Raw genomic sequence first — 88742 nt, 5'->3', positions numbered from 1 at the left:
AGCGTTCACCATGACTCGTTGATCACAACGCGTGAACCACGCCAGATCCGAAGTCCACCACTCCCCGGGACGCTATCTCGCTCAGAGTTGGAATCGTGTGGATAGTCCTTTGGACCCATTCATCAAGAGTGAGCCCGGGTTCGCGCCGTTTGCGCATGTGAAATTTGTGGCGATGCCACGCGCAAGGCCCATCGGCGACAGCAGTCAACGGGCACCGTTCGCCATGGCGTGTGATCGAACACTGTGGCCGGGTGTCGAAATCGTTAGGGCTGCCCTTGGCGAAGGACGGCCGGTGAGTCGCCGCGAATGTCGTCGGGTCTTGGCCGGATTGCTTCAGAATCTTGTTGCAGGTGTGACAGATTCGGCCGGCACTGATCAGCCGGCCGCACGCCATCACGACGCACCGCGTGACCGTGGTGGCCGGATTATCCGGGTCTCCGCTGAACAACCATCGGTCGTGTTGCCACTCTCCGGGCCGCCAACCGGTCTGCACATTGGCCTTGAGCCACCTCAACCACCGATCATCCTCGCTTTCGACGGCGGCCGCGATGGCTACTTGAGCAACAGCTTCAGTCATGTTCGCTCTTAACTCGCAGCGCTTCAATGCGTTCCACAGCTTCTCTTTTCGCGGTGTCGGTGGGGTGCAGGTACACCTCCATCGACGCCGATGACGCATGGCCCAGCAATGCTTGAACGACGTCCCGCGAAGTTCCGTTGCCGAGCCATCGTGTCGCCGCACTATGGCGCAGCAGATGTGGACGTGCCTCGATTTGTGCTGCGCTTGACAGTCTGTCGAAGAGTTTCTTCGCGTTGCTGTACTTCATTGGTGCGCCAAGCGGTTCCTTAAACAGGTTGACAAACACAAAATCGCAAGGGTCAACCGCCAAGGCTTCGGATCGCTCATGTTGGTATGCCGCATATAGCGCGACGAGTTCGGTCGTTACCGGAATTGACCGCGGCATACGACTTTTCGCGTACGCGCCGTTGGCGTTTACGCGACGCCGCACATGTATGTGTGGGCCCGGCACAGAGCACCCCAGTCGCGTACTAGTCGCGAGGAGATGCATGTCTTCACGACGCAGGCCAAGGAGCTCGCCGATCCGCATTCCGGTGTCCTGGAGAAGCCGGATAAGGAATCGATCACGCTCGTGCGTCGCCACGGCTACCAACGAGGCGATTGAATCGTCTGAAAGCGTATTCACTTCCGTCATAGTCGATTTCAACTTCAAGTTCCGGGACTGTACGATGCGAAACTGCTCATCTTCTCCCCACTCCTGACCGACGGCGCGATAGCGCAATGCCTTCGTTGTCCAGAGTTGTTCGATCAAAGCTATGTCAACCCAGCCCTGGCTCGACGCGTACTTCAGGAACTCTGTCACCGCAGTCAAGATCGCGTTGGCGGTGCTGCTCAAACGAAACCGCCGAGCTCCGCCTGATCTCGCCCGCGACGGATAAGACGTCGAGGTCAGGCTCCGCAAAAACTCGGACAGATCATTGAACGTTAATCGCCGCCAGTCCAGACCAGCGGCTGAACAGTAAGACAGGAACAACGCGATGCGACCCGCATAGAGGCGCTCTGTGTTGAACGCGCCGCCCGAGCCGCGAAGGCCCGCAAGGTAAGAGCAGGCCTCGGGATGAAATTCAAAGTTGTCATCAACAACTACGAACGCGTGAATCCCCGGCGCTAGGACAGCGCGCTCAGCGCGATAAGTGCCCGCCATCGTCCGAAGCTACCGCACATGCCATAAGGAGGGGCGGATACTTGCGAGTCACGTAGAGATTTTGCGCAACGAACTTATGTGACCCGTTACCTTGTCATGGGGTAGATAACGGTGGCGGCTGCGGCGTTCGGCGCCATCCTCTACACGGTGGTCACGGGGGACTCGATTGTCAGCGCCCTGACCAACATCATCGCCCGTGCCCTCACCACCAAGTGATGACCGGGGTGGCGTCACGGTCGAGGCGGCGTTCTCGGTTGCCGCACTCATCGCGGTCGCAGTGCTCGGTATCGGTGGGCTCGGCGCGGTCTCGGCGCAGGTGCGCTGCATCGACGCGGCCCGGGAAGCGGCCCGTCTCGCGGCCCGCGGTGACGACCGTGCCGCCGTCGACACGGCCCGGCGCACCGGCCCGGACGGGGCCTCGGTTGAGGTGCGACGCGACGGCGGGCGAATCGTCGCGCGGGTCCGCGTTCCCGCACCGTTGCTGCCCGGCGTCACCGTGGGGGCCGAGGCCGTGGCGGCACCCGAACCTGGTGCGTGACGAACGGGGCTCGGCGACGGTGTTCGCGGTCGCGCTCATCGTGGTGCTGATCGGGCTCATGACGGGGGCTGCCGCCGTGGGCGCCGCGGTGATCGGCCGGCATCGCGCCCAGTCAGCGGCCGACCTGGCCGCACTCGCCGCCGCGGGCGCACTGGTTGCCGGACCCAGTCAGTCCTGTGGCCGGGCGGTCGCGGTTGCCGAAGCCATGGGCAGCCGGGTTGGTAACTGCGCGGTGCAGCGGCTGGATGTGGTGGTCGACGTGGAGGTGCCGGTGCGATTCGGTCGCTGGCACCTCGGCGACGCGCACGGCCGGGCCCGCGCCGGGCCAGGCTGACGGCAGCGCGATGGTCACAACGATCAGGAGGACGCAGAAGAAGAGGTCACCCCACCCGGGCCGATCGGTCGTTGTGTCACTTGCCATGTCACTACCGTAGAATCTCAACTATGGTTGAGATCAAGCGTATGGGTCCGACCGACCTCCTGACCATCGGGGAGATCGTCAAGCGGACGGGAGTCTCCGCGTCCGCGTTGCACTTCTACGAGCGAAAGGGGCTGATCCACCCCGAACGCACGTCGGGCGGGACGCGGTTGTACCCGCGTCACCTCGAGCGCCGCATCGCCGTCATCCAGGTGGCGAAGCGGCTCGGCATTCCGCTCAGTGAGGTGGCCGAGCACTTTCAGACGCTGCCCGACGACCGGATGCCGTCATTGCGCGACTGGACCAGGCTCAACAAGCGGTGGCGGGCGCAACTGCGTGAACGGCAGCTCGAATTGGAGCGGCTGCAGTCCGAGATGGACCAGTGCATCGGGTGCGGGTGTATCTCGCTCAACCATTGTCTGGTCATCAACCCCGGCGACACGCTCGCCGCCGAAGGGCCGGGTGCGCGGCGCCTGCTGCCGTTCGACGGGTCGAATCCGGCTGGCGCCGAATAGAACTCGTCTGGGTCAGGATTCCGGCACGTCGTCGTTCAGCCGGTCCCCGGCTGCCACCAGCTCTCCGTAGGTGGGCAGTCGCAGGGACAGCAGGCCGGCGAAGGTGTCGTCGGCGACCTGGAGCCGGTGCGCGGTGACGTGAATCGGCACCCACCCGCCGTCGTTGGCGCGCAACCGGAGCACCCGCGATGTCGGTCCGCTGCCGAATTCGACCGTCATGACGGCCATCTCGGCGATCTCGTTGGGGTGCACCACGGTTTCGGACGTCGCGTCGGCGCTCCAGTCGAAGAGCGGACAGGGCTCGTCGACCCACTTGATGAGCTTCCAGGTGTTCAGATCGACCAAGGCCCGGTACACGCCGGGAACGGCCGGGCCGCCCGCGAGCTGCTGCGCCCGGTCGAGCGGGGTGGCCGCCGAAGTGTCGCGCACGCCGCGCCAGTTCATGGCCCGGCAGATCAGCCGATCTCGGTCGTCCTCGTCGGGCTCGTTGAGCACCCGCGCGGCGAATCCGACGCTGATGGGCCGGCCCCGGAAGTCGGTCATTTCCCAAGTGCTGGTGAAGGTTTGGCCCGGTTCGGGTTTGAGCACGGCCGAGATGACCCGCGCCTCGTTCGGGTTGAGCTTGCGGGTCTGCAGGTCGTCGGCGAACGCCCGGCCGTGGGTGGCCTCGGCCGCCGGGTTGAGGCCGCTGTTGGCCAGCGACTCCATGGTGTCGGTCGCGATGCCGTTGGTCAGGTCCCACTTCAGAGGACCGGGGATCATCCGGTCCGGTGGGTCGGCATCGGGAGCGCCGACCCAGACATGGACGCCATGGATGCGGCCGTCGGTCATCTGCACCACTTCGGTCCGGATCACCCGGTCGCTCTTGGGTGTGATGCTCGTCAGTGGCAGGCCCGCGCGGACGGTTTCCCCGATCGCCGACTGGATGGCCATCAGACTCGCGTTGCGCCGCAGGAAAGTGCTGATGGGAACCATGTCCTGGGTTTGCTGCCCCAACGCGACGACGGCAGGTTCGGCGCCGAGGGTCTCGACGAGGAGCCAGTCGTCCGTCATGGTCGTAGTTTATCCGTTTCGGCGCTCTTTGCTCTGCCCGGCTGCGGCCTGCCGCCTACCTGCCGTGGGCTGCCAAAGTGTCCACTACCAGGCGAAGTACCTGGACAGCACCGGCTTTGTCCAGGGGATCGTTCGCGTTGCCGCACTTGGGCGATTGCACACAGGAGGGGCAACCGTGACGGCACTCACACGCGGCGATCGCCGCGGCCGTCGCGGCCCACCAGGTGGACAGCTGCCGGAACCCGCGGTCGGCGAACCCGGCGCCGCCCGGATAGCCGTCGTACACGAAAATCGTTGGCAGGCCGGACAAGTCGCCGGGGGCGGGGCCGGCCGCGGTCGACACCCCACCGATGTCGCCCCGGTCGCAGCTGGCCACCAGCGGCAGCAGGCCTATCGCGGCATGCTCGGCAGCGTGCAGTGCACCGGGTACGCGCAGCGGATCAATCCCCTTGTCCAGCAATATCTCCGGGGTCATGGTGCACATGACCGCCATGGTGTCCAGCGTGCGGGTCGGCATGTCCAGGTCGACGAAATCGAGCACGGTGCCGTCCATGGCCCGGCGCAGGAAGCCCACGACGGTGTTGGACACCGACACCGGGACCAGGCCGATGGCGACGGGCCCGAACCGGTGGATCTCTCCGGTACCGCGCACGCTGATATCGGTGACCTCCCGGGCCGACGTGGTGTACCCGGGATCCTCGGCGTGCACGAAGGCGACGCCGGCCTCGAAGTCGAGTGCGTCGACCAGGAACGTCTCACCCTGGTGCAGGTGGACGGCGCCCGGATGCACCGAGGCCGGTGCCTGCCCGGCGCCGGTGCTGCCCAGCATGCGTCCGGTTCCGGACTCCAGGATGGCGATCTGCCCGCCGGACGAGCCCCGGATGTCCACGGCGGGATGCGGATCCACGCCGGGCGCCGGGAAGTAGCCGGCGGGACGCTTGCGCAGCAGGCCGTCGTCGACGAGGGATTCGGCCACCGCTTCGGCGTCCCACATCCGCACCTCGGCCGGGGTCAGTGGGAGTTCGGTTGCCGCGCACAGTAATTGCGGGGACAGCACGAAGGGATTGGCGGGATCGATGACGATCCGCTCGATGGGTTTGTCGAGCAGCGCGGCGGGATGGTGCACCAGATAGGTGTCGAGCGGGTCGTCGCGCGCGATCAGCACGATCAGCGCGCTCTGACCGCGCCGTCCGGCCCGGCCGGCCTGCTGCCAGAAGGACGCCACCGTGCCGGGGAACCCGGCCAGCACCACCGCGTCCAGTCCGGCGATGTCGACGCCGAGTTCCAGCGCGTTCGTGGTCGCCAGGCCACGCAATTCGCCTTCCGTCAGTGCATGTTCCAGCGCCCGGCGGTCCTCGGCGAGATACCCCGCGCGGTACGACGCCACCAGCGGGGCCAGGTCGGGTGCGACGTTCTCCAGCCGGGCCCGCGCGCCCAGCGCCGTCAACTCGGCGCCGATGCGCGAACGGACGAAGGTCAGGGTGCGGGCGCCTTCGGCGATCAGGTCGGCCATCACGCGCGAGGCCTCGGTGCCCGCGGCCCGGCGCACCGGGGCACCGTTCTCGCCGATCAGATCGGTGAGCAGCGCGGGCTCCCACAGCGCCACCGTGCGGCCGCCGTGCGGCGAGCCGTCCTCGGTGATGGCGGTGACGGTCTGGCCGAGCAGCTCGGACGCCGTCTGCGCCGGGGCGGCCGTGGTCGCGCTGGCGAACACCACCGTGGGTGCGGACCCGTACCGGTCGCACAGCCGTAGCAGCCGGCGCAGCACCATCGCGACATTGGAACCGAAAATGCCGCGGTAGTAGTGGCATTCGTCGATCACGACGTACTCGAGCTGCCGCAGGAACACCGCCCACCGGGAATGGTTGCGCAGCAGGGACAGGTGCACCATGTCGGGATTCGAGAAGATCCATCGGGATCGCTCCCGGGCGAATTGCCTTGCCTCGGTTGAGCTGTCGCCGTCGTAGGCGGACGGTGCGGTGTTGCTGAGGCCGGGAATCGTGGCGCACAGCGACTGCGCGGCCCGCAACTGGTCGTGGCCCAGCGCCTTGGTGGGGGACAGGTACAGGGCGCGGGCGTGCGCATCGGTTTGCAACGCATGCAGGATCGGCAGTTGGTAGGCCAGGGATTTACCGGACGCCGTGCCCGTCGCGATCACCACATGCCGCCCGGCATGTGCCAACTCGGCCGCGGCCACCTGGTGCGACCACGGCTGTGCCACACCACGATCGGTGAAGGCCTGCGCCACCTCGGCGCCAACCCAAGTGGGCCAGGGCATTCGGCGCGCCTGTCGCGGCGGCAGGTCGGCGACGTGCCGCAGCGGCTGCTCGCCGGCCGGCGTGCCGTCCAGCGCAGCCGACAACAGCGTGCGGCCGAAGTTCGACTGTCCCTGCGTCACAAGATGAATTGTTAACCACAGTTCGCTGTGCGACTGTTGCGGCAGCGTGGAACATGGTTGACTGATCTTGGTCGCAGCTTCTGTGTTCGTGTGTCCGCACCCGGGAACGTCGCCTGCGTTCCCGGTACGCCGGAAGACTCGGTGGACCGCACCCGCAGTAACAGAAGGAAATGAAGGACAAATGCCACAGGGGACTGTGAAGTGGTTCAACCCGGAGAAGGGTTACGGCTTCATTGAGCAGGAAGGCGGCGGAGGCGACGTCTTCGTCCACTACAAGCAGATTCAATCCAACGGGTTCCGCACCCTTGAGGAGAATCAGAAGGTCGACTTCGAGATCGAGCAGAGCCCCAAGGGTCCGCAGGCTCTGAACGTCCGCACCGTCTGAGGTTCACAGACTCCGTCGAACGCCCCCGCATCGTCAGCGACGAAGTGGGGGCGTTTCGCATCGCCGGGTAGGTCGCGCCCGGCCTCCCTGCCTTTTGGTGTGAGCTGGCCTACTGTCGGCAGGGTGAGTCAGCTGTCCTTCTTCTCGGCCGAGTCGGTGCCGCCTGCGGTCGCCGACCTGACCGGGTTGCTCGCCGCGCCGGGACAGGTGGTGATGGCTGGGGAAGCCAGAGTCCGGCTCTCCGTCGTCGTCGACGCGTTGTGGCGGGCCGAGGCGCTGGCCGAGATGATCGCCGAGGCGGGCCTGAAGCCCGAGATCACCCACACCGACGAGAAGACGCCGCTGGTGCGCACCGAGGCCGACGCCCGGCTGGCCCGGATGGCGCAGGACTGGACGCGCGGTGCGGTCAAAACCGTGCCCGACGGGTGGTTGCCGGGCCCCCGGGAGCTGCGCGCGTGGGTGCTGGCCGCGGGTACCGCGGAACCGAACGGCTACCTGTTGGGTTTGGATCCGCACGCACCGGATACCCATTCGACGTTGGCGTCGGCACTTATGCGAGTCGGTATCGCGCCGACCCTGATCGGGACGCGGGGTCACCATCCGGCCCTGCGGATCAGCGGCCGTCGGAGGTTGTTGCGCCTGGTAGAGAACGTGGGCGAGCCGCCCGGGTTCACGGAGGCGTTTCTCCAATGGCCCCGGATTTAGGGGATGCAGCCCGTATATTTTGGCCGCATCCGGTTTGCGTAGGCTCGCGCGGAGTGTCAAATTGTGACTTGCCTTGGAACCGGATGACCGTTAGGCATTCATTCGGTGTCCTAGTGCCGACCAAGAAGTGGAGCGTATAGATACGGTGGCTGACCTCGATGGTGCCGGTAGCGGCAGCCGGGTCCGGCGACTCGTCATAGTCGAGTCGCCTACCAAGGCGCGCAAGATTGCCGGTTACCTCGGCTCCAACTATGTCGTCGAATCGTCGCGCGGACACATTCGCGACCTCCCGCGCAACGCCGCGGACGTGCCGGCCAAATATAAAGGTGAGCCCTGGGCGCGCCTCGGCGTGAACGTCGACGACAACTTCGAGCCGCTCTACATCGTCAGCCCCGACAAGAAGGCCACGGTCACCGAGCTCAAGGACCTGCTCAAGGGTGTCGACGAGCTCTACCTCGCGACGGACGGTGACCGCGAGGGGGAGGCCATCGCGTGGCACCTGCTCGAGACGCTCAAGCCCAAGGTGCCGGTCCGGCGCATGGTGTTCCATGAGATCACCGAGCCCGCCATCCTGGCCGCCGCCGAGAACCCGCGCGACCTGGACATCGCCCTGGTCGACGCGCAGGAGACCCGTCGTATCCTCGACCGGCTCTACGGCTACGAGGTCAGTCCCGTGCTGTGGAAGAAGGTCGCGCCGAAGCTGTCGGCCGGCCGTGTGCAGTCGGTCGCGACCCGGATCATCGTGCAGCGCGAGCGGGAACGTATGGCGTTCCGCAGCGCCGGCTACTGGGACGTCACGGCGGAACTGGACGCCAGCGTCTCCGACCCCGAGGCGTCCCCGCCCAAGTTCACCGCCAAGCTCAACACCGTCGACGGCCGGCGCGTCGCCACGGGCCGCGATTTCGACTCGCTCGGCGCGGTCAAGAAGCCCGACGAGGTGCTGGTGCTCGACGAGGCCGCGGCGGGCGCCCTGGCCGCCGGACTGCGCGGCGAGTCGCTGACCGTCAGCTCGGTGGAGCAGAAGCCGTACACGCGCAAGCCCTACGCCCCGTTCATGACCTCGACGCTGCAGCAGGAAGCCGGCCGCAAGCTGCGGTTCTCCTCCGAGCGCACCATGAGCATCGCGCAGCGGCTGTACGAGAACGGCTACATCACCTACATGCGTACCGACTCCACGACGTTGTCGGAGTCGGCGATCAACGCCGCGCGCACCCAGGCCGGGCAGCTGTACGGCCCCGAGTACGTGCATCCGACGCCGCGGCAGTACACCCGCAAGGTCAAGAACGCCCAAGAGGCACACGAGGCCATCCGGCCCGCCGGTGACGTGTTCCAGACGCCGGGCCAGTTGCACGGCGCCCTGGACACCGACGAGTTCCGGCTGTACGAGCTGATCTGGCAGCGCACCGTCGCCTCACAGATGGCCGACGCCCGCGGCACGACGCTTTCTCTCCGTATTTCCGGCCAGGCCCGCACGGGCGAACAGGTGGTGTTCAGCGCTTCCGGCCGCACCATCACCTTCGCCGGCTTCCTCAAGGCCTACGTCGAGAGCCTCGACGAACAGGCCGGGGGCGAGGCCGACGACGCCGAGAGCCGCCTGCCCAATCTGACCCAGGGTCAGCGCGTGGATGCCGCCGAGCTCACCGCCGACGGGCACACCACCAATCCGCCGGCCCGGTACACCGAGGCCTCGCTGATCAAGGCGCTGGAAGACCTGGGCATCGGTCGCCCGTCGACGTACTCGTCGATCATCAAGACCATCCAGGACCGCGGCTATATCTATAAGAAGGGCAGCGCCCTGGTGCCGGCCTGGGTGGCGTTCGCGGTCGTCGGGCTGCTCGAGCAGCACTTCGGGCGCCTGGTCGACTACGACTTCACCGCCGCCATGGAGGACGAACTCGACGAGATCGCCGCCGGCAACGAGCAGCGCACCAACTGGCTGACCAACTTCTACTTCGGCGGCGACCACGGCGTCGAGGGCTCGGTGGCCCGCGAGGGTGGCCTGAAGAAGCTCGTCGGCGTCAACCTCGAAGGCATCGACGCGCGAGAAGTCAACTCCATCAAGCTGTTCGACGACGCCGAAGGCCGAGCCATCAACGTCCGCGTCGGTCGCAACGGGCCGTACCTCGAGCGCATGATCGCCGATGAGGAGAACCCCGGTGAGCTGAAACCGCAGCGCGCCAACCTCAATGACGATCTGACGCCCGACGAGCTGACCCTCGAGCTGGCCGAAAAGCTCTTCGCCACACCGCAAGAGGGCCGGGTGCTCGGTGTCGACCCGGAGACCGGGCACGAGATCGTCGCCAAGGACGGGCGTTACGGCCCGTACGTCACCGAGGTGCTGCCGGCGCCGCCGGAGGAGCCGGATGCCGGCACCGGTGCGAAGAAGACCAAGAAGCCCGTCGGCCCCAAGCCGCGGACCGGATCTCTGTTGCGCTCAATGGATCTGGAGACCGTCACGCTCGAGGACGCGCTGAAGCTGCTGTCGTTGCCTCGCGTCGTCGGTGTCGATCCGGAGAGCAACGAGGAGATCACCGCGCAGAACGGCCGCTACGGCCCATACCTCAAGCGCGGCAGCGATTCTCGCTCACTGGCCACCGAAGAGCAGATGTTCACCGTCACGCTCGAAGAGGCGCTGAAGATCTACGCCGAGCCGAAACGCCGTGGGCGCCAGGGCGCTGCCACGCCGCCGCTGCGTGAGCTGGGCACCGATCCGGTGTCGGGCAAGCCGATGGTCATCAAGGACGGCCGCTTCGGTCCGTACGTCACCGACGGTGAGACCAACGCCAGCCTGCGCAAGGGCGACGACGTCATGTCGATCACCGACGAGCGGGCCTCGGAGTTGTTGTCGGACAGGCGCGCTCGTGGCCCGGTGAAGAAGGCTGCCAAGAAGACCGCTGCCAAGAAGACGGCGGCGAAGAAGACGGCCGCCAAGAAGGCGCCGGCGAAGAAGGCCGCCGCGAAGAAGGCCTAGGCACATTTGCCGGACTTCTCAACGCAGCTCGTACCTCGCTTCTTGATCGGCGTCCGGCCTAGCTGGCGGCTTCGGTTTCGGAAGCCGGCCGCGGCGAGGCCAGCGACAGCGGCCGCGCCAGCTGTGTGGGCGCGGACCGGCCGCGCAGCTCGACGGTCTCGCCGACGTCCCAGCACAGTGCCTCGGCGTCCAGCGCACCGCTGACCGCGATCGCCGATGCCAACACGTGGCCCTCTTCGAGCTTGGCGAGCTCGGTCAGGCGGGCGGCCTCGTTCACCGGGTCGCCGATCACGGTGTACTCGAAGCGGGCCAGCGCGCCGATGTGGCCGGCGATGGCGCGGCCCGCCGATACGCCGATACCGAACTCCGTGGTGCCCAGCACCGTCACCAGTTCGTCGTGCAGATCACGGGACGCGGCCAGCGCGGCACCGGAGGCGTCCGGGTGCTCGATGGGGGCGCCGAAGATGGCCAGCGCCGCGTCACCCTGGAACTTGTTGACGAACCCGCCGTGCCGGTTCACGGTGTCGACGATGATCCGGAAGAACTCGTTGAGGATCGACACCACCTCGGCGGCGGGCCGCGTCGACGCCAGCTGCGTCGACCCGATCAGGTCGATGAACAGCACCGCGACGTCGCGTTCCTGGCCGCCCAGCTCGGTGCCGCGCTCCAGGGCGCGGCGCGCGACGTCCTCGCCGACGTAGCGGCCGAACAGGTCGCGCAGGCGCTGCCGCTCGGACAGGTCGCGCACCATGTCGTTGAACCCGGCCTGCAGCAGGCCTAGCTCGCTGGCGTCGTAGATCTGCATGTGCGCGTTGTAGTTACCGCGCTGCACCTCGCCCAGGGCCCACCGCAGCTGGCGCAGCGGGTCGGCGATGGACATGGCGACCAGGACGTTGCCGGCCAGGCCGACGGCCAGCGCGGTGATCGCCAGCAGCAGGATGGGGGTGTTGAGCTGGTCGTTCTGGGCGATGAAGGTCGTGTACTGCCCGGCCAGCCGGGCCACGATGATGGCGAGCAGCGGCACGCCCGTCGACAGCACCCAGGTCAGGACCTGGCGCTGGATGACGCCGGGGGCCCGGAAGTTCTCGGGCACGCCGTCGCGCAGCGCCGCGACCGCGACGGGGCGCAGCACGCGCTCGGACTGCAGGTAGCCGATGATCGCGGTGGCGGTGGCGCCGAGCGCGCTGGCCACGGCGACGAACGGCGCCGAGCGGCTCGCCACCGGCCAGCTGGCGATGATGAACACCACCGAGCCGAGGAACCAGTTCCCGACGCTGATCAGCGTCCGGTAGTACGGCATCTTGAGCGCCCGGGTGCGGGCCAGCTCGGTGAATGCGGGGTCGTCGGCGTCGCCGTGCAGCGTGTCGCGCCGTTGCCAGCGGATCACGGGGATCAGCAGCCGCAGACTCAGCCAGGCCGCCACGACGAACGAGACGAACAGGACAGCCAGGAACACCGCCAGGTTCACCGCCGGCAGGTCCTGCAGCTGGATGCGATCTTCGGCCGGCAGACCGAACCGCAGGAAGCCCAGAACGAACAGGGCGCCGATGATGTCGGCCTGCAACAGGCTCAGCGTGAACACCGGCCACGGGGTGCGCGCCACCCATCGGACGAACCCCCTGATTCGCCCGATGCGCTCTACATCGGTGGCCACCCGCTAACCGTATCGGGCCAGGGCGACGGATATTGCCGCTGCGCGCAGGTTCGTGTCGTCCGCGCCGGTTACTGTGGGGCGCGATGAGCGGAGTTTTCTCGCGTTTGGTCGGCCAGGATGCCGTGGAAGCCGAGTTGGTGGCCGCAGCGCGGGCGGCCCGGGGTGATTCGGCTCACAGCGGGCTCACAACCGGCAGCATGACGCATGCGTGGTTGATCACGGGGCCGCCCGGTTCGGGCCGGTCCATCGCCGCGGTGTGCTTTGCGGCGGCGCTGCAGTGCACTGCGGAGGCCGCCGAGGGCGGTCCGGGGTGCGGCGCCTGCCGCGCGTGTACGACGACCATGGCGGGCACGCACGCCGACGTCCGGCGCGTGATTCCCGAGGGGCTGTCGATCGGTGTCGACGAGATGCGCGCCATCGTGCAGACCGCGTCCCGGCGGCCCGGCACCGGCCGCTGGCAGATCGTCGTCGTCGAAGACGCCGACCGGCTCACCGAGGGCGCCGCCAACGCGCTGCTGAAGGTCGTCGAGGAGCCGCCGCCGTCGACGGTGTTCCTGCTGTGTGCGCCGTCGGTGGATCCCGAGGACATCGCGGTGACGCTGCGGTCGCGGTGCCGGCACGTGGCGTTGACGACGCCGCGGGCCGACGCCATCGCGCAGGTGCTGATGGACAACGACGGGCTGTCGGAGGCCGACGCGCGCTGGGCGGCGTCGGTCAGCGGGGGACACGTCGGCCGGGCGCGCCGCCTCGCGACCGATCCGGACGCGCGATCACGCCGGGAGCGGGCCCTGGGCCTCGCCCGCGATGCCGCGACGCCGGCGCGCGCGTACGCGGCCGTGGAGGAGCTGGTGGCGGCCGCCGAGACCGAGGCCATCGCGTTGACGGCCGGTCGCAACGAGGCCGAGACCGAGGAGCTCAAGACCGCGCTGGGTGCCGGCGGTACCGGTAAGGGCGCGGCGGGGGCACTGCGGGGCGCCGCGGGCGCGCTGAAGGACCTGGAGAAGCGGCAGAAGTCGCGGCAGACCCGGGCGTCGCGCGACGCGCTGGACCGCGCGCTGATCGACCTGGCCACCTATTTCCGCGATGCGCTGCTGGTGTCGTCGGGGGCGACGGGCGTGGCTGCGGCCAACCATCCGGACATGGCCGACAAGGCCGCCGCGATGGCCGCTCACGTGCCCGCCGACCAGCTGCTGCGGTGCATCGAGGCGGTGCTGGCCTGCCGCGAGGCGCTGGCCACCAACGTCAAGCCGAAGTTCGCGGTCGACGCCATGGTGGCGACCATGGGACAGGCGCTCCGGGCCGGACAACGGAACTGACTTTGGTTGCGCCGGACGCGTCCCGTAGACTCGTCCCGCCCCGCCTCGGTGGGGCGTGCCACCCTAGCTCAGTCGGTAGAGCAATTCACTCGTAATGAATAGGTCAGGGGTTCGATTCCCCTGGGTGGCTCCAAACTTGCAGGTCAGAGGCTTACAGCTTCTGGCCTGCACTGGTTTCTGGGCCGAATCCCGTATTTTCCCCGTAGAAACAGGTGGTTATCCTGCCTGACCTGCCCATTTGTCCAGTGTTGCCCGCACGTCCGGCCCGGTGGTTCGCCGCTGGGCATAGTGCTGTTCCGTAGTCGCCATCTGCGTGTGTGACAACTGGGCTTGCGCGGCCTCGATACCCATCTCGTCGCGGACCACCGTGGCCACCGACCTGCGGAAGCTGTGCGGCGTCACCCACCGCAACGATTCTGGGAGCGCATCGCGGAGCGCACTGCGAATATTCGACAGGCTGACGTACCCGCCGTCACGTGTAGCCAACACCGGCCCATCCGTCGACGCAGTCCGCCCCAGCAGTTCCGTGAGCACCGTTACGCCGAACTTCGGTAGCAGCACCGTGTGCGGGTCGGCGTCACCCTTGCGAGCATCCTGCCGGTGCACCGACTTGCCCGGTACGCGGCCGTGGTCGATAACAGTCCCGTTCACAGTGACGGTTGGCGGATCGCCGAGAAGGTCTACGTCTTGCCAGCGGATCGCCAGCACTTCACCCGGCCTTGCGGCGGTTGCCGCCAGCAGCTCCACGAACGCGGGCAGCAATACACCCCGTGGTGGGCCGCCACGCTGATGCGGCTGCGCATACATCTTCACGGCCTGGCGCACCTGCTCCAGTTCCAGAGCGGTCAGCCCGCGGGCCGGCTTCGGTTCCGCCTTGGCCGGCTTGGTCGCTGCGATGGGGTCGAACCGCACGACGTCGAACCGGGCCGCCATCTGGTACATGCCAGATAGGACGGTGCGCAGCAGTTCGGATTGCCGAGGCGGCAAGGTCTGTATGTGGGTGTTGGCGCGGCTGCCCTCGAGCTCGGCGATGCGCAGCGCCCCGAGCTCAGCGTCACCGTGCAGGCGCCATACCTGGCGGTACTGTGCTTCGGATTGCGGCTTGATTCCGTCCTCGGTTACCTTCGCCGATACCCACGTGTCGAATAGCTCGGAAAGCGTTGTGCGACCGTTGATTACTCCGACAGGGGCCGTGGTCTCTAGCTCGGTTTTGATGCGCCGCAACAGCATTCGGCGGGCGTCCTCGCTGGAACTGTATGACGTGGCTTCGCGCTCGCGTAATCTGCCGCTGTGCAGGCGCACGTAAACGCTTGCAATGTAGCGCTTTTGGCTCTTCCCGGCCTCATCTTTGAACTTCTCGACACGCTCGGTTATCCGCCCATGCTCACCGGGCTTCATCCGCTGTCTAGGCATGGCTGTCGTCCGCGGGATGTTCGATGCGTAGGTCCACCTCGGCGGTTGGGACACTGATTCCAAGTCGCTCACAAATAGCTTTGATCCGACGATTGAGCACAGCTATGTGTTCCGGGTTGTCCATCTCGTCTCTCGTTGCGATCAGCTCGTCTAGATCGCGCCACTGGTACAGCGTTTCGGTATTCTCTCGCCACTGCGTTTCAGGGTCTTCTGCCGCACCCAAACTATTGTTTCCGAGATAGCTATATATCCCCGAAAACCATTGTGCTGCATTGAATCCCGCAGCATTTCGCCCGGGCATAATCTCAAGAGCGCTCTGGTATGGGCCGGGATAGACGAGGTTCACCGGCGATGTGTTCAATGCAGCCGCGAGGATGATCAATTCGGCTAGGTCAACCTTGCCGGCCCGGTGGTTGCCCTCGATCCGGGCAATTGTCGAGCGCGTGATCGGATAACCAAGCTCCTTGGTTCGAGCTGACAACTGCACTGCAGTGAGGCCCTGCGCCACTCGAAGGCTGGCGACCGCCTGCCCGAATCGTTTGGACCCGGCCTCCTGCCACGCCTTCGCGTCCAGGTCAATGTTTGGCATTGCGCCATCTTCCCGCGATTTAGCTTGCATGTCCAAACTTTCTGTGCAAGTGTTTGGACTTGTACGGATTTAGTCGCATCCGTGACGCATAACCAAACACTAGGAGGGGCGATGCCACCTGGATTGCAAGACGAGATCGACAAGCTGAGCAGTCGGCTGTGGCCTGTGGAGGCCGTCATGGAGCGGCTGAGCGTCGGCAGATCGATGGTGTTCGAGCTGATGGCCAGCGGCCAGTTGCGCAGCACGAAAGTTGGTCGCAGGCGCCTGGTGTCCGAGGCCGCCATCAATGAGTTCATCGCCCGCATTGACGGTGCGGCCTAGATGAACACCACCCGCGAAAATGCCCCGGCCGGTGCGGGAACACCTGCCGGGGCGAACGAACCCGTCACTCACAAGATCGGAGATTCACCAGCCATGCTAGATCAAGATGTAACTTACGAGAAGGTCACCTGCACCGGGGACGTGTGGTGCGGCTGCGAATGCCACGCCTGCACGGTCAGCTTCGAGCACTGCGACCAGGCAGCTCCGCTGATTGTCGACAGCCTGCTCACCGAGGCCGACACGCTGCTCCCGACCCTGCTGGCCGAGTGACCGACACCACAGCAGGAGGCCGGCACGCGAACTTGCGTGCCGGCTCTCCGGCGTCCCGCGAAATCTCATGCACCGCTGTGTACCAACGACTTAAGCCGCTGCTGGGCGATCCCGGGCCGACGCTCGGCACCCCGGCGTGGCTCCAGCTCGACGACACCGACCCCGCCGCCTGGCGGTCCGTGCTCTGGGCCGCACTCCAATGGGCGGTCGCACAAGACGCACGACAAGAACACCTTGCCGAAGCATCCAAAACCATTGCCGCCGCCGAGAACTGGGCTGCAGTCGCCCGCTCGATCCACCGCCGGCAATCCGGCCTGTACATACCAAGGAAGGCATCGTGACAGCAATCGACTATGGCGACCGGCGCCTCGTCGTAACCCGAGGATCCCAAGTCAAAGCGAAGAGGTTGGTCTGGTGGGAATTCGGCCTCGTTCTGCAGTACGCCATCAACCTCCTGGCGGCCCGTGAAGGCAAAGGCAAGTCCACCGTCGCGTCGTCGTGGGCGGCGCGCGAAACCCGCAACGGCGGCGTCATCCTCTGGATCGGCACCGAAGAATCCCGCGAGTCCGCGATCGTCCCAAGGCTCATCGCGGCCGGTGCCGACATGGACCGCGTCATCTTCGTTGACGTCCAGACCGACCTCGGCACCGGCGCACTGGTGTTTCCGCTCGACCTCGTCCGCATCGAGGGTGTCATCCGCGAGCACAACGTCACCATGTTGTTCCTCGACCCCGCCAAGGCCGTCGTTCCGCCCGGATTCTCCGGCAACGACGACATCGCGGTACGCCAGTACCTCGAACCGATCGCCGCACTGGCAGACCGCTGCAAGGTCACCATCATCGGCCTGGCGCACTTCGGCAAGAAGCAAGGCGCCGACTCCGGGCAACTCATGCTCGGCTCCGTCGCCTGGTCCCAGGTGGCCCGCTGCGTCCTGTCCATCGCAGAAGACCCGGACAGTGGCGACCGCGTGCTGACGAACACCAAGGCCAACTACGCGGGCACGGACCGGTCAGTCGGATTCCGCATCGTCTCCACCAACGTCGAGACCGACGACGGGCCCACTGAAATCGGCTCGGTCGAATGGCTCGGCGATACCGACATCGACGCGCGGCACCTGCTCGCCGGCGATGCCCACGACGATGACGCCGGTGAGCGAACTGCGGCAGAGCACTGGCTGGAGGACTACCTGACAGCAAACGGACCCACTGCCTCGAAGATCGTAAAGAACGAGGCCGCCAAGGAGAAGATCAGCGACCGCACCCTCAAGCGGGCAAAGAAGGCTCTGGGCGTAACCGACCGATCCGAAGGGTTTCCCCGCGTCACGATCTGGGACCTACCCAGTCGGGCCAACGACAGTCAGGCCACCCCTGTCACGCAAGACGGTGGCCCAACTGGCCCAACTGAGCCTGACCAGCAAAAACAGGATGGCCCAACTGGGTCAGATTCCCAGTCGGGCCAAGCTTCTGCGTGTGGCCCAACTGAAGTCCCGACTGGCCCGTCACCGGCGGCCATGCCCAAGCGCAACAGGCCAGAGCCCCGCCGGCGCCACCGCACCATCGGCGGGCATCCCGTCGCGAGCTACCCGGCCTGCGCGGTATGCAGCAAGCCAGTCGTAGCCGGACAAGGTGACACGCACCTGTCCTGCAGCAAACAACAGGCAGCCTCATGAGTCGCCGTGTCATATTCGTGGACCCAGAAATCTGGACCAGGACCAAGGAGAACGCAACCATGCCCGAAGGCGAATATCAGCGCCTTGTCGCTTTCACTCGACTGCTCTCGGACGCATCGGCGGCACTGCGACTGAAGGGCCGCACCGAGGCCGCAGACATCCTGCACGCCGAAGCCGTCCACTTCGCCACCGAACGCGACATTGCCAGAGCGATGACAGATGTCGAACTCGACACCCCGGTGCAGACAGTCGACCTAGGCCGGTTGTCGGACGATTGAGATAGACTGTGTCCCAACAACTGAATGAAAGTAGCGGCGCGTTGCAGGGCGAAACCCACGGCGCGCATGGGCGAAATCCAAACTTCATATTGCCGGCAGGGCGACACCCACCGGAGTCTGTAACGAAACCATCCACCATGTGGACACGTCGTTACCACGCGAAAACTGGTTACCACCAACATTTTTCGGGCTCTGGGAGGGGCTCACAACATGGCAATGAAATCTCTTGCAACAGAACTCATGGAGCGCCGCAGCGTTCTCATCAACGAGGCCCGCGAAATCGCTCAGCGTGGCGTAGACGCGAAACGCGACCTCACCGACGCCGAGCAATCCGATTTTGATCAGCGCATCGCAGACGCCAACGCACTCGAGGCCCGTGCCAAGCAGATTCACGACGGTGAACGCGCCGCGCACGAGCTCGATGAGTCGTTCCGCAGCGTCACCGGCGCGTACCCAGGGCAGCCCAGCGCATCCGGCTGCCCGTCGCTGCTGGTGTCCCGCGACAACATCGCCAAGCACGCCGAAGCATTGCGCGAAGGCCGCGTATTCGGCGCCGTCGAAGAAGGCCGCGCCCTGGTGCAGGTGAACCCGTCCGCCGCCAACGCGTTGGGCGGCCCGCAAGCATGGGCGCAGGTCGGCCCACGCGAACCCCTGCATCTCATCCGCTTCGCCGGCATCCCAGTGCAGCAGCTGACCGGCGTGTCCGCTGTGATGCCCGCATTCACCCTGCCGGCCAGCGCCGCAGGCGTGAACGAGTCCACCGCGCACGGCGAATACGACTCGGTGGTCGACGTGCCGCTGTCAGCGCTGCGGTACGGCCGCTGGACGGCCGTCTCTGCCGCTGCACACCAATTCGACAGCCTCGCCGGAATCGCCAACCTGCATTCGGTAGGCATCGCCAAGGACCTCGACAAAAAGGCCGTTGGCGATATCCAGACCGCCGCAGGCACCCCAGTAACCTACGCCGCCGACATCGCCGGCAATGTGCGCAAGAGCCTGCTCACCGTCTCGGCCGCCGTGCTCGTCCCCGTCGATAGCCTCGTCATCTTCGGCACCCCGGGCGATATCGCGCTGCTCGGCGACACCACGCCCGCCAACGGTCCCGACGTCGGGTCTGTCACCGAGCGGTTCAACGGCGCCCGTCTCTATCCCACCAATGACGCCACCGCCGGCCAGGTGACCATCTTCGACCCGGCGTCCTTCCTGGTGTTCATGTCGCAGCTACAGAGTGCGAGCACGATCGACCCGAAGGACGGCAGCAACTCCTTCGGCTCGTGGTTGCACTCGACCGGCGTCGGCCAGGGCCTCACCGGCTCCGCGCAGGCCGTCTACACAGTCAGCCCGTAGTGACTGACGCTCGTTTCGGTGCCGGTCCACCCGCAGACGACGGGTGGCCGGCAACCGACGAATGGGCCGACGACTGCCAGCAACAAACACAGTCGTGGACGAGCCGCATCCAGAAGCAACTAAGCCACTGGTTCGGCACCGCCGAACAACCCCAGAACCAGACACCCGACTGGTTGGTTCAACCCCTAGACCATGTGCCGGGGCGTCAAACCCCGCTTTCGTTTCTCTTCGAGGGCAAGGCCAGTCACGACGGCCAGTGTGAGGCCAGAGCTGGACCTGCGCCCCGGCGCATACCCACAGGTCAGGGCATTTTTTAAGGGGCAAACACGCAGGTGAGATCTTGCTTTTCTCTCCCCGACCCTGAAACAAACGAGAGGAGCCTCGCAATGACCGCTCAGCGTGTCCCTGAGCCGCCGAAGGGCACCGGTCCCAGTGGCCGCGACCTGTGGCGCGACGTGCTCGGCAAATTCGAGCTGGAAGAGCATGAACAGGCGCTACTGCGTGAGGCGGTGCGCAGTGTCGACCAGCTCGACGTACTGCACGCCATCGTCAAGCGCGACGGCACCATCATCGACGGTCCCAGCGGACCACGGATGCACCCGGCCGCAGTCGAGGCCCGTCAGCTCCGTATCGCCCTCGCCCGTGTCATCGCCGCGCTGCGGCTGCCGGCCGACGACGACAGCACCTTGCAGCGGCCCCAGCGCCGCGTTGGTGTCCGAGGCATCTACAGCGTCAAGAAAGGATCTTGATGAAGCGACGCGAACCCGCCCCATCGGCTGGGGGATACCTATTCAACGGCAAGGTCTACCCGACCGAGGTCGAATACCTTGCGGCACGGGACAAATGGCAGGAGCGTCGGCGGCGCCTTCTGGCTGCTGTCACTGGTGACCGGGACTCGTGCGATGCGTAGGCGCGGGGAAGAGGACCGCGACCAGGTCCCAGACGAGCTGTTGGTGTTCGATGGCGACCCGTACCGCACTGCGACGGCGTGGCAGGCAGCATTCGATGAGTTCCACGACGCCCGCGAAGCATGGGCCAAGCAGCACGGTTTGGAGTCGTCGTTCGACCTGCCGCTGCGGTACGTCGGCCGCGACTGCCCGTTCGACCCTTCCCAAATCTGACCCCCGTTCGTTTCAGGTCCGCGCGCACCGCGAGACTTACATTGGCGGTCTCACCTGCGCTTGGCCGGCTAAAAAACGGCGGCAGGTTCAAGTACCGTCCTAGTCCGGCTCCCCGGCCTTGTGCTGATGCGCCCGCACCATGTTGTCGAGAATCTGCTGCTCGGCAGCGATGCGCGGATCGGTGTGTAGTGGGGCCGTGTCGAAGTTGGGTCCCGCGTGGATGACTGCGTCTCGCCAGTCGCCCCCAGGCTCACCGACCAGGGTGTACCGGCCTGTTTCGATTCCGTAGTTCCATGCGTGCTCCCAGGCGAGTTTTGGTGTGCCGTCGTCAGTCATTCGGTGCTCCCTCACTAGCTGTTACCGTCCACAGTCCGTCCGCAGTAGTTTCGGCTGGCCTACTCCGCATTTTCCCCGTAAAAACGCCCGCGACACGCCGCAATTCTGGGCAAATCTCCGCGGACGCACTGTCCGTCAATCATTTTGGTGCGAAACACTTTAACGGTCTATCGCGGACTGCGGCGGACCCTTCGGCCTTATGAATAGGTCAGGGGTTCGATTCCCCTGGGTGGCTCCACAACTTTTTCGCGCTACCGACGTTGGTCGGGGAGCGTGTGCGGGGCCGCGGACGGCGTCTCGGTAACCGGCGCCAACACGCTCGGGTCCACGTTGAACCGCGGCTTGCGCATCGGGACCGCGATGCAGCCCTGGGCCTTCCCGTCGACGTACGAGCATTTCGTCTTGTCGCCGTTCTTGTCGGTCGTCGTGCAGGCCTCGTACAGGTGTCCGTTCCCGACCTTGGTTTCATAGGTCTGGTTCGAACCCATGCAGTCGCTGCCAACCGTGGCGTTGGCGCCTGGCGCGGTCAAGATCGCCGGAACGGCATACAGCGCGGCAGCACTCAGCAGGGCGGCGAATGTCGGCTTGATCATCGAGTTCGTGGTCATTGCTGGATTTCCTTTTCGGGTGGCTGTGGATGGCTGGGCGGGGATTCAGGAGCGTTCGACCTGAACCGGGACGAGGTCACCGGTCGGGATGTGGGTGCCTTTCACGCCCGTCCTCGGCACGGTGATGCAGCCCTGCGGCTTGTGATCGACCTCGGTGCACTGGGTCTTGACGCCTTCTTTGTCGGTCGTCGTGCAGCTCTCGATGATCGAGCCGTTCGACCGAGTGCCGATGGCGAAGGTGCCACCGCCTTTTCCACAGCGGGTCGCCAAAGACTCTGCACCGGCGAGGGGCGTCGTCAGCGCCAGCGGAGCCACGTACAGCGCAGCCGTGCCGATGAGGGCGGCCAGTGCGATGCGCTTGCCGTTTGCGGTGCCGGTGATGGTCATGGGAGGTCTCCTTTCCGGTGGTCGCAGGCCCGGGCGGACTTGCCGACACAGGTAGGAGTGAGCACCGCCCCGGAAGGGGACAGTTTTTTCGGAAATACCTAGCGCGGCGCCAGGAACCCCACCGGCCCGGAGGCGACGCACACCGACAGCGCCGACGTGTTGGCCTTCACCTGGATCGCGGCCCCGGCGCCGGGCAGCCGGACGAACACCCGGTTCAGGCCGGGGTGTACCGGAACCCGGGCCTCGCGACCCTCCGGCAGGGACATGGTCAGGGAGCCGTCGCTGTTGGCGAGGTAGTTGATCTCGGCGGTCCAGTCGGCCGGCAGCAGCGGGCCGTCGAGCGGCATGGTGACCGGCGCGTCGGTCTGCACCAGGTAGCCGCAGTTCGGTGCCGGTCCCGGGGCGATCGTGCGGGTCCAGGTCACCTGGGCCGGTACCAGCTGGCCGGTCGCGGTGAACATCTGTAAAGAGGTTGTGCTGGAAGCGAATTCGGGGCGGTCGCGCAGCAAGGCGAACATGTGGCTGGCCAGGTTCTGCGGCCATGCCACGCGTTGCAGCACCAGGGGATCGACCTCCTGGTCCAGCAGTGGCACCCCGCGGGGCGCATGGGCCAGCGCTGCCTCGGCGTTGACGAGATAGGCGCGCGTCGGGTTGTCGCGCCAGCTGGGCAGGAACGTCGCCCACGAGTACAGGCTGCTGGCCACGAATGCCGTTGCGGCACAAGCGACAGCGCCGCGGCGCCGCGGGGAGTCGTCGAACCGCCCACTCCGGTTGGGTGCGCAGAACGCGACGGCGGCCAGCAGCGCCAGCACCACGACGAGATCGGACAGATAACGCAGCGTCTGTGCCAGCTCGAGGGCGGTGAACTTCGACGACCGCATCAGATAGATCGGCACCTGGCACGCCACCACGTATCCCACGGCGGCCAGCCACACCGGGCCCAGTCGCCGCTTCCGCAGCAGCGACACCGCAACCACGGCGGCGAGAACCAGCCAGCCGAGGACCATGACGACCGGGCCGGGCGTCGCCCACGGGGACGCCGGCGCCCAGCGTTGCCAGTCCCACGGCCCGCCGGCCAGCGTGGGCACCAGGCCGTGCGTGACGGACCGCGCCAGCAGTTCCCACGTCATCGCCAGGTCCAGCGTCCAGCGTTTCTGGTTGACCACCAGCAGGTAGACGCCGACCCAGCCGATCGTGATGGTCAGCAGCCCCAGCCACAGCCGCAGGCCGGCGCGCCACACCGTCTTGAGCGAGCCGGCCCCCGTCACGTACATCAGCAGCCAGCACACCGCGAACGCGGTGAACGGGATCACCGCGGACTTCTCGAAGAACAGCAGCCCGCCCAGGTAGGCCAGGCAGCCGGTCCACACGTACCGCGGATTTCCGGTGCGGACCAGCAGGATGGCGTCGGCGCAGACCCAGGCCATGGCCGCTGCCATCGGCAGCGCGTTGAGTCCCGCCGACCACCAGGCGAACGCCGGCACCCCCAGCGGCGTGAACAGTGCGAACGTCAGTGGCGCCAGCAGCACCGGCCGCCACCCGAGGATGACGCGCAGGGCGCGCACCAGAGCCACGGACGCGACGAGTTGCAGCACCACCAGGCTCACGGCCGGCCAGAACCACGTCAGCGGCGCCAGTCGCGTCAGCACCCCGGCGAGGAGGAATCCGGCGGGCATGACGTGCCCGTCGTGGTCGTTGAAGAGGAAGTCCGGCGACAGGAGGGAATGGGTGCCGGCCTGGCCGATCAGGATCAGGTCGTCCCAGTAGAAGTAGCCGCCGAATGCGAGGACCGCCCGCAGTATCAGCTGCAGCGCCACCAGCGCGGCGGCGGTTCGGGCGACCCAGTTCACTCTTGTCGACTGTACGGGGCGTCACGCAGCAACCGTCGGTATGGTTGCGCCGTGCGAACACTTGTCACTGGTGCTGCCGGGTTCATCGGATCGACGCTCGTCGACCGGCTCCTGTCCGAAGGACACGACGTCGTCGGGCTCGACGACCTGAGCAGCGGCAAGGTCGACAACCTCGCCCAGGCCGAGCAGAACGAGCGATTCGAGTTCGTGAAGGCCGACATCGTCGACGCCGATCTGCACGCCATCGTGGCCGAAGAGCAGCCCGAGGTGATCTTCCACCTGGCCGCGCAGATCTCCGTCGCACGGTCGGTGACCGACTCGCCGTTCGACGCCGGGGTCAACGTCGTCGGCACCGTGCGGCTGGCCGAGGCGGCGCGCAGCAACGGCGTGCGCAAGGTCGTCCACACCTCGTCGGGCGGGTCGATCTACGGCGTCCCGCCGGCCTACCCGACCAACGAGGACATGCCGGTAGATCCGTCGTCCCCGTACGCGGCCAGCAAGGTGTGCGGCGAGGTCTACCTCAACATGTTCCGCAACCTGTACGGGCTGGACTGCTCACACATCGCGCCCGCCAACGTCTACGGCCCGCGCCAGGACCCGCACGGTGAAGCCGGCGTGGTCGCGATCTTCAGCCAGGCGCTACTGGCCGGGCGGCCCACCAAGATCTTCGGTGACGGCACCGACACGCGCGACTACGTCTTCGTCGACGACGTCGTGGACGCCTTCGTCCGCGCCGGCGGGGAAGCCGGCGGCGGGCAGCGGTTCAACGTCGGCACCGGGGTCGAGACGTCGGTGGCACAGCTGCACACCGCGATCGCCGCGGCCGTCGGCGTGCCGGACACTCCCGAGTTCCACCCGCCGCGCCTGGGTGACCTGCGGAAATCGTGCCTGGACATCAGCCGCGCCGGTGCCGTGCTGGGGTGGAGCCCCAAGGTGCCGCTGGCCGAGGGCGTGGCCCGGACGGTGGACTTCTTCCGTCCCTGACCTGCGATTACGCAGAAAAAGATTGTAAGCACTCACTTTCTGTCCTAGTCTCACGTCATGACCTACGACGTGATCGTCAAAGACGGCTTGTGGTTCGACGGCACCGGCCGCACGCCGCAACTGCGCAACCTGGGTATCCGCGACGGCGTCGTCGCGACGGTGTCGGCACAACCACTTGATGAGACGGGCTGCCCCGACGTCATCGACGCCAAGGGCAAGTGGGTGACGCCGGGCTTCATCGACGTGCACACCCACTACGACGCCGAGGTGCTCCTCGATCCGGGCCTGCGGGAGTCCGTCCGCCACGGCGTGACGACGGTGCTGCTGGGCATGTGTTCGCTGTCGACCGTCTACGCCGAGAACGACGACGCCGCCGACCTGTTCAGCCGCGTCGAGGCGGTGCCGCGCAAGTTCGTCGTCGGCGCGCTCGAGCAGAACCGGTCGTGGTCCGGACCCGCCGAGTATGTGCAGGCGCTCGAGGCGCTGCCGCTCGGCCCGAATGTCAGCTCGCTGCTGGGTCACTCCGACCTGCGCACCTCGGTGCTGGGCCTGGACCGCGCGACGACCCCGAACGTCACCCCGACCAACGCCGAGCTCGAGACCATGGCGTCGCGGCTCGAAGCGGCCCTGGACGCCGGCATGCTCGGTATGTCCGGCATGGACGCCGCCATCGACAAGCTCGACGGTGACCGCTTCCGGTCCCGCGCCCTGCCGTCGACCTTCGCGACGTGGCGGGAGCGCCGCCGGCTGATCAAGGTGCTGCGCAAGCGCGGCCGCATCCTGCAGAGCGCGCCCAACGTCGCCAAACTGCAAGAGGCACTGAACTTCTTCCTCGAGAGCAGCGGCTGGTTCGGCCGTCGCCGCGGCGTGCGGATGAGCCTCTTGGTGGCCGCCGACGCCAAGTCGTCGCCCGGCGCGGTGTACCTGCTGGGCCCGGTGACCCGTCTGGCCAACAAGGTCCTGAATTCGAAGGTCCGCTTCCAGCACCTGCCCGTGCCGTTCGAATTGTATTCGGACGGAATCGATCTCCCGGTTTTCGAGGAGTTCGGTGCGGGCACCGCCGCGCTGCATCTGCGTGACCAGCTGGAGCGCAACAAGCTGATGGCCGACCCGGAGTACCGGCGCCGGTTCCGGAAGTCGTTCGACAAGAAGGTGCTGGGCCCGACCCTGTGGCACCGCGACTTCCACGACTCGACCATCGTCGAATGCCCCGATAAGTCGTTGATCGGCAAGAGCTTTGGCCAGATCGCCGACGAGCGCGGCATCCACCCGCTCGACGCCTTCCTCGACGTCCTGGTCGAGCACGGCGAACGCAACACCCGCTGGACCACCATCGTGGCCAACCACCGTCCCAAGCAGCTCGACAAGCTGGCCGTCGAACCGTCGGTGCACATGGGCTTCTCGGATGCCGGTGCGCACCTTCGGAACATGGCGTTCTACAACTACGCGCTGCGGATGCTGCGCCGCGTGCAGGACGCCGACAAGGCCGGCCGCCCGTTCATGACCACCGAGCACGCCGTGCACCGGCTCACCGGTGAGGTCGCCGACTGGTTCGGTCTCGAGGCCGGCACCCTGCGTCAGGGTGAGCGCGCCGACTTCGTGGTGATCGATCCCGCCGGCCTCGACGCCGGACTCGAGGCGTACCACGAGGATTCGGTGGAGTTCTACGGCGGCCTGAGCCGCATGGTCAACCGCAGCGACGCCGCCGTCGTGGCGACCGGTGTGGGTGGCCAGGTGGTGTTCCGCGACGGCGAATTCGTCGAGGGCTACGGGCAGACCGTGAAGTCCGGCCACTACCTGCCGGCGCGCGGCGCGAAACTGCCGGTGGCACAAGCGGTCTGACGTGGCCAGAACTCAACAGCAGCGCCGGGAGGAGACCCGGGCCCGGCTTCTCGACGCCGCGATCGCCACCATCGTCGAGGTGGGCTACGCCCGTGCCTCGGCGGCGGTGATCGCGCGCCGGGCCGAGGTCTCCGACGGCGCGCTGTTCAAGCATTTCGCCACCATGGGCGATTTCATGGCCGCCACGGCGCTGGAGGTCATGCGCCGGCAGCTGGAGCAGTTCAGTAAGCAGATCGCCGAAATCCCTTCGGACCGGCCCGCTCTGGAGGGCGCGTTGATCGCGCTGCGCGACATCAGCGGCAACGCCACCAACGCCGTGATGTACGAGCTGATGGTGGCGGCGCGCACCGACGAGAAGCTGCGGACGACGCTGCAGGGCGCCCTCGTCGAATACGGCCGCAACATCTACGAGACCGCGCAGGAGATGCCCGGCGCCGATCAGTTGCCGCCGGAACTGCTCATGCTGATCGTCGCCGTCATGGTCAACACATTTGACGGCGCGGCGCTGATCCGCGCCGTGCTGCCGCAGCCGGAACTCGAGGACGGCCGCATCCAGCTGCTGGCCACGATGCTGGGGAGTCTGGGCGTTCAGACCTGACGGATCGGCGGCTCGGGATCGGGCACCCGGGCGCCTTCCAGCGCCACCGCGCGGGCCAGTTGGGCGTAGCGCAGTTCGAGGTCCTTGAACCGCATGTAGGCGCTGATGGTCGTGAACAGGAACGCAATGACCAGCGCGTACAACAGCAGGTCGGCGCCGCGGCCGATGCCGAGCCAGTGCGCCACCACCGTCGTGTCGTTGGGGCGCAGGATCGCGTAGATGGCGCCGAGCACGAAGAACACGTAGCCGACCTTGACCCAGGCCCGGGATTGCGCGTTGCGCCGCGACGAGAACAGATAGGCCAGCAGCAGGACCACCGCGCCGATCAGTAATGCCTTGGTCCAGATCATCGGCGCAACCTCCCGCGCAGCAACCCGTCGACGATGATGTTGACGCCGTTGACCAGCGGCTGCCCCTTGGACATCGAATAGTCGGTGTACAGGATGTGCACCGGTTGTTCGGCGATCCGCCACTGGTTCTCCACGATCAGCGCGACGAATTCGCTGGCGTGGCTCATGCCGTTCATGGTCAGGTTCAGTCCGTCGGCCACCGTCTTGTTGAACACCCGCAGGCCGTTGTGCGCGTCGGTCAGGTGCAGCTGGCGGCTGGACCGGCTGAGTTTGGCGACGATCGGCAGCAGCAGCCGCTTGAGCATCGGCATGCGGTCGGGCGGCCGGTCGGCGAACCGCGTGCCGATGACGATGTCCAGATCCTCGGCCCGCAGCCGGTCGAGCATCCGCACGACGTCCTTGACCTGGTGCTGGCCGTCGGCGTCGAAGGTGGCGAAAAACTGTGCCCCGGGCCGTGATCGGGCGTATTCGACGCCGGTCTGGATGGCCGCCCCCTGACCGAGGTTCACCGGATGACGCACCACGTGGGCGCCGGCGGCAAAGGCGCGGTCGCCGGTGTCGTCCCGGCCGCCGTCGTCGACGACGACGACATTGGGGAAGACGGCGCGCACATCCGCGACGACGTCGGCAATGACGCTCGCCTCGTTGTACGCGGGGATGACGATCCAGACGTCGTGATAGAAGGACATGTTGCTGCCGAAACTACACGCTCAGGGGCGCCTGATCGCGCTCAGCGCGGCGAGGTGGACGACGATTCCGACCAGCGGTCCGCACATCAGCGCGACGATGGTGCGGGTCTGCAGGTCCAGCGGCAGCAGCAACAACAGTGCCGCGGCCACGGTGGCGCTGACCCAGCCGATCGCGTAGGCGCGGTGCAGCGCGGCGGCGACGGTCGCGGCCCCGGTCAGGGTCAGGAAGGCGATGGCGACGGCGCCGGCCGTCAGCCAGGCCAGCAGCGCGCCGCTCGCGGCGTACTCGGGCCCGAACAGCGTGCGCAGCAGCCACGGCCCGAGCAGCCCGGCCGCCACCACTGCCAGGGCGCCCAGTCCGGCGAGCACCAGGGTCGGCGTGAGTAGCGCGCGCAGCCTGCGGTTGTCGACGAAATGCGCGATCAGGTTGCCCTGCATGGCGGTCAGCGGGACCAGCAGCGGGGCGCGGGTCAGCGTCACCGCCAGGATGATGACGCCGCCGGTGGCCCCCAGGTCGCGGGACGTGGCCTGCAGCAGCACCGGGAAGCCCATCACCAGCACGGCGCTGGCGCCCGCGGCGGCGATCGAGTGCGCCGATCCCGTCAGGAACGTCCGCGGGGTGCCGGGCGTGTGGATGGCGGCGGCGGACCGGGCGACGTGGGAGGCCAGCAGCAGGATCAGCCACGACATCGACCCGGCGACGGTGGCCCACAGGTAGCCGTCGAGGCCCCAGCCCAGGATGAACGCCGCGACCGCGACGGCGACCCGGATACCCGCGTCGGTCACCATCAGCGTCCCGTACTGCGTCCAGCCGTCGGCCCCGGCCAGCACGCCGAGCAACGTGGCGTGCAGGCAGAAGCCGGCGAGGCCGACGCTCAGCAGTGTCACGCTCAGCGGGGTGGATTCGACGAACACGTGCGCCGCCCACAATGGGGCGGTGCCGGCGATCAGCAGGCCCGCGGCGACGGCTACGAGCGCGGCCACGCGGAGCGGCTGCAGGTGCGGTCCCGGCTGGGGCTCGGCGATGCGCGCGACGCGGACCTCACGGGTGGCCTCCTGCAGCAGTCCGTTGGCCGCGCCGGTGAACAACCCGAATGCGCCCCAGAAGACGCTGAACACCGAGAATCCGGCGGGGGCCAGATCGCGCGCGGCGAGGTACAGGATCGCGTAGCCGCAGAGCGCGCTGAGCACCGTCGCGACGGCGACCCGCGCCACACCGCTGGGTTTCACAGTGCCGGCAGCTCCGTCGTGTAGAGCCACGCGGTCCACAGTCCGCGCAGGGACTGGTCGGTGTAGTTGGCGGCCAGGCCGGTGAAGTCGTCGGTCAGCGCGGTCGAGTGCCGGTACCGGGTGGTCCAATCGCGCAGTAGCGCAAAGAAATTCGCGTCGCCGATGGTGCGCCGCAGGGCATGTAGGGTCAGTGCGCCGCGCTTGTAGACGCGGTCGTCGAACATGTCCTCGGGTCCCGGGTCGGCCAGCAGCAGGTTCTGCGGCAGGCCCCGGAGTTTCTGCAGATTGTGGGCGGCCAGCTGGTCGGCGGTGCGCCAGCCCGACTCCTCGGCCCACAGCCACTCCGCGTAACAGGCAAATCCCTCGTGCAGCCAGATATCGCGCCAGCGTCGTACCGTAACCGAGTTGCCGAACCACTGGTGGGCCATCTCGTGCGCGATGAGCCGCTCGGCGCTGCGGCGGCCGTCGCAGTGGTTGGCGCCGAAGATCGAAATACCTTGCGCCTCGAGCGGGATCTCCAGGTCGTCGTCGGTGACGACGACGGTGTAGCCGGTCGACAGCGGATACGGCCCGAACAGCCGGGTGAACAGCTGCATCATCTGGGGCTGGCGGCCGAAGTCGTATTCGAAGTTGCGGATCAGCCGCTGCGGCAGGGCGGCGGACATCGGCACCGGCGATTTGGCCAGGCGCACCGACTCGTAGCGGCCGATCTGCAGCGTGATCAGATAGGTCGACGTCGGCTCGGCGAGCTCATACACCCACAACGTCTGTGCCGCACGGGTTTTCCGGCTCACCAGCTCACCGTTGGCGACCACCCGGTATGGGCTGTCGGTGCTGATCGCGATGCGATAGCTGGCCTTGCTGCTCGGGTGGTCGTCGCACGGGAACCAGGACGCCGCGCCGTTCGGTTGCCCGGCAACCAGGGCCCCTTCGGTCAGTTCCTCGAAACCGACCGCGCCCCAGATGGATTTGATGGGGCGCGGGTTACCGCCATAGCGCACCGTCACCTTCATCGCGGCGCCGGCGGGCAGCTGGTCGGCCAGCGTGATGTGCAGCTTGCCGTTGACGGTGCGGAATTTGGCCGGTCGCCGTCCGTTGACCTCGACCTTGGCCACCGACAGGTCGTCGGACAGGTCCAGGGTGAACCAGTTCAGTGATGCCAGGGTGACCGCGGTGATGTGGGCGATGCCCGTCAGCCGGTTGCTCTCGACCTTGTATTCGAGGCTCAGCTCGTAGCGGGACACCCGGAAGCCGAAGTTGCCGTTGTTGGGCAGGTACGGATCGATCACCGGCGCAACGCTTTTGCGGTCCTTCTTGTTTGTCCGGGTCACGCGGCCTGCGCCTTTTGTCGGTTGCCGGACTTGCGCTTCTTGCCGACCCACGGGGCAATCGGGTTGCCCTGCCAGCGCGTCGAGGCCGGCACCGCGTCGCCGCGCATCACCAGGGAGGCCGGGCCGACGGTCGCGCCCGCGCCGATGCTGGCCGCGGGCAGCGCGACGCAGTGGGTACCGAGCGTCGCGCCCGCCTCCAGCACCACGGTGTCGAGCTGCATGATGCGGTCGTGGAACAGGTGGGTCTGCACCACGCAGCCCCGGTTCACCGTCGCGCCCCGGCCCAGCGTCACCAGGTCGGCCTCTGGCAGCCAATAGGTTTCGCACCACACGCCGCGGCCGATCGCCGCGCCGAGGGCCCGCAGCCACAGGTTCATCACCGGGGTGCCGCTGGCCGCGCGGGCGAACCACGGGCCGGCGACGGTCTCGACGAAGGTGTCGGACACCTCGTTGCGCCACACGAACGGCGACCACAGGGGGTGCTCGACGGCCCGGATGCGTCCGACCATCAACCACTTCGCGACCACGGCGATGGCACCGGCGATGGCGCCCGCATTCAGCAGGACCAGGCCGGCGCCCAATGCCGCCCACACCCAGCCCAATTCGCCCGCCAGGGCCTGCAGGACGCCGAGGACCGCGACGCCGATGCCGAACGTCACCATCACCGGGACGATCCGCAGGGTCTCGACCGTCGACCGCATCACCTTCAGGCGCAGCGACGGGTGGAAGGTGCGTACCGCGTCGGCTTCGGTTGGCTGGCGGCGCAACCGGATCGGCGGACTGCCCAGCCACGACGAACCGGCCTTGGCCTTGTGCGGCGTCGCCGACAGCACGGCGACCAGACCGTCGTCGGGGACGCGGCGGCCGGGCTGGGTGATGCCCGAGTTGCCGAGGAACGCGCGCCGGCCGACGGTCGCCTTCGCCACGTGAATCCAGCCGCCGCCGAGCTCGTACGACGCCACCATGGTGTCGTCGGCCAGGAACGCGCCGTCGAGCACCTCGGTGAATTTCGGGGTCAGCAGGGCCGTCGAAATCTCGGTGTCCTTACCGACTTTCGCGCCCAGGATTCGCAGCCACCACGGCGTCAGCAGGCTCGCGTAGATGGGGAACAGGTAGTTGCGGGCGGCGTCCATCAGGCGCTCGGTGGCCCACAGCTGCCAGCCCACCCGGCTGCGCACCGGGTGGTAGCCCTCGGTCAGGCCGAGGGCCAGCAGGCGCACCCCGATCACGGTCAGCGCGGCGTACACCGCCATGGCGACCACCGCGGCGACGGGCGTCCACAACGCGACCGGCAGGACTGCCTCTGGCAGCGAATGCGTATGGCGCACCGGCGGAATCAGCACCGCGAGTCCGGCCGCGAGGGCCAGGATCGGCAGTCCGCCGAGCAGCACCGAAGTCAGTCCGTACATCGCGACCCAGATGGGCGCGCGGCCCGGCCTCTCGTCGGGCCACGGGTGGTGGGCCTTGCCCGACTTCACCGCCGGCGAACCCTTCCAGTATTGCTTGGCCTTGACCTTGCCGATCACGCCGGAACCCGGTGCGACGTCGGCGTTCTTGCCGACCACCGCACCCGGCAGCAGCGTCGTCCGGGCACCGATGGTGGCGTCGTTGCCGATGCTGATGGGGCCGACGTGGAACAGGTCGCCGTCGATCCAGTGGCCGGTGAGGTCGACCTCCGGCTCGACCGAGCAGCGGTCGCCGAGCGTGAGCATGCCGGTGACCGGTGGCGTCGAGTGCAGGTCGACGCCCTCGCCGACGCGGTTGCCCAGTGCGCGGGCGTAGTACACCAACCACGGTGCACCGGCCTGGTTTTCGGCGCCGCTGGCCTCGCCCAGCCGTTCGGCGAGCCAGACCCGCAGGTGCTCGGAGCCGCCCCGTTTGTAGGTGCCCGGTTCCAGGCCGGACAGCAGGGCGCGGGCGGCGAACACGGCGATACCCATGCGGCCGATCGGTGTGACGAACACCAGGAACCCGACGAGGATCACCCACCAGTTCACGGTGTGGGCCCAGGGCAGCAGGTGCAGCGCGGCGGCGACGTTGTTCAGGATGGCCAGCCAGACGACCCACTGCATGCCGGCCAGCGTCGCGAGCGGGATGGCGGCGGCGGTCTGGATGAGCTGTGTCGTCAGCGGAACCGGTGTGACGCTTCGGGTTTCGACGAGCGGCGGCGGGTCGAGTTCGTCGAGGTAGCCGGCCAGTGAGCCCAGGCGCGGGTGGTCGTACAGGTCGGCGACGGTGACCTGTGGGTACTTCTCCCGCAGCAGCGAGACGAGCTGCGCGGCGGACAGCGAGCCGCCGCCGAGTGCGAAGAAGTCGGCGCCGGGTCCGTCGATCGGGGAGGCCAGCACGTCGCGCCAGAGCCCGGCGAGCCAGCCCATGGTGCCGTCGAGGTCGGGACTGTCGTCGGCCGCCGCGCCCGCCCCTTCGATGGGCCACGGCAGTGCGTTGCGGTCGACTTTTCCTGATGTGCGCGTGGGCAATTCGTCGACCAGGACGAGGCGCGGCACCAGCGCGGCCGGCAGCGACTCGGCAAGAGTCTTGCGGGCCTTGGTGATATCGAATTCGGGGTCGGCGCTGGCGATGTAGCCGACGAGCAGGGGAGTGCCGGTGGCGGTCTTGCGCACCGCGGCGGCACCACCGCTGACACCGGGCAGGTTGACCAGTGCGGCGTCGACTTCGCCGAGCTCGATGCGGCGGCCGCCGACCTTGACCTGATCGTCGGCACGGCCCTGGAAGTAGAGGCCGTCTGCCTCGAGCCGGACCAGGTCACCGCTGCGGTACGCGCGGCCCCAGCCGAGCGTCTCCATCGGCGCGTATTTCTCGGCGTCCTTTTCCGGGTCCAGGTAGCGGGCCAGGCCGACGCCGCCGATCACCAGCTCGCCGACGTCGCCGTAGCCGACCTGCAGGCCGTCCTTGTCGACGACCGCCAGATCCCAGCCGGGCAGCGGCAGGCCGATGCTGACCGGGCCACCGCCGAGCGGCGCGAGGCACGCGACGACCGTGGCTTCGGTCGGTCCGTAGGTGTTCCACACCTCGCGGCCCTCGACCGCCAGGCGCTCGGCGAGCTCGGGCGGGCAGGCCTCGCCGCCGAAGATCAGCAGCCGCACGGCCTCCAGGGCCTCGGCAGGCCACAGCGAGGCCAGCGTCGGGACCGTCGAGACGACGGTGATGTCGCGTGACACCAGCCACGGGCCGAGGTCCATGCCGCTGCGCACCAGCGAGCGCGGGGCCGGGACGAGGCAGGCGCCGTGGCGCCAGGCCAGCCACATCTCTTCGCAGGACGCGTCGAAGGCCACCGACAGCCCGGCCAGCACCCGGTCGCCCGGGCCCAGCGGACTGTCCTTCAGGAAGATTTCGGCCTCGGCGTCGACGAACGCGGCGGCGTTGCGGTGCGTCACCGCGACGCCCTTCGGGGTGCCGGTGGAGCCGGAGGTGAAGATGATCCAGGCGTCGTCGCGGGTCAGCGGGCGGCCGGCCTGCCAGCCGCGGGTCGAGCCGGGCCCGCGGACCAGGCCCGCCTCGGTGATGATGCCGACGACGCCGGCCTCGCCGAAGACCAGCGCGGCGCGTTCCTCGGGATCGTCGGCGTCGACGGGGACGTATGCGGCGCCGGTGGCGAGGGTCGCCAGGATCGACACGTACAGCGCGTAGCTGCCCGACGGCATGCGGATGCCGATGCGGTCACCTCGGCCGATGCCGCGCGCCGCCAGCCAGGCGACGCTCTCCTCGACGTCGGCGATCAGCTCGGCGTAGGTGAGCTGGACGGTGCCGTCGTCGATGGCGGGTGCATCGGGGTACTGGTCGGCCGTGGCGTAGAGGATGTCGATGAGGGTCCGGGCCTGCGGTGCGTTCGCCGAACGCACGTACTGCGGGGGGATCTCCTGATGCACGGGTACAAACTACTAAGGCTTGGCGAACGCTTCCTGGCGGCGGGCATGCCGTGGCGGCTTCGTTACCAGTTGTTGTAGCCGCCTTCAGGCCCGAGCATGCGCTCCAGCCGGGTTCGGTTGATGCGGGCCAGCTCGTTGCGGACCACCTTGCGCTCGGTCTCGTGGTCGTTGTGCATGCGGTCGGCCATGTGGGTCAGCACTTCGTGGGCGCTCATGGCGCCGACGAACATCACGAAATCGAAGCCGAAGTGGTCCCGGTAGGTCGCCGCATGCGCGGTCAGGGTTGCCATGAGATCGGGGTCGCGGTCGCACACCGCGCACTGTTCGAACTGTGAGCGGGCGCTGCCGGGGCGGCGGCCGAGCTGCGGATAGGCCTGCAGGATCGCGTCCACCGAGGAGTCGCCGAGCGCGAAGAGGAGGTCGTCCGCCCGCCGGAACAGGTGGTCGTGGTCTTTGTAGGCGCGTCCGTCGGCGAGGCTGCCGGCCAGGGGCACGCTGTAGCAGCATTCGTACAGTGCGTGCACCGCCCGCTGCTTCGGCATGGCGTTGAACGCGTCGAGACCGATTCCCTGATGCATCAACACATAGACATCATCGAATCTGCAGGGTACGGGCAGATTTCCTCGTGTTACAGCGGGGCAAATTCATTTATCTGGGGTCTGGCGCGCATCACAGGTATCCGATAGAGTCGAACGTATGTTCGAAAGCTCGTTGATGGACCTCGCCGCCGACGAGGCGGCGTTGTCGGGTCGCATGGCGGAGCTCGAACGGGTCAAGGCGCGTGCGGCGGCCCAGCAGGCCCGGATTGCGGCCGAACTGGAGTCGCGGCGGGTGGCCGCTGCCCGAGCGGGTGGGCCGCGGGTGTCGCGGGCCGCGCTGGGTTCGGAGATCGGGTTGGCGCGGCGCGAGTCGCCGCATCGGGGTGAGCGGTTGATGGCGATGGCCCGCATCCTGGTCGCGGACATGCCGTGCACGCTGGCCGCGTTGGAGTCGGGTGTGCTCTCCGAGCACCGGGCCGAGCTGATCACCAAAGAGGCCGAGTGCCTGTCGGTGTTGGATCGCCGGCTGCTGGATGCCGAATTGTGCTCGGACCCTGCCACCCTCGACGGTAAGGGTGATGCCGAGATCACCGCCGAGGCCAAGCGGATCGCCTACCGGCTCGATCAGGAGGCGATCGTGCAGCGGGTGCGCCGCGCGCCGGCCGGGCGTCATGTCCGGTTCCGGCCTGCTGGTGACGGCATGGCCACCGTGAGCGTGCGGCTGCCGGCCGCCGAAGGCCGCGCCATGCATACCGCGCTGTCCGATGAGGCGGCGAGCACGCTGGCCTCGACACTGCCGGGCACGACGGTACCGGCCGGGTTGGGCCGCACCCACGACCAGATCATGGCCGACGTGATGGTGCAGCGGGTCACGGGCCGCAACCCGGTGCAGTCGCCGGTGCCGGTGACGGCGAACCTGGTGCTCTCGGATGAGACCCTGCTCGGCGGTGGCTCAGAACCGGCGCATCTGGAGGGATACGGGCCGATCCCGGCCGAAATAGCGCGGGATCTCGTCGTGGTCGGCGCGCTCGATGCGCAGGGCGCGGCCGCGGTGCGGCGCCTGTACGCCCAGCCGGGCACCAACAAGCTGGTGGCGATGGAGTCGAAATCCCGGGCGTTCCCGAAAGCCCTGGCCCGGTTCATCGCGTTGCGGGATCAGATCTGCCGGACCCCGTACTGCAACGCCAGGATTCGGCACACCGACCACATCCGGCCGCGCGCGCAGCATGGCCCGACCAGCGTGCACAACGGTCAAGGCCAATGTGCGCACTGCAACTACGTCAAAGAAGAACCCGGCTGGCACGCGGCCACAACCTACGACCGGCACGGCCGCCACACCGTCACACTGACCACTCCGACCGGTGCGGTCTACACCTCTGCCGCGCCGCCGATGCCGACAGGACTGCAAATCCTGACCCGCAGGGTCCATCTCGCGATCATCGACGAGGGATCGCGCCCGCGAATCATGCGCAACTAGCCCTGATGTGTGGCGACTCACGGTTTCCGGCCGCGCCTGGCGGCGCATGATGAAGTCATGGACGGTGTGCTGTTCTTCGACGGCAAGTGCGGGATGTGTACTCGCGCCCGCAATCAGTTGTTGCGGATGAATCGCACCGGCCGGCTTCGCACCGAACCACTGCAGAAGCCCGGTACCGCCGAACGACTGGGAGTGGCACCGGAGCACTTGATGGAATCGGTGTGGTGGCTGGATTCCTCCGGCGAGGTGCTCGGTGGCGCCAAGGCGGCGAACGCCGCGGTGTCCGCGGCGATCGGTACCCGGTTGCCGTTGTGGGTTTACGGCATCCCGGGCGTCGGCGCGCTCCAAGAGTGGATCTACCGCTGGGTCGCGACCCACCGCTACCACTTCCGCGGCGTCACACCGTGGTGCGAATCCGCACCCTCGGAATGTGTTTCACCGTAGCTCTGCCATCGCGCGGTAACCCTCGACTGCGCTGGGGTAGCGGGGACGCCAGCCCGCAGCCTCGCGAAAACGCTTGTTGCTCACCCGAAGTGACCTCGTCATCGACGTGAGTCGGTCACCGAGCAGGAGCCCCAGCCGTCCCGGCCCGCTGATCCAGATGCGGCGCCCGACGGCGGCAGCGCAGGCCTCGGTGTATTCGTGCTTGGTGAGTGGCCGGTCGTCGACGACGTTGTAGGTGCCGCCGGGTGCCGTGAGTGCCGCGACGACGGCGCTCGCCGCATCCGCGACGTGGATCGACGACAGGTAGGTGCCGGGCCGTCCGGGAGAGAACCCGATGTGCCACTTGGCCATGTCGAGGATCTGTTCACTGTGCGCGGCATGCGGGCCGTAGAAGACGCCGAACCGCAGGATCGTCGCCTGCCCGCCGGCCGCCGCGAACCGGCGTGCGCTGGCCTCGGCGGCGTGATTGCCGCGGGTGATGGGGTAGTGGTCTACGGGCTGGTCTTCGTCGATCCAGTCGCTGCCGCCGTCGCGGTAGATCATCACCACGGATTCTTGAATCAGGTTCGGAACGCCCGCATCCCGCGCGGCATCAACAACGTTCGCGGACCCCTCCGAACGCACCCGCTCACATTCCGCCCAGGCGGATTTGCGGATGAACGCCGTGGTCGACGGCAGCGCCGACGCCAGATTGATCACCGCGTCGTGGCCGGCAAATGCGTCGGCCAGCCCGTGACGGTCGAACAGCGACACCGAAACCGGCTCAGCGCCCTGGCTCCGTAACCAAGCGGCTTTCGCATCGCTGCGAGCCAGCGCCGTGACGGCGTGCCCCGCCGCGACAAGGGCGGGCACGGTGTGGACGCCGATGGCGCCTGTCCCGCCGGTCACGAACACCCGCATCAGCTGAACGCCACCGGCAACGTCTGCGGTCCGCGAATGGCGGGAGTATCGCGCCACGTGACCGCGCCGCGGACAACAGGTTGGCGCGCAAGGACTTCCCGCAACGCGACGGTCAACTCCAGCTGGGCCAGCGCCGAACCCAGGCAGTAGTGCGCGCCGTACCCGAAGGCCACGGGGGCGGGGCCGGTGCGGTCCAAGCGGAAGCGGTCGGGTTCGTCGAACACCGCCGGGTCGCGGTTCGCGGCCGCCACCACGACGACGACGCTGTCGCCGGCGGAGATGTCGACGCCGCCCACCGTCTGGTCCTCGGTCGCGGTGCGCACCGTCGACTGCACCGGACCGTCGAGTCGCAGCAGTTCGGTGATGACGGCCCTGTCGACGGTGTCGACCTGTTCGGTCACCAGCCGAATCAGCCCAGCGCCGAGCAGATTCGCGGTGGTCTCGTGTCCGGCGACCGCGATGAGGATGGCGGTCACCACGACGTCTTCGAGCGACAGTTCGGGATCGGTGGCGATGAAGCTGAACAGGTCATCGCCGGGATTGGCCCGTCGATCGGCGGCGAGCGGCAGGAACTCCGCCATGAGTGCTGCCGCGGCGCCGAAGCCCTCGGCCACCTCTACGGGATCGGCCAGGGTGCCGAGCATGCGGATGATCGACGGCGACAGTTCGCGCAGCGACGCGGCGTGGGCCGGATCGAGCGCGAGCCATTCACCCACCACCGCGATCGGCAGCGGTAGGGCGATCCGCGACATGAAATCGAACGGCTCGCCGGTGGGTGCCTGCGCGATGACCTCGGCGGCGATGGTCTCCACACCTTCGGTCAGCCCGGATATCGTGCTGCGGGTGAACGCGTCCCGGACCGCGCCGCGCAGCCGGTCGTGGTGGGCGCCGTCGGTGAAGAGCATCGACGCCTTCGCGAATTCCGGCCCCAGCATGGTCATCGACGCGCGTGCCACCGGGTTGGTCAGCGGGTCGCTCGTCCAGCGGGTCCCGCCGAGCACCTGCCGGGCCGCGTCGTAGCCGAGCACCAACCAACCCTGTGCGGCGTTGTCCCACACGACATCTCCGTCGCGCCGCCGGGCTTCGTAGAAGGGATAGGGATCGGCGGCGTCCCAGGGCAGCCGGGCTGCCGTGACGTCGTTAGCGGACATGGTTGTCCGTCCCGAAAGGCAAGCCACGCTCGCGAACCCAGGCCACGTGCTGACGGCCCAACTCTGTGATCGGCTCCGCGACGCCGTCCATGTCGTCGACCGCGGCACGGGCGTGGAAGGTCGCGTGCAAGGCGGTGAAGATGGCGTTCATGGACAGGTTGAGCCGGGAAAAGAAGACGAGATCGGGCGGCACTGTGATGTGCCGCATCAGGTGGTCAGCATCGCGTACGTCCAGGAGGTTTGCGATCGCGCGCCGCGATGTGTCCTCGGTGTAGGTCACTGGTTGAGGCGCGAGAATCTCATAGATGATGCCTTGGTACCACCGATAAGCGTCATCAGCTGTCAGCGCGGAATCGGTTGTGAAGAATCCACTTTCGATCATGACTGACCTCAGCTCGGGTCTGCGCCCGTCGACCGCTGACCGCATCATGCGCACAATGCGACTACGCAAATCCTCGGATAACACCTTCACGCAGCCGAAGTCGACGAATCCGACCGTGCCGTCAAGGCCGAATCGGTAGTTGCCCGGGTGTGGGTCGGCGTGGAACAGATTGCCGTGCCGGTACGCTCCGGCGATGAACCGGGTGATCACCTCGGCCCAGGTGTCCTTCAAGTTCTGATCGACGTCTTGCGCTGCGGCCCAGTCCAATCCGTCCAGATACGTCATGGTGAGGACACGGTCGCCGGATGCCTCGCGAACGACCTCGGGTACCCGGATGAACGGATGATCGCGGTACAGCTCATGGAACGCGGTGATGTGCGCGGCTTCCCTGCGGTAGTCGATCTCCTCGGAGATGCGTTCGGAAATCTCCGCGGCGATGGGTGTGACATCGGGCAAGACGGTGCCGAGCGTGCTCGCCGCGCCTGCCGCGAACCGGAACATCGTCGCCAGCAATTCGGTGTTCGACAGATCATCGCGAATGGCTTGTGCCACACCGGGATACTGCACCTTGACCGCGACGTCGCGGCCGTCGTGCAGCACCGCACGGTGGACCTGTCCGATGGACGCCGCCGCCATCGGTTCGTCGGAGAACGAGGCGAAGACCGCGGAGATCGGGCGACCGAGATCGTCCTCGACGACCCGCCGGGCCAGCGCTGAATCCATCGGTGGCGCGTCGGCCTGTAGCCGCGTCAGTGCGCGCTGGTACGGCGAGAGTTCGCCGCCGCCAATGGCATTGGCGTCGACCATCGACACCAGTTGACCGGCCTTCATCAACACGCCCTTGGAGTGGCCGAGCAGTTCGGCGTACTGCTCGGCGGTGCGCTCGTGGAAACGTTCGACGGCGCCGGTGTTGCCGGCCTTCTCGCGCAGCGCCGCGACCATCCGGCCACCGGCGGCGCGGGCGGTGAAGCCGGCGACCGGCATGGTGCGGCGGATGCGTCCGCGCGGCACATTCCCGGTCATTGCGCCTCCCAGCGTTGTATGGTGACCTAGTACGAAATATATGACCCTTCTTATATCCGGTCAATGGTGGGGAGTCAGCGGTGGAAACCTCGACAAGGGAACGGACCAAGGAACGCCTGGTCACCGAGGCCATGCGGCTGTTCAGCGAGCAGGGCTACAAAGCCACCAGCATCACCCAGATCGAGAAGGCGGCCGGCCTGGTGCCCGGCTGCGGCGCCCTCTACAACCACTTCAAGACCAAAGAGGCCGTCCTCGCCGCGGGGATCGACAGGCAGTTGGACCGGCGTCGCGCGATGCACGACATCAGCGCACTGTTCGCCGGCGAGGGCGAGCTGCGGACCGAGCTCACGCTGCTCGGCCGGTACGTGCTGAGCGTCCTGAACCAGGAAAGCCAGTTCCTGCAGGTGGCGGCCCGCACACCGGCCGACCAGTCGGACCGCGTCAACGCCGCCTATGCCGCTCTGGTCGACGGCCTCTACAGCGAGCTGACCGACTGGATCAGGGGTTGCGCGCCCCGCCTCGATCCGGCCGACGCCCGGCGGATCGCCGTGGTCGGGGTCAACGCGCTGCTGGGCAAGCAGGCGACACGTGTCGTCTTCCACGCCCCGCAGGTGGACATCCCCGATGACGAGTACATCGCGGACTGGACCGCGATGCTGGCCGGCCGGATCGAAGCCGCGCACTAGTCGGGCAGCGTGACCGGCGGGAAGTACTCGCCTTCCGGCGTCCGGTGCCACCACACCCGGTCGTGCCACAGTTCGTGGGGAGTGGCGTAGCGGTAGCGGAAGATCCGCGCGCGGACGAACTTGGGTGGCGAATCCGGAAACGGATTGTGCCGCAACAGTTTCAGTGTGTCCGCGTCGCCGCGCAGCAATCGCTCCAGTAGGCCGGCGAACCACTGGCGCCCGTAGGTCGGCGAGATCGCGGCGAACCACATCAGCCAGTCGAGTCGCAGGTGGTAGGGCGCCCACTGCCGCGGCAGCCGGCCGACGGCGCCGGGCTTGCCCTTGAATTCGTATTCGTGCCAGACGGTTTCGTCGGTGATGTCGTCATCGTCGGTGCCCTCGATCACCACCTCGCGCCGGACGCGGCCGATCGAGCCGAAGGCGCCGTAGGTGTTCACCAGGTGCAGCGGATCGAACGATGCGTTCATGCGCTGCTGCGGCGACAGTAGGTTGCGCACCGGCCAGTAGCTCAGCACCACGACCAGGGCGCTGAATCCGATGACGAGCACCACGAACCACGTCGGCGCTGCGGCGGGCAGGGGTGTGGCGGACGCCGGCCCGGCGATCGCACTGAACGCCAACACCATCGTCAACCAGTTCAGCCACGCGTAGTTACCGGAGATCACCAGCCAGAGCTGCGTGACCACCACGATCGCGCCCGCGATGGTGGCGACGGGCTGCGGTGCGAACAGCCCGAACGGAACCACCAGCTGCGTGAAGTGGTTGACCGCGACCTCGACCCGGTGCAGCGGCTTGGGCAGGTGATGGAAGAACCAGCTCAGCGGGCCCGGCATCGGCTGCGTCTCGTGGTGGTAGTAGAGGCACGTCAAATCGCGCCAGCACCGGTCACCGCGCAGCTTGATCAGCCCGGCGCCGAACTCGGTGCGGAAGACGAGCCACCGCGCCAGCCAGATCACCAGCACGGGCGGCGCCACGGAGTCGTTGCCGAGGAACACCGCGAGGAATCCGGCCTCCAGCAGCAGGGACTCCCAGCCGAAGGCGTACCACCGCTGCCCGACGTTGACGATCGACAGGTACAGCACCCACAGCAGCAGCCACAGGAGCATCGCCGCCCAGAGCGGCACGAGGTCGCCGGCGCCCGCGACCAGCGCGGTACTGAGTGCGGCACCCGACCAGGCGACGGCCGCGAAGAACCGGTCGGAGTAATGCCAGTGAAAGGTGCTGGGCGCCTGCCGGAACGACACCGCCGACAGATATCGCGGAATGGGCAACATGCCCTGTGCGCCGAGTAGGGCGCGGAATTGCCTTGCGGCGCAGAGGAAGGCAATCAGGTAGACGCCGGCGATGCCACGCTCCAGCACCAGCCGGCTGAACCAGTATTCGGGTGCTGTGAACCAATCCATCGCCGATTCCTGACCCGCCGCTGCTTTCCAGCGTACGGCGGGTCAGGCTCGGGGAAAACGAAAGACTAGTGCTCTTGCTCTTCGAACCGGGCGATCGAGCGGGCCAGCTCTTCTTCGGCCTCTTTGCGGCCGACCCAGTCGGCGGCCTTGACGAACTTGCCCGGCTCCAGGTCCTTGTAGTGGACGAAGAAGTGCTTGATGGCGTCCAGTTCGAACTCCGAGATGTCGCTCAGGTCCTGGACGTTGTCCCAGCGCGGGTCACCGGCGGGCACGCACAGCAGCTTGTCGTCGCCGCCGGCCTCGTCGGTCATCTTGAACATGGCGACCGGGCGGGCGTCGACGATGCAGCCCGGGAAGACAGACTCGGTCAGCAGCACCAGCGCGTCCAGCGGGTCGCCGTCCTCGCCGAGGGTGTTCTCGAAGAACCCGTAGTCGGTGGGGTAACCCATCGGGGTGAACAGGTAGCGGTCGAGCTTCACCCGTCCGGTCTCGTGGTCCACTTCGTACTTGTTGCGCGAACCCTTGGGGATCTCGATGACGACTTCGTGCTCCACCGGGAGACTCCTTAGCTCTGTGCTGATAACGGGCTACACCTTAGACGAGCGATACCCTGCTGAGTGACCCGTACGAGTTCAGGAGCAACATGCGGCCCACCCGGTGGCGCCGATCGACCCACGTGGTGATCGGTGTGGCAGTTCTCGTGCTGGTTGCCGCGCTGGTGGCGGCCGCCGCGGTGATGACGCGGCACGATGCGGTCCCGGCAGCCGGGGCGACGGTCAAGCCCCAGCCCGCGCTCGTCTCGCCCCGACCAGCCGTGCAACCGGTCTCCGACAACGCGCCGCAAGTGGTGCCCGCGCAGCTCGCCGCCGTGCTGGCGCCGCTGGCCGCCAACCCGAATCTCGGCATTCTCGGGGGCCGGATCACCGATGCCATCACCGGCACCCAGGTGTGGGGGCTGAGCGAGAACGTCCCGCTGCAGCCCGCGTCCACCAACAAGACCCTCACGGCGGCCGCGGCCCTGCTGACCCTCGACCGCAACGCCCGGCTGACCACCACGGTCGTGTCCGGCGACACCCCGGGCGTCGTGGTGCTCAAGGGCGGCGGCGACCCGACGCTGTCGGCGGCGCCGCCGGGCACCGACACCTGGTACGGCGACGCGGCCCGGATTTCCGATCTGGCCGACCAGGTCCGCAAGGCCGGCGTCACGCCCCGGGCCATTCAGGTCGACACCAGCCTCTACTCGGGCCCGACCATGGCGCCGGGCTGGGACGTCGCCGACATCGAGGGCGGTGACTGGGCGCCGATCCAGTCGGTGATGGTCGACGCCGGTCGCGTCCAGCCCACGACGGTCGAGTCCAAGCGCTCGACGACACCGGCCCTCGACGCCGGCTGTGCCCTGGCGGCCGCGCTGCGGGTCGACCCCGCCAACGTGACCCTTCGCAGCACCCCTGCCGGCGGCCAGCAGCTCGCGGCAGTGCAGTCGCCGCCGCTGATCGAGCGCCTGCGCGAGATGATGGGCGCCTCCGACAACGTGATGGCCGAGTCGATCGGCCGGGAGGTCGCCGCCGCGGTGAACCAGCCGCAGAGTTTCGACGGCGGGGTACGTGCCGTTCTCGGACAGCTGGCGAAGGCCGGACTGACCACCTCGGGTGCGACGCTGTTCGACGCCAGCGGCCTGTCGGTCAACGACCGGCTCACCGCCACGGTCCTGGACGACGTCGTCAACGCGGCCGCGGGCACCAGCGAGCCCCGACTGCGCCCGCTGCTCGACGTCCTGCCGATCGCGGGCGGCAGTGGCACGCTGTGGAACCGCTACGCCGACACCTCGTCGGCCGGATACCTGCGCGCGAAGACCGGTTCACTGACCGGCACCAACGCGCTGGCGGGCATCGTCACCGACCAGAGCGGGCGGGTCCTGACCTTCGCGCTCATCTCCAACAACGCCGGTCCGGAAGGACGCACCGCGCTGGACGCCCTCGCCGCGGCGTTCCGGTCCTGCGGGTGCGGCACGTGAGCCGGAAACCGACCGTCGGCCGGGCCGTCGACTGGGGCTTCGCTGCCACGGTCGGGGCAAAGCTGACCCGCCCGGAACCGGCGACCACCGACTACACCCGCAACCAGGTACGAGTACAGCTCGCCGATTCGGCGCGCCGGGCCGAGCTCCCGGTGCGCGAGGTGACGCTCCTCAACGAGGGCGCCGAAGTGCCCGAAGCGCGCGTCGTCGACCGGCAGGACTGGGTGCGTGCTGCCGCCGACTCCATGCGGGTGATGACCGGTGGCGAAACCTCCAGTCCCACAGGCCTGGCCGCGAAGCTGGGCGGACGGATCGCCGGGGCGCAGACGGGCGCGGTGCTGGCGTTCGTGTCGTCGGGCATCCTCGGGCAGTACGACCCGTTTGCGGCGAACGGGGGCGAACTGCTTCTCGTCGCCCCGAATGTGCTTGCCGCGGAACGGCAGTTGAAGGTCGAGCCCGCCGACTTCCGGCTGTGGGTGTGCCTGCACGAGGTGACGCACCGCGTGCAGTTCCGCGCGAACCCGTGGCTGACCGAACACATGTCACAGGCGCTCGCCGTGCTGACCGACGAATCCGGTCTGGATGCCGGTGACGTCATCGGCCGACTGGCGGAGTACGTGCGGGCGCAGCGTGACGGCGACGCCGACGCGAATTCGCAAGGCATTCTGGGCATCATGCGCATCATGCAGTCCGACGAGCAGCAGCGTGCGCTGGATCAGCTGCTGGTGCTGGGGACGCTGCTGGAAGGGCACGCCGATCACGTCATGGACGCCGTCGGCCCGGCGGTCGTGCCGTCGGTCGCCACCATCCGCAGCCGGTTCGACGAGCGCCGCCACCGCAAACAGTCCCCGTTGCAACGGATTGTCCGCGCCCTGCTCGGGGTCGACGCCAAGATCGCCCAGTACACCCGCGGCAAGAAGTTCGTCGACGAGGTGGTGTCGACCGTCGGCATGAAGCGGTTCAACGCGATCTGGACCGATGCCGAAACCCTGCCGCTGCCAACCGAAATCGACGAGCCGCGGCGATGGATCGATCGAGTGCTCTGACCCCGCTGCGCGCGGCCGTCACCGCCTTCGCGCGCCGGCACCCGGCCGACCGGTGGTGCGTCGGGCTCTCCGGTGGCGCCGACTCGCTGGCACTGACCGCCGTCGCCGCCGCCCTCAAACCGACCGTCGCGCTGATCGTCGACCACGGCCTGCAAACCGGATCGGCCGACGTGGCTGCCACTGCGGCGGCACAGGCCCGGCAGTTGGGTTGCGTTGACGCGCAAGTGCTCTCCGTCGATGTCGGTACCGACGGCGGGCCGGAAGCCGCGGCCCGCACGGCGCGCTACGCCGCCTTGGACGCCGCCCGCGACGGTGCTCCGGTGCTGCTCGCGCATACCCTCGACGACCAGGCCGAGACGGTGTTGCTCGGCCTGGGTCGCGGCTCGGGCCCGAGATCCATTGCCGGCATGCGGGTTTGGGACCCACCGTGGGGACGGCCCCTGCTGGAGGTGCGGCGCGCCGACACCGAAGCGGTCTGCGCCGAACTGGGACTGACGCCCTGGCGGGACCCGCACAACACCGACCCGCGCTACACCCGGGTCCGGCTGCGCACCGAGGTGCTGCCGCTGCTGGAGGACGTGCTCGCCGGTGGCGTCGCGCCGGCCCTGACCCGTACCGCCGCCGCGCTGCGGGAGGACAACGACGCCCTCGACGCCCTGGCCGCCGGGCACCTGGCCGCACTGCGCGACGGCGAGGGCCTCACCATTGCCGGGCTCGAGGACCTGCCCGCCGCGCTGCGCCGCCGGGTGATCCGCGGTTGGCTGCTGAGCGTCGGCGCCACCACGCTCACCGACGTCCAGCTGCGCGCCGTCGACGCGCTCGTCGCGGATTGGCACGGGCAGGGCGGCGCCGCCGTCAGCTCGCCGCTGCGGTACCAGCGATTGATCGTGACCCGCCGCGCCGGACAGCTCACAGTCGCCGCCCGGCCCGTGTGAGCGACCGCCGAGCGGGACGGTCTTGGTACTCGGCGCGGAGGCATGGCACGCTGTTGCCGTGGATCTGTATCCGGGTGACATCAAGTCGGTTCTCCTGTCTCAGGAGCAGGTTCAGGCGCGCATCGCCGAGATGGCCGCGCTGATCGCCGAGGACTACCGCGCCGACGCGGGCGACCAGGATCTCCTGCTGATCACGGTGCTCAAGGGCGCGGTCATGTTCGTCACCGACCTGGCCCGCGCGATCCCGCTGCCGACCCAGCTCGAGTTCATGGCGGTCAGCTCGTACGGGTCGTCGACCTCGTCGTCGGGCGTCGTGCGCATCCTCAAGGACCTCGACCGCGACATCAGCGGCCGTGACGTGCTGATCGTCGAGGACATCATCGACTCGGGCCTTACGCTGTCGTGGCTGCTGCGCAACCTCGCGACGCGGGGCCCGCGCTCCCTACGGGTGTGCACGCTGCTGCGCAAGCCCGACGCCATGCGCGCCGACATCGACGTCGCACACATCGGCTTCGACATCCCCGACGAGTTCGTCGTCGGCTACGGCCTGGACTACGACGAGCGCTACCGTGACCTGCCGTACATCGGCACGCTCGATCCGAAGGTGTACGAACAGCACTAGTCGGAGCAGAATCCGGAGCATGGACACCGCCCTCCGGATCTGCCCCTTCTGCGAAGCCACCTGCGGCCTGACCCTCACCCTCGAGGACGGCCGTGTCACGGGCGCGCGTGGTGATCACGATGACGTCTTCAGCGCGGGCTTCATCTGCCCCAAGGGCGCCAGCTTCGGTGAGCTCGACAACGATCCGGACCGGCTGACCCGCCCGCTCGTCCGCCGTGACGGCGTACTGACCGAGGCCACCTGGGACGAGGCCTACGCTGTCGTCGCCGATCGGCTCGGCGCGGTGATCGCCGCGCACGGCGGCGCGTCGGTCGGGGTCTACCTCGGCAACCCGAACGCGCACACGATCGCGGGTGCGCTGTATGCCCCGCTGATCCTCAAAGCCCTGGGCACCCGCCAGGTGTTCAGCGCCAGCACGCTCGACCAGATGCCCAAACACGTTGCGCTGGGCCTGATGTTCGGCAGCCCGGGCGCGTTCACCGTGCCCGACCTCGACCGCACCGACCATCTCGTGATCATCGGCGCGAATCCGCTGGTGTCCAACGGCAGCGTGACCACGGCCGCCGATTTCCCCGGCAAGCTGCGGGCGCTGAAGAAGCGCGGCGGCAAGCTCGTCGTGATCGACCCGGCGCGCACCCAGACCGCCAAGCTCGCCGACCGGCATCTGGCGCCGCGCCCCGGGACCGACGCGGCGCTGCTGCTCGCCGTCGTGCATGTGCTGTTCGACGAAGGTCTGGTCGATCTCGGTGCGAACGCCGAGCACGTCATCGGCGTGGAGCAGGTCCGCGCGCTGGCCGCCGACTTCGCGCCCGAGGCTGTCGAACAGGCCTGCGGCGTCGGCGCCGACGAGATCCGCGAACTGGCCCGTGAGCTCGCGGGGGCGCCGACGGCGGCGGTGTACGGCCGGATCGGCACCTCCACAGTCGAATTCGGCACGATCGGCAGCTGGCTCGTCGACGTCATCAACATCCTCACCGGCAACCTGGACCGGCCCGGCGGGGTGATGTTCCCGCTCGGCGCCGCGGTCCCGGCGCCGCGGCCACCGAAGCCGGGCCGCGGCTTCCGGACGGGCCGGTGGGCCAGTCGGGTCTCGGGCTACCCCGAGGTGATGTCCGAATTGCCGGCCACCGCGCTCGCCGAGGAGATCGACACCGCGGGCGAGGGGCAGATCAAGGCGATGATCACCATCGCCGGGAACCCGGTGCTGTCCGCGCCGGACGGCGACCGGCTCGACAAGGCCTTGGACAGTGTCGAATTCATGCTGTCGGTCGACCCGTATCTCAACGAGACCACGCGGCACGCCGACGTCATCCTGCCGCCGCCCCCGCCTTCGCAGAGTCCGCATTTCGACGTGCTGCTCAACAACCTCGCGGTGCGCAACAACGTGCGATACTCGCCGCCGGTGCTGCCGCTGGCCGACCGGCCGGGCGAGGCCGAAATCCTGTCGCGTATCGCGTTGATCCTGACCGGTCTTGGGGCACAAGCGGATCCCGCCCTGGTCGACGCGCAGGTGATCGCGCTGACCTTGGCCAAGGAGACGCAAGACCCGGATTCCCCGGTCGCCGGCCGCGACGTCGACGAACTGACGGCCATGCTCCCCGCCAGCCCCGGCTATGAGCGCCGCCTCGACATGATGCTGCGGCTCGGGCCCTACGGTGACGCCTTCGGCGCCAAGCCCGACGGGCTAACCCTCGAAAAGCTCAAGGCCAACCCGCACGGCATCGACCTGGGCGCCATGCGGCCGAGAATCCCTGAGGTGCTCCGAACCCCCAGCGGCAGAATCGAACTCGCGCCGGAGCCGATCGTCGCCGACGTGGCACGACTACGCGAGGCGCTGAGCCGCTCGGCCGGCGGCTTCCTGCTCATCGGCCGCCGCCACCTGCGCTCCAACAACAGCTGGATGCACAACCTGCCCGCGCTCTCGGGTGGCTCCAACCGCTGCACGCTGCAGATTCACCCCGACGACGCCGCCGACCTCGGCCTCACCGACGTCGCGATCATCAAGGGCCCGGGCGGCGAACTGCTGGCCCCGATCGAGGTGACGGACGTGATGCGGCGCGGCGTGGTGTCGCTGCCGCACGGTTGGGGCCACAACCGCGGTGGCACCGGTCAGCAGCTCGCGAGCAGCCATCCGGGCGTCAACGTCAACCAGCTCAACGACGGCACCCACCTGGACCGGTTGTCGGGCACCGCGGTGCTGAACGGCATTCCGGTCGAAATTGCCGCGGCGGGCTAACCGAGTTCCCAGATCACCGTCACCGAGAAGCTGACGGTCTGCTGACCGGGGGACAGCGGCACGGCTTCGGCCATCGCCATCCGCGGCGCCGGCAACGGCGTCGGGGTGGTGCCGCCGGTGGCCTCGGAGATCGAGATCACCTTGCCGAGGCTCAACCCGGACAGCTGCGCGTACTGCTGCGCGCGGTCCTTGGCGTCGTCGAAGGCGTGCGTGCGGGCGTCTTTCACCAGCTGCGAGTCGTCGTCGATCGAGTACGCGACGTTGCTGATCCGCGTGGCATTACCGCCCGCGGTGACGATCTTCGCCAGCACCTGCGACGCGGTGTCGAGCTTGCGGACCTTGATGTCGATGGTATTGCTGGCCCGGTATCCGGTGATGACGGCGTCGCGGTAGTCCGGCTGCAGCTCGACCTGCTTGGTGGCGATGTCCTTGTTGTCGATGCCCGCCCCGGACAGCGCATCGATCACGGCCTGCTGACGGCTGCTGGTCTGGTTCATGGCGGCGGTGACGTCGGGCGCCGTCGCCTCGATGGACGCGGTGACGTTCAGGGTGTCCGGCGTGCCCTGGACCTTGCCGTTGCCGACGACTGTGACCTGGCGGCTCTCCGGCTTGGCGTCGTCGGAACCGCAGCCGGCGACGCCGACGGTGGTGGCGATCGCAAGTCCGGCGAGGGTCAGGGCGGCAGTACGTCGGGTCGCAAATGGCATGGTTGTCAGCGTACCGACGCGTCTTTGTTGTGCTCGGCGATCGCGTTGCCGACGGCCTCGCCAACCCGGCCGAACAGCTGGTCGCGCAGGCCTTTTGCCCATTCGTGCGAGGCGCGTGGCGCGGTGAGCTGGCCCTTGAAATGGGGGATCACCTCGCGGGCGAACAGTTCGTAAGAGTGCATGGTGGCGGCAGGCGGCGCCCAGTCGTGGCCCAGCATCAGGAACGTGCCGAAGCCGCCGGACCGGTCCAGCATGTCCTGGATGTAGCCGATGCAGTCGGCGGGCGTGCCGATACAGCAATTGCCTTTGGCCGCATAGTCTTCGACGAACTGCCGGGACGTCGGCGCCGGTCCGGTCTGGCTGCCCAGCGGGACGAAGCCGGCCGCGCCGAAGTAGTTCGAGAAATCCTCCAGACCGTAGGTGCAGTCCTCGATGGCCTGCTCCCGGGTGTCGGCCAGGTGCACGACGCCCAGCACCCGCCAGCTGCGCCGGTCGGGCTCGGGCCGGCCGGCTTTCGCGGCCTGGTCGCACACCAGGTCCCACGTGGTCTCGAGGGCGGCGTAGCCGCCGGGCACCGACATCGACAGCGACAGCAGCGACGTGCCCAGCTGCCCGGCCAGTCGCGGACCGGAAGGGGAAACCATTGCCGCCGTGGATATCTCGGGATACGGCCAAGTGTACGGCCGGATGTGCAGCGCGGCGTCGCGCAGCGTGAACCAGTCGGTCTCCCGCGTGATGCGCTCGTCGGGTGCGGCGCGGAACAGGGCCAGGATGGCCTCGAGGGATTCCTGCTGCATGCGGCGCTGGTCGACGGGGTCGATGCCCATCATGTAGGCGTCCGACGGCAGCGCGCCCGGACCGGTCCCGAACATCACCCGGCCGCGGGTCAGATGGTCGAGCAGTACCCAGCGGTCGGCGACCATCAGCGGGTGGTGGTACGGCAGCGACACCACGCCCGGTGCCGAATCGGATGTTCTTGGTGCGTTCGGCGGCCGTGGCGATGAAAACCTCGGGGCAGGCGATCAATTCGTACCCGCCGGAATGGTGTTCGCCGTACCAGACCTCGTCGTAGCCCAGCCGGTCCAGCCGGACGGTGCGTTCCAGGTCGTATTCCAGTGCGGTGGTGGGAGATTGGCCGACCGGGTGGAACGGTGTGATGAAGGCCCCGAAATCCAGTGGGCGACCCGTCATTTCACTCCTCCGATGAAGTCGATGAGGATGGCGTTGACCTCGTCGGGCCGTTCCTGCTGCAGCCAGTGCCCGGCGCCGTCGATCATGACCTCGCGGTAGTCGCCGGTGACGACGTCCCGCACCCGGTCGCGCGGCGTGAAGCTCAGGACCGGATCGGCAGTGCCGCCCACGAACAGTGTCGGCACCGTGATGGTCGCGGCGGGGGTGGTCTCCGTCAGCTTCCAGTTCCGGTCGAAGTTGCGGTACCAGTTCAGCGGACCGGTGAAACCGCTCTCGGTGAAAGCCCTGACGTACGTCTCGAATTCGTCTTCGGGGAGCCAGTCCGGCAGCGGCGGCAGCGGGGTGTCCGCCAGCGAGTCCGGCGGCGCGGCGAAGCCTTCCTCCGCGACCATCCGGCGCATCGTGCTGCGCGGATCGCGGCCCAGTGCCGAGTCGGCCACGCCCGGCTCCTGGAAGTACAGGATGTAGAAGTAGTTGTCGCCGACCCGCCGGCGCCAGATTTCCGTCGGCGGCGCCGATGCCCGCGGCACCGGCGGCACACTCAGCGCGGCGACCGCCCGCACCCGGTCGGGGTGCAGCAGTGCGAAGTTGCACACCACGGGCGAGCCCCAGTCGTGCCCGACGACCACCGCGCGCTCGGCGCCGACGTCGTCGAGCAGTCCGGCCAGGTCCCCGGTGAGGTGGATGATGTCGTAGTCCTCGATGGCTGCCGGGCGCGACGAACAGCCGTAGCCGCGTTGGTCGGGGGCCAGTACGTGGTAGCCGGCCGCGGCGAGCGCCGGGATCTGGTGCCGCCAGGAGTGCGCGAGCTCGGGGAAGCCGTGCGCCAGCACCACGACTGGTGCGCCGCGGTCGCCGGCTTCGGTGACCTGCAGCTGCACGCCATTGGTCTCGACTAACCGTTTGGTGGACGTCATCACCGTTTCACCAAAGCACAGGTTTCCCTCCGGGAACTGCCGATCGTTTGCATAGCGGTAACCTGTGAACTATCCCGCATCTGTGTATCGGAAGGACCTGGCCGACGAGTATTCGCCGGCCGAAATATGTCGATGAAGCGAAAAAACGTCATCCGCACCCTGACCGTCGTCGCGGTCGTGTTGCTGCTGGGTTGGTCTTTCTTCTATTTCAGTGATGACACGCGCGGTTATCACCAGGTCGACACGTCTGTCGCGGTCGCCCAGATCAACGCCGGGAACGTCACCGGCGCCCAGATCGACGATCGCGAACAGCAGGTCCGGCTGGACCTGAAGAGCGTCAGCGCCGACACCGACAACAGCAACAAGATCATCACGTCGTTCCCGACGGGCTATGCGGTGCCGCTGTTCGATGCGCTCAACGGCAAGAACGTCAAGACCAAGACCGTCGTCAACCAGGGCAGCATCCTCAGCTCGCTGCTGATCTACCTGCTGCCGCTGCTGCTGCTCGTCGGCCTGTTCTTCATGTTCTCCCGCATGCAGGGCGGCGGCCGCATGGGCTTCGGCTTCGGCAAGTCGCGCGCCAAGATGCTCGGCAAGGACATGCCGAAGACGACGTTCGCCGACGTCGCGGGTGTCGACGAGGCCGTCGAAGAGCTCTACGAGATCAAGGACTTCCTGCAGAACCCGAGCCGCTACCAGGCCCTCGGCGCCAAGATCCCCAAGGGCGTGCTGCTGTACGGCCCGCCGGGAACGGGTAAGACGCTGCTGGCCCGCGCGGTCGCCGGTGAGGCCGGGGTTCCGTTCTTCACGATTTCCGGTTCGGACTTCGTCGAGATGTTCGTCGGTGTGGGCGCCTCCCGCGTGCGTGACCTGTTCGAGCAGGCCAAGCAGAACAGCCCGTGCATCATCTTCGTCGACGAGATCGACGCCGTCGGCCGCCAGCGCGGCGCCGGCCTGGGCGGTGGCCACGACGAGCGCGAGCAGACGCTGAACCAGCTGCTGGTCGAGATGGACGGCTTCGGCGACCGCCAGGGCGTCATCCTGATCGCCGCCACCAACCGGCCCGACATCCTCGACCCGGCCCTGCTGCGCCCCGGCCGCTTCGACCGGCAGATTCCGGTCTCGGCACCCGACCTGGCCGGCCGCAAGGCCGTGCTGCGGGTGCACTCGGCCGGCAAGCCCATCGCCCCCGACGCCGACCTCGACGGCCTGGCCAAGCGCACCGTCGGCATGTCCGGCGCCGACCTGGCCAACGTCATCAACGAGGCCGCGCTGCTGACCGCCCGCGAGAACGCCACCGTGATCACCGGCCCGGCGCTGGAGGAAGCCGTCGACCGTGTCGTCGGTGGTCCGCGCCGCAAGGGCCGCATCATCAGCGAGCTGGAAAAGAAGATCACCGCGTACCACGAGGCCGGGCACACGCTGGCCGGCTGGGCCATGCCGCACCTGGACCCGGTGTACAAGGTGACGATCCTGGCCCGCGGCCGCACCGGTGGGCACGCCGTCGCCGTCCCCGAGGACGACAAGGGCATGCAGACCCGCTCCGAGCTCATCGCGCGGCTGGTCATGGCCATCGGCGGCCGGGCCGCCGAGGAGCTGATCTTCCGTGAGCCCACGACCGGCGCGGTGTCCGACATCGAGAACGCCACCAAGATCGCCCGCGCCATGGTCACCGAGTTCGGCATGAGCGCCAAGCTGGGCGCCGTCCGGTACGGCACCGAGCACGGTGATCCCTTCTTGGGCCGCACCATGGGCACCCAGGCTGACTTCGGCCACGAGGTCGCCCGCGACATCGACGACGAGGTGCGCAAGCTCATCGAGGCCGCGCACACCGAGGCGTGGGACGTGCTGACGCAGTACCGCGACCAGCTGGACGCCCTGGCCGGCGAGCTGCTCGAGAAGGAGACGCTGCACCGGCCCGACCTGGAGCGCATCCTGGCCGACGTCGAGAAGCGGCCCCGCCTGACGCTGTTCGACGACTTCGGTGGCCGGATTCCGTCGGAGAAGCCGCCCATCAAGACGCCCGGCGAGCTGGCCATCGAGCGCGGCGAGCCGTGGCCCCCGCCCGTCAAGGAGCCGGCGTTCAAGGCGGCCATCGCCGCGGCCAGCCAGGCCGCCGCCGGATCCGGCGTGAACGGCACCAACGGCGCGCACGCCGCGCCGAACGGCCAGCCCCAGCACGGGCAGACCCAGCCGAATTACGGCGCACCCGCGGGCTGGCAGGCCCCGGGCTGGCCGCCCCAGGGACCGCAGCAGCACGGCCACGGCCACCACGCCCAGCCGGGCCAGTGGTACCCGCAGCCGGGCTGGGGACAACCCGGTCCGTCGCAGGGCTACCAGCCGTACCCGCAGCAGCCGGCGCCGCCGCCTGCCAAACCCAACGACGAGTAGGCGCATAGATGACGCGGTCGCAGATCCATTCGGCCAGGCTCACCCCGCCGAAGTTCGATCACGATCGAGCCGAGGCAGCAGTGCGTGAGCTGCTGCTCGCCGTGGGCGAGGACCCGGACCGGGACGGGCTCCGGGACACCCCCGGCCGCGTCGCGCGCGCCTTCGAAGAGATTTTCGGCGGGCTGTACACCGACCCCGACTCGGTGCTCGACACCACGTTCGACGAGGGGCACGACGAGCTGGTGCTGGTCAAGGACATCCCGATGTATTCGACCTGCGAGCACCACCTGGTGTCGTTCCACGGCGTCGCGCATGTCGGCTACATCCCGGGTGAGGACGGCCGGGTGACGGGACTGTCGAAGATCGCCCGCCTGGTCGACCTGTACGCCAAGCGGCCCCAGGTGCAGGAACGGCTGACCGGCCAGATCGCCGACGCGCTGATGCGCAAGCTGAATCCGCAGGGCGCCATCGTGGTGGTCGAGGCCGAGCACCTGTGCATGGCGATGCGCGGCGTCCGCAAGCCCGGCGCGGTGACCACCACCTCGGCGGTGCGCGGCCAGTTCAAGACCTGCGCGTCGTCGCGAGCCGAGGCGCTGGATCTGATCCTGCGGAAGTGAACCCCGTCCGCACGCGCGTGATGGGCGTGGTCAACGTCACCGCCGACTCGTTCTCCGACGGCGGCCGCTTCCTCGACCACGACCGCGCCATCGAGCACGGTCTGGAGCTGGCGGCGCAGGGAGCGCAGATCATCGACGTCGGCGGGGAATCCACGCGGCCCGGCGCGGCCCGGCTGGATCCCGAGGTCGAACGCGGCCGCGTCCTGCCGGTGATCAGAGAGCTTGTGGCACAAGGCATCACGGTCAGCGTCGACACCATGCACGCCGACGTGGCCGAGGCCGCGCTGGAATGCGGCGTGCACATCGTCAACGACGTGTCAGGGGGCCGGGCCGACCCGAACATGGCCCCGCTGCTGGCCGGCGCGCGGGTGCCGTGGGTGCTGATGCACTGGCGCGAGGTCGACGCCGCGCAGCCGCACCGGATTCCGGAGTACCCCGACGTCGTGGCCGATGCCCGGGCCGAACTGCTCACCGCGGTCGACGACGCGGTGGCGGCCGGCGTGGAGCCGGGCAACCTGATCATCGATCCGGGCCTGGGCTTCGCCAAGTCCGCGCAGCACAATTGGGCGCTGCTGCGGGCGCTGCCCGAGTTCGTGGCCACCGGTATCCCGGTGCTGGTCGGGGCGTCGCGCAAGCGGTTCCTCGGCACCCTGCTGGCGGATGCCGACGGCACGCCGCGCGAGCCCGACGGCCGGGAGACGGCCACCGCGGTGATCTCGGCGCTGGCGGCGCAGCAGGGCGCGTGGGGAGTGCGGGTGCATGATGTGCAGGCGTCGGTGGATGCGGTGAAGGTGGTGCAGGCCTGGCATGGCTGATCGAATCGAATTGCGCGGCTTGACCGTTCGCGGGAATCACGGCGTCTTCGACCATGAACGCGAGGACGGCCAGGACTTCGTCGTCGACATCACGGTGTGGATCGACCTGGCCGCCGCCGCGCTGAGCGACGAGCTGTCGGACACCCTGGACTACGGCAAGCTGGCGCAGCAGGCCGCCGACATCATCGCCGGGCCGCCGCGGAATCTGATCGAGACGGTGTCGGCCGAGATCGCCGACTCGGTGATGACCGACCAGCGTGTCCACGCCGTCGAGGTGGTGCTGCACAAGCCCAGCGCGCCGATCCCGTTGACGTTCAAGGACGTTGCGGTGGTGGCGCGCCGGTCGAGGCGGGGCGGCCGAGGGTGACGACCGTGGTCCTGTCCATCGGCTCCAACCTGGGTGACCGGCTCGCTCACCTGCAGTCGGTGGTCTCGGGGCTGCGCGGTGCGGTCCGCGCGGTCTCACCGGTTTACGAGACGGCGGCCTGGGGCGGTGTCGAGCAGGGGCCGTTCCTGAATGCCGTGCTGCTGGCCGACGATCCCGGCCTCGAGGGCCCGGGGTGGCTGCGGCGGGCCCATGAGTTCGAGAACGCGGCGGACCGCGTGCGCGAACAGCGTTGGGGGCCACGCACTCTCGATGTCGATATCGTCAGCTGCCACGACGGCGACGTCGAAGTGCGCTCCGACGATCCGGTCCTGACGCTGCCGCACCCGCTGGCGCATCAACGCGCCTTCGTGCTGGTGCCGTGGCTGGCCGTCGACCCGGCCGCCCAACTGCGAGGTGTTCCGGTCGCCGAACTGCTGGCCGCCATCGACGCCGTCGAACGCGACGGCGTGCGCCGTACCGACCTGGCTCTGGTGCCCTGATGGGACCGACCCGGAAGCGGGACCTGGCCATCGGCACGGTGCTGGCCACGGTCGTCGCGTACCTGCTGGTGATCCTGGTGTACCGCTGGTTCCCGCCGATCACGGTGTGGACGGGGTTGTCGCTGTTGGTTTTTGCCGCCGCGGAGGCGGGCTGGGCATTCTTCCTGCGCGCCAAGATCTCGGGCGGTGACATCGGTGTGGGGTCCGGCCGGATCCATCCGCTGGCGGTCGCGCGGTCGGTCGTGGTGGCCAAGGCGTCGGCCTGGGTCGGGGCGCTGGCCCTCGGCTGGTGGCTCGGCGTCCTCGGTTACGTGCTCCCGCGGCGCGGCGTCCTGCGCGTCGCGGCGGCCGATTTCCCGGGTGTGACGGTCGCCGCGGTGAGTGCGCTGGCCCTGGTGGTGGCGGGTCTGTGGTTGCAGCATTGCTGCCGCGCGCCGCTGGACCCGCCGGAGAAGTCCGACGGCGCAACCGAATAGGTAACGATCCGTCCGGACGGGGTGTCGGTCGACCTGCGATGGGAAGGCAAAACGGTACAGTCAGCCCATGATCGATCCGACCCGGGCTGCGCGCGGCAGGCGTGCGAACCGCAGGCCGGGTTGGTTGCTGCTGACGGCGTTGCTGGTGCTCGCGATCATCGCCAGTTCCGCACTGGTGTTCACCGATCAGGTCGAGTTGCTGAAACTCGCTGTTGTCATTGCCCTGTGGGCCGCAGTGGCGGCGGCGTTCGCCTCGTTCATCTACCGGCGCCAGGCTGATCTGGACCAGGCCCGGGCCCGCGACCTCAAGCTCGTCTACGACCTGCAGCTCGACCGCGAGATCGCGGCGCGGCGCGAATACGAACTGTCGCTGGAATCGCATCTGCGCCGTGAGCTGGCCTCCGAACTGCGCGCCCAGTCGGCCGACGAGGTCGCGGCGCTGCGTGCGGAGCTGGCCGCGCTGCGCGCCAACCTGGAGTTCTACTTCGACACCGATCTGGCGCACCGGCCGGCGCTCGAGACCGACCGCACCGGGCAGACCGCGCCGGTCGGCCGCGTCGTCGCCAGCCGGATCGACACCGAGGACCGGCCCGACCTGATGTCTGAGCCGAACACCGAAGAGAGCCCCATCATCGACGTGGCGGCCGAGCCGCATGTGCCGCCGGACCCCTGGGCGCCACCACCCCCGCCGCCGCAGCCGCCGTTCGGTGGCGCGCACCGTCGTCCGCCGGAGCCGGGCCCGTCCGACTGGCAGCCGACGCCGGCCGAAGGCCAGTGGATTCCGGCCGGTCAGCCCGGCAGCAACTGGGCTGCCGCGACGCCGGAACCGGCGCCGCCCCCGCCGCCGGTCCAGGACCGCGGGCCCGAACCGACCATGACCCTGCCGGTCGTCCCACCCGCTCCCGAGCCGGCTCCGGAACCGCCGCGCCGGGGCCGCCACGGGGCCCCCACGGAACCGGCCACTGCGCCGCCCGCGACCGAGACCCCTGTCACATCCGGACGTCGGCGCCGAGCCGAGCCGGACGATGAACCCGCAGGTCAGCACGTTGGCGGGCAGCCGGCGGCCGAATTGCTGGCGCGGCTGCAGGCCAATCCCAGCGGCGGCGGCCGTCGACGTCGCCGCGAGGACTGAGCTACGCTCTGCGGTGACCGTCCGGTACCTGCCGAGCAGGACTGGAACGAGGAGAAACCACCAATTGTGAGGTCGCTGCAATGAAGCAGCTCGACGGACTGCGTCCGGCCCGGCTCACTGTCGGAATCATTTCCGCAGGGCGGGTCGGCAGTGCGCTGGGTGTTGCGCTGGAGCGCGCCGACCACGTCGTCGTCGCGTGTAGCGCGATCTCCCATGCGTCGCGCGGCCGTGCCGAGCGCCGGCTGCCCGACACCCAGGTGCTGCCCGCACACGACGTCGCCGCCAAGGCCGAACTCCTGCTGCTGGCCGTGCCGGACGCCGAGCTGACGTCCGTCGTCGCCGGCCTGGCGGCCACCGGATCGGTCCGTCCCGGCACCATCGTCGTGCACACCTCGGGCGCCAACGGCATCGCCGTGCTGGCCCCGCTGACCGAGCAGGGCTGTATCCCGCTGGCCATCCACCCGGCCATGACGTTCACCGGCTCGGACGAAGACATCACCCGGCTGTCGGAGACGTGTTTCGGCATCACCGCGGCCGACGACATCGGCTACGCCATCGCCCAGTCCCTGGTTCTCGAGATCGGCGGCGAACCGTTCCGGGTTCGCGAAGACGCCCGCACGCTCTATCACGCGGCCCTGGCGCACGCCGGCAATCACGTCATCACCGTCGTCCTCGACGCCGTCGAAGCCCTGCGCGAGGCGTTGGCCGGGCAGGAACTGCTGGGACAGGAACTGGTCACGGGGGACCCCGCCGGCATCGCCGAGCGCATCCTCGCGCCGCTGGCGCGGGCCTCCCTGGAGAACGCGCTGCAGCGCGGGCAGAGTGCGCTGACGGGCCCGGTGGCTCGCGGTGACGGCGCCGCTGTCGCGGCCCACCTGCGCGCCATGGCAGAAGTGAATCCCGAACTGGCGCAGGCATATCGGGCCATGTCGCTGCGCACCGCACAACGTGCCCACGCACCCGAAGAGGTTTTCGCCGTGTTGAACGACTCAGGGAGAGCGCAGTGACCGATCGCAGGCCGCCGAAGTTCACCGCCGGCGAGCTGAACCTCTACACCAATCCGACCGACGTGTCGGATGTGTCGCGGGTGCTGCGCGCGACGGGGCGTCGCGTGATGCTCGTGCCGACCATGGGCGCGCTGCACGAGGGGCACCTGGAGCTGGTGCGCTCCGCCAAGAAGGTGCCCGGCGCCGTCGTGGTGGTGTCGATTTTCGTCAACCCCTTGCAGTTCGGCGCGGGGGAGGACCTGGATGCCTACCCGCGGACGCTGGACTCCGACGTCGAGCTGCTGCGGGGCGAGGACGTCGACATCGTGTTCGCGCCCAGCGCCGCCGCGATGTACCCCAACGGCCGGCGCACCACGGTCGTACCGGGCCCGCTGGGCGCCGAGCTGGAGGGCGGCTCCCGCCCGACACACTTCGCCGGGATGCTGACCGTGGTGCTCAAGCTGCTGAACATCGTGCGGCCCGACCGCGCGTTCTTCGGCGAAAAGGATTACCAGCAGCTGGTTCTGGTGCGCCAGATGGTCGACGACCTCGACCTCGACGTGCGCATCCAGGCGGTGCCGATCGTGCGCGAGTCCGACGGACTGGCCATGTCGTCGCGCAACCGCTACCTCGATGCTGAACAGCGCGAGCAGGCCGGGGCGTTGTCCGCGGCGCTGCTCGCCGGTAAGTACTCCGCGTCGCACGGCGCGGCCGCCGCACTCGATGCGGCCCGGGCGGTCCTCGACGAGGTACCCGCCATCGACGTCGACTATCTGGAAGTCCGGGACCCCTGGCTGGGTCCGGCACCGGCCTCGGGCCCGGCCCGGATGCTGGTGGTGGGCCGGCTCGGCACGACCAGATTGTTGGACAACATCGCCATCGACATCGGTGCATCCGCAGGGATCGACGGTCACCCCAATGTGGGGTCTGCCTTAGACCAGGACGGAAACCACGAATTACCTTGGAGGAATTGATGTTTCGCACCATGCTGAAGTCCAAGATTCACCGGGCCACGGTGACGCAGGCGGACCTGCACTACGTGGGTTCGGTGACCATCGACGCCGACCTGATGGACGCCGCCGACATCCTCGAGGGTGAGCAGGTCACCATCGTCGACATCGACAACGGCAACCGGCTGGTCACCTACGCCATCACCGGTGAGCGCGGCACCGGCATCATCGGGATCAACGGTGCCGCAGCGCATCTGATCCATCCGGGTGACCTGGTGATCCTCATCGCCTACGCCACCATGGACGATGCCGAGGCCCGGACGTACCAGCCGAACGTCATCTTCGTCGACGCGCAGAACCGGCAGATCGACTTCTCGCACGACGCCGCGCACGTCCCGGACGGCGTCGACGGCCTGCTGTCGCCGCGGTAACGCCGGTGCTGCTGGCAATCGATGTCCGCAACACCCACACCATCGTCGGGTTGATCTCCGGCTCCGGAGATCACGCAAAAGTGGTGCAGAACTGGCGGATTCGGACCGAGTCGGAGGTGACGGCCGACGAGCTCGCGCTGACCATCGACGGCCTGATCGGTGACGACGCCGAAAACCTACTCGGCGCAACGGGTTTGTCGACGGTGCCGTCGGTGCTGCACGAAATCCGGGTGATGTTGGACCAGTACTGGCCGAAGGTGCCGCACGTGCTGATCGAGCCGGGTGTGCGCACCGGCATCCCGCTGCTGGTCGACAACCCCAAAGAGGTCGGGGCCGACCGCATCGTCAACTGCCTTGCGGCGTACCACAAGTACGGCACCGCGGCGATCGTCGTCGATTTCGGGTCGTCGATCTGCGTCGACGTCGTCTCGGCCAAGGGTGAGTTCCTCGGCGGTGCCATCGCGCCCGGTGTCCAGGTGTCCTCTGACGCGGCCGCCGCGCGGTCGGCGGCGCTGCGCCGCGTCGAGCTGACCCGGCCGCGATCGGTGATCGGCAAGAACACCGTCGAGTGCATGCAGGCCGGTGCGGTGTTCGGTTTCGCGGCCCTGGTGGACGGCCTGGTGAACCGCGTGCGTGACGATGTCGACGGCTTCGACGGAAACCACGTCACCGTGGTGGCCACCGGTCACACCGCGCAGCTGGTGCTGCCCGATCTACGGACCGTGCAGCACTACGAGAAGAACCTCACGCTCGACGGCCTCCGCCTGGTCTTCGAGCGCAACCAGCGCAACGCCCGCCGGGCCTAGAAGAACGTCCGGACCAACTCGACCACCCGGTGGTCGGCGTCGAGCACCGGGATCAGCTGCCACTTGTCGAACACCGTGCATGGGTGTGAGATGCCGAATTCCAGCCAGTCACCGACGGCCAGGTCCTGGTCGGCCGGTGCCAGCCGCAGGTAGGCGTGCTGGTCGTTGAGCTTCTCGACGCGGCTGTCGGGCCGCCCGTACGGCACGGGCAGGTCCTGGTCGAACGAGACGTCGCGGCGGCCCATGCCCACGATGGCGAGGTCGGGCTCGGGCCGGGACAGCACCTGCGCCCACACGCTGAGCGCGGGCTCCAGGTGGGCGCTGTCGGTGCGGCCGAGCGGCGTCGTGCGGGCGTAGAGACCGTCGTCGTGCGTCAGGTAGCAGCCGCTGCGCAGGACGGTCTGCACCGTCATGCCGTCGGGCCAACCGGTCAGGATGTCGGCGACCAGGTCGAAGTACGTGCTGCCGCCGGCCGTCGCCAGGATCTCGTCGGTCTCGAACAGCGGGTGCAACCGGATGACGGTGTCGCGCATGGTCTGCAGGTACGCCGAGACGGCAGCCACCGCGGCGTCACCGACCTCATGGCCGGTGGCCGCCTCGTATCCGGCGACGCCGACGAGCCGCAGCCGGTCCGAGTCCACCGCCGCGCGCGCCACGGCGTCGACGGTCTCGGCGTCGCGGCAGCCGGTGCGGCCGCCCGGCTGGCCGATCTCGACGCAGACGTCCACCTGGCGGCGCCGGCCGGTCAGCGCGGACGTCATCAACTGCACGCCACGCACCGAGTCCACCCAACAGGTCAGCTCGAAGTCGGGATTGGCGTCCAGCTCGGCGGCCAGCCAGCGCAGCCCGGTGACGTCGACGAGCTCGTTGGCCAGGATGATCCGGCGCACCCCGAACGCCCGAAACACCCGGACCTGGCTGATGGTGGCGGCCGTGACAGCCACTGCTCCCGCGCCGAGCTGACGGGCGAGAAGCTGCGGTGACATGTGGGTCTTGCCGTGCGGCGCGAGCTGTACGCCCCGGCGCCGGCACCAGCGCGCCATGGTGACCATGTTGTGCACCAGCGGCTGGGTACGCAGTGTGCACACCGGCGACACCGCGCCGTCGGCGAACAGACTGGGGCGTCGACGGCACACCTGAGCAGGTGTCTGGCCCCACCACGAGGCCGGCAGTCCCTTGAATTTCCAGTCGATCGGCTCGTGGTCCAGCGCGTCTACGGCGGACTGCTCGAAACTGGTGGCCATGGGCTTCATTTAAGCTGGCATTTCGTGAGCGAAGCCGACAGCCCCGACATTCCCGAGCAGTTCCGCATCCGCCAGGCCAAGCGTGAGCGGCTGCTGGCCGAGGGGCGCGACCCGTATCCGGTCGAGGTGCCGCGTACCCACACCCTGGCCGAGCTGCGGGCGGCCTATCCGGAGCTCGCCGCGGACACTGCGACCGGTGACATCGTCGGCGTCGCAGGGCGTGTGGTGTTCGCCCGGAACTCCGGAAAACTGTGCTTCGCGACGCTGCAGGAGGGTGACGGCACACAGCTGCAGGCCATGCTGAGCCTGGACAAGGTGGGCCAGGAGTCGCTCGATGCCTGGAAGTCCGACGTCGACCTGGGCGACATCGTCTTCATCGAGGGCGAGGTCATCAGCTCCCGGCGCGGGGAATTGTCTGTGCTTGCCCAGAACTGGCAAATTGTGTCCAAGGCGCTGCGACCGCTTCCCGTCGCGCACAAGGAATTGAATGAAGAGACGCGGGTCCGGCAGCGGTACGTCGACCTGATCGTGCGGCCCGAGGCCCGCAATGTCGCCCGCCAGCGCATTGCGGTGGTGCGGGCATTGCGTTCGGCATTGGAGCGTCGCGGTTTTCTCGAAGTCGAGACCCCGATGCTGCAGACTCTGCCCGGTGGCGCTGCCGCCCGGCCATTCATCACGCACTCCAACGCGCTCGATGCGGATCTGTACCTGCGCATCGCGCCCGAGTTGTTCCTGAAGCGCTGCCTGGTCGGTGGCTTCGAGAAGGTTTTTGAGCTTAATCGGAACTTTCGCAACGAGGGCGCGGATTCCACGCATTCACCGGAATTTGCGATGTTGGAGACTTATCAGGCCTACGGCACATATGACGATTCCGCGATTGTGACGCGTGAGCTTATTCAGGAGGTTGCCGACGAGGCCATTGGTACCCGAATGGTCCCGCTGCCGGACGGTTCCACCTATGACCTCGATGGTGAATGGGCGACCATCGAAATGTATCCGTCGTTGTCGGAAGCGCTGGGTGAGGAGATCACCCCGGAGACTTCGGTCGAGTACCTGTGGAAGGTGGCCGAACGGCTCGGCGCCGAGATTCCCAGGGACCGCGGATACGGCCACGGGAAATTGATCGAGGAACTGTGGGAGCACACCGTCGGTGATCACCTTTGGGCGCCGACCTTCGTCCGGGATTTCCCGGTGGAGACCACGCCGCTCACTCGGGCCCACCGCAGTATTCCGGGCGTTACAGAAAAATGGGATCTGTATGTCCGGAAGTTCGAGCTCGCCACCGGATATTCGGAGTTGATCGATCCGGTGATTCAACGCGAGCGTTTCGAGGCGCAGGCGCGTGCCGCCGCTGCCGGTGACGACGAGGCAATGCGACTTGATGAGGATTTCCTTATCGCATTGGAGTATGCGATGCCGCCGACGACCGGAACAGGAATGGGACTCGACCGCTTGCTCATGGCGTTGACGGGGTTGACGATTAGGGACACGGTTTTGTTCCCGATTGTGCGGCGCCAAGCCGACTGAAAACTGAGCTGACCCTGAGACTTGTTGAAGGAATTGAACTCCTATGCCAGCATTGTTATGGCAGAGTCGATTCTGCATTTTTCCGAGGCAGAAGGGTTAGTGTGGGCCGATGGCAAAGAAAGTGACTGTCACGCTCGTCGACGATTTCGACGGTGAAGGTGCGGCGGATGAGACGGTCGAATTTGCTCTCGACGGGGTGAACTACGAGATCGACCTCACCACCAAGAACGCCACCAAGCTCCGGAATGATTTGAAGAAATGGGTCGAGGCCGGCCGTCGTGTCGGTGGTCGCCGCCGCGGCCGCGCCAGCACCGGCGCGACAGGACGGGGCCGCGCGTCCATCGACCGTGAGCAGAGCGCCGCGATCCGGGAATGGGCGCGCCGCAACGGCCACAATGTCTCCAGCCGGGGCCGTATCCCGGCGGAGATCATCGACGCGTTCCACGCCGCCACCTGAGCCCGCGGGCAACAGAATTCAGGATTGCCCGCAGTTTCTCTGTTCGCTTTCGGCGTAGCCCGGTCGGCCCGATCCGGGAAACGTTTCGTCGCCGCAGCGCGTTGGCCTTTTCGCAGCGCTGAGTGGCCTTGCGAGCTAGGGGATACCGCAGGGCACGCATGGTCGCCGCCCATTAGAGTGGACGGTAGGCGCACAGCGTCGCGACACGCGAAGTGACGTGGCAGGAGCTGCGCTACGAGGGAGAGCAGGTAACACCGATGTTCGAGAGATTCACCGACCGGGCCCGCCGGGTCGTCGTCCTGGCTCAAGAAGAAGCCCGGATGCTCAACCACAACTACATCGGCACCGAGCACATCCTGCTTGGCCTCATCCATGAGGGCGAGGGCGTAGCTGCCAAGTCGCTGGAATCGCTCGGCATCTCGCTCGAGGGTGTGCGTAGCCAGGTCGAGGAGATCATCGGCCAGGGCCAGCAGGCGCCGTCGGGCCACATTCCGTTCACGCCGCGCGCCAAGAAGGTGCTCGAGCTGTCGCTGCGTGAGGCGCTGCAGCTCGGCCACAACTACATCGGCACCGAGCACATCCTGCTCGGCCTGATCCGCGAGGGCGAGGGCGTCGCCGCCCAGGTGCTCGTGAAGCTGGGTGCGGAGCTGACCCGCGTGCGTCAGCAGGTCATCCAGCTGCTGTCGGGCTACCAGGGCAAGGAGACCGCCGAGGCCGGTACCGGTGGCCGCGGTGGCGAGACGGGCAACCCGTCGACGTCGCTCGTGCTGGACCAGTTCGGTCGCAACCTGACCGCCGCCGCCGCCGAGGGCAAGCTCGATCCGGTCATCGGCCGTGAGAAGGAAATCGAGCGGGTCATGCAGGTGCTGAGCCGCCGCACCAAGAACAACCCGGTGCTGATCGGTGAGCCCGGTGTCGGTAAGACCGCCGTCGTCGAGGGCCTGGCGCAGGCCATCGTGCACGGCGAGGTCCCCGAGACCCTGAAGGACAAGCAGCTCTACACGCTGGACCTGGGTTCGCTGGTCGCCGGCAGCCGTTACCGCGGTGACTTCGAAGAGCGCCTGAAGAAGGTGCTCAAGGAGATCAACACCCGCGGCGACATCATCCTGTTCATCGACGAGCTGCACACGCTCGTGGGTGCGGGTGCCGCCGAGGGCGCCATCGACGCCGCCAGCATCCTGAAGCCGAAGCTGGCCCGTGGCGAGCTGCAGACCATCGGTGCGACGACGCTCGACGAGTACCGCAAGTACATCGAGAAGGACGCCGCCCTCGAGCGCCGGTTCCAGCCGGTGCAGGTGGGTGAGCCGACCGTCGAGCACACCATCGAGATCCTCAAGGGTCTGCGGGACCGCTACGAGGCGCACCACCGCGTCTCCATCACCGACGGTGCGCTGGTCGCGGCCGCGACGCTGGCCGACCGCTACATCAACGACCGGTTCCTGCCGGACAAGGCCATCGACCTGATCGACGAGGCCGGTGCCCGCATGCGCATCCGCCGGATGACCGCTCCGCCAGACCTGCGCGAGTTCGACGAGAAGATCGCCGATGCGCGCCGGGAGAAGGAATCGGCCATCGACGCGCAGGACTTCGAGAAGGCAGCCCGGCTGCGCGACTCGGAGAAGACGCTGGTCGCCCAGCGCGCCGAGCGCGAGAAGCAGTGGCGTTCGGGTGACCTCGACGTGGTCGCCGAGGTCGACGACGAGCAGATCGCCGAGGTCCTGGGCAACTGGACCGGCATCCCGGTCTTCAAGCTGACCGAGGCCGAGACCACCCGTCTGCTGCGCATGGAAGATGAGCTGCACAAGCGGATCATCGGCCAGGTCGACGCCGTCAAGGCGGTCTCGAAGGCCATCCGGCGTACCCGCGCCGGCCTGAAGGACCCGAAGCGTCCGTCGGGCTCGTTCATCTTCGCCGGCCCGTCCGGCGTCGGTAAGACCGAGCTGTCGAAGGCGCTGGCCGAGTTCCTGTTCGGCGACGACGACGCGCTCATCCAGATCGACATGGGTGAGTTCCACGACCGCTTCACCGCGTCGCGGCTGTTCGGTGCCCCTCCGGGCTACGTCGGCTACGAAGAGGGCGGCCAGCTCACCGAGAAGGTGCGCCGCAAGCCGTTCAGTGTGGTGCTGTTCGACGAGATCGAGAAGGCCCACCAGGAGATCTACAACAGCCTCCTGCAGGTTCTCGAGGACGGCCGCCTGACCGACGGTCAGGGTCGCACTGTCGACTTCAAGAACACCGTGCTGATCTTCACCTCGAACCTCGGTACGAGCGACATCAGCAAGGCGGTTGGCCTCGGCTTCACCCAGGGTGGCGGCGAGAACAACTACGAGCGGATGAAGCTCAAGGTGCACGACGAGCTGAAGAAGCACTTCCGCCCGGAGTTCCTGAACCGTATCGACGACATCATCGTGTTCCACCAGCTGACGCAGGACGAGATCATCCAGATGGTCGACCTGATGATCGGCCGGGTGTCCAAGCAGCTCAAGGCCAAGGACATGGAGATGGAGCTGACCGACAAGGCCAAGGCACTGCTGGCCAAGCGCGGCTTCGATCCGGTCCTGGGTGCCCGCCCGCTGCGTCGGACCATCCAGCGCGAGATCGAGGACCAGCTCTCCGAGAAGATTCTCTTCGAGGAGGTCGGCCCCGGTCAGCTGGTCACCGTGGACGTCGACAACTGGGACGGCGCGAGCAACAACACCGAGGATGCGGTGTTCACGTTCGCCGGCCGTCGCAAGGAATCGGCCGACCTGGCCGAGGCCGCTGCGACTGCCTCGGAGTAGTCAGCCAACGTGAAAAGCCCCCGATTCGTCGGGGGCTTTTCCGTTTGGTCAGCCGACGAGTTTCCCGTGCTCTTCGAACAGCGGGCGGTACTTCGCATCGCAGTTCTTGAGCGCCCAGTCGTTGAGCGCCTTCATGTTGTCGAGCATCGCGTCCATCTTGTTGGGATCGGCGAGGTCTTCGAGGTAGCGATGCGGTTCGGCGGGCGCCGCGGCGATGAGTTCGCCCTGCGTAACGGGCGCGTCCTTGAGCAGGTCGTCGACGATCTGGCTCTGGTTTGCCGCACCGCTGCCGAATGCCGAGTTCATGTCGCGCAGCTTGCGGGCGACCAGCTTCGCGTCGAGTGTGCAGAAGTCGCCGGCGCCGCTGTTGCCGGCCGCGGCGGTCGCTCCGGCCGTGCCCGCGCTCGAGTTCGAACTGTGGCCGGCGGTGCCACATCCGGCCACCGCGAGCGTGGCGGCGGTGGCGACTGTGCAGACCAATCTGGCCGTGGTGGCGAACAACATCGCAGTGCCTTTCCGTCGCTGTGCAGGGGGTCGAGATCGACGCTAAGCGCCCGGCGGTGCCACGGATATAAGGGAAGTCCCTACGGATCTGCGCGGACGGGAAACGGTTCGGTGTATCTTGATCCCGTTACGACGGTGCATGGAAGCCGGTGAGAATCCGGCACGGTTGCGCCACTGTGAGCCCTCTGCGGCGAGTCAGATCTTTCGCCGTCGTGCAGAACCGAACAATGTAGGGGCGCGTGACCCCGTAGGAGGTTTGACCATGACGAGTATTGCGGTTTCCAAGCCGGGCGTATCGACCAAGGCGCTTTCGGCCACTCGAGTGGCAGTGCTGCTGGGCGTGACGATCTTCCTGGCCATGCTGGCGTACTACCTCGTCGGCATCGACGAGGGCATGATGTCGATGTTCGGCAAGACCGTCGTGGTCCACGAGTGGGTGCACGACTCGCGGCACTTCCTCGGCTTCCCCTGCCACTGACGCAAGGGACTTTCATGGAAATCCGCGTCATCGGGCGCGGAGCCCTCGCCGGTCTGATCGCCGGCATTCTGGGGTTCCTGTTTGCCTGGATTTTTGCTGAACCCACCATCGACAAGGCCATCGACTACGAATCCGGCCGCATGAACGTGCTCTCGACCGTCCACACGGCCATGGGCCATCCGGTCGAGCCGGACGGGCCCGAGCTGTTCAGCCGGTCCATCCAGTCGGGTATCGGTGCGGCCACCGGCATCATCGCGTTCTCTGTGGCGATGGGTGCGCTGGTGGCTGTCGCGTATCTGGTACTGCACGGCCGGTTCCAGGTCCGGCCCAAGGTGCTGGGCTGGACCACCGCCGGTTTCGGCTTCCTGGGTGTGTACCTGTTGCCGTTCGTGAAATACCCGTCGAACCCGCCCGCTGTCGGCCATGAATTCACCATGGAGGCCCGCGGTTTCCTGTACCTGGGAATGGTGTGGGGGTCGCTGGCCCTGCTGGGCCTCGCGGTGTTCGCCGCGCGCAAGCTGTCTGCGAAGGTCGGCTGGGCGCGTGCCGTCGGAATCTCGGTGCTCGGCTTCTTCGTGCTGTACGGCGGTCTGCTGGCGGCGCTGCCGTCGCTGGGTGATCTGGCCGCCAATGTCGAGCACGCGGGCGAGTTCGGCTTCGCGCGCGCCGCCACCGAGACGCCGCAGCCGATCACCAACACCTTCGATACGCCGGTCACCGTCGACGGCAAGGTCTACGCCCCCGGGCAGTTGATCTACCCCGGATTCGACGCCGACCTGCTGTGGAAGTTCCGGTGGTACTCGCTGATCGACCAGGCGTTGATCTGGACGGTCATCGGGCTGGTGTTCGGCGGGCTCGTCGAGCGCTACCTCGGTGGCACCAGGAAGGCCGCACCGGCGCAGGACGTGGCAGCCGCGCTCTGACGACTGCGGTTGCCGCGCACTACAGTTCGAGGCATACCGACACAGAAAGGCGGCAGCATGCTGGTTGTCACGACGAATGACCTGCCCGGGTGGGAGATTCAGCGGGTCTGCGGTGAGGTGTTCGGCCTCACCGTCCGGTCCCGGAACGCCTTCGCGCAGATGGGCGCCGGCTTCAAGGCGATGTTCGGCGGCGAGCTGCAGGGCATGACCAAGAACCTCGCCGAGAGCCGCAACGAAGCCATGGGCCGGCTGCTCCAGGAATGTCACGCCCGCGGCGGTAATGCGATCATCGGGATGCGGTTCGACACCACCGAGATCGGCGACGTCTGGACCGAGATCTGCGCGTACGGCACTGCGGTACAAGCAGTTCCGGTCACCGACGCCGCGCGCTACACCGCACAGCAGTTGGGTTACGGCGGCGGCCCGGGCCCGGCACAGGGCCCGACAGGGTAATCTCCACGGCGCAGCTGGTTTGCCAATGGCGCTTCGGCGTCTGCGGCATCGAATGGCGAAAATCGCCATGAGAGGGAACCCGGTGAGAATCCGGGACTGTCCCGCAGCGGTGAGCAGGAACGACCGCCGTCATCGGCACTGGTTCGTATCGAACTGGGAAGCGACGGCCACTAGGTGCACCCGAGGGTGCGTGCCCGCGAGTCCGAAGACCTGCCAGCTGTGCCGGATGCGCCGCGTCCGGCGGTGCATCGCCTCGTGGAATGGGCTGATCGCCGAGGGCGGTTTGTGCTGTCCTCGATGAATGTCCTTGGGCGGTGCGCACTTCCGTCGCATTTGAAGGACGTCAGTTGTCAACACCATTCACCGCAACCATTCTCGGCGCGCCCCGCATCGGTCCGAACCGTGAACTCAAGCGGGCCGTCGAACGCTATTGGGCGGGCCGGATCGACCGGGCCGCGCTCGAGGAAATCGCCGCGGGCCTGCGCCGCGAGACCATCGCCGCGTTGTCGGCCGCCGGACTGGATTCCATTCCGGTCAATACGTTTTCCTACTACGACCAGATGCTCGACACCGCGGTACTGCTCGGCGCCCTGCCGAGTCGCGCGGGCGGCATTGCCGATGATCTCGATCGCTATTTCGCGGCGGCTCGCGGGACGGCGGACATCGCACCGCTCGAGATGACGAAGTGGTTCGACACCAATTACCACTACCTGGTCCCGGAGATCGGCCCCGACACCACGTTCACACTGCATCCCGACAAGGTGCTGGCAGAGCTCAAAGAGGCTCAGGCGCAGGGTATTCCGGCCCGGCCGGTGATCGTCGGGCCGATCACGTTCCTGGCGCTGAGCAAGGCCGTCGACGGCGCCGAGGCGCCCATCGGGCGCCTCGGCGAGCTGCTGCCGCTGTATGCCGAACTGCTGGGCCGACTCGCCGCAGCCGGTGCCGAGTGGGTGCAGATCGACGAACCCGTCTTGGTCACCGACATCCTGGACGGCACTGCCAACGCCGCCGAATTGGCCGAGTATGCCTACGCCACGCTCGCGGCAGCCGCCGAACGTCCGGCGATCCTGGTCGCGACCTACTTCGGCGAGCTGGGGAGTGTGCTGCCGGCGCTGGCGCGCACGCAGATCGACGGCATCGCAGTCGATTTCGTCGCCGGCGGTGACCAGCCGACGGCCGGAATTCCGGGTCTCGCGGACAAGCTGTTGGTGGCCGGCGTCGTCGACGGCCGCAACGTCTGGCGCACAGACCTGGAGGCCGCACTGGTCCGGCTGGAGTCAGTGCAGGAGTCGGCACGTTCGGTGGCTGTGTCCACGTCGTGCTCGACGCTGCACGTCCCGTACTCGCTCGAGCGCGAGGACGGTCTCGACGACGCGCTCCGCGGCTGGCTGGCGTTCGGTGCCGAGAAAGTCGACGAGGTCGCGACGCTGGCGACGGCGCTGCGCACTGGCCGGGGCTCGGTGGCCGCGCAGCTCGAGGCATCGAACCGGGCGGTCGCGTCACGCAGGCACGACCCGCGACTGCACAACGCCGCCGTCCGAGCCCGGCTCGACACGGTCCTGTCCGGTGGCATCAGCCGCGGGCCGGCCGCCGAACGGCGTACGGCACAAGACGCCCGCCTGCATCTGCCGGCACTGCCGACCACGACGATCGGTTCGTTCCCGCAGACCGTCGAGATCCGCAAGGCCCGGGCGGCGTTCGTCGCCGGCGAGATCGACGAGGCCGATTACATCGGCCGGATGAAATCCGAAGTCGAGACGGTGATCCGGTTGCAGGAGGAACTCGGCCTCGATGTGCTGGTGCACGGCGAGCCCGAGCGCAACGACATGGTGCAGTACTTCGCCGAGCAGCTCGACGGCTTCTTGACCACCAAGAACGGCTGGGTGCAGTCGTACGGCAGCCGCTGCGTGCGCCCGCCGGTCCTGTTCGGCGACGTCACCAGGCGGCAGCCGATGACGGTCGAGTGGGCGACCTACGCGCAGACATTGACCGACAAGCCCGTCAAGGGCATGCTCACCGGCCCGGTGACGATCCTGGCCTGGTCGTTCGTTCGCGACGATCAGCCGCTGGCGGACTCGGCCAACCAGGTGGCGCTGGCCATCCGGGACGAGACCGTCGATCTGCAGTCCGCCGGCATCGCGATCATCCAGGTCGACGAGCCGGCGTTGCGAGAGCTGCTGCCGCTGCGCAATGCCGACAAGGCGGCCTACCTGCAGTGGGCGGTCGACGCGTTCCGGCTCTCGACGTCGGGCGTCAGCGACGCCACGCAGATTCACACGCACCTGTGCTATTCGGAGTTCGGTGAGGTGATCGGCGCCATTGCCGATCTCGATGCCGACGTGACGTCGATCGAGGCGGCACGCTCACACATGGAGGTCCTCGACGACCTCAACGGCATCGGGTTCTCGAACAGCGTCGGCCCCGGTGTGTACGACATTCACTCGCCCCGGGTTCCCACCACCGGCGAGATGGCGACATCGCTGCGCCGTGCGCTGGATGCCGTTCCGGCAGAACGGCTCTGGGTGAACCCGGACTGCGGGCTGAAGACCCGCAAGACCGACGAGGTTTCCGAGTCGCTGCGGCGCATGGTGCAGGCGGCACTGTTGGTTCGCGCCGGATAGCTCGCCGATGACTGCGCTCCGGAACCTGAGCCAGGTTCCGGAGCGCAGTTCTTTTCGGGTTCACGCGGCGGTGCGTCACCTGAAATAAAACCGGCTGCCCGAGCCTTGACCTTGCTGGGCCAGTGCCCGGAAACCGATTGGAGACGAATCGATGTCGCGAGTAGTGCAGTTCGCCGAATACGGCACACCTGAGGTTTTGCGAGTGGTCGATGTCGAGCCGCCGGCTCCCGGACCCACCCAGGTGCGAATCGCGGTACGTGCCGCGGGCGTCAATCCGATCGACTGGAAGATCCTCGGCGGATACATGCGCGAACTGATGCCGCTCGAGCTGCCCGCCGGTGTGGGGTCCGACGTGGCCGGCGTCGTCGACGCCGTTGGGTCCGAGGTGACCGAGTGGGCGGTTGGCGACGAGGTTCTGGGCCGGTCGACGACAGGTTCGTTCGCGGATCTTGCGCTGGCGGAAGCTGCCGAGCTCGTCCGTAAGCCTGAGGGCGTCAGCTGGGAAGTGGCGGGCTCGCTGGCAGGCGCGGGCGGCACTGCGTACACGGTGCTGGGGAAGCTCGGCGTCAAGGCGGGCGACACCCTGCTCATCCATGCGGCCGCGGGCGGCGTAGGTACTTTTGCCGTCCAGCTCGCAAAGGCTCAGGGTGTCAATGTCATTGGCACGGCGGGTGAATCCAACCACGAATACCTGCGTTCGCTCGGCGCGACGCCGGTCACCTACGGCGATGGTCTGCTCGAGAGGGTGCGGGCCGCCGCACCCGACGGAGTCGACGCCGTTCTCGACGCCTCCGGTCGCGGCGAGATTCCGTTGTCGATCGAGCTCACCGGCGATCCGGCCCGGGTGCTCACGCTGGTCGCCTTCGACCAGGCCGACACCGGCATCCAGGTGCACGCCGGTGGGTCCGGAAGCGAACTGGGCGCCGCCCTTCGCGAACTCGCGACGCTTGTCGCGCAGGAACGTCTTGCCGTCTCGATCAGCGAGACGTACCCGCTGACCGAAGCCGGTGCCGCGCTCTCGGCGAGCACGACGGGCCATGTGCACGGCAAGCTCGTCGTCGTGCCGTGAACACTACGACGGTCAGCTGACCACCACCAGCAGGTCATTGCCTTCGACACTGGCCGTGGGCGCCACCGCGAGCCGCGTGACGGTACCGGCTCTCGGCGACGTGATGGCTGCCTCCATCTTCATCGCCTCGATGGTGGCGACCGTTTGGCCGGCGCTCACCCGCTCGCCAACGGTCACCCCGATCGTCACGACGCCGGCGAACGGCGCCGCAACGTGGTCCGGGTTGCCGCGGTCCGCTTTCTCCACCGCGCGGACTGCGCTATCGATCGACCTGTCCCGCACCAGGATCGGGCGTAGCTGACCGTTCAACAGGCACAGCACCGTCCGCATGCCGCGGTCATCGGGCTCGGAGATGGCCTCGAGACCGATGAGCAGCTCGACGCCCTTCTCCAACTCGACCCGGTGCTCTTCGCCGCGGCGCAGCCCGTAGAAGAACTGGTTGGCGCTCAGGCGGGAGGTGTCGCCGAATTGTTCTCGATGCGTGCGGAATTCGCGGGTCGGACCGGGGAAGAGCAGCCGATTCAGGGCCGCTCGGCGGGTAAGACCGGGTTCCGCCAGTTCGGCGTAGTCCTCGACGGTGAGGGTTGCCGTCGGCCTGGTGTCGGACCTTCCGCGAAGGGCCTTGCTGCGCAAGGGTTCCGGCCAGCCGCCGGGCGGGTCGCCGAGCTCGCCGCGGAGGAAGCCGATCACCGAATCCGGGATGTCGCAGCGGTGCGGGTCGGCGGCGAACTCCCCGGCGCTCATCCCGGCGCCGACGAGCGCCAGCGCAAGATCACCTACCACCTTGCTCGACGGCGTCACCTTCACCAGTCTGCCGAGAGCGTGATCTGCTCCGGCATAGGCGTTTTCGATGTCCTCGAACCGGCCGCCCAGCCCGAGGGCGGCGGCCTGGGTACGCAGATTGCTGAGCTGCCCGCCCGGGATCTCGTGGGTGTACACGCGGCCGGTCGGTGCGGGCAGGCCCGCCTCGAACGGCGCGTAGACGCGGCGCAACGCCTCCCAATACGGTTCCAGCTCACAGACGTTTGCCAACGACAGACCGGTGTCGTGCGCGGTGTGCGCGGCTGCCGCAACGATCGACGACAGCGCAGGCTGGCTGGTGGTGCCGGCCAGCGGTGCCGCCGCCCCGTCGACTGCAGAGGCACCGGCCTGCCAGGCCGCGACGTACGTGGCCAGCTGTCCACCCGGGGTGTCGTGGGTGTGGACGTGTACAGGCAGGTCGAAACGGGATCGCAACGCCGACACGAGTTTTGCCGCCGCGGGTGGTCGCAGCAGACCGGCCATGTCCTTGATTGCCAGCACGTGGGCACCGGCATCGACGATCTGCTCGGCCAGCTTCAGCCAGTAGTCGAGCGTGTACAGCGTCTCCGCGGGGTCGGAGAGGTTGCCGGTGTAGGACATCGCGACTTCGGCCACCGCGGAACCGGTTTCGCGCACTGCATCGATCGCCGGCCGCATCGACTCCACGTTGTTCAGCGCGTCGAAGATCCGGAAGATGTCGATGCCGGTGGCGGTGGCCTCCTGCACGAACGCCGACGTGACCGATGTCGGATAGGGTGTGTAACCCACGGTGTTCCGGCCGCGCAACAGCATCTGGAGGCAGATGTTGGGCATCGCCTCCCGCAGCGCGGCCAGCCGCTCCCACGGGTCCTCTTTCAGGAACCGAAGCGCCACGTCGTAGGTCGCGCCGCCCCAGCACTCGACCGACAGCAGCTGCGGCGTCATGCGCGCCACGTACGGGGCCACCTTGACCAGGCCCGAGGTACGCACTCGAGTTGCGAGTAGCGACTGATGGGCGTCGCGGAACGTGGTGTCGGTGACCCACAGCCGCGGCGACTCCAGCAGGGCCGCCGCAAAGCGCTCTGGGCCGAGCTCGGTCAGCAGCTGCTTGCTGCCCGCCGGTGCCGGACCGTCGAGATCGATCTTCGGCAGCTTGTCACGTGGATACACAGCCGACGGACGACCGCCATGCGGTTGGTTCACCGTGACATCCGCGAGGTAGTTGAGGATGCGCGTGCCGCGGTCCCCTGGAGTGTGGGCCGTCAGCAGTTGCGCACGCTCGTCGATGAACGATGTCGAAACCTTGCCTGCGGCGAAGTCCGGATCATCGAGAACCGCTTGCAGGAAGGGGATGTTCGTCGACACCCCGCGGATGCGGAACTCCGCGAGGGCGCGTCGGGCCCTCCTGACCGCCGTCGCGAAGTCGTGGCCGCGGCAGGTGAGTTTGACCAGCATCGAGTCGAAGTGGGCGCTGATCTCCGCACCGACGTTGGTGCCGCCGTCCAACCGGACGCCGGCACCGCCGGGAGAACGGTACGCGGTGATCCGGCCGGTGTCGGGACGGAAACCGTTGGCGGGATCTTCGGTGGTGATGCGGCACTGCATGGCGGCGCCACGGATTCTGACGCGATCCTGGCTCAGCCCGAGCTCGGCCAACGACCGGCCGGCCGCGATCCGAAACTGGGCGGTGACCAGGTCGACGTCGGTGATCTCCTCGGTCACCGTGTGCTCGACCTGAATGCGCGGATTGCACTCGATGAACACATGGTGCCCGCGCTCGTCGAGCAGGAACTCGACGGTTCCGGCGCAGAAGTAACCGATCTGGCGCGCGAATGTCACCGCATCAGAACAGATCCGGTTCCGCAGTTCGTCGGTGAGGTTCGGGGCGGGGGCCAGCTCGACCACCTTCTGGTGCCGGCGTTGCACACTGCAGTCCCGTTCGAAGAGATGGATCACCTCGCCGGTTCCGTCGGCCAGTATCTGCACCTCGATGTGGCGGGGGTTGAGGACCGCCTGCTCGAGGTAGACGTTCGGGTCACCGAAAGCAGACTCCGCTTCGCGCGACGCCGCCGCGATGGCCTCGGCCAGCGCGGCCGGCTCGGTCACCCGCCGCATGCCACGTCCGCCACCACCCGAGACGGCCTTGACGAACAGGGGAAACTCCATACCGGCTGCGGCCGTGAGCAATTCGCTGACTGACGCAGACGGAGCCGACGATGCGAGCGCCGGTAGGCCGGCGGTTCGGGCCGCGGCGATGGCGCTGGCCTTGTTACCGGTCAACTCCAGGACGCCGGCACTCGGGCCGACGAACGTGATGCCGGCCGCGGCGCACGCTGCCGCGAGTTGGGGGTTCTCCGAGAGGAATCCGTATCCCGGGTACACCGCGTCGGCGCCGGACAGCTGGGCCACCCGGATGATGTCGGGCACCGACAGATAAGCCCGAACGGGATGGCCAGGCTCGCCGATCTGGTAGGACTCGTCGGCCTTCAATCGGTGTGGGGAGTTCCGGTCCTCGTGGGCGTATACCGCCACCGTCGCGATACCCAGCTCATAGGCCGCCCGGAAGGCCCGGATCGCGATCTCACCCCGGTTGGCGACGAGGACTTTGGTGATGGCGCGCTCAGGCAATGGAACGTTGTGGTTGGCCCGAGTATTCACTCAGGGGACGGATCAGCGCGTTGGACGCCGCTTGTTCCATGATGTGCGCGGTCCAGCCCACGATGCGGGCCATCACGAAAAGCGGTGTGAAGACCGGGATGTCGAAGCCCATGAGGTAGTAGGCCGGTCCGGTGGGGAAGTCGAGGTTCGGCTTGATCCTGGTGGCGGTGAACATCTCGCGCTCCAGCACGGTGTAGATGTCCAGCCACCGCTGGCCGCCGCGGGCTGCCACCACCCGGTCGAGCGCAGCCTTCATCGTCGGCACCCGAGAGTCACCGTTCTTGTAGACGCGGTGCCCGAAGCCCATCACCTTCTCTTTGCGGGACAGCTTGTCGTGCAACCACTTCGGGGCATTCTCGGCTGAGCCGATCTCCAGCATGTCGTGCATGACGGCCTCGTTGGCGCCGCCGTGCAGCGAGCCTTTGAGCGCGCCGATGGCGGCGGTCACCGCGCTGTAGATGTCCGACTGCGTGGAGGTCACCACCCGGGCGGCGAACGTGGACGCGTTGAAGCTGTGCTCGGCATACAGCACCATGGACTGGGAGAACGCGTCGACGATCGCCGGTTCGGGGACCGATCCGAAGCACATGTTCAGGAAGTTCTCGGCGTATCCCAGCTGACGGTGCGGCTGGATGGGCGAAAGTCCTTGCCGTCGGCGGATATCGGCGGCGACGATTGTCGGCAGGACGGCGAACATGCGCAGTGACTTGGCGTAGTTGGCGGGAGTCGTGCTGTCGTCCTCTTCCGGATCCTCGGCGCCGAGGTAGCTGATCGCGGTGCGGACCACGTCCATCGGGTGGCAGCTCTCGGGCAGCTTGGCCAGCAGCGAGTACATCGACCGGTCGATCCGCCGGGAAGCCCGCTCGCGCTGGCAGAACATCGCGAGTTCGTGTTCGGTCGGCAGCTCGCCGTGCCACAGCAGGTAGGCCACCTGCTCGAACGTGCAGTGCGTCGCCAGATCCTGCACGGGATAACCCCGGTAGGTCAGGCTGTTGGTCTCGGGCACGACCTTGGAGATGGCGGTGGTGTCGACGACGACACCGGCCAGACCCTTGTGGATGTGGGGCGGTTGAGTGGTCATGATTTCACGTCCTGGAGGGTGAAATTGAAGATGTCGGAATCGAATTGGTTGTATTCGGCATAGCGCAGCAACTCGTACAGCCGGCTGCGGTGTTGCATCTGGCCGAGCAGGCCGGCCTGGGTTCCGGCGGTGTGGATTTCGCGCAGGCCCATCTCGACCGCGTGCATCGCCAGACGCAGCGTGGTGACCGGGTAGATCACCAGGTTGTAGCCGATGTCTGACAACTGCTGGGCCGTCACGAGTTCCGACTTGCCGAACTCGGTCATGTTGGCCAGCAGGGGAGTGTCGACCGCTGCCCGGAACTGCTCGAATTCCCTTGGGGTGGACAGTGCTTCGGTGAAGATCAGGTCGGCGCCGGCATCGGCGTAGGCCTTGGCCCGGTCGATGGCCGCGGCGATGCCCTCGATTCCGGCGGCATCAGTGCGCGCACAGATGACGAAGTTGGGGTCCCGGCGAGCGGCGACCGCGGCACGCAGTCGCTTGATCATCTCGGTGGCCGGCACGACTGCCTTACCGTCGAGGTGGCCACAGCGCTTGGGGTTCACCTGGTCCTCCAGATGGCAGCCGGCCAGCCCGGCATCCTCCAGGATCGTGATGGTGCGTGCGGCGCTCATCGGCTCGCCGAAGCCGGTGTCGGCGTCCACCAGGGTGGGCAGGTCGGTGGCCGCGGCGATCTGGGCGCTGCGGGCGGCCACCTCGGTCAAGGTGGTCAGCCCGATATCGGGCAGGCCCAGGTCGGCCGACAGCACCGCGCCCGAGACGTAGACCCCCTCGAAGCCGATCTCTGACACCAGCTTCGCCACCAGTGGCGAGAATGCGCCCGGATAGCGTTGCAACCGGCCGGAATTCAGCGCCGCCCGCAACGCCACCCGCTTGTCGGCGGCCGAGACCCGCGAGCCGAGCAGGCCGGCGCTCATCGGAAAATCCCCGACGGGATCGTGGGCGCCTTGTCCAGCACGACCTGGTCGACGCGCACGTTGAGGGCGCCGAGGCTGCCCGGCTTCATGGCCGCAAGGCCGTCGACCACGGCCAGGAACCGGTCCTGCTCGGCAGGGGCGACGACGCCTTCGGCGAGCGTGGTGAACTTGTCGCGGTACTGCTCACGCCGGAACGGACGCGCGCCGAGCGGGTGCGCGTCGGCCACGGCCAGCTCGTCGACGATCACCTCGCCGCTCTTGAGCGTCACCACGGCCCGGGCGCCGAACGCCTTCTCCGCCGGGTCATTCGAGTGGTAGCGCCGGGTCCACTCCGGGTCCTCGACGGTCGAGATCTTGTGCCACAGCTCGATGGTGTCCGGCCGGTGGGCGCGCTCGGGAGCGTACGACCGCTCGTGGTGCCACTCACCGTCCTGCAGTGCGACCGCGAAGATGTACATCACCGAGTGATCCAGGGTTTCTCGTGTTGCATCCGGGTCGAACTTTTGCGGATCGTTCGAGCCGGTGCCGATCACGACGTGCGTGTGGTGACTGGTGTGCAGCACGATGGTGGCGATCTGGTCGACATCGCCGATCCGCGAACGCATCCGGCGCGCCAGGTCGATGGGGGCCTGGCTCTGGTACTCGGCGCTGTGTTCCTTGGTGTAGCTGTCCAGGATGGCCAGCTTGGGTTCACCGGGGCCGGGCAGCGGCACCCGATAGGTGTGCTCGGGCCCGGACAACAGCCAGGCGATGACGCCGTCCTCGCCTTCCCAGATGGGGGCGGGGGAGCCTTCACTGCGCATGGCACGGTCCACGGCCTCGATCGCGACCTTGCCGGCCAGCGCTGGGGCGTAGGCCTTCCAGCTGGAGATCAGACCCTTGCGGGACTGGCGGGTGGCGGTGGTGAGGTGCAGCGCCTGGCCGACCGCGGCATAGATGGTCTCGGGGTCCAGCCGGAGCATGGTGCCGAGGCCGGCGGCGACGGACGGGCCGAGGTGCGCGACGTGGTCGATCTTGTGTTCGTGCAGGCAGATTCCGCGGACCAGGTCCATCTGCACCTCGTATGCGGTGGCGATGCCGCGGATCAGGTCGGCGCCGCGGACGTCGAGCTGCTGGGCCACCGCGACCAGGGCCGGGATGTTGTCCCCCGGGTGCGAGTACTCGGCGGCCAGGAAGGTGTCGTGGAAGTCGAGTTCGCGGACGGCCACCCCGTTGGCCCAGGCGGCCCACTCGGGCGAGTAGGTGCCGTCGATGCCGAATACCGTGGCACCGCGCGGCGTGCGGTGCGCCTGTGCCTGGGTCCGGGCGACGGTGACGGGACGCCGGATCACCGATGCGGCCGAGACCGCGGCGTTGTCGATGATCCGGTTGACGACCATCGCCTCGACTTCGGGCGTCACGTCGACCGGATCGGCGGCCACCTCCGCGATCTTCCACGCCAGGTGTTCCGAGCGGGGGAATTCCTCCGCGCTGCGTCGGGTGCGTACCTCGTGTGTCTGCATGATTCGCACGCTACGCAGCTGATCGCGAGCCGGAAAGACCCTGTATTTGCGTAATTTTGCGTCCTTGGTGGTTGTAGTTTGCGAACTTTGTGTAAGCCGCGGGGGTTAGGCTCGCGGCAGTGGCAAAGACATTCGTGGGCGCCCGTCTGCGACGGCTGCGCGAGGAACAGGGCCTGACGCAGGTCGCGCTGGCGCGCGTCCTGGGTTTGTCGACGAGCTACGTCAACCAGCTGGAGAACGACCAGCGCCCGGTGACGGTACCGGTGCTGCTCACCTTGGCGGAGCGCTTCGATCTGCCGACCAACTACTTCGCGCCCGAATCGGATGCGCGGCTGGTTTCCGACCTGCGCGAGATCCTCGCCGACACCTCGGCGACGGCCGGCCAGATCGAGGAACTGGTGGCGAGAATGCCGGCGGTCGGTCAGATGCTGGTCAGCATGAACCGCCGATTGTTCGATGCCACAACCGAACTCGACGCCATGCACACCCGCGCCACCGTCGACGCGTCGGCGCCGTTGCCGCAGCCGATGCCGTTCGAAGAAGTCCGGGACTTCTTCTACGACCGGAAGAACCACGTCGGTGAACTGGACGCCGCGGCCGAATCGTTGTTCGGCCGGTTCGCTATGCGGCTCGGCGGTTTGGATGCCCAACTGGCCGACTTGCTGACCGCAGAGCTCGGCATCAGTGTGGTCATCGACGACGGGGAGGTGTTGGGGCCCAATGCCAAACGCTTGTACCGCGAGGACGTCGGCGTTCTCTACGTGGCCCGGTGGCTGCACCCGGGGCAGCGCGCATTCCAGCTGGCCACCCAGCTGGCGCTGTTGATGTATGCCGACCTGATCGCGGCGCTGGTGGCCGCCGACGACCAACTGAGCGCCGAGGCAAGGGAAGTCGCGCAGATCGGGTTGGCGAACTACTTCGCCGGCGCGCTGTTGATGCCGTACCGGCTGTTCCTCGCAGCGGCCGAGGAACTGCGGTATGACATCGACCAGTTGGCGCGCCGGTTCGAGGTCGGATTCGAGACCGTATGCCATCGGCTCTCGACGCTGCAGCGCCCCGAAGCCAGGGGTGTGCCCTTCATCTTCGTGCGCACCGACAGCGCGGGCAACATCTCGAAACGTCAGTCCGCCACCGCCTTTCATTTCTCCCGGGTGGGTGGCAACTGCCCGTTGTGGGTGGTGCACCAGGCCTTCGCGAGACCCGGGGAGTTCATCACCCAGGTGGCGCAGATGCCCGACGGGCGGTCGTATTTCTGGATCGCGCGCACGACGACGTCGGCCCCGAGTCGGTTCCGGGGGCCGCGGAAGCGTTTCGCCATCGGTCTCGGTTGCGACCTGGCGCACGCCGACAAGTTGATCTATTCCGCCGGCATCGATCTGGCCGACCCTGAGGCCGCGATTCCGATCGGTGCGGGCTGCAAGATCTGTGACCGCCCTGCCTGCCCGCAGCGGGCCTTTCCCTACATCGGTCGTCCCGTGCAGGTCGACCGGCACACCAGCACCGATTTGCCGTACTCGTCTTCGGGCGGGCACACCTGAATTAATATCTGGGCACGTCAATATCCAGGCTTGCCGAACCAGTTGGTTCGGGATTACAGTCAGTTTCCGAACCAACTGACTTGGGAGGTCCCTGTGGACGTCGATACCGCCCGCGCTCGTTTCGCCGAACTGCGGGGCCAGGCTCATGTCGATCCGGCCGAGTTGGACGAAATCTGGGCCTCGCTGGAACCGGTCCGAGCCGTCGACATGGTCGGCAACTGGAAAGGCGACGAGTTCGACACCGGTCACAAGATGAACGGCCAACTGCAGGCGGCCCGGTGGTACGGCAAGATCTTCAAATCGATCAACGATGTCGAGCCCATCGTCTGCTACGACGAAGCGGGGCAACTGTTTTCGAACAGGGACCTCAGCCGTGGCGGCGCGACGTTGTGGAACATCGAGTTTCGCGGCGAGGTGACCGGGACCATGGTCTACGACGGGCAGCCGGTGTTCGACCACTTCAAGCGGGTCGACAGCGACACCCTCATGGGCATCATGAACGGCAAGCGGCAGCGCACCGACGACAAGCTGTTCTACTTCCTCCTCGAACGCGACCAGTGAGGTAGCTGGCTGTTACCCTGGCGGATGCTATGAGAGCAGCCGGACATGCGACACGCGAGCGCATCATGGCTGCCGCCAAAGCGGAGTTCTCCGCCCTCGGATTTGCCGGTGCCCGGCTGAATCGCATTGCCGCCGAAGCCAATGCCAGCAAGGAGCGGCTGTACAGCTACTTCCAGAGCAAGCAGAACCTGTTCGAGGCCGTTGTCGAGCAGTGGATTCAGGACGCGCCGTACGACGCGATCTTCAAACCCGACGACGTGCCGGCGTACGCTGTCGCGCTCTTCGACTACATGGTCGCGGACCCGGTCGGGGCGCGGTTGCAGCGCTGGATCGAGCTGGAGGCCGCCGACGGGATGTTCGGTGACCACGTGCTGCGCCGCATCTTCCAGTCCAAGCTGGACCGGATCGCCGAGGCCCAGCGCAGCGGGATCATCGACGCGTCGTGGCGGCCGATGGATCTGCTGGTGCTGCTCAACGACATGACCTATGCGCTCGCCGCGGGCGGATTCGGTATCGACCGCATCGTCGATCAGCCGCTGTCGCCGGAAACCGCCGCCGTCCGGCGCGCCGCCGTCGCCGAGGCCGCGCGCCGGCTGGTTCAACAGCCCGCCGGTGACTGACGACCTGGCCGGGTTCGGCCCGTTCTTCGCCATTGTGCGGCAACAGGATTCGCCGACGCCGCCGTGGCGACCGATGGCCGAGCTCATCGACGATCCCGAAGCGCTGACCGCGCGCGTGCACAAGGTCAGGTCGGCGCTGATGGGCAACGGCGAGCCCGAGATTCGCGTTGCCGCGTCCGTCGCGCACCTGGGGCTGGTGGCGCGGCTGATCGCGCCGATGGTCGGCACCGCCGCTCTCGGGGAGCCGGTGTCGTGGTCATTGGCCGATCTGGCCTGGCAGGACCAGCTGGGTGGTCCCTATCCGCTGGCGGTCTCCGCGCGGCCGGCCGGCGGCGCGCCCGCAGTGGAAGTGCTCACGAACGCGTTCGGGCGATTCGGCGTCAGCCCGAAAGTGTTGTGGGGCAACGTCGGGTCGGCCGCCAACAGTGCGGCCCAGCAGATCGGCCGGACCCGGCCCGACTTGGCGGAGCAGGCACGACAAGCGGCCGACGCGGTGCTCGCGGACCCCCGAGTCGACGGGGGAGTGCTGCGCTCGGGGCCGGCATTTCGCCGAAACAGCTGCTGCCTGATCTACCAGCTGGCCGGCGACAGGGCGGCGTGCTGCGGCGACTGCGTGCTCACCGCACCGGGATCAGATCGAACGCCTGCTTGATGATGCTCAGCAGCCACTGCGCCGCCGTCTGACCCTTGAACGTCGGCCAGGTCAGCTGGAAGTTCACCACCCACGGCTGGCCGGTGTGGTCGACGGCGTACCAGCTGAAACCGAGGTCGCCCGGCAGGTTGCCGCCCTTTGAGCCGAGGTACGGCCACTTGGCGCGGTCCAGGTCGATGCCGGCGACCTTCGACATGATGTCCCGGACCGGCGCGGCCGGCCCGACAGCGGCGGCCTGCACCGCGACGTGCTCGCGGCAGATGTCGGCGGCGCTGCCGTACCACTCGGCCCCGATGCTGGATGCCGGCGTCCGGGTGCGGTACGGGTCGGGCTCGTACGGCCGTGAACTCACCTGCTGCAACAGCGCCGTGCGCTGCGCTTTGTCGCCGTTCTTCCACTGGTCACGCACATCGGGCTTGCCCCAGCCGATCGAGAACAGCTCGTGCATGGTCGGGTACGGCGTCAGACTCGCCGGGTCGTGGTGCCCGGCGACCACGAGTGCCTCGTCGACCGCGGCCGGGCCGACCTTGTTGATCAGCATGTCGGTGGCCATGTTGTCGCTGACCGAGATCATCTGCTGGGCCGCCTCGTGCACCGTCACCTGGGTACCCGGCGCCAGGTTGTCCATGCCGGCCGAACCGAGCTTCTTGCCTTCGGCGGTGACGGTGACCTTGTCGTCCCAGCTGAGGGTGCCGGCCGACACGGCCCGCGCAACGGCAAGCAGCACATAGATTTTCATGATCGACGCCAGCGGCATCGGCTCGTCGACGTTGGTGCCGGCGACCTTGACGCACTTGCCGTCGACGACCTTGGCGACCTGATACGAGTAGTGCGCGCCGGACTTCGCGATCGCCGCGTCGACGTCGGCCCAGGACTTGACGGTCGGCGGACGCAGCGAGACCTCCATGCGGTCGACGGTGCCCTTGCCGTCGACGTGCAGCTGGATGTCCTGGTTCACGCCGTAGGAGTTGGTGACGTGCAGCGTCGACTGTCCGGCGCCGATGTCGATGCCGGTGAGCTTGAACGGGCGGTCCCACCAGATCCACTTCATCCGGTAGGTGATGTCGTCGACCTGGTCGGGTGCGGCGAGCGTCTTCACCCCGGCCGGCTCGATGGACCAGTCCGAGTTGAGCATGTCCATCGTCTGCCTGGACCGCATGCCCTGCGGGGTGCTCATGTCGATCAGCGCGCCGTAGGCAGCGCTCGATGGCGGCGCGACGGCTGCGGGCGTACTGCTACAGCCGCCTAAGACGACGATGACTGCGCCGGCAGTGGCGAGCGCAGCCCGGGTCTTATGCCTGCTGGCCGGAACCAGCAACGTCCAACACAACCTCGAATTCGAGAAGTGATGCTCCGGTGGCGACGGGATTCGCCCGCTGCCCGGCGTGCGCCTCGACGGCCGGGCCCGTGGCCCAGGCCTGGAACGCCTCGTCGGACTCCCACTGCGTCACCACGAAGTAGCGGTTCTCGCCCTTGACCGGGCGGAGCAGCTGGAACCCGAGGAAGCCGGGCTGGCCGTCCACCGCGTGAGCACGGTTCGCGAACCGCTTCTCCAATTCCGGGCCGGCGTTGGGCGGAACTTCGATCGCATTGATCTTCACCACAGGCATGTGGTTCAGGTTACCGCGCTAGTCGACAGGCAGGATGGGGCCATGACGACCGACCTGCTCACCGCCCGGGGCGGCACCGGCGAGCCGATTGTGCTGGTGCACGGATTGATGGGCCGCGGGACGACGTGGGACCGGCAGTTGCCGTGGTTGACGGAATTGGGCGAGGTCTACACGTACGACGCCCCGTGGCACCGCGGGCGCGGCGTCCACGATTCCGAGCCGATCAGCACCGAACGGTTCGTCGCTGACCTGGCCGACGCGGTCGGTTCGCTGGGGCGCCCGGCGCGGTTGATCGGGCACTCGATGGGTGGGCTGCACAGCTGGTGTGTGGCCGCCGAGCATCCGGAACTGGTCACCGCGCTGGTGGTCGAGGACATGGCAGCGGATTTCGTCGGCTTCACCATCGGTGCCTGGGATCCCTGGACACATTCGATTCCGGTCGAATTCGATTCGGCGCAACAGGTTTTGGATCTCTTCGGCCCGGTCGCCGGCCAGTACTTCCTGGACGCTTTCGATCGCACCGAGACCGGTTGGCGGCTGCATGGCGAGGCGGCGCACTGGGTGGCGATCGCCGCCGAGTGGGGCACCCGGGACTACTGGCAGCAGTGGACGGCAGTACGGGCGCCGACACTCCTCATCGAGGCCGGCAACGGGGTCGCGCCGCCGGGGCAGATGCGCAAGATGGCCGAGATCGGGCACCGGACAACGTATGTGGAAGTTCCCGGCGCCGGCCACCTCGTGCACGACGACGCACCCGAGGTCTACCGCCGCGCGGTCGAGGATTTCCTCGCGTCCGTCTGATTACTCGAATCGGGAACGTGCCGCGGCGAGGTCGTGCGCGACGCGGTCAAGGTCGCGGGAGTCTCCCACGTCGGTCCAGTTGACGTTGCCGAAACCGTTGCGCGCACCGGGATTTCGGGTGATGGCGCTCAACAGGGCGCCGAGTGCGAAGGGGGCGACCATGATCGCGACCATCGCGACGAGAGTCAGGATGGTGTTCATGCCGATAATTCTCGAATCCGGGGCAACCGAATAAACAGTGGCAGTTCGGACGGCAATCGATAAAATACTGCCATGATCAACAGTGTCTCGGTCCTGGTGATGGACGGAGTGGCGCCGTTCGAATTCGGCGTGGTGTGCGAGGTCTTCGGCATCGACCGGTCAGCCGACGGTGTGCCGAACTTCGATTTCAAGGTCTGCGGGCCGGTGGCCGGGCAGCCCGTACGGACGTCGGTCGGCGCCTCTTTGACCCCCGACCACGGCATCGACCAGCTGCTGGGGGCCGACCTGGTCGCCATTCCGGCCGTGGCAGGTCCGGTCTATCCGCAGGCGGCGCTGGATGCCATCCGCAATGCCGCGGACTCCGGTTCGATGATCCTGACCATCTGCTCAGGGGTGTTCGTCGCCGGCGCCGCGGGGCTGCTCGACGGCCGGGCGTGCACCACGCACTGGATGCATGCGGACAAGCTGGCTCGCATGTTTCCCACCGCCCGCGTCGACCGTGACGTGCTGTTCGTCGACGACGGAAATCTGATCACCAGCGCGGGAACCGCTGCCGGCATCGATGCCTGCCTACATCTGGTGCGCCGCGAGATGGGTAGCGAGATCACCAACAAGATCGCGCGCCGCATGGTGGTGCCACCGCAGCGCGACGGCGGACAGCGGCAGTTCATCGAGCAGCCGATCCCGGTCCGGTGCTCGGAAGGCTTTGCGCCGCATCTGGATTGGATTCTGACCAACCTGCGGCAGCCGCACACGGTGGCGAGCCTGGCCAAACGGGCGAGCATGTCGGGGCGCACGTTCGCGCGGCGGTTCGTCGAGGAGACCGGCCGGACGCCCATGCAATGGGTCACCGATCAGCGCGTGCTGTACGCCCGTCGGCTACTGGAGGAGACGGATCTCGATGTCGACCGGGTGGCGGACAAGGCCGGATTCGGTACCGCAACCTTGCTGCGGCACCATTTCCGGCGCGTCGTCGGCGTCAACCCGTCCGACTACCGGCGGCGCTTCGCCTGTCCCAATCTGGTTGCGCCGCAAGCGGTTGACTAGCCCTGCGGCCGGCACTGCACGTTGACGTACACGGTGTCGAACTGACCGGAGTTGATGCGCTGGCCCCGGCCGTCGATGTTGGAGCCGGTCAGCCCGTGCACATCGGTCACCGAGCACGCCGACAGCGGGCCGGAAGTGCTGGTGTTGACCTGGACGTGATAGCCGCGGGACTGCAGCTCGTTGATGGTGTCGACGGCCGAGCCGCCGCCGGTCGGCAGCGCGGAGGCCGTGGCCGGGGCGAGTGCCGCGGCAGCGATTGCGGCTGCGGCGGCTCCGACGATGACGAGGCCGCGTCGATTGTTGTTTGCTTTCTGTTCACCTGAAATTCGGTATGCGGTCATGCTTCCGTTCTATCGGAGCATCACCGCATGTGGTACTGACTCATGCCGTTCTCATTGGAAAGCAGGCGGTTTCATGCCGTTCTCATTGAAACGGGGTTTTTAGCGCTCGCCCTCACCCGCGAGTGCGTACCGGTCATCGGCGGTCTGCTCGACCAGGCCGTCGACCAGCAGTGAGTCCAGGGCTCGGTCGCGCTGCGCGGTATCGGTGAGCCACGCCACATCCAACTGCGCCCGCGTCACCGGAGTTGCGCTGCCGCGCAACACATCCAGCAGCCGACCCCGGACCTGGCGATCGGTCCCGGCGTATTTCTGCACGGGACGCGTCGGCGCGTCCAGCTCCGGATGGCCGGCGCTGCGCCACGCGCAGACGGTCAACGGGCAGACGCCGCATTTCGGTGTGCGGGCGGTGCAGACGATGGCGCCCAGTTCCATCAACGCGGCCGAAAACACATGTGC

At 67.8% G+C, this 88742-nt stretch carries 85 protein-coding genes, 1 tRNA gene, 3 pseudogenes and 2 riboswitches (1 of these 91 only partly in view); of the genes and pseudogenes, 53 read left to right on the top strand and 36 right to left on the bottom strand.

Annotation, left to right across the window (positions count from 1 at the left end; all coding sequences use genetic code 11):
• Positions 1-22: 22 nt before the first annotated feature.
• A complete protein-coding gene (locus tag ACJH6J_RS07095) occupies positions 23-577 on the bottom strand; it encodes a hypothetical protein (protein ID WP_406803734.1) in 555 nt (184 codons plus the stop codon).
• Positions 570-1721 (bottom strand): tyrosine-type recombinase/integrase, encoded by a 1152-nt coding sequence (locus tag ACJH6J_RS07090; protein ID WP_406803733.1) that lies wholly within the window; start codon positions 1719-1721, stop codon positions 570-572. The genes ACJH6J_RS07095 and ACJH6J_RS07090 overlap by 8 nt, the downstream gene beginning before the upstream one ends.
• A 108-nt stretch (positions 1722-1829) precedes the next feature.
• On the opposite strand from ACJH6J_RS07090, the pseudogene ACJH6J_RS07085 reads away from it, so the two are divergent.
• The 4 genes and pseudogenes from ACJH6J_RS07085 to soxR all read left to right on the top strand — a co-directional run.
• A pseudogene (locus ACJH6J_RS07085) lies at positions 1830-1937 on the top strand (DUF4244 domain-containing protein); the annotation flags it as partial.
• Positions 1918-2259 (top strand): TadE family type IV pilus minor pilin, encoded by a 342-nt coding sequence (locus ACJH6J_RS07080; protein WP_346415084.1) that lies wholly within the window; start codon positions 1918-1920, stop codon positions 2257-2259. The pseudogene ACJH6J_RS07085 and the gene ACJH6J_RS07080, both read left to right, overlap by 20 nt.
• Positions 2252-2593: an Rv3654c family TadE-like protein gene (locus tag ACJH6J_RS07075; protein WP_346415083.1), complete on the top strand. Its 342-nt coding sequence runs from the start codon at positions 2252-2254 to the stop codon at positions 2591-2593. The genes ACJH6J_RS07080 and ACJH6J_RS07075 overlap by 8 nt, the downstream gene beginning before the upstream one ends.
• A 110-nt stretch (positions 2594-2703) precedes the next feature.
• Positions 2704-3192 (top strand): redox-sensitive transcriptional activator SoxR, encoded by a 489-nt coding sequence (gene soxR / locus ACJH6J_RS07070; protein WP_346415082.1) that lies wholly within the window; start codon positions 2704-2706, stop codon positions 3190-3192.
• Between the two features lie 12 nt (positions 3193-3204).
• Here the strand turns inward: soxR and ACJH6J_RS07065 are convergent, their stop codons facing one another.
• Both ACJH6J_RS07065 and ACJH6J_RS07060 read right to left on the bottom strand, forming a co-directional pair.
• Positions 3205-4245, bottom strand: coding sequence for a PAS domain-containing protein (locus ACJH6J_RS07065; RefSeq protein ID WP_346415081.1), 1041 nt, complete (start codon positions 4243-4245; stop codon positions 3205-3207).
• A gap of 55 nt (positions 4246-4300) precedes the next feature.
• Positions 4301-6643: a DEAD/DEAH box helicase gene (locus ACJH6J_RS07060; RefSeq protein ID WP_346415080.1), complete on the bottom strand. Its 2343-nt coding sequence runs from the start codon at positions 6641-6643 to the stop codon at positions 4301-4303.
• Between the two features lie 181 nt (positions 6644-6824).
• On the opposite strand from ACJH6J_RS07060, the gene ACJH6J_RS07055 reads away from it, so the two are divergent.
• The 3 genes from ACJH6J_RS07055 (at position 6825) to topA (ending at position 10704) form a co-directional block, all read left to right on the top strand.
• The gene (locus ACJH6J_RS07055) at positions 6825-7028 is read left to right on the top strand and encodes a cold-shock protein (RefSeq protein WP_020100960.1); all 204 of its coding nucleotides are present in this window, start codon (positions 6825-6827) and stop codon (positions 7026-7028) included.
• 123 nt (positions 7029-7151) lie between these two features.
• Complete coding sequence (locus tag ACJH6J_RS07050) at positions 7152-7733, top strand: hypothetical protein (protein WP_212807319.1); 582 nt, start codon at positions 7152-7154, stop codon at positions 7731-7733.
• A gap of 145 nt (positions 7734-7878) precedes the next feature.
• Positions 7879-10704: a type I DNA topoisomerase gene (gene topA, locus ACJH6J_RS07045; protein WP_212807318.1), complete on the top strand. Its 2826-nt coding sequence runs from the start codon at positions 7879-7881 to the stop codon at positions 10702-10704.
• 58 nt (positions 10705-10762) lie between these two features.
• Here topA and ACJH6J_RS07040 read toward each other — a convergent pair whose 3' ends face one another.
• Positions 10763-12358: an adenylate/guanylate cyclase domain-containing protein gene (locus tag ACJH6J_RS07040; protein ID WP_318985386.1), complete on the bottom strand. Its 1596-nt coding sequence runs from the start codon at positions 12356-12358 to the stop codon at positions 10763-10765.
• A gap of 83 nt (positions 12359-12441) precedes the next feature.
• On the opposite strand from ACJH6J_RS07040, the gene ACJH6J_RS07035 reads away from it, so the two are divergent.
• Positions 12442-13674: a DNA polymerase III subunit delta' gene (locus tag ACJH6J_RS07035; protein ID WP_318985387.1), complete on the top strand. Its 1233-nt coding sequence runs from the start codon at positions 12442-12444 to the stop codon at positions 13672-13674.
• A 57-nt stretch (positions 13675-13731) separates the two neighbouring features.
• Positions 13732-13807, top strand: a tRNA-Thr gene (locus ACJH6J_RS07030).
• 83 nt (positions 13808-13890) lie between these two features.
• On the opposite strand, the gene ACJH6J_RS07025 is transcribed toward ACJH6J_RS07030, so the two are convergent.
• Both ACJH6J_RS07025 and ACJH6J_RS07020 read right to left on the bottom strand, forming a co-directional pair.
• A complete protein-coding gene (locus ACJH6J_RS07025; protein WP_406774074.1) occupies positions 13891-15087 on the bottom strand; it encodes a tyrosine-type recombinase/integrase in 1197 nt (398 codons plus the stop codon).
• Positions 15080-15706 carry a helix-turn-helix domain-containing protein gene (locus ACJH6J_RS07020; protein ID WP_406774075.1) on the bottom strand — a complete coding sequence of 209 codons (627 nt, stop codon included), beginning with the start codon at positions 15704-15706 and terminating at the stop codon, positions 15080-15082. The genes ACJH6J_RS07025 and ACJH6J_RS07020 overlap by 8 nt, the downstream gene beginning before the upstream one ends.
• A gap of 81 nt (positions 15707-15787) precedes the next feature.
• On the opposite strand from ACJH6J_RS07020, the gene ACJH6J_RS07015 reads away from it, so the two are divergent.
• From ACJH6J_RS07015 to ACJH6J_RS06980, 8 genes are all read left to right on the top strand, one after another.
• Positions 15788-15997 (top strand): helix-turn-helix domain-containing protein, encoded by a 210-nt coding sequence (locus ACJH6J_RS07015; protein ID WP_406774076.1) that lies wholly within the window; start codon positions 15788-15790, stop codon positions 15995-15997.
• On the top strand, positions 15998-16267 hold the full coding sequence (locus ACJH6J_RS07010; protein WP_406803742.1) for a hypothetical protein: 270 nt from the start codon (positions 15998-16000) through the stop codon (positions 16265-16267).
• Positions 16156-16608 (top strand): DUF2742 domain-containing protein, encoded by a 453-nt coding sequence (locus ACJH6J_RS07005; RefSeq protein ID WP_406803732.1) that lies wholly within the window; start codon positions 16156-16158, stop codon positions 16606-16608. The genes ACJH6J_RS07010 and ACJH6J_RS07005 overlap by 112 nt, the downstream gene beginning before the upstream one ends.
• On the top strand, positions 16605-17936 hold the full coding sequence (locus tag ACJH6J_RS07000) for an AAA family ATPase (RefSeq protein ID WP_406803731.1): 1332 nt from the start codon (positions 16605-16607) through the stop codon (positions 17934-17936). The genes ACJH6J_RS07005 and ACJH6J_RS07000 overlap by 4 nt, the downstream gene beginning before the upstream one ends.
• A gap of 59 nt (positions 17937-17995) precedes the next feature.
• Entirely contained in the window at positions 17996-18214 is a 219-nt protein-coding gene (locus ACJH6J_RS06995) for a hypothetical protein (protein ID WP_406803730.1), read from the top strand.
• Positions 18215-18430: 216 nt separating this feature from the next.
• Positions 18431-19561, top strand: a complete 1131-nt coding sequence (locus ACJH6J_RS06990) for a hypothetical protein (RefSeq protein WP_406803729.1) — start codon at positions 18431-18433, stop codon at positions 19559-19561.
• Between the two features lie 386 nt (positions 19562-19947).
• On the top strand, positions 19948-20310 hold the full coding sequence (locus tag ACJH6J_RS06985) for a terminase (RefSeq protein WP_406803728.1): 363 nt from the start codon (positions 19948-19950) through the stop codon (positions 20308-20310).
• 153 nt (positions 20311-20463) lie between these two features.
• Complete coding sequence (locus ACJH6J_RS06980) at positions 20464-20682, top strand: hypothetical protein (protein WP_406803727.1); 219 nt, start codon at positions 20464-20466, stop codon at positions 20680-20682.
• A gap of 99 nt (positions 20683-20781) precedes the next feature.
• Here ACJH6J_RS06980 and ACJH6J_RS06975 read toward each other — a convergent pair whose 3' ends face one another.
• The 4 genes and pseudogenes from ACJH6J_RS06975 to ACJH6J_RS06960 form a co-directional block, all read right to left on the bottom strand.
• Complete coding sequence (locus ACJH6J_RS06975) at positions 20782-21018, bottom strand: hypothetical protein (protein WP_406803726.1); 237 nt, start codon at positions 21016-21018, stop codon at positions 20782-20784.
• A 251-nt stretch (positions 21019-21269) separates the two neighbouring features.
• Positions 21270-21626, bottom strand: coding sequence for a hypothetical protein (locus tag ACJH6J_RS06970; RefSeq protein WP_406803725.1), 357 nt, complete (start codon positions 21624-21626; stop codon positions 21270-21272).
• Positions 21627-21671: 45 nt separating this feature from the next.
• On the bottom strand, positions 21672-22013 hold the full coding sequence (locus ACJH6J_RS06965) for a hypothetical protein (protein ID WP_406803724.1): 342 nt from the start codon (positions 22011-22013) through the stop codon (positions 21672-21674).
• 98 nt (positions 22014-22111) lie between these two features.
• A pseudogene (locus ACJH6J_RS06960) lies at positions 22112-23949 on the bottom strand (hypothetical protein).
• Here ACJH6J_RS06960 and ACJH6J_RS06955 point away from each other — a divergent pair.
• From ACJH6J_RS06955 to ACJH6J_RS06945, 3 genes are read left to right on the top strand one after another with little or no spacing between them, the layout of a single operon-like run.
• Complete coding sequence (locus ACJH6J_RS06955) at positions 23915-24847, top strand: NAD-dependent epimerase/dehydratase family protein (protein ID WP_406803723.1); 933 nt, start codon at positions 23915-23917, stop codon at positions 24845-24847. The pseudogene ACJH6J_RS06960 and the gene ACJH6J_RS06955 sit on opposite strands and share 35 nt — an antisense overlap.
• Positions 24848-24904: 57 nt before the next feature.
• Positions 24905-26689 carry an amidohydrolase family protein gene (locus ACJH6J_RS06950; RefSeq protein WP_212807312.1) on the top strand — a complete coding sequence of 595 codons (1785 nt, stop codon included), beginning with the start codon at positions 24905-24907 and terminating at the stop codon, positions 26687-26689.
• A 1-nt stretch (position 26690) separates the two neighbouring features.
• A complete protein-coding gene (locus ACJH6J_RS06945) occupies positions 26691-27287 on the top strand; it encodes a TetR/AcrR family transcriptional regulator (RefSeq protein ID WP_020100950.1) in 597 nt (198 codons plus the stop codon).
• On the opposite strand, the gene ACJH6J_RS06940 is transcribed toward ACJH6J_RS06945, so the two are convergent.
• The 6 genes from ACJH6J_RS06940 to ACJH6J_RS06915 all read right to left on the bottom strand — a co-directional run bounded on the left by ACJH6J_RS06940 (position 27278) and on the right by ACJH6J_RS06915 (position 35361).
• Entirely contained in the window at positions 27278-27637 is a 360-nt protein-coding gene (locus ACJH6J_RS06940; protein WP_212807311.1) for a DUF2304 domain-containing protein, read from the bottom strand. The genes ACJH6J_RS06945 and ACJH6J_RS06940 overlap by 10 nt on opposite strands.
• Positions 27634-28326 carry a glycosyltransferase family 2 protein gene (locus ACJH6J_RS06935; protein ID WP_212807310.1) on the bottom strand — a complete coding sequence of 231 codons (693 nt, stop codon included), beginning with the start codon at positions 28324-28326 and terminating at the stop codon, positions 27634-27636. The genes ACJH6J_RS06940 and ACJH6J_RS06935 overlap by 4 nt, the downstream gene beginning before the upstream one ends.
• A gap of 21 nt (positions 28327-28347) precedes the next feature.
• Positions 28348-29586, bottom strand: a complete 1239-nt coding sequence (locus tag ACJH6J_RS06930; protein ID WP_371824494.1) for a hypothetical protein — start codon at positions 29584-29586, stop codon at positions 28348-28350.
• Entirely contained in the window at positions 29553-30887 is a 1335-nt protein-coding gene (locus ACJH6J_RS06925) for a M1 family metallopeptidase (protein ID WP_406774087.1), read from the bottom strand. The genes ACJH6J_RS06930 and ACJH6J_RS06925 overlap by 34 nt, the downstream gene beginning before the upstream one ends.
• The gene (locus ACJH6J_RS06920; RefSeq protein ID WP_406803722.1) at positions 30884-34777 is read right to left on the bottom strand and encodes a Pls/PosA family non-ribosomal peptide synthetase; all 3894 of its coding nucleotides are present in this window, start codon (positions 34775-34777) and stop codon (positions 30884-30886) included. The genes ACJH6J_RS06925 and ACJH6J_RS06920 overlap by 4 nt, the downstream gene beginning before the upstream one ends.
• Before the next feature lie 62 nt (positions 34778-34839).
• Complete coding sequence (locus ACJH6J_RS06915) at positions 34840-35361, bottom strand: 2-oxo-4-hydroxy-4-carboxy-5-ureidoimidazoline decarboxylase (RefSeq protein WP_318985393.1); 522 nt, start codon at positions 35359-35361, stop codon at positions 34840-34842.
• A gap of 112 nt (positions 35362-35473) precedes the next feature.
• Between ACJH6J_RS06915 and ACJH6J_RS06910 the strand changes: the two genes are divergently transcribed.
• Positions 35474-36793, top strand: coding sequence for a DUF222 domain-containing protein (locus ACJH6J_RS06910; RefSeq protein ID WP_135356440.1), 1320 nt, complete (start codon positions 35474-35476; stop codon positions 36791-36793).
• A gap of 57 nt (positions 36794-36850) precedes the next feature.
• On the top strand, positions 36851-37237 hold the full coding sequence (locus tag ACJH6J_RS06905) for a thiol-disulfide oxidoreductase DCC family protein (protein ID WP_135356524.1): 387 nt from the start codon (positions 36851-36853) through the stop codon (positions 37235-37237).
• Here ACJH6J_RS06905 and ACJH6J_RS06900 read toward each other — a convergent pair.
• From ACJH6J_RS06900 to ACJH6J_RS06890, 3 genes are read right to left on the bottom strand one after another with little or no spacing between them, the layout of a single operon-like run.
• Positions 37229-38137 (bottom strand): NAD(P)-dependent oxidoreductase, encoded by a 909-nt coding sequence (locus ACJH6J_RS06900; RefSeq protein ID WP_135356441.1) that lies wholly within the window; start codon positions 38135-38137, stop codon positions 37229-37231. The two genes, ACJH6J_RS06905 and ACJH6J_RS06900, sit on opposite strands and share 9 nt — an antisense overlap.
• Positions 38137-39288, bottom strand: coding sequence for a cytochrome P450 (locus ACJH6J_RS06895; RefSeq protein ID WP_318985394.1), 1152 nt, complete (start codon positions 39286-39288; stop codon positions 38137-38139). The genes ACJH6J_RS06900 and ACJH6J_RS06895 overlap by 1 nt, the downstream gene beginning before the upstream one ends.
• Complete coding sequence (locus ACJH6J_RS06890; RefSeq protein ID WP_212807303.1) at positions 39278-40693, bottom strand: AarF/ABC1/UbiB kinase family protein; 1416 nt, start codon at positions 40691-40693, stop codon at positions 39278-39280. The genes ACJH6J_RS06895 and ACJH6J_RS06890 overlap by 11 nt, the downstream gene beginning before the upstream one ends.
• Positions 40694-40824: 131 nt before the next feature.
• On the opposite strand from ACJH6J_RS06890, the gene ACJH6J_RS06885 reads away from it, so the two are divergent.
• On the top strand, positions 40825-41379 hold the full coding sequence (locus ACJH6J_RS06885; RefSeq protein WP_212814550.1) for a TetR/AcrR family transcriptional regulator: 555 nt from the start codon (positions 40825-40827) through the stop codon (positions 41377-41379).
• On the opposite strand, the gene ACJH6J_RS06880 is transcribed toward ACJH6J_RS06885, so the two are convergent.
• Together ACJH6J_RS06880 and ACJH6J_RS06875 are read right to left on the bottom strand one after the other, a co-directional pair.
• Positions 41376-42782 (bottom strand): lipase maturation factor family protein, encoded by a 1407-nt coding sequence (locus ACJH6J_RS06880; protein WP_212807302.1) that lies wholly within the window; start codon positions 42780-42782, stop codon positions 41376-41378. The two genes, ACJH6J_RS06885 and ACJH6J_RS06880, sit on opposite strands and share 4 nt — an antisense overlap.
• 65 nt (positions 42783-42847) lie before the next feature.
• Positions 42848-43336 (bottom strand): inorganic diphosphatase, encoded by a 489-nt coding sequence (locus ACJH6J_RS06875; protein WP_029118967.1) that lies wholly within the window; start codon positions 43334-43336, stop codon positions 42848-42850.
• Between the two features lie 89 nt (positions 43337-43425).
• Here ACJH6J_RS06875 and dacB point away from each other — a divergent pair, with 89 nt between their 5' ends.
• The 5 genes from dacB to ACJH6J_RS06850 are packed head-to-tail and all read left to right on the top strand — an operon-like array spanning position 43426 to position 49635.
• Positions 43426-44796, top strand: coding sequence for a D-alanyl-D-alanine carboxypeptidase/D-alanyl-D-alanine-endopeptidase (gene dacB, locus ACJH6J_RS06870; protein WP_212807301.1), 1371 nt, complete (start codon positions 43426-43428; stop codon positions 44794-44796).
• Entirely contained in the window at positions 44793-45842 is a 1050-nt protein-coding gene (locus tag ACJH6J_RS06865; protein WP_406774095.1) for a zinc-dependent metalloprotease, read from the top strand. Before dacB ends, ACJH6J_RS06865 begins: the two co-directional genes overlap by 4 nt.
• Positions 45821-46777, top strand: coding sequence for a tRNA lysidine(34) synthetase TilS (gene tilS / locus ACJH6J_RS06860; protein ID WP_406774096.1), 957 nt, complete (start codon positions 45821-45823; stop codon positions 46775-46777). Before ACJH6J_RS06865 ends, tilS begins: the two co-directional genes overlap by 22 nt.
• 22 nt (positions 46778-46799) lie before the next feature.
• Positions 46800-47399 (top strand): hypoxanthine phosphoribosyltransferase, encoded by a 600-nt coding sequence (gene hpt / locus ACJH6J_RS06855; RefSeq protein ID WP_346415065.1) that lies wholly within the window; start codon positions 46800-46802, stop codon positions 47397-47399.
• Positions 47400-47418: 19 nt separating this feature from the next.
• Entirely contained in the window at positions 47419-49635 is a 2217-nt protein-coding gene (locus ACJH6J_RS06850) for a molybdopterin-dependent oxidoreductase (RefSeq protein WP_406774097.1), read from the top strand.
• Here ACJH6J_RS06850 and ACJH6J_RS06845 read toward each other — a convergent pair.
• The 3 genes and pseudogenes from ACJH6J_RS06845 to ACJH6J_RS06835 form a co-directional block, all read right to left on the bottom strand.
• A complete protein-coding gene (locus ACJH6J_RS06845; RefSeq protein ID WP_318985397.1) occupies positions 49632-50342 on the bottom strand; it encodes an SIMPL domain-containing protein in 711 nt (236 codons plus the stop codon). The genes ACJH6J_RS06850 and ACJH6J_RS06845 overlap by 4 nt on opposite strands.
• Positions 50343-50347: 5 nt before the next feature.
• Positions 50348-51533 (bottom strand): annotated as a pseudogene (locus tag ACJH6J_RS06840) (LLM class flavin-dependent oxidoreductase).
• Entirely contained in the window at positions 51530-52450 is a 921-nt protein-coding gene (locus tag ACJH6J_RS06835) for an alpha/beta fold hydrolase (protein ID WP_305798790.1), read from the bottom strand. The pseudogene ACJH6J_RS06840 and the gene ACJH6J_RS06835 overlap by 4 nt, the downstream one beginning before the upstream one ends.
• 132 nt (positions 52451-52582) lie before the next feature.
• Between ACJH6J_RS06835 and ftsH the strand changes: the two genes are divergently transcribed.
• The 11 genes from ftsH to ACJH6J_RS06780 all read left to right on the top strand — a co-directional run bounded on the left by ftsH (position 52583) and on the right by ACJH6J_RS06780 (position 61921).
• Positions 52583-54841, top strand: coding sequence for an ATP-dependent zinc metalloprotease FtsH (gene ftsH, locus ACJH6J_RS06830; protein WP_212807294.1), 2259 nt, complete (start codon positions 52583-52585; stop codon positions 54839-54841).
• Positions 54842-54849: 8 nt separating this feature from the next.
• Positions 54850-55458: a GTP cyclohydrolase I FolE gene (gene folE / locus ACJH6J_RS06825; RefSeq protein ID WP_135356455.1), complete on the top strand. Its 609-nt coding sequence runs from the start codon at positions 54850-54852 to the stop codon at positions 55456-55458.
• 20 nt (positions 55459-55478) lie between these two features.
• Positions 55479-56273, top strand: a complete 795-nt coding sequence (gene folP / locus ACJH6J_RS06820) for a dihydropteroate synthase (RefSeq protein WP_406803741.1) — start codon at positions 55479-55481, stop codon at positions 56271-56273.
• The gene (gene folB / locus ACJH6J_RS06815; RefSeq protein ID WP_135356456.1) at positions 56266-56640 is read left to right on the top strand and encodes a dihydroneopterin aldolase; all 375 of its coding nucleotides are present in this window, start codon (positions 56266-56268) and stop codon (positions 56638-56640) included. The genes folP and folB overlap by 8 nt, the downstream gene beginning before the upstream one ends.
• On the top strand, positions 56637-57140 hold the full coding sequence (gene folK / locus ACJH6J_RS06810; RefSeq protein WP_135356457.1) for a 2-amino-4-hydroxy-6-hydroxymethyldihydropteridine diphosphokinase: 504 nt from the start codon (positions 56637-56639) through the stop codon (positions 57138-57140). The genes folB and folK overlap by 4 nt, the downstream gene beginning before the upstream one ends.
• Complete coding sequence (locus tag ACJH6J_RS06805) at positions 57140-57616, top strand: DUF3180 domain-containing protein (RefSeq protein ID WP_135356458.1); 477 nt, start codon at positions 57140-57142, stop codon at positions 57614-57616. Before folK ends, ACJH6J_RS06805 begins: the two co-directional genes overlap by 1 nt.
• A 67-nt stretch (positions 57617-57683) precedes the next feature.
• Positions 57684-58748, top strand: coding sequence for a DUF6779 domain-containing protein (locus ACJH6J_RS06800; protein ID WP_135356459.1), 1065 nt, complete (start codon positions 57684-57686; stop codon positions 58746-58748).
• Between the two features lie 80 nt (positions 58749-58828).
• Entirely contained in the window at positions 58829-59755 is a 927-nt protein-coding gene (locus tag ACJH6J_RS06795) for a Rossmann-like and DUF2520 domain-containing protein (protein WP_135356460.1), read from the top strand.
• A complete protein-coding gene (gene panC / locus ACJH6J_RS06790) occupies positions 59752-60708 on the top strand; it encodes a pantoate--beta-alanine ligase (protein WP_135356461.1) in 957 nt (318 codons plus the stop codon). The genes ACJH6J_RS06795 and panC overlap by 4 nt, the downstream gene beginning before the upstream one ends.
• Positions 60708-61115, top strand: coding sequence for an aspartate 1-decarboxylase (gene panD, locus ACJH6J_RS06785; protein WP_020100918.1), 408 nt, complete (start codon positions 60708-60710; stop codon positions 61113-61115). The genes panC and panD overlap by 1 nt, the downstream gene beginning before the upstream one ends.
• 5 nt (positions 61116-61120) lie before the next feature.
• Positions 61121-61921 (top strand): type III pantothenate kinase, encoded by an 801-nt coding sequence (locus ACJH6J_RS06780; RefSeq protein ID WP_135356462.1) that lies wholly within the window; start codon positions 61121-61123, stop codon positions 61919-61921.
• Here the strand turns inward: ACJH6J_RS06780 and ACJH6J_RS06775 are convergent.
• On the bottom strand, positions 61918-63165 hold the full coding sequence (locus ACJH6J_RS06775) for an alanine racemase (protein WP_167837984.1): 1248 nt from the start codon (positions 63163-63165) through the stop codon (positions 61918-61920). The genes ACJH6J_RS06780 and ACJH6J_RS06775 overlap by 4 nt on opposite strands.
• 24 nt (positions 63166-63189) lie before the next feature.
• Between ACJH6J_RS06775 and lysS the strand changes: the two genes are divergently transcribed.
• The 3 genes from lysS (at position 63190) to clpC1 (ending at position 67929) form a co-directional block, all read left to right on the top strand.
• Positions 63190-64692 (top strand): lysine--tRNA ligase, encoded by a 1503-nt coding sequence (gene lysS, locus ACJH6J_RS06770; RefSeq protein WP_135356464.1) that lies wholly within the window; start codon positions 63190-63192, stop codon positions 64690-64692.
• Between the two features lie 109 nt (positions 64693-64801).
• Complete coding sequence (lsr2, locus tag ACJH6J_RS06765) at positions 64802-65149, top strand: histone-like nucleoid-structuring protein Lsr2 (RefSeq protein ID WP_020100914.1); 348 nt, start codon at positions 64802-64804, stop codon at positions 65147-65149.
• Between the two features lie 257 nt (positions 65150-65406).
• Entirely contained in the window at positions 65407-67929 is a 2523-nt protein-coding gene (gene clpC1 / locus ACJH6J_RS06760; protein WP_135356465.1) for an ATP-dependent protease ATP-binding subunit ClpC, read from the top strand.
• 48 nt (positions 67930-67977) lie between these two features.
• On the opposite strand, the gene ACJH6J_RS06755 is transcribed toward clpC1, so the two are convergent.
• Positions 67978-68433 carry a hypothetical protein gene (locus ACJH6J_RS06755; protein WP_133426367.1) on the bottom strand — a complete coding sequence of 152 codons (456 nt, stop codon included), beginning with the start codon at positions 68431-68433 and terminating at the stop codon, positions 67978-67980.
• 129 nt (positions 68434-68562) lie between these two features.
• Positions 68563-68647: riboswitch (adenosylcobalamin (AdoCbl) riboswitch) on the top strand.
• Positions 68648-68695: 48 nt separating this feature from the next.
• Between ACJH6J_RS06755 and ACJH6J_RS06750 the strand changes: the two genes are divergently transcribed.
• From ACJH6J_RS06750 to ACJH6J_RS06730, 5 genes are all read left to right on the top strand, one after another.
• Positions 68696-68911 (top strand): CbtB-domain containing protein, encoded by a 216-nt coding sequence (locus tag ACJH6J_RS06750; protein WP_020100912.1) that lies wholly within the window; start codon positions 68696-68698, stop codon positions 68909-68911.
• Positions 68912-68925: 14 nt separating this feature from the next.
• The gene (locus tag ACJH6J_RS06745) at positions 68926-69834 is read left to right on the top strand and encodes a CbtA family protein (protein WP_135356466.1); all 909 of its coding nucleotides are present in this window, start codon (positions 68926-68928) and stop codon (positions 69832-69834) included.
• Positions 69835-69891: 57 nt separating this feature from the next.
• Positions 69892-70287, top strand: a complete 396-nt coding sequence (locus ACJH6J_RS06740; RefSeq protein ID WP_133426369.1) for a YbjQ family protein — start codon at positions 69892-69894, stop codon at positions 70285-70287.
• Between the two features lie 23 nt (positions 70288-70310).
• Positions 70311-70520, top strand: a riboswitch (cobalamin riboswitch).
• Positions 70521-70634: 114 nt separating this feature from the next.
• Positions 70635-72908, top strand: coding sequence for a 5-methyltetrahydropteroyltriglutamate--homocysteine S-methyltransferase (gene metE / locus ACJH6J_RS06735; RefSeq protein ID WP_135356467.1), 2274 nt, complete (start codon positions 70635-70637; stop codon positions 72906-72908).
• Positions 72909-73059: 151 nt separating this feature from the next.
• Positions 73060-73977 carry an NADP-dependent oxidoreductase gene (locus ACJH6J_RS06730; protein WP_135356468.1) on the top strand — a complete coding sequence of 306 codons (918 nt, stop codon included), beginning with the start codon at positions 73060-73062 and terminating at the stop codon, positions 73975-73977.
• Between the two features lie 12 nt (positions 73978-73989).
• Here the strand turns inward: ACJH6J_RS06730 and ACJH6J_RS06725 are convergent, their stop codons facing one another.
• From ACJH6J_RS06725 to prpD, 4 genes are read right to left on the bottom strand one after another with little or no spacing between them, the layout of a single operon-like run.
• Complete coding sequence (locus ACJH6J_RS06725) at positions 73990-77370, bottom strand: pyruvate carboxylase (RefSeq protein WP_167837989.1); 3381 nt, start codon at positions 77368-77370, stop codon at positions 73990-73992.
• 7 nt (positions 77371-77377) lie between these two features.
• The gene (locus ACJH6J_RS06720) at positions 77378-78496 is read right to left on the bottom strand and encodes a bifunctional 2-methylcitrate synthase/citrate synthase (protein WP_135356470.1); all 1119 of its coding nucleotides are present in this window, start codon (positions 78494-78496) and stop codon (positions 77378-77380) included.
• Entirely contained in the window at positions 78493-79413 is a 921-nt protein-coding gene (prpB, locus tag ACJH6J_RS06715; RefSeq protein ID WP_135356471.1) for a methylisocitrate lyase, read from the bottom strand. The genes ACJH6J_RS06720 and prpB overlap by 4 nt, the downstream gene beginning before the upstream one ends.
• Complete coding sequence (gene prpD, locus ACJH6J_RS06710; protein ID WP_406803721.1) at positions 79410-80915, bottom strand: 2-methylcitrate dehydratase PrpD; 1506 nt, start codon at positions 80913-80915, stop codon at positions 79410-79412. The genes prpB and prpD overlap by 4 nt, the downstream gene beginning before the upstream one ends.
• A 119-nt stretch (positions 80916-81034) precedes the next feature.
• Here prpD and ACJH6J_RS06705 point away from each other — a divergent pair, with 119 nt between their 5' ends.
• The 4 genes from ACJH6J_RS06705 to ACJH6J_RS06690 all read left to right on the top strand — a co-directional run bounded on the left by ACJH6J_RS06705 (position 81035) and on the right by ACJH6J_RS06690 (position 84286).
• A complete protein-coding gene (locus ACJH6J_RS06705; RefSeq protein WP_406803720.1) occupies positions 81035-82453 on the top strand; it encodes a short-chain fatty acyl-CoA regulator family protein in 1419 nt (472 codons plus the stop codon).
• 93 nt (positions 82454-82546) lie between these two features.
• A complete protein-coding gene (locus ACJH6J_RS06700) occupies positions 82547-83014 on the top strand; it encodes a DUF4334 domain-containing protein (RefSeq protein WP_406803719.1) in 468 nt (155 codons plus the stop codon).
• Positions 83015-83079: 65 nt separating this feature from the next.
• The gene (locus ACJH6J_RS06695) at positions 83080-83634 is read left to right on the top strand and encodes a TetR family transcriptional regulator (protein ID WP_135356475.1); all 555 of its coding nucleotides are present in this window, start codon (positions 83080-83082) and stop codon (positions 83632-83634) included.
• A complete protein-coding gene (locus tag ACJH6J_RS06690) occupies positions 83627-84286 on the top strand; it encodes a (2Fe-2S)-binding protein (RefSeq protein WP_406803718.1) in 660 nt (219 codons plus the stop codon). Before ACJH6J_RS06695 ends, ACJH6J_RS06690 begins: the two co-directional genes overlap by 8 nt.
• Here ACJH6J_RS06690 and ACJH6J_RS06685 read toward each other — a convergent pair.
• Positions 84252-85616: a serine hydrolase gene (locus ACJH6J_RS06685; protein ID WP_371824493.1), complete on the bottom strand. Its 1365-nt coding sequence runs from the start codon at positions 85614-85616 to the stop codon at positions 84252-84254. The two genes, ACJH6J_RS06690 and ACJH6J_RS06685, sit on opposite strands and share 35 nt — an antisense overlap.
• A complete protein-coding gene (gene mhuD, locus ACJH6J_RS06680) occupies positions 85579-85896 on the bottom strand; it encodes a mycobilin-forming heme oxygenase MhuD (protein ID WP_020100898.1) in 318 nt (105 codons plus the stop codon). Before mhuD ends, ACJH6J_RS06685 begins: the two co-directional genes overlap by 38 nt.
• A 42-nt stretch (positions 85897-85938) precedes the next feature.
• Here mhuD and ACJH6J_RS06675 point away from each other — a divergent pair, with 42 nt between their 5' ends.
• Positions 85939-86697 carry an alpha/beta fold hydrolase gene (locus ACJH6J_RS06675; protein ID WP_135356476.1) on the top strand — a complete coding sequence of 253 codons (759 nt, stop codon included), beginning with the start codon at positions 85939-85941 and terminating at the stop codon, positions 86695-86697.
• Here ACJH6J_RS06675 and ACJH6J_RS06670 read toward each other — a convergent pair whose 3' ends face one another.
• Positions 86698-86898 carry a hypothetical protein gene (locus ACJH6J_RS06670; RefSeq protein ID WP_135356477.1) on the bottom strand — a complete coding sequence of 67 codons (201 nt, stop codon included), beginning with the start codon at positions 86896-86898 and terminating at the stop codon, positions 86698-86700.
• A gap of 72 nt (positions 86899-86970) precedes the next feature.
• Here ACJH6J_RS06670 and ACJH6J_RS06665 point away from each other — a divergent pair, with 72 nt between their 5' ends.
• On the top strand, positions 86971-87945 hold the full coding sequence (locus ACJH6J_RS06665; RefSeq protein ID WP_226519855.1) for a GlxA family transcriptional regulator: 975 nt from the start codon (positions 86971-86973) through the stop codon (positions 87943-87945).
• On the opposite strand, the gene ACJH6J_RS06660 is transcribed toward ACJH6J_RS06665, so the two are convergent.
• A complete protein-coding gene (locus tag ACJH6J_RS06660) occupies positions 87942-88286 on the bottom strand; it encodes a hypothetical protein (RefSeq protein WP_135356479.1) in 345 nt (114 codons plus the stop codon). The two genes, ACJH6J_RS06665 and ACJH6J_RS06660, sit on opposite strands and share 4 nt — an antisense overlap.
• A 99-nt stretch (positions 88287-88385) precedes the next feature.
• Positions 88386-88742: the end of an A/G-specific adenine glycosylase gene (locus ACJH6J_RS06655; protein ID WP_135356480.1), read on the bottom strand. The gene runs 531 nt beyond the window's last position; only the last 357 of its 888 coding nucleotides appear in the window; its start codon lies beyond the right edge, outside the window; the stop codon is at positions 88386-88388.

It is taken from the genome of Mycobacterium sp. SMC-18 (assembly GCF_045310895.1).
Lineage (GTDB): Bacteria > Actinomycetota > Actinomycetes > Mycobacteriales > Mycobacteriaceae > Mycobacterium.
This window is presented reverse-complemented; position numbering and strand designations above follow the sequence as displayed.

Bases quoted from the DNA above. Each gene is read 5' to 3' on its own strand.
- soxR (WP_346415082.1), top strand. From the start codon at position 2,704: ATGGTTGAGATCAAGCGTATGGGTCCGACCGACCTCCTGACCATCGGG.
- ACJH6J_RS06975 (WP_406803726.1), bottom strand. From the start codon at position 21,018: ATGACTGACGACGGCACACCAAAACTCGCCTGGGAGCACGCATGGAAC.
- ACJH6J_RS06995 (WP_406803730.1), top strand. From the start codon at position 17,996: ATGCCCGAAGGCGAATATCAGCGCCTTGTCGCTTTCACTCGACTGCTC.
- ACJH6J_RS06850 (WP_406774097.1), top strand. From the start codon at position 47,419: ATGGACACCGCCCTCCGGATCTGCCCCTTCTGCGAAGCCACCTGCGGC.
- ACJH6J_RS07015 (WP_406774076.1), top strand. From the start codon at position 15,788: ATGCCACCTGGATTGCAAGACGAGATCGACAAGCTGAGCAGTCGGCTG.
- lsr2 (WP_020100914.1), top strand. From the start codon at position 64,802: ATGGCAAAGAAAGTGACTGTCACGCTCGTCGACGATTTCGACGGTGAA.
- ACJH6J_RS07035 (WP_318985387.1), top strand. From the start codon at position 12,442: ATGAGCGGAGTTTTCTCGCGTTTGGTCGGCCAGGATGCCGTGGAAGCC.
- ACJH6J_RS06695 (WP_135356475.1), top strand. From the start codon at position 83,080: ATGGCTGCCGCCAAAGCGGAGTTCTCCGCCCTCGGATTTGCCGGTGCC.
- ACJH6J_RS06720 (WP_135356470.1), bottom strand. From the start codon at position 78,496: ATGACCACTCAACCGCCCCACATCCACAAGGGTCTGGCCGGTGTCGTC.
- ACJH6J_RS06905 (WP_135356524.1), top strand. From the start codon at position 36,851: ATGGACGGTGTGCTGTTCTTCGACGGCAAGTGCGGGATGTGTACTCGC.
- ACJH6J_RS07025 (WP_406774074.1), bottom strand. From the start codon at position 15,087: ATGCCTAGACAGCGGATGAAGCCCGGTGAGCATGGGCGGATAACCGAG.
- ACJH6J_RS06730 (WP_135356468.1), top strand. From the start codon at position 73,060: ATGTCGCGAGTAGTGCAGTTCGCCGAATACGGCACACCTGAGGTTTTG.
- prpD (WP_406803721.1), bottom strand. From the start codon at position 80,915: ATGCAGACACACGAGGTACGCACCCGACGCAGCGCGGAGGAATTCCCC.
- ACJH6J_RS06895 (WP_318985394.1), bottom strand. From the start codon at position 39,288: ATGTCCGCTAACGACGTCACGGCAGCCCGGCTGCCCTGGGACGCCGCC.
- ACJH6J_RS06970 (WP_406803725.1), bottom strand. From the start codon at position 21,626: ATGACCACGAACTCGATGATCAAGCCGACATTCGCCGCCCTGCTGAGT.
- ACJH6J_RS06890 (WP_212807303.1), bottom strand. From the start codon at position 40,693: ATGACCGGGAATGTGCCGCGCGGACGCATCCGCCGCACCATGCCGGTC.
- ACJH6J_RS06805 (WP_135356458.1), top strand. From the start codon at position 57,140: ATGGGACCGACCCGGAAGCGGGACCTGGCCATCGGCACGGTGCTGGCC.
- ACJH6J_RS06980 (WP_406803727.1), top strand. From the start codon at position 20,464: ATGCGTAGGCGCGGGGAAGAGGACCGCGACCAGGTCCCAGACGAGCTG.
- ACJH6J_RS07095 (WP_406803734.1), bottom strand. From the start codon at position 577: ATGACTGAAGCTGTTGCTCAAGTAGCCATCGCGGCCGCCGTCGAAAGC.
- ACJH6J_RS07005 (WP_406803732.1), top strand. From the start codon at position 16,156: ATGCCACGCCTGCACGGTCAGCTTCGAGCACTGCGACCAGGCAGCTCC.
- mhuD (WP_020100898.1), bottom strand. From the start codon at position 85,896: ATGCCTGTGGTGAAGATCAATGCGATCGAAGTTCCGCCCAACGCCGGC.
- ACJH6J_RS06940 (WP_212807311.1), bottom strand. From the start codon at position 27,637: ATGATCTGGACCAAGGCATTACTGATCGGCGCGGTGGTCCTGCTGCTG.
- ACJH6J_RS06950 (WP_212807312.1), top strand. From the start codon at position 24,905: ATGACCTACGACGTGATCGTCAAAGACGGCTTGTGGTTCGACGGCACC.
- ACJH6J_RS07055 (WP_020100960.1), top strand. From the start codon at position 6,825: ATGCCACAGGGGACTGTGAAGTGGTTCAACCCGGAGAAGGGTTACGGC.
- ACJH6J_RS06835 (WP_305798790.1), bottom strand. From the start codon at position 52,450: ATGACGTCCACCAAACGGTTAGTCGAGACCAATGGCGTGCAGCTGCAG.
- ACJH6J_RS06885 (WP_212814550.1), top strand. From the start codon at position 40,825: ATGCGGCTGTTCAGCGAGCAGGGCTACAAAGCCACCAGCATCACCCAG.
- ACJH6J_RS06740 (WP_133426369.1), top strand. From the start codon at position 69,892: ATGCTGGTTGTCACGACGAATGACCTGCCCGGGTGGGAGATTCAGCGG.
- ACJH6J_RS07065 (WP_346415081.1), bottom strand. From the start codon at position 4,245: ATGACGGACGACTGGCTCCTCGTCGAGACCCTCGGCGCCGAACCTGCC.
- ACJH6J_RS06990 (WP_406803729.1), top strand. From the start codon at position 18,431: ATGAAATCTCTTGCAACAGAACTCATGGAGCGCCGCAGCGTTCTCATC.
- ACJH6J_RS06965 (WP_406803724.1), bottom strand. From the start codon at position 22,013: ATGACCATCACCGGCACCGCAAACGGCAAGCGCATCGCACTGGCCGCC.
- ACJH6J_RS06775 (WP_167837984.1), bottom strand. From the start codon at position 63,165: ATGGCCACCAGTTTCGAGCAGTCCGCCGTAGACGCGCTGGACCACGAG.
- clpC1 (WP_135356465.1), top strand. From the start codon at position 65,407: ATGTTCGAGAGATTCACCGACCGGGCCCGCCGGGTCGTCGTCCTGGCT.
- ACJH6J_RS06745 (WP_135356466.1), top strand. From the start codon at position 68,926: ATGGAAATCCGCGTCATCGGGCGCGGAGCCCTCGCCGGTCTGATCGCC.
- ACJH6J_RS06935 (WP_212807310.1), bottom strand. From the start codon at position 28,326: ATGTCCTTCTATCACGACGTCTGGATCGTCATCCCCGCGTACAACGAG.
- ACJH6J_RS06755 (WP_133426367.1), bottom strand. From the start codon at position 68,433: ATGTTGTTCGCCACCACGGCCAGATTGGTCTGCACAGTCGCCACCGCC.
- ACJH6J_RS06845 (WP_318985397.1), bottom strand. From the start codon at position 50,342: ATGCCATTTGCGACCCGACGTACTGCCGCCCTGACCCTCGCCGGACTT.
- folE (WP_135356455.1), top strand. From the start codon at position 54,850: ATGACGCGGTCGCAGATCCATTCGGCCAGGCTCACCCCGCCGAAGTTC.
- ACJH6J_RS06660 (WP_135356479.1), bottom strand. From the start codon at position 88,286: ATGACCGCATACCGAATTTCAGGTGAACAGAAAGCAAACAACAATCGA.
- ACJH6J_RS06750 (WP_020100912.1), top strand. From the start codon at position 68,696: ATGACGAGTATTGCGGTTTCCAAGCCGGGCGTATCGACCAAGGCGCTT.
- ACJH6J_RS07020 (WP_406774075.1), bottom strand. From the start codon at position 15,706: ATGCAAGCTAAATCGCGGGAAGATGGCGCAATGCCAAACATTGACCTG.
- ACJH6J_RS07010 (WP_406803742.1), top strand. From the start codon at position 15,998: ATGAACACCACCCGCGAAAATGCCCCGGCCGGTGCGGGAACACCTGCC.
- ACJH6J_RS06675 (WP_135356476.1), top strand. From the start codon at position 85,939: ATGACGACCGACCTGCTCACCGCCCGGGGCGGCACCGGCGAGCCGATT.
- ACJH6J_RS06670 (WP_135356477.1), bottom strand. From the start codon at position 86,898: ATGAACACCATCCTGACTCTCGTCGCGATGGTCGCGATCATGGTCGCC.
- ftsH (WP_212807294.1), top strand. From the start codon at position 52,583: ATGAAGCGAAAAAACGTCATCCGCACCCTGACCGTCGTCGCGGTCGTG.
- folB (WP_135356456.1), top strand. From the start codon at position 56,266: ATGGCTGATCGAATCGAATTGCGCGGCTTGACCGTTCGCGGGAATCAC.
- ACJH6J_RS06985 (WP_406803728.1), top strand. From the start codon at position 19,948: ATGACCGCTCAGCGTGTCCCTGAGCCGCCGAAGGGCACCGGTCCCAGT.
- ACJH6J_RS06880 (WP_212807302.1), bottom strand. From the start codon at position 42,782: ATGGATTGGTTCACAGCACCCGAATACTGGTTCAGCCGGCTGGTGCTG.
- folP (WP_406803741.1), top strand. From the start codon at position 55,479: ATGGGCGTGGTCAACGTCACCGCCGACTCGTTCTCCGACGGCGGCCGC.
- ACJH6J_RS06665 (WP_226519855.1), top strand. From the start codon at position 86,971: ATGATCAACAGTGTCTCGGTCCTGGTGATGGACGGAGTGGCGCCGTTC.
- ACJH6J_RS06910 (WP_135356440.1), top strand. From the start codon at position 35,474: ATGTTCGAAAGCTCGTTGATGGACCTCGCCGCCGACGAGGCGGCGTTG.
- ACJH6J_RS06795 (WP_135356460.1), top strand. From the start codon at position 58,829: ATGAAGCAGCTCGACGGACTGCGTCCGGCCCGGCTCACTGTCGGAATC.
- ACJH6J_RS06800 (WP_135356459.1), top strand. From the start codon at position 57,684: ATGATCGATCCGACCCGGGCTGCGCGCGGCAGGCGTGCGAACCGCAGG.
- ACJH6J_RS06900 (WP_135356441.1), bottom strand. From the start codon at position 38,137: ATGCGGGTGTTCGTGACCGGCGGGACAGGCGCCATCGGCGTCCACACC.
- tilS (WP_406774096.1), top strand. From the start codon at position 45,821: ATGGATCGATCGAGTGCTCTGACCCCGCTGCGCGCGGCCGTCACCGCC.
- panD (WP_020100918.1), top strand. From the start codon at position 60,708: ATGTTTCGCACCATGCTGAAGTCCAAGATTCACCGGGCCACGGTGACG.
- dacB (WP_212807301.1), top strand. From the start codon at position 43,426: ATGCGGCCCACCCGGTGGCGCCGATCGACCCACGTGGTGATCGGTGTG.
- ACJH6J_RS07090 (WP_406803733.1), bottom strand. From the start codon at position 1,721: ATGGCGGGCACTTATCGCGCTGAGCGCGCTGTCCTAGCGCCGGGGATT.
- prpB (WP_135356471.1), bottom strand. From the start codon at position 79,413: ATGAGCGCCGGCCTGCTCGGCTCGCGGGTCTCGGCCGCCGACAAGCGG.